Source organism: Seonamhaeicola sp. ABD4_340, from assembly GCF_056312135.1.
In genome coordinates, this window is the sequence record NZ_CM149981.1 from 3,403,087 (window position 1) to 3,518,429 (window position 115,343).

Here is a 115,343-nt window from a genome sequence, read left to right on the forward strand (position 1 = left end):
GCTGAAATAAACCTACTTCTCCTCCAGCCGAAAATCCTGTATTAGCTTCAATTAACCATTTACCTTTTGATGTTTGTCCACCATTGTCACTATCTTGTGCATTCATAGTGAATCCAAAAACTGCAAAAGCAGCCATTAATAAAATTTTTTTCATTTTTAAATAATTTAAAGATTAGTTGCAGCAAACGTAAATCTAAATTTTGACTTAACCAAATTAATTTTACCGTTAATCAGAATAAAAACGCATTTTAACGATAAAAATCAACATTTCACCTATACTAAAACGTTAAATTTCATACACTTATGAAAGAAAATAATTTCAATAAATAATAGCGTTATTTTAAGTATTTTTACAAATATGAAATGGAATAACGCTTTAACCGATTATAAATTGTACTTAAAAATAGAACGTGGTTTATCGGCCAATTCTATTGAAAATTATGCTAGAGATGTACAAAAATTAATTACATTTTTAGAAGATAATGCTATTACGATATCGCCTATTGCTATTTCTTCAGACATTATAAAACAATTTATTTATACCATTGCTAAACACGTTAATGCGCGTTCGCAATCTAGAATTATTTCTGGTTTACGCAGCTTTTTTGGGTACTTGGTATTTGAAGATTACAGAAATGACAACCCTTTAGAACTTATTGAAGCACCTAAAATAGGCAGAAAATTACCCGATACACTTACTGAAGAAGAAATTGATAGCATAATTACGGCCATAGATTTAAGTAAACCCGAAGGCGAACGCAATCGCGCAATGCTTGAAACCCTTTACGGTTGCGGCTTGCGTGTAAGCGAACTTGTTAATTTAAAATTATCAGATTTATTTTTTGATGAAGGTTTTATAAAAGTTACTGGTAAAGGTGATAAACAGCGTTTTGTACCCATTGTTGAAACCACACAACATTATATTAACATCTATAAAAACCAGGTTAGAAACCACTTAGCTATTAAACCCGGTTTTGAAGACACTTTATTTTTAAACAGGCGTGGTAAACAACTCACCAGAGCTATGGTATTTACTATTGTGAAGCAGTTAGCTGAAAAAATAGGTTTAAAAAAGAATATTTCTCCCCACACGTTTAGGCATTCTTTTGCTACACATTTACTTCAAAATGATGCCGATTTACGTTCAATACAACTTATGCTTGGGCATGAAAGCATTACCACTACCGAAATTTATGTGCATGTAGACAAAAGCCATTTAGCCAAAGTAGTTGAAACGTATCATCCTAGAAAATAGTTGTTAGTTGTTTGAAACGGCTTCGGCTATTAGTTTTACTTGAATTCAACAATAAATTCATTAAGTAAAAACTTATAATTGAAAATCCTCACGGATTTTCAGAAGTGCGCGAGACCAAGCAATTACTTATAGCCATTGTTGGCAACAAGCTGAAAAACTCGTTAAAACAAGAAAGATATTGATTGAATTTGATAATTTAGTATCTTTGATTAAAAGAAACTCGAAATGAATATAGAAGCTAGAAAATTAGAATTTATTCAAGAATTCCTAAAACTTCAAAGCGAGGAAGCAATTTCCAAGCTTGAGAAAATATTGAAAAAGGAAAAAGACACTTCTGACGAAAGGCTGTTTAAGCCTATGAGTATTGATGAGTTAAACATACGAATTGACAAATCAGAATCGGATTTCAAAAATAATCGATTTAAAACAAGTTCTGAACTTTTAGCCAAATACGAATAATGAATTTTAAAATTATTTGGTCTGACTTTGCGGAAACTCAACTTGACGAAATTTATGAATATTACGAAAAAAAAGCTAGTTTAAAAGTTGCTACTAAAATTGTAACTAGAATAATTAAAGAATCGGAAAAATTAATCAAAGCGTCTTTCATTGGACAAGAAGAAGAATTACTTAAAGATAGAGAAATTCAATATCGTTATTTGGTTTTCAAAAACTACAAAGTAATATATTCTGTTGATGAACAAAACGGATTTATAAAAATTGCTGATGTTTTTGATACTCGGCAATATCCACCGAAAATGAAACGAACAAAATAAAGCCAGTTGCCAACAATGTATAAAATTAATTTCTTGATTCTAGCCTACTTACGAAAATCCTCGCGGATTTTCTATTCAGTTTTTATTTGCTAAATCAGTTGCTTAAACCACGCAACTAATCTTATACGAGACCGTTGGGTGTAGTTTTTTTATTCGGTTATTCTATTTTTTAAATCCATTTGTCCGTGTAAAATTCTAGTAATTTCAATCGGTAGGTTAATTCGGTTTAGGTAAAAATGATATGTCTGCTTGTTTTAAGTCCGAATAAGTCATTGGTTATTCCCTCGTAATTTTTTCCTAAATCAGGGTTATTAGCAATGTCTTGGCAAGTATCTAAAAGCAAGTTATAATATCTGTCAGCTTGTTGTTCATACCACTTTTCAATAGTGTACTCCCAAATTCCAGTTAAATCTTCAACCGCCTTGTTAGTCAGTTCATATTTAGCCATTATTCTTATGTCTAGCTTTTAATTCCTGAAGATGTTTTTCTGGGTCAAAATCGTGTGCAATTCCACTGTCAATTCCTTCTTGGATTGCATTTCTCAGAGCAATGACTTTACTTTCTTCGTTTTCTAAAAGTCGAAGACCAGCTCTAATGACTTCACTTACATTTTTATATCTTCCAGCTGAAACTTGGCTACTTACAAATTGGTCAAAATAATTACCATTACCGAGTGATATTGATGTGTTTTTACTCATAACTCAAATATTTACTCAAAAACACCAAAAATTGGTAATATTTCTAAATTACACCTAACTATAACATATAGCGAAACCAACTTTTAACTTTTAACTTTTAACTTTTAACTTTTAACAAAACTAATTACTTAGCAATATTTACGGCTCTTGTTTCTCTAATAACAGTTACTTTAACCTGCCCAGGATATGTCATGTCTGTTTGTATTTTTTGTGAAATATTAAACGATAAATCTGCTGCTTTATCATCATTCACTTTTTCACTTTCAACAATTACACGTAACTCTCTACCTGCTTGAATGGCATAGGCTTTTTTAACACCGCTAAAACCAAAAGCAATATCTTCTAAATCTTTTAAACGTTGAATATAACTATCTAAAACCTGACGGCGCGCTCCTGGGCGAGCACCTGAAATAGCATCACACACCTGAATAATTGGTGCTAATAATGATTTCATTTCTATTTCATCGTGGTGAGCTCCAATGGCGTTGCAAACATCTGGTTTTTCACCAAATTTTTCGGCCCATTGCATACCTAAAATGGCATGTGGTGTTTCCATATCAGCTTCAGCATCTGGCACTTTACCAATATCATGTAATAAACCAGCACGTTTGGCTAGTTTAGGGTTTAAACCTAATTCGGCAGCCATTACGCCACAAAGTTTGGCTACTTCACGCGAGTGTTGTAATAAGTTTTGCCCGTATGAAGAGCGGTATTTCATGCGCCCTACCATTTTAATTAACTCTGGGTTTAGGTTATGAATACCTAAATCTATAACGGTGCGTTTACCAACTTCAATAATTTCTTGGTCTATTTGCTTTCTTGTTTTTCTAACAACTTCTTCAATTCTTGCAGGATGTATACGGCCGTCTGTTACTAAACGGTGTAATGATAAACGTGCCACTTCTCTTCTTACAGAATCAAAACAAGATAAAATAATTGCTTCTGGTGTATCATCTACAATAATTTCAACACCTGTGGCGGCTTCAATAGCTCTAATATTTCTACCTTCTCTACCAATAATGCGTCCTTTAACATCATCAGATTCTATATTGAAAACAGACACACAGTTATCAACTGCTTCTTCAGTACCTATGCGTTGTATGGTATTTATAATAACTTTTTTAGCCTCTTGTTCTGCCGTTAATTTAGCTTCTTCTAGAGCACTTTGTATAAATGCCATTGCATCGTTTTTAGCTTCACCTTTTAAAGATTCTACTAATTGTTCTTTAGCTTCTTCTGCAGATAAACTTGAAATAACTTCAAGTTGCTGCACTTGGCTTTTGTGAAGGCGGTCTAACTCTTCTTGTTTTTTATCAAGTACATCAAGTCTGTGGTTGTAATCTTTTATTTTGTCTTCTAAACTCTGACTTAATTTTTTGTTTTTTGAAAGCTCGCTAGATACTTGAGATTCTTTATCTCTAGTTCTTTTTTCGGCTTCGGCCATTTTCTTGTCTCTAGACAAAATTACTTTTTCATGCTCTGCCTTTAGCTCAATAAATTTTTCTTTGGCCTGTAATATTTTGTCTTTTTTAATGCTTTCGCCTTCACTTTTGGCTTCTTTTAGAACCAAACCAGCACTTTTTTGGGCCTCTTTAATTATTTTTGATGCTTTATTTTTTTCTAAAACTTTAGCTATAATAAAGCCAATAGCTAAGCCTAAAACTATTCCTCCTATTGCAAATATGATTGCGTTATCCATTATTAATTAGTTGTTTATATGTATAAAAAAAGCCTACATCAGTTGAAAGTTTTGTATAAACTCCTTAAAAACAAGTTTAGGGCTAACAAGCTGATCAAGGATCCACCCAAGATACTAAAACACGTTTAGTACTAGTGGCCTGCTTTTACAACTTAAACTCACCCTTTTTAAAGAATTAACGTTGAGTTTATCAAAAAATAATAACTAATGTAGGCAGTAACTTTTAGTTTATTTTAAAGAACGTGATTAAGAGTTTAAATATGAACTTAATAATGTATCTAAAGCTTTTAGCTTATCTTCAACATGTTCATTCACATTATTTTTATCTATAGATTTCTGTTCAACTTGAGATGCAAATTGTAAAGCACACATGGCTAATACATCTTGTTTATCTCTAACAGAATAACTTTGCTCAAACTGTTTTATCATATAATCAATGTTTTTAGCGGCTCTTCTCAAGCCTTCTTCTTGGCTTGGTTCTATAGTTAAAGGATATACTCTATTAGCTATAGAAAGGCGTATTTTAAGCTTTTCTGACATTGATTTTATGTTACATTAATCTGATAATTGGGCTATACAATAGTCTAAATCTCTAATTAATGCGTTTATTTTAAGCTTAGTTTCTCTTTTATTATTGTCACTACCAAGTATTGAATTTGCCATTTTAAGCGCGTGATATTTTTCTTCCCACTGTGTTAATAACACTTTTTGGTTTTCAATTTTTGTTTTTGAAGCGTTTAATTCTTCAGTTAATTTAGCGTTAGCTTGTTTTAAAAGCTCTAATTTGTGTAATACCTTGCTAGTTTTATTCTCTAAAGAATCTACAATATCTTCAATATTACTCATTTACAAAAATCAATACTTATCTCACAAAGTTAATACACCTTGCTATAAATTACAATTGTTTTTCAATAAAATTTTAAAATCGTCTTTTAAGGGTATTTTAGTTAAAACTGTGGCTTGATTTTTGTTTTACCTTTGCGTTTTAACTTCAATTTAATATTTTAGCTACAAGTACTTTTTTATGAGATTTTTACTAATTGCCCTATTTATTTTTCCAAGTTTTGTTGTTGCGCAAAACCCGTATCCGCAAGATTATTTTAGCAACCCGCTAGAAATACCTTTAATACTATCGGGTACATTTGCAGAGTTACGTTCTAACCATTTTCATTCTGGTATAGACATAAAAACACAGCAACGTGTTGGGTTAAAAGTAAAAGCTTCGGCTAGTGGTTATGTTAGTCGTATAAAAGTATCACATTACGGCTACGGTAAAGCACTTTATATTACACACCCTAACGGCTATACAACTGTTTATGCGCATTTGCAAAAGTTTTCGCCGGCAATTGAAGCTTATGTAAAAAAGCAACAGTACAAAAAAGAATCTTATGAAATTGAATTATTTCCTAGTGCCGAAGCATTACTTGTTAAAAAAGACAGTTTAATTGCCTACAGCGGCAATTCGGGCGGTTCAGGTGGCCCACATTTGCATTATGAAATTAGAGATAACCTTGAGCGCCCAATAAATCCCATGCTTTTTGGTATTGATATTGCCGATACTTCTGGGCCTTACGTAAAATCTGTTTACGCTTACCCTTTAGATAAAAATGCTTTTATTAATAACAGTAATGAAAAGCAAAAACTACGCCTAATACCTTTAAAAAATGGCGATTATACTGTTGAAAACATTCATGCTGTTGGTAATATTGGTATTGGTATTGAAACTAATGATAGGCAAAATTACGCGCCAAACTCAAATGGTGTTTACAATATTCAAACCTTTTTTAATGGTAACAGAAATTTTGAGCTAGATTTTAAACGCTTTTCTTTTGCAGAAACCAAACACATCAATGAGCTTATAGATTATGAACATTATGCTACTAAAAGGCAGCGCATTCAAAAATTATTCAAAAAAAATAATCCGTTAAGTATTTTTAAATCGGTTGTAAATAATGGTGTTTTACACATAAAAGATAGTGCCTACGCGGTTTATAAAATTAGAATTGCCGATTTTAAAAACAATGAAACATGGGTTACACTAAATATTAAAGGTGAAAAAAGCCCAACAGCAAAACCTGCCGAAACCAAAACAACACCTTATTATATAAAAGCCAACCAAACTACTAATTTAAAAGAAGGTATGGTATCTGTAGATTTTTATAAAGATACATTTTATGATGATTTTTATTTAGATTTTGAATTACGCAATGACACACTTAAACTCCATAAAGATGTTATAGCTGCAAAAACATATTTTAATATTACCTATAATATTAGCCATTACAACACCACCGACAAAAGCAAACTTTACATTGCACGCTTAGTGGGCAGCAAGCAATACCCTGCATACACATCTACAAAGCGAACAGAAAACACGTTAACCGCAAGAACCAAAACTTTAGGTACGTATGCCTTAGCTACAGATACTACGCCACCTACCATTAGGGCCGTTAATTTTAAAAATAAACAATGGATAAGTAATTACCATTACCTAAAAATTAAAATTGATGATGCAGGTTCTGGTATTTCAAACTACAGAGCCACTGTAAACGGAAAATGGATTTTAATGGAGTATGATTATAAAACAAAAACACTAACACATAGTTTTAGTGATGGCGTTGTAACAGACACTAAAAACAATTTAAAAGTAATTGTTACTGATAATGTTGGAAATAATTCTACTTTTGAAACGTTGTTTTACAGAAAATAAACTTTAACCACCATTGAAATCAAAACATCTTTTTTTAGTAACGGTATTTTTTTTAATTACAAGCCTTAGTTTTTCGCAAACGGCAACCTTAAAAGGTGTTATTTTAAATGACAACAACACCCCTATTGAAGGTGTAAACATTACAACAAATAATGGCAATGGTACACAAACAAACAGCAATGGGTTTTACAAGTTAAATATTGCTGCAAGCACTAAGGTAACTGTTAGTTTTACGCACATTTCTTATAAGAAAGTAATAGCTACATTCAACCTAAAAAACGGCGAAACTTTTGAGTTTAACCCCGTTATAAAAACAGCTGTAGAGCAAATTGCAACCGTAGTTGTTAGCTCTAAAAAACGAAAAGATGTTGAAGGTATTATAACGCTTCAACCAGAAACTATTAGAAAAATCCCTGGAGCAAATGCTGGTGTTGAAAACTTATTAATGTCGCTTCCTGGGGTTAATAACAACAATGAGTTAAGTACACAATACGCCGTTAGAGGTGGTAATTTTGATGAAAACCTTGTGTATGTAAATGATATTGAAGTGTATAGACCTTTTTTAATACGCTCTGGGCAACAAGAAGGTTTAAGCTTTGTAAACTCTAATTTGGTACAAAATGTAGAGTTTTCGGCAGGTGGTTTTCAAGCTAAATATGGCGATAAGCTTTCCTCGGTATTAGACATTACCTACAAAACACCTTTTCAGTTTGAAATTAATGCCAATTTAAGTCTTTTGGGCGGTAGTGTATCTTATGAAGATGTTAGTAAAGATTCAAAATTCACAAGTATTGTTGGCGCACGCTACAGAGACAACAGTTTGTTTGTAAACGCCAAGGAAACAGAAACCAACTTTACCCCTACTTTTGCCGATTTACAGGCCTACTTCACCTATAAATTCACTAGTAAATTTCATTTAAGTTTTTTAGGAAATGCTTCTATAAACAAATATAACTACCAGCCCCAAACACGGCAAACCAATTTTGGTACTTTAAGTGATCCCATAGCACTTTTGGTGTTTTATGAAGGACAAGAGAAAGACCAATACCAAACCTATTTTGGCGCTTTTAAAGGTTCGTATTTTGTGAATGATGATTTAACCCTAAAGCTTATTGCTTCAACATATCATACAACCGAAGAAGAGTATTTTGATATTTTAGCCCAATACCGCTTAGGCGAAGTAAATACCAATATTGGCGAAGAAGATTTGGGTGAAGTTGAATTTAGCGAAGGTATTGGAAGCCAATTAAATCATGGTAGAAATGATTTGGATGCTTTAATAACGAATATTGAACACAAAGGCGATTTTAAACTGAACGATAACCGCTTTGAATGGTCTGTTAAATACACACATGAAGACATTAGAGACCGCTTGGTTGAATGGGAAGTTATTGACTCTGCTGGGTTTTCTATTCGTCCACCAAAAACTATACCTATAAACGAACAACCCTACAACGCCTACACAGGCCCTTTAGAGCCTTTTTCTAATGTTAGAGCAACAAACAGCACCCAAATAAATAGGTTTCAAGCTTATTTACAATGGAGCAAACGTTCTAATATAGGCCGTAGTGATGTTTGGTACAACGCTGGTATTAGAGCTCACAACTGGTCTGTTAGCGGTACCGGAATTAGTACATCAAACCAAACGGTTTTTAGCCCCAGAGCGCAATTTGCCATTAAACCACACTGGAAAAAAGACATGCTTTTTAGGGCAGCTGCGGGTTTATACTATCAACCACCGTTTTACCGAGCATTACGTGATGCCACAGGCACTGTACAACCACATGTTAAAGCTCAAAAATCTATGCACGTGGTTTTAGGTAATGATTATAGTTTTAAAATGTGGAACCGCCCTTTTAAATTAACTTCAGAAGTATATTATAAACATTTAACCCAAGTAAACCCATACACCATTGAAAACGTACGTATACGCTACAGAGCCAATAACAGCGCCAAAGCCTATGCTTATGGTTTAGATATGCGTTTGAATGGTGAATTTGTACCTGGTACCGAATCTTGGTTTAGTTTTGGCTACTTAAAAACCGAAGAAAACATTGAAAACCAAGGCTATATTGCTAGACCAACAGACCAACGTTTAAAATTTGCTGCCTTGTTTCAAGATTATGTGCCAAATATGCCACATTTAAAAATGTATTTAAATTTGGTTTATAATACGGGCGTTCCGGGTGGCTCACCTAGTTATGCAGACCCTTATGTGTACCAAAACAGACTACCAGATTACAAAAGAGCCGACTTTGGCTTACAATTGGTATTGGTTGATGCTAAAAAACAATTTAACAGCGGTTGGAAGAAACCATTTAAAGATCTCTCTTTAGGTTTTGAAATATTTAATATTTTTGATGTGCAAAACTCTATTACAAACACTTGGGTTAGAGATGTATATAGCAAACGCCAATACGCCATACCAAACTACTTAACACCACGAGTATTTAATGTAAGAACTACTATGAAGTTTTAATTATATTATTTTACACTTAAGTTTTCAGAAAATACTGCTAATGTATCATTCCCTCCGAAGTTTCCAGTAAGTCGTTGCACATATATCTCTATATAATCATTTCTAGAAAGCTGAGTATTTGCATTTAAAGATACCGATTGTATTTGGCTATCTGTAGTTATTAATACTATAGAACGAGATTCGGTAATTATTGTACCATTTTTTGCAACAAAAAAGGCATAAAAATCATTTGCAGCATTTGTTACCCTAATTGACATTGATGCATTTATTTGAAACTGTCGTTGTTTAATACCATCATAAATTAACCTATTCTCTGTAACATTACTTGTAAATCTAAATAAGTTATTAGAAGTAAAGGTTCCATTACCTTCCACTAAAACAGGTAATGTTTGGGCACTAGGTATAGCTTGAGTAAACCCAGTAGTTACCACGCCATCATAATAAAAATTCCCACCAGCAACACCATCAGTTTCAACAGGTATTCCTGGGCAATTCACATCCCAGTCTCTGGTAAAACTATAACCTGTGTAAGGTGATGGGCCATTTATATAATTACCGCCACCATAAAAGGCCACAGCTGCTAAAGTTCCGCCGCCACTAAGTGATGTAATACCTGTAACATCAAAACCTACGTTAGTTCCTGTAACCTGAGTAAAACCACCTTGTTTGGCAATAACTTCAAAATCGCCCGTCATAGTTTGGTATGTACCACCATTTGAACCATCCCAACCTTCAGAATTTAATAATAACTGATGAATATCTGTATATGTAATACCAGCAGTATTATTTACGTATTGTAAAATACTTTTAAATACTAGGTTAAAATCTGAAATAGTACCAACGCTATTAGAATTTACAATAAAACTATCTCTTAATATTAAATTTTCTGCCCCTGTACCTGCTAAGTTAAATACAGTGCCTCCAGGCGCCATAAGCGTTAAATTTCTTATTGAACCACCTGCGCTTCCTGCGAATAAAGTGCCACCTGCACCTACAAGAACATCTTCGTTAGTATCTTCTCCACTTATGTATGCACTATTTAAATTAATTGGTGCTGCTAAAGTTATGGTACCATTTATTTCGTAAAGCGTATCAGTTGTTAATAAGTATTCGGTACCACCACCAGCTGCAAGTTCATCAGCTAAATCGGCGGCGCTTTTTACTAATTTATAATTATCTCTTTGTTGGTTTGAAAGCGGTAACCATGCAGATCCGCTATAATAATAAAACAAATTTTCATCTGTATCAAACACTAAAAGCCCTTGTGCAGGTGTTGTTATAGCATTTCTTTGTACCGTAGTCATTCTTGGCGTTAACATACCTTGCGTGGTAGATTCAACATCTAGAATTGAAGTAGGATTAGGTGTTACTGTACCAATACCAACTTGGGCGTGCACATGCCATTGTAATGCTAATAAAATTAGGAAAGAAAAATAAATATTGTAGACTCTCATACAATTAAATTTAGATTTGGGTAAATAAAATGTGAGAGACTTATATGATAAAATTACAAAACCAACCTACAAAAACAAAAAAAAAGTAAAAAAAACAGAAAAAAACACTTATTTAATAAAAGTTTTAAGGGTTTTAATAACATAATCCACTTCTTCTTTGGTATTATAGCTACTAAATGAAAAGCGTAAAGACGGTTTTTTAACATCATTACTATTTAAAATTTCGGCCAAAACATGTGATGCTTTTGTGCTACCACTTTGGCAGGCACTACCCCTTGAGCAAGCAATACCTTTTAAATCTAACTGAAATAAAATCATAGCCGTATTTTCGGGTGGCAGTGGCAAGCAAACATTCACTAAATTGTATGCGCTTGTTTTTATGTTTCCGGAAAGTCCGTTAAATGTTACTTGAGGTATTTCCTCTGAAATTTTATCAATAAAATACTGTTTAATTGATGTAATATATACCCTTTCAGTTTCAATATTATTGTAAGCCATTTTAATGGCGGTTTCCATACCCACAATATTGTGCACACTCTCGGTGCCTGCTCTTAAACCGCGTTCTTGTTCGCCACCAGTTATTACTGGTTTTAAGCCCGTATTTTTACGTATAAAAGCAAAACCTACACCTTTAGGGCCATGAAATTTATGTGCCGATGCCGCTAAAAAATCTACAGCAATATCCTGTAAATTTATATTGTAATGCCCTATTGCTTGTACCGCATCACTATGAAACAAAGCACCATATTGCTTACACAAGTTGGCTACACGTACAACATCTAAAACATTACCAATTTCATTGTTAATGTACATGAGGCTTACCAGAGTCTCTGCCTCTGTTTTTAAGGCCTTTTCTAAGGCTTCAAAACTTATGTTTCCGCGTGTATCAACATCTAAAAATGTCAATTTTATATTTGCTGTTTCTTCTAAATTCAACAAGGTATTTAAAACCGCATGATGCTCTATTTTTGTTGAAATAATATGAGTAACATGTAAGCTATTTACAGCACTTTTCAATATTAAATTATCGGCTTCTGTACCGCCCGAAGTAAAAATAATTTCACCTTCAGAAACATTAAAAATAGTGGCAATGGTTTTTCTAGCCTTTTCTATTAAAACCTTTGAGGCTCTGCCCAAACTGTATGAAGATGATGGGTTTCCGTAGTTATTTTGCATAACTGTTGCCATAGAGGTTACTACTTCATCGCGTAGTTTTGTTGTAGCAGCGTTATCAAAATACACAGTTTTCATTTGTAATACAATTGAAGCGTTTTAGGTGGCAAAAATACTTGAAATAAAATTATTTTCAATAACATACGTTATAAATAACAATTCTATTATTTTTGCTGTAAAATTAACACCTATGCGCCACGTATTTTTAGTTTTATTTTCATTGTGTTTAACCACTATTTATTCATGTGATGATGGTGATGTTATTACCGTAAGTCTTGATTTTGAAGACACTTTTCAGGCTTGTAATGGCGTTAGTGGCATTGTGCTTTATAAAACTAAGAATGACCCATCTGAATCTCTTTCAGTATTCATTAGCAATTACACCGTAGATGCTATGCTAAATGTAGGCGATGATAATACCTTTGAAGAAACTAAAACCGGTACTTTTAACTACAGAACTTACAGTAATGCCTCAATTTCTGGTGGCGATTTATTTTGTAACGACGTTCCGCCCGCTGACATTGAAATTACAAATGATGATGAAAGTGCTTGTTCTGTATTTTTTAGAACTGTTTTAACTGAAGATGATAACGATGGCGTGCCTACAGAACTTGAAAACCCAGACCCAAACGGCGATGGTATTTTTGATGATGCGCAAGATACTGACGGTGATGGTATACCCGATTATATTGATTTTGATGATGATGGTGATAATGTGCCAACCGCTAATGAAAACCCAGACCCTAATGGCGATGGCGATTTAAGCGATGCGCAAGACACTGATGGCGATGGCATACCCGATTATTTAGACAATGATGATGATGGTGATGGTACATTAACAAGAGACGAAGAAAAAGGTGTACAAGACCAAAACCCTGAAAACGACCAAACCAATGAAGCTGTTGGACCAGATTATTTAAACCCTGATGTTAGTGATGTATTACCTGCTACAGCTTACAGACAACACAGTTATACGAAAGCATTTTTGGTTACGGCCACTATTTTAAATTTAGACCTTACAAACCTAACACAAGACGCGTTGTTTTTTGGTAATTTAACCGGTGATAGCAAAACATCAAAAACTGAAACTTTAACGCCTGCTTTTAATTAAGGTGCTAGGTTTTGGTAAATGTAAACTTCGGTAGCGCCTAAACCGTATTTTTGGTAATTGGCATCATAAAACTTTATATTATTATAGCGTCCAAAAAGGTATTCTAATTCAAGTTTTAAAACACCTGCGCCCACACCGTGTATAAAAACAACTTTTTGTATGCGTTTATTTATAGCAAATTCTAATTGTCTTTTTGCCGTATCAAGTTGTAGCGTTAACATCTCGTGATTACTCATGCCTTTAACGTTTTTCACTAACTGATGTATATGCAAATCTACTTCCATGGTTGGCTGAAAACGTTCTTTAGCCTTTACTTTTGGTTGTTTATGTCGTTTTTTTTCTTCTTTTTCAGAAACTACGGCATTTAAGCTTTTGTGTGAGAAAACAGATTTTTTTAATGCTGAAACATCTTCTTTAACCAAAGCATTGGCTTCAAAATTTAATAAAAAACCATCTTCAGTTTCAATAGTAATTGTTGTACCCGCAATATTTGTAACAATACCCGATAAATTTTCATCTAAAACCGCAACTGTATCGCCCTTTTTAAAACTCATTTAATCATTAGTATTATCAAATTCATCTTTATCTTTTTTGCTAGGTATGGTTGCAGAAACCCTGTAAACACCTAACATAAGCATAACAATGCCAATTATAAGAACAAACACATTTTGCGTTTTACTGCTGTTGGCATATAACGCCACTATGGCGCCTAAAATTATGAGTATATAGTTTAGATATTTCATTTTAAATTTTTAACAAAATTATAATGAATACGTGTAAAAAGTGTAAACAATAAGCAGCTATTTTCAATTTTACAAAAAAAATTGTACTTTAGTACTATTCATTTACCCCAAATTATGAAACATATTACTTTAATATTAAGCTTACTAGCTTGTTTTTATAACGTTTTTGCACAAGATTTATACGTTGGCAACAATACTGAATTATACGCACTTAACGTGCCCGTTTTTGTAACTAATGACATTAGGTTAGAGTCTGCCACTTCCAATTTTTACTTAAGAGGCGATGCGCAGTTAGTACAAGATGTTGATATAAAAAACTCTGATGCAGGTGAAATTTCAGTTTACCAAAACCAAACCACCAATGTATATGAATACAACTTTTGGTGCTCTCCAGTTGGTGTTAGTGATAATACTTCAAACCAAAACGTAGATTTTAACGGTACCAACATACACGACCCAGATGATGACACTGATGTTAGCAATGTAGCTTCAGTACCTTACGCATATACAACCAGTTATGAAGGCACTGCTACAGAACTAGCAAACTATTGGATTTACAGCATGCGAGATGGCGAAGGTTACTACAGTTGGCAGCAAGAATTTGATACCGGCGATATTGAAACAGGTTATGGTTTTACTTTAAAAGGAAGCCCTAATACTGATAATGTTTTAGATTTTAGAGGTCGCCCTAATAACGGAACTATTTTAGTAAGCTGTAGGTTTGATGGTGTTGATGATCAACCTTCAGGAATACCAAATAGTGCACAAACGTTAACAGGTAACCCATACCCTTCTGCACTAGATTTAAAATTGTTTTTTGTAGAATCAGTAACCAATCAAGCTATCCTTTTAAATGAAATTTATTTCTGGGAACAAAAACCAAAAAACTCGCATTATTTAGCAGATTATGAAGGTGGTTACGGTGTTTATACACCTGGTGATTTAGCTGTTCTTGCAGATAATGGCTCATACACTGTGGCTCCTTTTGAAAACTATAATGGCGATGGTACAACAAATGGAACTACTACCTTAAATACAACTGATTTTAGCGGGAATAACGAAAGACGTTTTGCTGCCATTGGGCAAGGTTTTATAATAGCTAGTGACCCACTTTCTGGATTAGGCCTTGGTGGTGATGCTGAATTTACTAATGCTATGCGTGTTTATTTTGAAGAAGACTCAACACCTGGTGGTGATGGTTCTATTTTTGCAAAAAACAGTAAAAACACAGACAAGAACACACAAACAAAAAATTACCCCATGTCTCATAATGGTGTAGATTATAAAAAGATTATTGATAACCCTACAATAATACCTGAAATAAGACTACACACACATGTTAATAATGCGTTTTACAAAGAAAATGTTATTGCTTTTAGAAAAGGCACACCAGATAATAATACTTATAATAAAGGTTTTGATGGTTCAAATGCAAACACCTTAAGTAGTGATGCGTATTTAATTTCTGAAGATAAAAATTTATCTATAAAATCTATTAACTATTCTGAAAGCACCAGATTAAAATTTGGTTTTAAAACCAACCAAGACAATACGCCTTTTAGCGTTACCGTAAATCAACTTAACAACATACCTAGTGATGTAGATGTATATATGTTTGATAACGAAACCAACACATACACCAATATTAAAGACGGTAGTTTTAATACCGTTCTAAATGAAGGCGTTTATAATGACAGGTTTGAAATTACGTTTGCTAAAAACACCTTAAACACTACTGAAGAAACTTTTAAAAACTTTAAAATATACCAAAATAACGCTCAAGCCCAGGTTGTAATTAACAACCCCAATAGTTTAAAGCTAAAAACATTAAACATGTTTGATGTTAACGGTAAACAGGTATTATTTAAAACTATAAACTCTAATAATAATACACTTTCGTTTTCTACAAAAAACCTAAGCACTGGCGTTTACGTTGCAAAAGTAACTGCAGATAATAATACTACAAAAACCCAAAAAATTGTAATTAACAACCAAAAATAATACGTTTATAATTTATTACATTAGCATAAATTTTTAAAAAGCTATTGCTTTATGGAAGAATACATGCTTCCTTGTTTAAACAAAAAGTTGTTTGGTGTAGAATGTTTTGGTTGTGGTATGCAACGCTCTTTATCTTTAATACTTAAAGGTGAATTTACTCAAGCGTTTTACATGTATCCAGCAATTTACACACTTATTTTACTACTTACTTTCGTAACAATAAATGCTTTTAAAAATAACAAACAACTATCTAAAATTAATACTATTTTAGCCATAGTAAATGCTATAATTATTATTTGTAGCTTTATAATAAAAACTTTTTTTAACCAATAAATCATTTCATATGGAACAAAAAAAATTACCTAACGCAACGCTTATTTTAGTATTTGGTATTCTATCAATTGTTGGCTGTTGCTTTTACGGTATAGGAATAATACTTGGTGTAGTTGCTATTGTATTAGCTGGTAAAGCAACAAAAATTAATGCTGAAAACCCTGATGAATATACAGGCATTCAAAATGTAAAAGTTGGTAAAATATTATCAATTATAGGTATTATTTTAAGTGCTTTATATTTATTATTAATTATTTGGATGGTATCAACATTTGGATGGGAAGCTATGCAAGACCAACAGTTAATGCAAGAAAGACTTCAAGAATTGATGGGACAATAACCCAAATTTTAAAATAAATAAAAAGCGACCATTTTTAGTAAAACGGTCGCTTTTTTTATACTTTATTTTCTTTTTTTAAAATAATGAAGCGCCTACGGCCACTCCTATTATAATTAAAATATACAGTGAAATTAACACTATAGAAAAAATGCCTAAAAACTTGTAATGCGATTTTAAACTTGAAAACGCTTTAGTAAAATCGTTATTGTTTTCTTGTTTTAAAGCACTTTTCATACTTTTTGAAAATCTGAACAAATACAGTACAGGAAAAAAGTAAACAGCGGCAATAATAATATAAAACAACGCAACACCCGATGCATAACCTGCCCCGTAAGCTGAAGCCAAACCACTAGAAGCAGCGCCTGTTATTCCCATTATTATACCACCAAGCACCATAAAACCAATGCCTACAAAACCTAGTATTGCTAAAAAGGATGACCATTTGGCGGTTTCAGTTAAATAGTCTTTAATTTCTGTATTAATACCAAGTTCAAAACTTTCAAAAGCAGATGTTTCTTCCATAAATTAATTTTCAAATTGTTTAAATGTTTTTGTTATTATCCGTACACAGTCTAACAACTGTTCTTTATTCATAACTAATGGTGGTGCAAACCTAATAATATTTCCGTGTGTTGGTTTTGCTATTAAGCCATTATCTCTTAAAGCTAAACACATGTTCCAAGCAGTGTCACTATCTTCAGTATCATTTACAACAACAGCATTTAATAATCCTTTACCACGCACTTTGGTAATTATATTACTAGTTTGAATGTATTTGTTCATTTCGCTTCTAAAAAGTTCGCCTAAAACACGCGCATTTTCAGCTAGATTTTCTTCTTTAACCACCTCTAAAGCAGCAATAGCAATAACGGCTGCCAAAGGGTTTCCGCCAAAAGTACTTCCGTGTGTTCCGGGTGTCATTACATCCATAATATTATTGTTGGCTAACACGGCACTAATTGGGTAAGCGCCACCACTTATGGCCTTTCCTAATATTAAAATATCGGGTTGTACATTTTCGTGGTGTACGGCTAAAAGTTTTCCTGTTCTAGCAATACCTGTTTGAATTTCATCTGCAATAAATAATACATTATGCGCTTCGCACAAGGCTTTTGCTTTGGCTAAATAGCCCTCAGAAGGTACGTAAACACCTGCTTCGCCTTGTATAGGCTCCACTAAAAAACCTGCAATGTTGTTATTGTTTTTTAAGGCTTCTTCTAATGCGTCTAAATTATCATATTCAATATTAATAAAAGCATCGGCATACGGACCAAAGTTTTTATTTGCGGTACTATCACTTGAAAATGATACAATGGTAGTAGTACGCCCATGAAAATTGTTTTTGCAAACTATAATTTGCGCTTGGTTTTCAGCAATACCTTTTACCTCGTAAGCCCATTTACGGCATACTTTCATAGCCGCTTCTACGGCTTCGGCACCAGAGTTCATTGGTAATAATTTATCAAAGCCAAAATACTCACAGGCATACTTTTCGTATACACCTAATTTATCATTGTAAAACGCTCTTGAAGTTAGGGTTAAGGTTTTTGCTTGCTCAACCATAGCATTAATAATTTTGGGGTGGCAATGTCCTTGGTTTACCGCAGAATAAGCCGATAGGAAATCGTAATAACGTTTTCCATCTACATCCCAAACATATACGCCTTCCCCTTTGCTTAATACTACAGGTAACGGGTGGTATGTGTTAGAGCCATACGTTTTTTCTAATTCAATTGCTTGCTGTGACGTTAATTTTTGTAAAACAGCCATTTTAAAAAGTTTTAATTGTTAATAAAATAACCATTCCTACTCTACCTTTATCCTTTCAGAAAAGATTCTGAAAATTCAGCGTGGGAGAGAAATCATCCCTAGATAAGTACTGCAAGTTACAAATATTATTTGTTTATCTATTTTTTTAGTAAAAATGGTAGCAACTTTAATTTAAATAAATAACCTTTTATTTGTTGCTATTATTATTTTTGCAGCATGCCTAGAAGAGAACGAAACAAATTTGTAAAACGCGGTGAAATAATTGAACTGCTTATTGAAGATTACGCCTTTGGCGGAAAAGGAATTGGACGTATAAGAAATGAACACGGCGAGTTTGTTGTGTTTGTACCCAACACCATACCCGGGCAAACGGTTAAAACGCAAATTAAAAAATCTAGTAAAAAGTATGCTGAAGGCAAATTGCTTGATGTTATTACTAGAGCCGAAAACGAAACCACCATACCCTACCAAGATATACCCGGTGCGCCTTATATTTATTTGCCTATTGAAAAGCAACATGAATACAAACAAACCAGCACTTTAGAGCTTTTTAAACGCATTGGTAAAGTACCCAACATTGAAAGTTTGTTTGATGAATTTGTAAGCTCACCAAACACTTTTCATTACAGAAATAAAATGGAATATGGCTTTTCTGCCATTGGATATGATAGAACAGAAAAAACCGATATTGACGCTTTTACATTAGGCTTTAAAAAACGAGGTACTTGGTGGTGTGCCGAAAATTTAAATAACGATAGTGGCTTATTTGATACCCAGGTTGAAAACAACCTAAAACACATTAGAAATTACTGCCAACAAACAGGTTTAGCGCCATGGCACGCACCAAGAAAAGAAGGTTTTTTTAGGTATTTTATTGTTAGAAAATCATATAAAACCAATAAACTGCTTTTTAATTTGGTAACCACATCATATGATTTGCCTAAATTTAACCTAACTACATTTGCCAATTATTTGGTAGAATTATTTGGAGATAGAGTTGCTGGCTTTCTTCACACTATTAATGATGAAATTGGAGACCGCACCATTGCAACCACCGGTAGTATTAAACTTATTTATGGTGAAGATAAAATTGTTGAAGAACTACTTGGTTTAAATTTTGAAATTAGCATAAAAAGTTTTTTTCAAACCAACCCAAAATGTGCCGAAAAACTATACAGTAAGGTTATTGATTATGCACTAGAAAACAAAGAAGCCATTGATAACACAGTGGTTTTAGATTTGTTTTGCGGCACCGGTACCATTGGGCAAATTTTAGCTTCAAAAAGTAAAAACACTAAAATTGTTGGTGTGGATATTGTGGCATCGGCAATTGAAGATGCTAAAGAAAACGCCAAAAGAAATAGCATTGATGGTTTGAAATTTTACGCCGCCGATGTTGGTAAATTCCTCACCGAACACCCGCAGTACAAAAACAAAATACGCACTATTATTTTAGACCCTGCGCGTGCAGGTATTGCACCAAAAACACTTAAAAAAATAATAAACCTAAATGCAGAACGTTTGGTTTATGTATCTTGTAACCCTGCCACCCAAGCCCGAGATACCGAGCAATTAATGGCCGAAGGTTACACCATAAAAAAATTGAGTTTAGTAGATCAATTTCCGCATACAGCACACATAGAAACTGTTGTATTGTTTGAAAAACACTAACAATTTTCAATAAACAAAACGTATAAACGTATACGCAAAAACTAATGAAACATTTAAAATTAATAATACTACCCCTTGTAATTTTCACGGTAGCTTTTATAAGTTGTGAAAGAGATGATATTTGTCCGGAAAGCACACAAACAACCCCATCATTACTTATAGATTTATATGATTTCACAAATCAGGAAAACCGTAAAAATGTGTTTAACTTAGTTGTTGTTGGGGTTGATAATGACGTTATTTTATCTGGTTATGAATTTGTAACAGCCGATGATTTTATTTTACCCTTAAAAACCGATGCTAACACCACCCAATACAACCTTATAAAAGACGCTACCATAAACAATAATGGTACACCAGATAATAGTAGTGATGATTTTATTGAAGGAAACATAGACACCATTACCATTAACTATACCACCGAAGAAGTTTATGTATCTAGAGCCTGTGGGTATAAAACCATTTTTAACAACGTTGAAGTGGTAATAACAGATGATGGTAATAACTGGCTTTTAGGCAACCCCATAAAATTAACTAATAACCAACCTGTAGAAAATGAAAACGCAACACATTTTAACTTATTTCACTAATATAGCTTTAATAATTGCGTTTAGCACCACTACCTTTGCCCAAAATGATAGTATTGTAAACGTTACCGATTCTTTAAAAGTTAAACAAAAATACGGGCTAAGAGTTGCTGGCGATGTTGGTAAATTAATACGTTCTTTTTTAGATGAAGATTATACAGGCTTTGAAGTTGCGGCAGATTTTAGACTGAAAAAAAACATGTATATAGCTGGTGAAATTGGTTTTGAAGAAAAAAACACCATTACCGATTATATGGATATTACAACCAATGGCTCATACTTTAAAGCCGGTATAGATTTAAATATGTATGAAAACTGGCTAGATATGGATAATATGGTTTATGCAGGTTTTAGAGTTGGTGCCAGCAGTTTTTCGCACGATTTAAATAGCTTTTCGGTTTACAGTACTAACCAATATTGGAATCCGCAATTAACATCAACAGACACCCAAGAATTTAGTGGCTTAACTGCATTTTGGGGTGAACTTATTTTAGGTATGAAAGTTGAATTATTTAACAACCTTTACATGGGTTTAAATGTGCAGTTAAAAATGTTAGCTAGTGAAACTGATCCTGATAATTTTGAAAACGTTTACATACCTGGATACGGCCGCACCTATGATAGTACTGGTTTAGGCACCAGTTACAGCTACACTTTAGGCTATAGAATACCTTTGTATAAAAAGGCTAAAAAGTAAATATTTAGCTTTTACACAACCTTATACTTTAAGTTAAAAAATTAAGTAAGATTGGTTAATATTTTAAAGACAATAAAAAAAACTTTTTAGCTTTCACTAAAAAAAACTTCTTTTAAAATATCTATTCTTAGTTTTAGTAACTCTGCGTTTTCAAAAGTAGGATCTATTGGTACCGGAAAAGAGTTTTCAAGTGAATTTTCGTTTAATACATTTTCAACCCAATCATACATTAATTTGCAATATATATCAACAGCTTCATGCGCAGATTTAATAGATTTATCTAGATAAACAAAAGGCAAATCGCCAGCAATTACCCAAATAAAATCATCAACATCTTTATTAATGGGTTCTATTTCAAATAGAAATACGCCTAATAAATCATAAGAACTAAATTCAAAATCATACCAAGATTTTTTTACTTCAATACACCACTCATGACTTTCTAAATAGGCTTGTGCCTCTTTTTCTAAACTCAAAATAGTTTTTAATTCTTCGGTTTGAATTAAACCATTTAAAACATCTTCATTCATAATTTTATTTAGTTTTAAACTAAAATTTATTTCATGTATTTACCTTTTTTACTTCCTTCGTACATAACATATTTAACCAATCTAGATTCTAATTTGGCATTAAATAGTTGTATTTTTCTTGAAGGACGCAAACCTACATGTTTCAAAGCATCTAAGTTTGATGTAATAAACCAAGCATCGGTACCTGGGTAATTTTGCTTTAGGGTATCGCCTATATTTTTATAAAATTGCTCCATATCAATATTTAAACGCTCACCATAGGGTGGATTAAATACCATGTGCAATTTGGTGTTTCCGCCTTTTTGGGTTTTAAAAAAATCTTCGTGTTTAACGGTTATAAAATCGTCTAACTGAGCATTCTTAACATTATCTTTGGCTTTATAAACGGCACTGGGCGCTTTATCATAACCTATAATTTTATAATGAAAATCGCGTGTTTTTTTAAGTAGTGATTCTTCAATTTTTTCAAACAAATCTACATCCCAATCTTCCCAACGCTCAAAAGCAAACTCTTTACGCATAAGGTTTGGTGGTATGTTACAAGCAATCATAGCAGCCTCAATTAGCATGGTGCCAGAGCCGCACATGGGGTCCATAAAATCACTTTGTCCATCCCAACCAGACAGCATAATCATACCAGCAGCTAATACTTCATTTATGGGCGCAATATTGGTAGCTGTTTTGTAACCTCGTTTGTGTAAAGAATCGCCTGAGGCATCCAGTGATACTGTACAATCATTTCTATCAATATGAATATTAATTTTTAAATCTGGAAATTTTAAATCTACATTTGGTCGTTGTCCTGTATTATCTCTAAACCTATCAACTATAGCATCTTTAGTTTTTAAAGCAATAAATAACGAATGTTTGAATACTTGTGAATGAATAGTGGCATCTACCGCCAATGAACCTGAAGCCTTCAAGTAGTTTTCCCAAGGCATTTTGTATATGTTATTATACAAATCTTGCTCATTAAATACTTTAAAGCTATGTATAGGTTTTAAAATTTTTATAGCAGTACGCAGGCCTAAATTTGCTTTGTACATAAAGCCTTTATCACCAACAAAACTTACATTACGCACCCCTTTTTTAACATCTTGTGCTCCAAGTTGTGTTAGTTCGTTTGCTAGTAAATCTTCAAAACCAAACAGTGTTTTGGCTACCATTTTGAAATTTTCATCCATTTTTTGCTACTACATTAATTTATAAGTATAAGAAGCAAAAATAACGTATTTTTTTTGGCATAAAGCAAACTATAGTTTTTAAAATATACAAGCTTAGTATTTACCATACATGTGTCATTTATATGTTATGTTTTTATATGATAAAAATTGGTGTACTTTTGCATTACATTTTGAGCACACGTAACTGGGTTATCATTCTTACTATTTTTTTGAGTCATCAAATTAAATAAAAACAGTAACCCTATAAAAAGAATAATGAATACAGATACATCTACTTGGTTTTCATCTTGGTTTGATACGCCATACTACCACATTTTATATAAAGATAGAAATGACACCGAAGCTCATGCGTTTATGGATACGCTTACTAATTATTTAAATATACCCGAAAATGGTACTATTTTAGATTTAGCCTGCGGACGTGGCAGACATGCCCGATATTTAAATAAAATTGGTTATGATGTTACAGGTGTAGATTTAAGCGAAAACAGTATTAATTTTGCTAAAAAATACGAAAACCATCGCCTAAATTTTAAGGTTCATAATATGTGCCAGCCTTTTGAAAAACAATTTGATGCTGTTTTTAATTTATTTACCAGTTTTGGGTATTTTGATGACGATGCTGATAACCTTAAAACCATAAAAGCCATTAAAGCTAATTTAAACGAATTTGGTTTTGGTGTGATAGATTTTATGAACACTGATTACGTTATTAACAACCTAGTGCCAGAGGAAGTTAAAACCGTAAACAACATCACTTTTAATTTAAAACGATATGTTGAAGATAAGCACATTATTAAAGACATTTCGTTTACAGACAATGATCACTTTTACAATTACAAAGAACGTGTTAGAGGTTTTACTTTAGAAGATTTTGAACAGTTATTTGAAGAAGCCAACGTACACTTACTAGATGTTTTTGGCGATTATAACTTACGTAAGTTTAGCAAAAAAACATCAGAACGTTTAGTTATGATTTTTAAATAACATAAATACACTATTAAGCACCATTTTGTTTTACAATTTTCATGAATAACTATCTTTTTCCCTTTTTAGCTGTAATCTTAGGTGTTATTATTGCGCGTTTCACAAAGCACACAAAATCTTGGAATACAAAATTACTACTATCATTCAGCGGTGCTTTTTTGCTAGCATTAACACTCTTTGAATTACTACCCGAAGTATACCACCACCTAGAAGCAAAAACCACAGGACTTTACATTATGTGCGGTATTATGCTTCAAATTATTTTAGAGCTTTTTTCAAAAGGCGCAGAACATGGGCATGTTCACAATAATAAAAACGATAAAACATTTCCGTACGCACTATTTTTAAGTTTATGCATTCATAGCTTTTTAGAAGGCTTCTCAATTCACAATCATAATGATATGGTTTACGGTGTTTTAGTACACAAAATACCTATAGCTACCATAATAAGCATGTTTTTGTTAAAGAGTAATTATGATAAATTTCAAATAGGTGCTTTTTTATTAGTTTTTGCCTGTATGACCCCTTTAGGTACCCTTATTGCTAATATTTACGGTGATATGCATAACGCTATAACCGTAATAAACGCTATAGTAATTGGTATATTTTTTCATATTTCAACAACAATTTTGTTTGAAAGTGGTGATGGTCACAGGTTTAATACCTCAAAGTTTATAGCCATTATTTTGGGGGTTGGTATTGCATATTTAATATAAATACACATTTTAACTAAATAATATGTTTAGTAAAGAAGAATCTAGATTACTAAGACAAGAATTTTGGACCAGCTTTGGTAAATCTTTTCCAAGAAAATGGATTTTATACAACACGAAACTAAAGGGTTTTAGCTTTAAATTTCATTTTGATACTAAAAAAGCTTTAGTTGCCCTTGATATTGAAGACGATTTAGAATTTAGAATAAAATACTGGGAGAAATTAGAAGCCCTAAAAAGTATTTTACAAGGTGAGTATTTACCTAATGCCATTTATGATGAAACATACATTTTAGAAAATTATAAAGAAATATCTAGAATTTATGTGCCTTTAGAACAAAAAGTATCAATTCACAATAAAAACACTTGGCAAGTTGTTATGGAATTTTTTAATAAAAACATGACCTTGTTTGAAACTTTTTTTGAAGAATATAAAGATGTTATTGAAGGCTAACTACAATTCACATACTTATAAACACTTTACAAAATAAATCATTTGTAATTTGTTAAATAAACACTAAAAACATAATGCAACAACGTTGCATTAATAAGATTTAGGCTATATTTGCAAACTAGTTGCATTAAATTATACAATGAAAATAGCCTTAAAAAAACCTGATGCTTGGGGTGCCTTAGCTAGTACCTTGTGTTTAATACATTGCTTAGCTACACCTTTTTTATTTTTAGTACAAACACAAGTTGCTGCATGCTGTGCCGCAAAAAATGTCCCTTTTTGGTGGAAATCTATTGATTTCATATTCTTAATAATTTCCTTTTTTGCAGTGTACCAATCAACAAAAAACACAACTAAAAGTAGTGTAAAAGCGGCCCTTTGGGTTTGTTGGAGTCTTTTATGTTTTTTAATAATAAATGAAAAATTAGATTGGTTACACTTACCTGAGGTATTTATTTATTTCACAGCTATTTCTATGGTTATACTTCATATTTATAATTTAAAATACTGCCAATGTAAAACCGATAATTGCTGTACAAATAATGAATAAAGAACTCATAGAAAACATAGGAGATAATCACGTTTCAACAGCTATTGAAACGCCACTTTTAACAACCGCTTTTGATAAAAGTGATGACGAAAAAATAGAAAACATAAAACATCACTTTGCCAAAATTATGGAAGAACTAGGGCTAGATTTAACTGATGATAGCCTCTCTGGAACACCATATCGCTTTGCCAAAATGTATGTAAAAGAGCTATTTTATGGTTTAAACCCTGAAAACAAACCCAAACTTTCGGTTTTTGAGAACAAATACAAGTATAAAAAAATGCTTGTAGAACAAAACATTACTATCGATTCGTCGTGCGAGCATCATTTTTTACCAATTACGGGGCACGCACATATTGCATACATTCCTAAAGATAAAGTTATTGGCTTATCTAAAATTAACCGCTTGGTAGATTATTATGCACACCGCCCGCAAGTACAAGAGCGCTTGTCGCTTCAAATTTTAAAAGACTTACAATCTGTTTTAAACACCAAAGATGTTATTGTAATGATTTCTGCAAAACACCTGTGCGTATCTTCCAGAGGCATTAAAGACAAAGATAGTTTTACCACAACTTTAGAGTATGGTGGTTGTTTTGAAAATGATGTTAACCGCAATGAGTTTTTAAAAATTATAAATAACACAACGTTATAACCTAATTACCATTTTTTTAAAATGAAAAAACTACCAGTTACAGTACTTAGCGGTTTTCTTGGCGCAGGAAAAACCACTTTATTAAATCATATTCTACATAATAAACAAGGTTTAAAAGTGGCCGTTATAGTTAACGATATGAGCGAGGTTAACATTGATGCTCAATTTATTGAAAACGAAAACACCCTTTCTAGAACCGAAGAAAAGCTTGTAGAAATGAGCAACGGTTGCATTTGCTGTACACTTCGTGAAGATTTAATGATTGAAGTTGAAAAATTAGCCGCTCAAAACAAATTCGATTATTTATTAATTGAAAGCACAGGTATTAGCGAGCCAATTCCGGTTGCCCAAACCTTTACTTTTGAGAGCGAAGATGGAAACATAGATTTAAGTCGTTTTAGCTACATTGACACCATGGTAACTGTGGTTGATGCCTTTAACTTTTTAAAAGATTTTTCTAGTCCAGATTATTTAGCTTCAAGACATTTAACAAATATTGAAGGCGATAATCGCACCATTGTTAATTTGCTTACCGATCAAATTGAATTTGCCAATGTTATCATTTTAAATAAAATAGATTTAGTTGATAACAAAGATTTAGAAGAACTTAAAGCCATAATAACCTCGTTAAATCCTGAAGCTAAAATTATCACTTCAACACAATCTGAAGTTAATTTAAATGACGTTATAAATACAGGATTATTCGATTATGCCAAAGCCGAAGCCTCGGCAGGATGGATTAAAGAATTAGAAAACGAACACACACCAGAAACCGAAGAATACGGTATTGGTTCCTTTGTTTTTAGAAGTAAAAAACCTTTTCATCCAGAGCGCTTTTTAAATTATTTAAATCAAGATTTTCCTCAAAACGTTATAAGAAGTAAAGGACTGTTTTGGTTGGCATCTCGACCAAATCAAGCTTTAATTTGGAGTTCGGCAGGTGGTTCTTGTAAAGCCGATAATGCTGGAGTTTGGTGGGCGTCTATGTCATTATCAGAGCGTGCCAATTATGCTGCTTTTGTTGAAAATCAAAAAACCATTGAAACTGATTGGGATGCTAATTTTGGCGACCGTAAAATTGAACTCGTTTTTATTGGTCAATATCTAGAAAAAGAGCAAATTATAAAGCAATTAAACACATGTTTACTAACCGATAATGAAATTAATCTCTGGAAAGGCAATTTATTTCCAAATATTGATTCGTGGCCTATTGAAAATTTCGCACCAACAAATGCTTAACTTTGTTTAAAAAATAAACATGCACCCCATTAACATAGGAATAATTACTGTAAGTGATAGAGCTAGCCAAGGTATTTACGAAGATTTAAGTGGTAAAGCCATTATAAATACCTTAAACGAATATTTAACTTCCAAATGGAACAACGTTTATAGAATAATTCCTGACGAACAAGACCAAATTGAAAACACAATAATAGATTTAGTTGATAACAAAAACTGCTGTTTAGTAGTAACCACAGGCGGTACTGGTCCTGCAAAACGCGATGTAACCCCCGAAGCTACAGAGGCCGTTTGCGACCGCATGATGCCTGGTTTTGGTGAACTTATGCGTGCCGAATCTCTAAAATATGTGCCTACAGCCATTTTATCCAGACAAACTGCGGGACTTAGAGGCAGTAGCCTGATTGTAAATTTACCAGGAAAACCCAAATCTATTCGCGAGTGTTTAGATGCTGTTTTTCCAGCTATTCCTTACTGTATCGACTTAATGAATGGTCCGTATTTAGAGTGTAACGAAGCTGTAATGTCTCCTTTTAGACCTAAAAAGAAATAAATTTTGGAAGCAATTATTACCATTGTTGGTTTTTTGGGAGCCGGTAAAACCACACTTTTAAAGTATTTAATTGAAAGTTTTCAAGCCAAAAATTGGCAACCTTTTGTAATATTAAACGATTATGAAAATGCCAATATGGATGTGCAACACTTTAGAAATCAACTTCATTTAAACGCTATTAAACCCCTAAGCGGAAGCTGTATTTGTTGTAGTGGCATTGTTGAACTTCGCGAAACGGTTAACAGAATTCCTGAAAGAAAAAATGGCATTACTTTAATTGAAGCCAACGGCACATCAGATGCTTGCGCGCTCATGGAGTTTTTAGGCGTAGGCTTAAACGAACGATTTTTACCGCCTATACAAATCTCGGTTGTAGATGTAAAAAACTGGCAAAAACGAGGCGAACACAATGTGTTAGAAGCTAATCAAATTCAAGTATCTTCTCTCTTAGTTTTAACGCATTTAGATGAAGTAGATAAGGAGAGAAAAAACAACGTAATAATTAATTTAAAAAGCCTAAACCCTACGGCTCAAATTATTGATGCTAATAAACTTGATGCATTACTTTTACCCGAATTAATACCATCTAAAAACATAGCCGAAAAATTAGACCATTTTAAAACGCATTGGGCGTCGTGTTCTGTCGATTTACCAAATTTACCTTCAGAAAAAGCAATAAAAACCATTTGCCAAAACTTACCAAATAGCATTTTACGTGTTAAAGGTTGCACTAAAATTGACAACCATGAAAACTATACGTATTTTGAGCGCAAACCCGATGGCTCTGTTAATATCAGGCCGTTTAAAGGCATCCCAATTACAGGTTCTAAACTGTTAACCATTGGTCCTGGTAGCAAGCCGGAAGTATTAAAAAAAGCCATTGAAACCGTTACGAGTTTAGTGAAATAACTTGTTTGCTTAATGTTTAAATTTTTATCATGATTCAAACTGAAAACCTAACATTTAAATATAAAAACCAGAAAACAGCGTTTAGTTTTCCTAATATTCAATTAAAAGAAAATGAGCATCTTTTAATTCTTGGTAAATCGGGTATTGGTAAAACCACGCTTTTGCATCTTTTAGCGGGTATACTTAGTCCAGAAACAGGGAAAATCAATATAAATAATACAGATATTACTACTTTAAATAGTAAACAATTAGACCAATTTAGAGGCAGTAACATTGGCTTAGTATTTCAAAAAAAACATGCCATACCATCATTAACCGTTTTTGAAAATTTACAAGCGCGTTTGTACTTTTCTAAGAAAAAAAAATCTAGTAGTTATATAAATCAGTTACTAGAGCAATTGCAATTAACTCATTGTAAAAACAATAAAGTAAATGAAATTAGCGAAGGGCAATTACAACGCTTAGGCATAGCGCTTTCAGTAATACACAATCCGCAAGTTATTTTGGCCGATGAACCCACATCTAGTTTAGATTATGATAATTGTAAAACTGTTATAAAATTACTCATTGAACACGCCGAAAAAAATAACGCACATTTAATTGTTATTACACATGATGAGCGTATTACATCTTTTTTTAACAATAGTCTTACGTTATGAATATTTTTAAAATTAGCTTAAAAAATCTAAAAAACAAGTTGTTTTATACGGGTTTAAGTATAGTTATTTTAGCCTTAAGCATCACATTATTATTAGGTATTAAGCAAATACAACAGTCTTTCAACTATCAAACCGAAAACAATTTAGGCGCTATTGATATGGTTATTGGCGCCAAAGGTAGTCCGTTGCAACTTGTATTAGCTTCTATTCTTCATTTAGATAATCCTACAGGAAATATAAAGTATGCTGAAGCTAAAAAACTAGCCAAAAATAGGTTAATTAAAACCGCGGTTCCTATTTCTTATGGCGATAATTATAAGGGCTACCGTATTGTTGGAACCACCAACGAATTCTATAATTTTTATAACGCCGAAATAGAAACCGGACAATTTACTAAAGCGCCTTTTGAAGTTGTAATTGGGGCCACTATTGCCAAAAATCTTAATTTAAAATTAGGCGACACTTTTAAAAGTTCGCATGGTTTAGTTGCTAATGATATTGATGTGCACGACGATGAATTACAAGTAGTTGGTATTTTAAAACCCACACAAAAAGTAATAGACCGCTTAATTGTAACCCATTTAGAAACCATTTGGGATGTTCACGATCATGACCATGAAGAAGAACATGAACACGAAGATGAACATGAAATTAGCGATACTCATGAAGGTGAACACCATAACCATGACGAAGACAGCGAACAACATCATGAGTATGATGATGAGGCTCATGAAGGTGAACACCATAACCACGAACACGGGGCACATGAACACCATGATGATGAACACGAACACCATGACGAGCATGATGAAGACAAAGAAATAACCTCCTTGTTAGTGCAATTTAGAAGTCCAATGGGTTTGCTAACCTTACCTAGAAAAATAAACGAAAACAGTAATTTACAAGCTGCTTTACCAAAATTTGAATTAGATAGGTTGTATGAATTTACAAGTATTGGCTTTAAAACCATTACTTGGATAGCTTATTTAATTTTGATAATTTCTGGCATTACTATTTTTATAAACTTGTATAAAATGGTAAAAGAACGCGCTTATGATTTGGCCTTACTTCGCAGCTATGGTGCAAGCAACCTTCAACTAATTAAAATGGTATTTTACGAAGGAATCATTGCTGCTTTTGCAGCCTATGTTTTAGGTTTTATAATTGTTAAACTTGGGATGTATGCGTTACTAAATTTTAGTAATTTAGGTATGAAAACTCATATTATTCAACCATTAAACATAGAAGATGGTATACAAATTGCGGTATTAGTTTTTATAATGGTAACTTTGTCAATTGTTTTTGCAATTTATCCTATTTTAAAAATGAATATTTCAACTATTTTAAGTAATGAAAAATAAAATCTTAGTCGTTTTATTGTTTACGTCCTTTGTTTCTTTTAGCCAAACAAATATTACCTGGAATGACCTTGCTGATGTGACGTTTGAAGAGAAATTTTTACCTGCTTATGATGAAGCTTTTCTAGTGCCTACTTTTTCTAAAAACCTAAAAGCTTTAGAAGGTGAATATATAACTATAAAAGGCTATTTTTTAAATATTGCTCCAGAAGAAAAAATATATATTCTGTCAAAAGGCCCCATGTCATCCTGCTTTTTTTGTGGTGTTGGTGGCCCAGAAACAGCTGTAGAACTGCAATTTAACAATAGTAAAAACTTTAAAACTGATAATATTGTTTTAGTAACAGGCAAGTTAAAATTAAATGCTGTTGATGTAGATCATTTTAATTATATACTAACAGACTGTACAGTAAAGTTGGCTCAGTAAGCGTTATAACGTTTTAATCATTTCAAAATCGTCCATAACAAAGCCATTTCCAATATCTGCAACCACAGACCTTTTATTTATAAATCCTAATGCTTCATAGGCTTTAATTGAATTTTCATTATCAATATTTACAGTAAGCCTAATAGCTTTTAAATCATTAGCTTTGGCTTTTCCTTCAATAAAACTCATGGCTTTTTTTCCTATTTTTTTTCCTCTATAGCTACTCAAAACATATATTTTACTTAAAAATAGTGTACTGGCTTCCTTTTTTACTGAAATGTAACCAACTGCGGTATTATGCCATTCAAGTAAATAATATTCATACCCCTGTTCTACCTGTTTTTTTATAGCTTCAAATGATTGGAACTTTTCAAGCATATAATTTACTTGTGCTACACCAATAATAGGTATGTAATGTTCACGCCAAATTATATGGGCTAAAGTAGCTACTGTTTCAAAATGCTTGTTTGTTTTGGCAATAGAAATTGTTACCATGTTCTAAATTATATAACGGAAAATCATAAAAAAATGGCAAATAGCACCTGCCAAAACAAAAAAATGCCAAATTACATGATTAAAAGGTATTTTTTCAATAGCATAAAAAATAATACCACCTGTATAAGCTAAACCACCTGCAAAAAGTAATAAAATGGCATTATAATTAACAGTGTTTGATAGCGCTGTAAAATCAAAAACAATTAACCAGCCCATTACAAGATATAGAAGTGTTGAAAACGCGCCAAATTTCCCTGTAAAAAATAATTTTAAAACCACACCAAAAGCAGCAATGGCCCAAACTAAATAAAATAGTAACCACCCTTTGCTATTTGCTAAAGAAATAAGGCAAACTGGTGTGTAAGTACCCGCTATTAGAAGATAAATACTTATATGATCTAAAATTCTAAAATAGTGTTTGTTTTTTTCGTTTTTAACAGCATGATACAACGTTGAAGCTGTAAATAACACTATTATTGAAACTCCATAAATTAGCACGCTAATAAGGCTATTAGGTGTTTTTTTAGTGTCATACATTATTAAAAGCACCAATGCTACTACGCCAAAAACGGCACCAATACCGTGTGAAATGGCGTTTAGTTTTTCTTCAAAAGCAGTTTGTTTACGCATTTACTTACTGGCTTTCCATTTTTTTGTTAATTCATAAAAATCAAACTCAACAGCAGGTTTTTGAGGCTCTAGGCGTCCGCTTTGAAAATTACGCAGTAAAATATCTTCAATTAAATAATCTTCTTCAACATTTACAGGATCAAATTCTCTTTTTAGTGAAATTTTAAACATACTTGCCGTTGTATTATACCAAAATGCACGCCAACCACTTCGTAATTCTTTCACTAAATTAAATGCTGTTTCGCCTGTTTGCCTGTGAATTAATTTTACTAAAATTTGGCCTTCGGTACGCGACATTTTTTTTAATTCTTCTGAAAATTCACCTTCAATATATTTTTGAATGCGTTTGGTATAACGCTTTTTATCTCGTTTACGTTTCAAACCTTCTAAACGTTTATTCATAGAATCTAAACGTACAGCGGCAAGTTTTGCGTATGGATAAACTTTTAGGGTTTTTCGGCGTAAAATTAAATACCTAATGCGGGCTTCTCTACTATCAAATTTTAATTTATGTAACAGCTTAACCTCTTCTAAACCAATGCTAGTTCTGGGTACAGAATCGCCTTCAATAATTAAATACTCAACCGTATTTGTAGTATCTTTAACCACTTCAGTTGTTTGAGCCGTAATTATTACAGGAAAAAGTAAAAGAAAAATTTTTAAAATTCGCATGAACTAAAATTGAGGCTTTTCAAATTCAAAATTACTAATTTACACTTAGTAAAACGTTTTTTTAAGCCTGTTATTTTTATGGCAATTAAATGTTGCTTTACATTAAATTAGTATTTTAGTGAAAAATTTTTATTTATGGCAAAAAAGAGCATTCTTAATAAAAAATCTATAGACTTTTTAGAAAAATATTTAAACAATGCAGCCCCAACTGGTTATGAATGGGGCGGACAAAAATTGTGGATGGACTACCTGAAACCTTATGTTGATGAGTTTATTACTGATACCTACGGAACCGCTGTAGGTGTTATAAACCCAAAGGCAAAATACAAAGTGGTTATTGAGGGGCATGCCGATGAAATTTCGTGGTATGTAAATTATATATCAGACAACGGATTAATTTATGTTATTAGAAATGGAGGAAGCGATCATCAAATAGCGCCAAGTAAAGTAGTTAACATTCATACTAAAAATGGTATTGTAAAAGGCGTATTTGGTTGGCCAGCAATTCACACAAGAAACCGCGCTAAAGAAGAAGCCCCAAAACCTGATAATATTTTTATAGATTGTGGTTGCGCAAATAAAGAAGAAGTTGAAAAACTAGGCGTACACGTGGGCTGTGTTATTACATATCCAGACGAGTTTCATATTTTAAATGATGATAAATTTGTATGTAGAGCCATTGATAACCGCATGGGTGGTTTTATGATTGCTGAAGTTGCGCGTTTGCTTAAAGAAAACAAAAAAGAATTACCTTTTGGACTTTACATTACAAACGCCGTACAAGAAGAAATTGGTTTACGCGGAGCCGAAATGATTACCCAAACCATAAAACCAAACGTGGCTATAGTTACCGATGTAACACACGATACCACAACGCCCATGATTGAAATGAAAAAAGAAGGGCATTTAGAAATTGGTAAGGGCCCTGTTGTTGCTTATGCGCCTGCAGTACAACAAAAATTACGTGATTTAATTATTGATACTGCAGAAGATAAAGATATTCCTTTTCAACGTTCTGCGCTTTCTAGAGCCACAGGAACAGATACAGATGCCTTTGCTTACAGTAATGGCGGTGTTGCTTCAGCTTTAATTTCGTTACCATTGCGTTATATGCACACTACGGTTGAAATGGTTCATAAGGAAGATGTTGAAAACGTTATAAAATTAATTTATGAATCGCTTTTAAATATTAAAGACGGCGATACATTTAGTTATTTTGAATAAAACTATTTTAAATTCCCGCGAAAGCGGGAATCTTTTTTCTATTTAATTAAAAACATGGATGAACTCATAGACATTGTAGATGCCAACGGCAACCCCACTGGCAAAACGGCTTTAAAATCTGTTATTCACCAAAAAGGATATTATCATAATACTTGCCATGTTTGGTATTACACAAAAAATGGTACTATTCTGTTGGCGCAACGTAGTGCCAAAAAAGCCATATGCCCCTTAATGTGGGATGTTTCAGTTGCAGGCCATATTGATGCCGGTGAAACCGCAGAACAAGCAACCGTTAGAGAAACCAAAGAGGAAATTGGCTTAATAATTACCGAAAGTGACTTGCATAAAATTGGCACCTTTAAATGCTTTTCAAACTATAAAAATGGCTTGATAGATAATGAATTTCATATCACTTTTATAGCTCAAATTAACACACCTATTAATAAGCTTACACCTCAAATTGATGAAGTTGATGCCCTAAAATACGTGTCAATTAATGAGTTTCAAGAGCTTATTGATACTATTGGTAATAACAATAATCATTTTGCGCCTTCAAATAAACAGTATTATCAAACTGTTTTAACTAAAATATCTCAAACGCTTGCTTAATTAAATGCCGCTACTTTTACTTGCCATTGCTCCTGTTTTTGCTATAATTATTTATATAAATTATAAAGATAAATACGAAAAAGAATCAAAAAAGCTACTCCTTTATAACTTTATACTTGGTGCTGTTGTTAGCGTTATAATAACAACAATTATTTATTACGTGTTTGATATTGTATTGCCATTAACAAACCACACCAGTATTTTACAGCAATTTATAAAAGCATTTGTTGTAGTTGGTTTAACCGAAGAATTTAGTAAATACATTATTGTTAAACAGTTTGCACAAAAAACCAAAGATTTTAATGAACCTTTTGATGGTATTGTTTACGCCGTTATGGTATCAATGGGGTTTGCTGCTACCGAAAATATTTTTTATGTACTTGAAGGCGGCTATGTTACAGCGCTATTAAGAGCCTTTACTGCTGTACCTGCGCATGCAACCTTTGGTATTTTAATGGGGTATTTTATGGGTAAAGCTAAATTTTCAAACTCAAGAGTAGCACTAAATTTTACAGGCTTATTTTTTGCTATTATTTTTCACGGAGCTTATGACTTCTTCTTATTTATAGACTTTATTCCCGGTATTTGGGTTGGGGCTTTTGTGTCATTATTTATTGGTATTATTTTATCAAGAAAAGCCATAAAAAAGCATCAAGAAAATTCGGTTTTTAAGTAAGCATACTTTCTATTTTAAAATATATTTAATAATGTTCTAACACATTATAACTATATTTATACTTTAACCAATTTTCTATTTACATGACAAAAACTTTTAAAACAAAGGTTAATACAACTTTTGATTTTGACATTTCTTCAGAACAGGTGTCAGCACTTGATACTTTGCGTATTTCAGAATCAAAGTTTCACATTATTAAAGCACATAAATCTTTCCAAGCAGACATTCAGTCGTCTAATTTTAATAGCAAAAACTACAACGTTATAGTTAATGGTAATACTTATAATGTTCAAATTTCAGATCAGTTAGATGTTCTTATCAATGACATGGGTTTTGCTCTTGGTTCAACCAAACATGTTAACGCTATAAAAGCTCCAATGCCCGGTTTAATACTTGAGATAAACGTAAAAGAGGGTCAAGAAGTAGAAGAAGACACGCCTTTACTAATTCTGGAAGCTATGAAAATGGAAAATGTTATAACCTCTCCACGTAAAGGTGTTATTAAGTCTATAACGGTAAAAAAAGGCGATGCTGTTGATAAAAATGAATTATTAATAGAATTTGATAATTAAGTCTTATTAGTTTCAAAATAAGTTACTACACATGAAGAAAATATTAGTTGCCAACAGAGGCGAAATTGCTATTAGAGTTATGAAAACTGCCCGAAAAATGGGTATAAAAACAGTAGCAGTATTCTCTAAAATTGATAGACATGCGCCGCATGTAAAATATGCCGATGAAGCCGTTTGTATAGGAGAAGCACCATCAAATGAATCTTACTTAAGAGGAGATAAAATTATAGAAGTCGCAAAATCGCTACATGTAGATGGCATTCATCCCGGTTACGGTTTTTTAAGTGAAAATGCAGACTTTGCTGAATTAGTTGAAAAGAACAACATTACATTTATTGGGCCAAAATCTAAAGCCATAAAAGTTATGGGAAGCAAGTTAGCAGCCAAAGAAACTGTTAAAGCTTATAATATACCAATGGTACCAGGAATAGATGAAGCCATTACTGATGTTGATAAAGCTAAAAAAATAGCCCGAAACATAGGGTTTCCCATTTTAATAAAAGCTTCAGCAGGCGGTGGCGGCAAAGGAATGCGTATTGTAGAAAAAGAAGACAATTTAGAATCGCAAATGACGCGCGCTATAAGTGAAGCTACTTCTGCCTTTGGTGACGGTTCTGTTTTTATAGAAAAATATGTTACATCACCAAGACACATAGAAATTCAAATAATGGCTGATAGTCATGGAAATATTGTACACCTCTTTGAACGCGAGTGCAGTATACAGAGAAGACATCAAAAAGTAGTTGAAGAGGCGCCTTCTTCTGTATTGTCTCCAGAGTTAAGAGCTAAAATGGGGGAAGCTGCCGTTAAAGTTGCTAAATCCTGCGATTACTTAGGAGCAGGTACCGTAGAATTTTTACTTGATGCCGACCATAATTTCTACTTTCTTGAAATGAACACAAGACTACAAGTAGAACATCCTGTTACAGAACTAATTACTGGTATTGATTTAGTTGAACTTCAAATTAAAGTAGCAAGAGGTGAAAAACTTCCAATTAAACAAGACGATTTAAACATTAGCGGTCATGCCCTTGAGCTTAGAGTATATGCCGAAGATCCTCTTAACGATTTTCTACCAAGTGTTGGTAAGCTTGAAGTGTATAAATTCCCCATGGGCAACGGCATTAGAGTTGATAATGGTTTTGAAGAAGGTATGGATATCCCAATCTATTACGACCCTATGCTTTCTAAATTAATCACCTACGGAAAAACAAGAGAAGAAGCCATACAACTAATGATAGCTGCTATAAATAATTATAATGTTAAAGGCGTTTCCACTACGCTAGCTTTTGGAAAATTTGTTTGCGAACATGAAGCTTTCCGTTCTGGTAATTTTGATACGCATTTTGTAAAAAAATACTATTCGCCAGATAAGTTAAACGAACAGACTAAAGAGGAAGCTAAAATTGCGGCTTTAATTGCAGTAAAACAATACTTAACAGACCAGAAACTTTTAAGATTACCAAATTAAAATATATGAACTCAAAAATAAATAAGTTAAACGAACGTATAGCACTTGCCCATTTAGGTGGCGGTCAAAAACGCATTGATAAACAGCATGCTAAGAAAAAATTAACTGCAAGAGAACGTGTTAACTACTTATTAGATGAAGGTTCTTTTGAAGAAATTGGCATTCTAGTAACACACCGAACTACAGATTTTGGCATGGATAAAGAAATCTACTATGGTGATGGTGTGGTAACTGGCTATGGTACAGTTGATGGTAGATTGGTTTATGTTTACGCCCAAGACTTTACTGTTTTTGGTGGTGCCTTATCAGAAACTCACGCCGAAAAAATATGTAAAATCATGGATCTTGCCGTAAAAGTGGGAGCTCCAATTATTGGTTTAAATGATTCCGGAGGTGCTCGTATTCAAGAAGGCGTTAAATCTTTAGGTGGCTATGCCGATATTTTTTACAGAAATGTACAAGCGTCTGGTGTTGTACCACAAATATCGGCTATAATGGGACCATGTGCAGGTGGCGCTGTGTATTCACCTGCTATGACAGACTTTACTATTATGGTAGAAAATACAAGTTATATGTTTGTAACTGGCCCTAATGTTGTTAAAACGGTAACAAATGAGGAAGTTAGTAGTGAAGAACTTGGTGGAGCTCAAACGCATGCTTCTAAATCTGGTGTAGCCCACAAAACATCTCTTAATGATATTGAGTGTTTAGAGGATGTGAAAAAATTACTCAGTTACCTACCTCAAAATAACACCGAGATTACACAAAAATTAGACTTCTCCCCTTCAGAGGAAGTTAGAGAAGTATTAACCACTATAGTTCCTGATAATGCAAACAAACCGTATGATATGCATGAGGTTATTAACGGTATTATAGATGAAGATTCCTTTTATGAAATCCACAAAGACTATGCAGAAAATATTATAGTAGGTTTTGCAAGACTTGGAGGAAGAAGCATCGGTATAATAGCCAATCAGCCAATGTTTCTAGCTGGTGTATTAGATGTAGACAGTTCCAAAAAAGCAGCTAGATTTACGCGTTTTTGCGATTGCTTTAATATTCCTTTATTGGTACTTGTAGACGTACCAGGTTTTTTACCTGGAACTGATCAAGAGTGGAACGGTATTATTGTTCATGGCGCAAAATTACTGTATGCTCTAAGTGAAGCAACCGTACCAAGAGTTACTGTAATTACAAGAAAAGCCTACGGAGGAGCTTATGACGTTATGAACTCTAAACATATTGGAGCCGATTTTAACTACGCATGGCCTAGTGCTGAAATTGCGGTTATGGGAGCCAAAGGCGCAAGTGAGATAATTTTTAGACGTGAAATAGCAGAAGCAGAAAATCCAGCAGATAAGCTGGCTGAAAAAGAAGCAGAATATGCCAATACATTTGCAAACCCATACAGTGCTGCCAAACGTGGCTTTATTGATGAGGTTATACTACCAGAAAATACGCGAAGAAAATTATTAAAGACCTTTTCTATGTTAGAAAACAAAAAAGTTAATTCACCACAAAGGAAGCACGGTAATATTCCATTATAAAAAGAGAACACACATATTGAAACGAAAAAAGGAGGCTCCCTAACCTGCCTCCTTTTCTTTTTTGCTAACGAAACTTAATAAATATTTCGATATTTATCTTGTTAGTCTTTAACCTGTTTTAACTTTGTTTAACAAAAATTAAACTTATAGCCTTGTTTAATTTTATCCAACCAATAAACAAAGACGCAGGCGCTTTGAGAGTACTAACTGCTGATAATAGCGTGACACAAATATGAAAAAAAGAAGCAATAAATTGCACAAAAAACACTACGCATTTAATACGCATGTTAACTTTTTATTAACTTTTGTTTATTAGTTTTTTCAAAAAAGACAATTATATCCTACAAAAAATGATTAATCATAAAAATTATCTCGCAAAAAAGAAGCTAACGAGATACTTTTATCTAAATTCATTTTTTTGGTAATTCTGTACCGTTTACTTTCAATACCTCTTACAGATGTATTTAAAAATAATGCTATTTCTTTATTTTTAAAGCCAATGTATATATGATAACATATAATAATATCAGAATCATTTAAACTAGGAAACATCTTTTTAAGTTTATTGAAAAAACTAATATTAAAATCGTTAATTAAATCTAAATGATTATTACTTTCATTTAAAATTGTAGATGATTCTAAACGAATATTCGTATAAAAATCTTTAATCATGTCACGTTGGGTAACAACATCATTTACTGATGAGATAACTTTTGCCTTACTTTTTAAATTATTAATATAATCTTCTAAACCTTGCACTTTAGCTGTTAACTTTTCATGATTATTTTTTAGCTGGTTCAGCTGTTTATTTTCTTCATCTAAATTATTTAGTTTAATTTTTTGCTTTTTGTAAAACACTAAATATATAATACTTGTAAGCAGTACAGTTGCTAAACAACCCGCGACAAAAAATTCAAAAAAGGTATTTTTCTCACTTTCTTCTTTTAATTTTGTTTCTACTTTTAATAATGAGTGATTTATTTGATGACCTGCATCTATTAGGCTTGCAAACATTTTTTCTTCATGTAAGCGTAAAGAATCTATATATTTTTTAGATTCATCGAGTCCGCCTTCTTGTTCATAAACAGCAGAGTAAAGTGTTAAATAGTCTTTAACGGTATCATTACCCATAAACTTTCTTAGTTTTGATGCTTTATTTAAGTAATGAAATGTAGAATCTAGCTGTTTGTTTCTATTAAAAAACTTTGCCAAATTTGTATTAATTGTAGCATTAAAAGAACAGTAATTAAATGGAGCTATTGTTTTATTATTTTTTAACTTTTTAAATTTACTGTAGTAATACTGGGCTTCATTAAAATTATTTAAACTAATATGGTTTGATGTAACCATAAATAGGGCAAACATGTAAAAGTAAGCATCATCTTTTACACTCTCATATTTATCTAAATTACTTAAAATTAAAGTATTGGTTTCTTTATGCTTATTTTTTAAAAACTTAGTATAAATTTTAATTTGTTCAACCTCTACTAATCCGTTTTTGTAGTCGCTTAAATTAAAATACTCATTTGCTTTATTTAGATAATTTTCAGCTAAAGAATCTTTTTTAGTGTTTGATAAAATAGCATACAATTCAAGACATGAACGTCCTGCTACTTTATATTTTTTTTCAATTTCGCTATATTTTAGTGCCTGAATATAACTTTGATACACTTTAGGGTATTCATTGTATTCATCGTGTATTAAAGCTTTTAACGCAAAATATTCTGAAACTCTGCCTTTTAAACTATTCTCTATGGGTTTTGGTATAGAATCTAAAAAAGGCTGTGCAGATTTTGAATTTTTTTTAATATGCACCTGAGCAGAATCTAAAAAACGAAAATATTCATTTTGTCCATGAGCAAAACAAATGGTTAAAAATAAAAGGCAGTATATACCTCTGATGATAGTTTTTTTTTGAGAGATAAACAATTTATTATTTTTTTGTAAATAAAACGGCAAATTTTTGTTAATCAAAATTACAAAATACTTTAAACAAATTAACATAGTATAATATAACAGCCTTTGTTTTTAGCTTAAAGGTATTCATTTACAGATGATTTGCATGAAAACGAAAAAAAAAATTTCATATTTGAATTGTATCTTCAAAGAAAGCTAATTTTTTAACAAGAATACTCTTAACATTTATTCAACATTTAAAATATACCTAGACTTTTAATATTGCTATTAAATAACATTTTAATATTAATAAGTGTTATTATTAAAGTGCTGAAACCACTAAATTTCAAAGCTTAAACTTTGTGAATTCTTTAACTTATAATCACCTTTAATAAACACAAAAATCAATATTATTAAATTACTTTTGCGCCATGCAAAATAACAACTCTTTTAAAATAGAATTTGTTGCTTTAATGGCCGCTTTAATGTCTATTGTAGCAATTTCTATTGATGCATTATTACCTGCCTTACCTACAATTGGCAATTATTTAGGTGTTACTAACCCTAATAATAACCAATTGCTTATAACCATGATTTTTTTAGGTTTGGGTTTTGGCCAGTTAATTTTTGGCCCATTATCTGATAGTTTTGGCAGAAAACCCATTGTATATTTTGGTTTTGTTCTCTTTATTATAGCTAGTTATATATGCCTTACTACTAAAAGTTTTGAAGTTATGATTATTGGTAGAGTACTACAAGGCATGGGGTTATCTGCACAAAGAACCTTAAGTTTGGCTATAATTAGAGATTCTTACAGTGGCGATTATATGGCCAAAATAATGTCTATTGTAGTTATGGTTTTTATTTTAGTACCCGTAATAGCTCCTGCTATGGGACAATTAATTTTGAATTATTACGATTGGAAAGCCATTTTTTATGTTAATCTATTTTATGGACTAATTGTTATTATTTGGTTTTGGAAAAGGCAACCTGAAACTCTAGTCAAAGAGAAGCGCATTAAATTTTCATCGTCATTGTTTATTGATGGTGTTAAAGAATTTTTTAAGTATAAAGATGCCATAGCTTATACATTAGCTTCGGGCTTTATTACCGGTTCGTTTATGGTGTACTTAAGTACCTCACAACAAATATTTGAGCAACAATATAATTTAGCCGAATTATTCCCTTACATTTTTGCTAGTTTAGCCATTTCTATTGGTCTTGCTACTTATTTAAACAGCGTTTGGGTTGTAAAATTTGGCATGTGGAAAATAGCATATACTGCCACAATTGCCTATGCTGCAATTTCACTATTATATATTATTTTATTTAACTCTGGTAATAACCCGCCAATAGCTATTTTAATTGGCTTTTTTGTATTACAATTTTTTTCGGTAGGATTTTTATTTGGTAATTTAAGGGCTTTAGCAATGCAACCCCTTGGTCATATTGCTGGTATTGGTGCAGCCATAAATGGTTTTGTTTCAACTGTAATGGCAGTGCCTATTGCCAATTATATTGGCAGTTTTGTAAACAACTCTGTTTTGCCTCTTTTTATGGGTTTTTCATTATTTGGTACTCTTACTTTGTTAACGTTTTTATACTTAAAAAAAACTAAAAAAGCAGCTACAAATAACGTTGCTTAATAATATTTATATGATGCTTGTAGTGCCCTAGCGTTATAAATGCCAATGCCCTAGCCGATGTTGGCGCAGCATTTATTTCTCCAATTTGTTTTAAATCTTCAGTTGATACACTTTTTAGTAAGACTATAAAAGCTTGCTCTACAGCTGTAAACTCTTCAATGAGGGTTTGTATAGATTTTGTATTGGCTTTTGAAGTTGGTACATAATCATTTTCTTCAAAGCCTGGTAATGGTGTTTTATCATGTCTGGCTACATGAAAACACCTAAATTGAAACACACGCTCACAGTCTATCATGTGCTGAAACATTTCTTTTACAGTCCATTTATCTGCTTCATATTTATATTCTAATTTTTCCTTTGGAATGCCCTTAAAAAAGGTTTGCACATTATTTAAATTTTCTTGAAACGCTGAAATTAACTCAGTTTCGGCAGGAAGTATATTTAAGTAGCTGCTATAAAATTGATTGTATTCTGAAGGGTTTACATCTTTTAGTGTCATGGTTTTATTTTTAACTGCTTTTAAATATACTGGTTATTGCATTAGGGATTGCAGTGGCATCCTTTTTATTTTGTTTTTTTGACGCAGGAGAAAAAACAAAATAAAAAGATATAACGGAAAGCCCGACGCCCTTAGGCGGAATGCCCTAATTAATCCATAAATAACTTTGGTAAATACAATGAAATTTCGGGAATTAATGTTACCAAAGCTAACACTATTAAACTGGTTAGTAAAAAGGGAAACCCTGCTTTACTTACTTTGCCTATTGATACTTTACCAATACTTGATGATACAAATAAACACACGCCTAAAGGTGGTGTTGTTAAACCAATCATTAAATTTAAAAGGGCAATTACAGCAAAATGTATTGGGTCTACCTGTACTGCTAGCGCTACTTTTAGTAAAATGGGAAATAGTATTAAAAGGGCTGCAATGGTTTCCATAAACGTACCTACAAAAATTAGCAATAAATTAATTAGTAGCAGCACTACGTATTTATTGTTTGAAAAATTTAGTATTTGAGAAGATACTAATTGTGGTAATTGCTCTGTAATTAAAATCCAGCCAAAAAGATTTGCAAAACCAATAAGCACCATAAGTGATGCTGATGTTTTCATAGAATCTAAAACTATGACTTGTACGTTTTTAAAATTGAGTTTTTTGTAAATGAAAGCTCCTATAATTAGTGCATAAACTACGGCTATTATTGACGCTTCGGTGGGTGTAAAAACACCTCCAATTATTCCGAAAAGGATAATAAAGGTCATTAACAACGACCAAAATGTGTCTTTAAAACTTATTAGAATTTGTGTAAAGCTACTTTTAGGGTGTTTTGGATATTTTTTGCGTTTGGCAATAAAATAGGTAACACCCATAAGGCCAAAACCTAACAAAAAGCCTGGTATGGCGCCTGCTAAAAACAACCTGCCTACAGATAAACCACTAAGTGTTGCTGCAATAATCATGGGTACACTTGGCGGAATGATGGGGCCAACAGTTGATGATGCTGCAGTAATGGCACATGAAAAACTGGCATCGTAACCTTCTTTTTTCATTGCCGGAATCATAACAGAGCCTATACTTGCTGTATCTGAAATTGCGGTGCCCGATATACCTGCAAATAGCATTGATGCGCCAATGTTTGCCAGGGCTAAACCACCACGAATATGCCCTGTTAAATGATTGCAAAACGTAATTATTTTGGCTGTTAGCCCTCCTTGATTCATAAGGTTTCCTGCCAAAATAAAACCAGGTACACTTAATAAAACAAACACATCTATACCCGAGTACATTTTCATTGGTATAACTATTAACGGTATGCCTGCAACTATTAAATAGGCTAAACAAGATAAACCCAAAGAAAAAGCTATTGGAAACCTAAATAGTAAACATATTATAAAAACGAGTAATAATATCCAGATCATATTTACTGTTTTAGTTTTTTAGCGGTTTTTATAAAATCCCAAATAGCATACATAGAAATAAAAACACCCATAACCAGTATTGAACCAAAGGCTATAGCCATTGAAAAACCAACACTTGGTGATCGTTCTGTAATACCCACATTTACAAATTGTATGGCGTAATAGGTTATTATTAAAAATAATATGATAGTGAGTAGAGACACTAAAACATCTAACATTTGCTTTTGTTTTGTATTTAGTTTACTGTAAACCACATCAAACTTTACATAATAATTACCTTTCATAGCTAAACCAGCGGCAAAACTCATGGCGTAAATAAAGAAAAAACGCGCCGCTTCTTCTGTCCATGCCGGTGCACTTTCCATAAAAAAACGCGCATACACTTGCGCCATAGTTACGGCAATAAAACAAAAACTACTTACCAAGGTACCGTATTTTAAAAATTTGCCTATGCCTTTTTTTATGGTCATTGTTCTCTTAATTTTAAAATATCGTTATACACTTTTTGCATGTTTGGAGACAGGCTATTAAAAATGGCATCTCTGGCAGCTTCTCCAAAGGCATCTTTATCAACTTCAATTATGGTCATTCCTGCAGCTTCAAGCTCTTCTACAATTTTATTTTGACTTTCTAAAAACAATTTATGTTCATAAGCAACCATATCATTAACAGCCTCTAAAAAAATAGTTTTTAAATCATCTGGAAAGGCTTGAAACTGTTTTTCTCCAATAACAGGATAGGTCCAACTAACTACATGCGCTGTTTTGTTAACATATTTTTGTACTTCATAAAAACCTGCTGCTTGTATAATTGCAAATCCGTTTTCTTGTGCCTCAACTGTACCTTGCTGTAATGATGTAAATACCTCTGAAAACGCCATAGGTGTTGGTTTAGCGCCTAAAGCTTTCCAAGCAGTAACAAATGATGGTACATTGGGCACTCTTACAATTAATCCTTGTAAATCATTAGGGTGTTTTATTGGTTTATTTGATGTTAAATGCCGCGGCCCACCAGGAAACTGCCCCAAAGGTCTCAACCCTATTTTATCAATCATTTCTTGTTCCATGCGCTTTCCTATGTTGCTATTAATTAGCACGCGCATATCTGTTGAATCTCTTAAAAGAAAAGGCAGTTCACAAAAGGTTAAAATTTCAACCCAATTGCTTAACGGCGAGCCTGTTGTTGTCATATCTATAACACCGGCTCTTATTAAACGAATGGCTTCAATTTCTTTGGCTAATTGTTCTGAGTGGTAATTATCTAAAACTATGCGGCCATTGGTACGTTCTTCTAAAATTTCAGAAAAATATTCAAACGCTTTAAACCACGTATGGCTTTCATTTACCAATAAACTAGCTCTTAAATGAAATTCTGGTTCGTTTTTTTTATCGCATTGTAAAAACAAAACACTTATTAAAACCATTAACAAAATAGGTTTTAAATGAATCATGTATTTTGAAGAATGATGCATATTGAATTACAAAATGTATAATCGCGCTTTTTTTGAAGTCTGGTTTCGAATATATTAAAAATTGATTAGTTTATACCACATTTTTATGATAAAAAGCAGGATGTACTCTTTGGCATTTTATTATTTTTAGACCTTCAAATTAAACAAGAAAAAACATGAAAATTATTGGTATTGGTAAAAACTACGTTACCAACAAAAACGAAATTGCCGATTTAAAAGACGGGCATCAATTAATATTTTTAAAAGCTGATAGCACTTTGGTTACAGATAATAAAGATGTGGTTTACCCATCAGAGATTACAAACCAAATTGTTTATGAGGTTGAACTGGTTGCCAAAATTGGTAACGTTGGTAAAAACATACTGGAAGCCGATGCGCCTTCGTATATTAGCGAAATTGCTGTTGGTATGGATTTTACTGCGAAAGATATTTTAACTGACAACAGAGACAAAAAATGGCCTTGGGCTTTAGGTAAAGGTTTTGATGGTGCTTCGCCAATTTCAGCATTTAAACCTATTGCTAACTTCCCTAAATTAAACGATATTAATTTCGATTTAAAGATAAACGGAAAACAAATTCAGGTTGGTAATACAGATTTTATGATTTATAACATGGCCGAAATTATTGCCTACGTTTCAAAATATATGACTTTAAACCCTGGCGATTTAATTTTTACAGGAACACCTGCTGATGGTATTGGAATGATTGAAAAAGGTGATCATTTACAAGCGTCTATTGAAGGTGAATTATTGTTAGATTTTAAAATGATATAATGTTTATTGCCTATGAAAAACTCTATTGCAGACCGCATTGCGCATTTTTTAAGTGGTTTTCCGCCTTTTGATTTACTCAGTCTTAACAGCTTAAATAAAATTGCTGTTGAAACAAGCATTATTTATTTAGATAAGGGCGATGTACTTTTTAAAAAAGACGATACTTATCACAACCATTTTTATGTGGTAAGAAACGGTTCAGTAATGTTATATCATACGCATGAAAACGAAAAACTTATTGCCGGTATTAATGATACCGGCGATATTTTTGGCTTACGCGCATTAATTACCAAAGAAAACTATAAACTTAGTGCTATTGCTAATGAAGAAGCTATTGTATATGCCATACCTATTGAAATTTTTGAGTCTGTAACTCAAAACTTAGTAAAGGTTCAAAAATATTTAATTACGGCATTTGCCAGTAACTCTCATGACCCTTATACAGCCGAAGAAAATAGCCGTATTTTTGTAGATTATCTTCCAAACTCATCGCAAGATTTAGCAAATTTTCAAACCGCAAATTACACCGAAAAACCAGAAACTTGCAATGAAAACGCTACCTTACAAGAGGCTGCCATTGCTATGAGTGAACACAGCATTAGCTGTATAATTGTAGTAAATAAAGATAAAATTCCGTTAGGTATTATTACCAACAGCGATATAAAAAATAAAATTGCTACTGGTAAATTTCCTATTACAACTAAGGTTACACATATTATGTCTGCACCTGTAATTACAGATAGCCCAGGCATTACCGTAGCAAGTGCGCAGTTACAAATGATACAGCATAATATTAGCCATATTTGTATAACTAAAGATGGTACAACAAACACCAAATTGGTAGGTATTTTAACCCACCATGATATATTGGTTACTTTAGGTAATAGTCCATCGGTCATTTTAAAAGATATTAAACGAGCCAAACGCACTAGGCATTTGCGTAAAGCCAGACTTAAAGCTAACACACTATTAAAAAGTTATTTAGAACAAAATATTCCGCTTTCACACATTATTAAACTCATTTCTAAAATTAATGATGCCGTTACAGAACGTGCCATAATTTTAGCCATTAGAAAAATGGAAACGCCGCCACCAGTAGCATTTTCATGGCTTTCAATTGGTAGTCAAGGCAGAAAAGAACAACTTTTGTTTACAGACCAAGATAATGCGCTAATTTTTGAAGATGTTGATGAACCTAACTACCAAAAAACCCAAGCATACTTTATTAAACTAGGTAAACTCGTTACAAAAACATTAAATGTTATAGGTTTTGAATATTGTGAAGCAGATATGATGGCTAGCAACCCAGAGTGGTGCAAATCTGTATCGCAATGGAAACAACAATTTAAGGAGTGGATAGAAAAACCTGATGAAAAGGCTATTTTACTAGCATCTATATTTTTTGATTATAGCCATATTTACGGCAACAAAACTTTGGTTGATGCTTTAACCAATAGCATTTATAAAGCGTTAGAAAACTCATCGTTATTCTGCAGAATTTTAGCAAAAGATGCCCTTAAAAACCCGCCGCCACTAGGCTTTTTTAAGCAGTTTTTAGTAGAGCATAATGGAGAACAAAAAGATTTATTTAATATTAAAAGTAGAGCCTTAATGCCTTTAATTGATGCCGCTAGAGTTTTAACTTTAAGCAATAAAATTAAAGACATAAACAATACTGCTGAACGATTTGAAAAACTAGCCGAAATAGACCCCAATAATGCCGAACTTTTCAACTCTTGTGCCTACGCCTCAAAAGCCCTTTTAAAATTTAGAACAAAACAAGGCTTATTACATGATAACTCAGGAAAACTTATAGCATTAGAAAGTCTTTCAAAAGAAGAAAAACTAAAACTTAGGCGCTGTTTTAAACCTATTTTAGATGTGCAAGAATTACTAAAAATTAGATTTGATTTAAAGAATATTTTATAAATGGCATTTCATTGGTTTAAAAGAAAAAAGAAACGCCATTACCCTAACTTTTGGCAAGCGTATTTAAGTGGTTTTAAAAACACCTCAACACCAACTATTGAAGCTACTCGTTTTATTGCTTTTGATACTGAAACCACTGGTTTTGACCAACATAAAGACCGTATACTATCAATTGGCGCTGTTACTATACAGAACAAAACTATTAAGGTTAATGAAAGCTTAGAGTTGTACTTACAACAAGATATTTTTAATCCGGAAACCGTAAAAATTCACGGATTAATGAAACATGGCAACCTTAAAAAAGTATCAGAAATTGAAGCTATTGAAACCTTTATAAATTACATTGGCAATGCTGTTTTAGTAGCGCATCATGCCCGTTTTGATTTTGGTATGGTAAACGCCATGTTACAAAGGCATAAACTTGGTAAACTAAAAAACACGTTTATTGATACTGGTGTGCTGTTTAAAAAATCTAAGCATATAATTTATCAAAACGATTTAAAAAACTATTCTTTAGATGAATTAGCTACCGAATTAAATGTGCCAATTACAGATAGGCACACCGCAAGTGGCGATGCTTTAATTACTGCTGTGGTATTTTTAAAAACACTCTCTAGATTACAAAAAAAGAAAAGTGATTTACAATGGGATTATTTAATAAAAACCTAACTATTCCCACCACAATTTATTTGTAAACTTCATAGATGATGTATTTTCAATTTATGAATATACTTAATTAAAAAACGGTTGAGTACTAAATAAATGCAAATTAACTATAATGCATTATCAATAATATCTTGCACTACTTCGGGGTTTAAAAGCGTACTAGTATCTCCTAAATTAGAGGTATCTTTATATGCTATTTTACGTAAAATACGACGCATAATTTTACCCGAGCGTGTTTTTGGTAAACCGCTTGTAAATTGTATTTTATCTAACTTTGCTATTGGGCCAATATGCTCTGTTATTATTTGGTTTATTTCGTTTCTTACGTTATTCTGGTCTCTACTTTCGCCTGTATCTTTTAAAATAACATAACCATAAAGCGCATTACCTTTTACATCATGCGGGAAACCAACAATGGCAGATTCTGCTACCGCCGGATGTTCATTTACAGCATCTTCAATTGGGGCGGTTCCTAAATTATGGCCAGATACAATAATGACATCATCTACCCTACCAGTAATGCGGTAATACCCAACCTCATCACGCAAGGCGCCATCGCCTGTGAAATATTTATTTTCAAATGCTGAAAAATAGGTATCTTTATAACGCTGGTGATTGCCCCAAATGGTACGTGCCATACTTGGCCACGGAAATTTAATACACAAACGTCCATCTACTTGGTTACCCTTAATTTCATTGCCATTTTCATCCATTAAAGCAGGCTGAATGCCTATAAAAGGTAAAGTAGCATACGTTGGTTTTGTTGGTGTTACAAATGGTATTGGGGTAATCATAATACCACCAGTTTCTGTTTGCCACCAAGTATCAACAATGGGGCTTTTCTTTTTACCAATATTATCATTGTACCAATGCCATGCTTCTTCATTAATAGGTTCGCCCACAGAACCCAGCGTTTTTAGTGAAGATAGGTTGTATTTTTCTACTAATTCAGCACCTTGTTTAGCCAAAGCTCTAATGGCCGTTGGTGCTGTATAAAACTGATTTATTTTGTGTTTTTCAACAATTTCCCAAAAGCGTCCAAAATCCGGATAACTTGGTACACCTTCAAACATAACGGTTGTAGCACCATTTGTTAAAGGCCCATAAACTATATAACTGTGGCCGGTAATCCAACCAATATCTGCAGTACACCAATACACGTCATTTTCTCTGTATTGAAATACATTTTTAAACGTGTAAGCTGTATATACCATGTAACCTGCGGTTGAATGTACCATGCCTTTTGGTTTTCCAGTAGAACCCGATGTGTATAAAATAAACAATGGATCTTCAGCATGCATTATTTCTGGAGCGCAAACAGGCAATGCTTCATCTAGTAACGGTTGCAACCATTTATCTCTGCCGCTTTCCATGTTTATATCACTATTAATACGCTTAGCAACTAATACGGTTTTAACGCATGGGCATTCTTTTAAAGCTTCATCTACAATACCTTTTAAATTGATGGTTTTTGCACCACGGTAAGAGCCATCGCTGGTTATTACCATTTTACATTCTGAATCGTTAATTCTTGTGGCCAATGCTGTTGAAGAAAACCCCGCAAACACCACAGAATGTATAGCACCAATACGTGCACAGGCTAATACAGACACTGCCAATTCTGGAATCATTGGTAAATAAATACACACCCTATCGCCTTTGGTTATACCTTCGGCCTTTAAAACATTTGCAAACTTATTTACGCGCTCATAAAGTTCTTTATAGCTTATGTGTAACGCGGCTTCATTGGGGTTATTGGGTTCAAATAAAATGGCCGTTTTATTGCCTCGGGTTGCCAAGTGCCTGTCTATACAATTTTCGGTAATGTTTAATTGTGCGCCTTCAAACCATGTAACTTCGGGTTTAGAAAAATCCCAACTTAAAACCTTATCCCATTTTTTTCGCCACATAAAATGTTCTTCAGCTATTTCTTCCCAAAAATTTTCTGGTTCTCTAACAGATTTTCGGTAAACCTGATAATATTCTTCTAAATGTTTTATGTGGTAATTACTCATGGTATTTTATAGTATTTAGTTTTATTGATTTTCAACTTTAAATATATAAAACCTATTTAATATTATACGTTTGAAAAATTAAATTAAAAGTATACTTTAATAATTACATAATTTTTTAATAATTTTAGTAAAACATGACTATTGTTAGTTTTTAATAATTTCATGGATATTACTTTTGTCTAACGATGATAAAAAAGGATTGTTAACCTTAAAACACAAACAACTTGAACCTAAAGAAAAAACAAATTCTTCCAAGTAAAAAGTCTAGATGGCGCACTATTGCTGTAGTTTCTATAGGTATTATAGTTGGTTTAGGCTTTTTTATGGCTAAAGAAGCATCCTTGGTTTCCTATATGTCTAATGATCCGCAGGCCTGTGTTAATTGCCATGTTATGACGCCTATGTACAATAGCTGGATGCATAGTTCTCACCGTGAATATGCCAATTGTAATGATTGCCACGTGCCGCATAATAACGTTGCTAACAAGTATTTTTTTAAAGCGAAAGATGGCCTTTTTCACGCCTCTGTTTTTACAGCTCGTATGGAACCTGAAGTTATGTTTATGCGTGAAGCATCACAAGAAGTTGTGCAAAGTAATTGCATTAGGTGCCACGTACAACAAGTAACACAAGTAAAATATGATGGCTGGTTAAGTGGCCATAAAGAAAGTAGAACCGATAGAAAATGTTGGGAATGCCACCAAGAAATACCACACGGCACCGTGCACGGTATTTCTACAATACGCAACAACATTGCACCAATACCAACTGATACCGTTAGCACCGTAATACCTAGTTGGCTAAACAAACAAATTAAAGATTAAACAATTAACGCGCACTTGCAAATTATATACCAATGAAAAACAAAGTATTATTTATAGTAACTGTAGTTGTAGTGTTCCTTTTAGGACTTTTAGCTTCTAGTATTGTTAACCGAAAAAACGAAGCCAAATACAAGTATGTTCCTCAGGTTGAAATAAATGAAAATGAACCCAGAAACGAAGAATGGGGTAAAAATTTCCCTGCTGAATATCAATCGTTTTTACAAACCGAACAAACCGATTTTGCAACATACCAAGGCGGCAACGCTATGCGCGATATGCTTGAAGAAGATACCCGTTTAGCAGTTCTTTGGGCGGGTTATGGCTTTTCTAAAGATTATAACCAAGGGCGCGGACACCAATATGCCGTTGAAGATATTCACAATACATTAAGAACCGGTGGCCCTAAAGGCGAAGGCGATGGCCCTATGCCTGCTACCTGTTGGACCTGTAAATCGCCCGATGTACCACGTTTAATGAACGAGATTGGTATTGCTGAATTTTACAGCGGAAAATGGGCCGATAAAGGTGAAGAAATTGTAAACCCTATTGGTTGTGCTGATTGTCATGATAGTAAAACCATGAAACTTACCATTACACGTCCGGCTTTAGTTGAAGCTTTTGAAAGTATGGGTAAAGACATTAATAAAGCTACACACCAAGAAATGCGCTCTTTAGTATGTGCACAGTGCCACGTAGAGTATTATTTTAACAAAAATACACCGGGTAAAGAAGGCGTGCCATATTTAACCTTCCCTTGGAAAGACGGTATGTCTGTTGAAGCTATGGAAAAATATTATGACGACATGGACTTTAAAGATTGGACGCACAAACTAAGTAAAGCGCCTATGCTTAAAGCACAACACCCTGGTTATGAAACATACTTAACTGGTGTGCATGCAGATAGAGGTGTTTCATGTGCAGATTGCCATATGCCTTATAAAAGTGAAGGTGGACAAAAATTTACAGACCACCATATACAATCGCCACTTAACAATATAGCCAACTCTTGTCAAGTATGTCACCGTGAGGAAGCCGAAAAATTAAGAGCCAATGTATATGACCGCCAACAAAAAGCAGCCGAAAGCCGTTTAAAACTTGAAGATGCTTTAGTAAAAATGCATGTTGAAGCAAAAAAATGCTGGGATTTGGGTGCTACCGAAGATCAAATGAAAGATATTTTAATGGATATACGTCACGCACAATGGCGTTGGGATTATGCTGCAGCATCGCACGGTGCGTCGTTCCACTCACCTGTTGAAATTGGTAGAGTATTAAGCAGTGGTTTAGATAAAGCTACTGAAGGACGCGTAAAATTAGCAAGATTATTAGCAACATTAGGCCATAACAAACCAGTTGAAATGCCCGATCTTTCAACAAAAGAAAAAGCACAAGAATACATTGGTTTAGACATGGAAAAACTAAGAAAAGAAAAACAAGAATTTAAAGAAAATTTGTTACCAAAATGGTTGGAAGCGGCGGAAAAGCGAGAAGCAAATTATGGCAGCAAACAACAAGTTTCGGCAGCAAATTAACAGTGGTTAGTAGTTAATTCTTAAGCGAAAAAGATAATCTTTTAAGTGCTTTTCACGGTAAAGATTATCTTTTTTAAATTTTATTACAGGTATGAGCATGAAAACAATTTATAAATTCTTTTCATCATCGGGTCTTGCCCTTTTGTTACTGTTGGTATTTGCAGTAGCAATGGCTGTGGCAACCTTTGTTGAAAATGATTATGGTACAGCAGTTGCATGGGCCAGCATTTATGATGCGTGGTGGTTTGAAATAGTAATGTTAGGGCTTGCTTTAAGCTTTATTGCAAACATTTTTAAATACAAACTATTAAGAAAACAAAAATGGGCTATTTTATTATTTCATTTAGCTTTTATAATAATAATTTTAGGCGCAGGCATTACTAGGTACACATCATACGGAGGTATTATTCGCATTCGCGAAGGTGCTTCATCAAATGTTATTATTTCAGATACTAAATTGCTTACTGCTACCATTACCAATGGTTCAGAAAGTAAAACAATTCATAAAAAATTAAATTTTTCACCTTTAAAAAATAATCATTTTGAAGTTGAAACAACCTTTGCTGGCAAACCAATTTCAATTTCATACAACAAATACATTGCAGATGCATCACCTGAAGTTGTTGAAGATAGCTTAAACGGTAAACCTTTGCTTGAAATGGTAGTAACATCGGGTGAAGGGCGCAATACTATTTATTTACAAAAAGGCGAAATTGAACGTATTGGGTCTCACCAACATGAGGTTGGCTTTGAATCTAACAGAAACGATATTATCAATATTTTTGAAGATAGTGGTGCTTTCAAAATTAAAACACCACACGCCATAGATTTTTTTATTATGGCTAGCCAACAAGCAGGAAAAATAGCTAAAGACACGCTTCAAAATATTAATTTAAAAACCCTTTTTAGAGCTGGTGATTTTTCATTTGTTCCCACCAATTATTACAAAAATGGCACCTTCAAACTAAAAAGTTCTGCGCTTTCAAAAATAGATAATGACAAAACCCTTGATGATGCTTTAGTTGTTGATGTAAAAGTTGCTAATGAACCAACGCAAGAAACAAATTTACTATATCGCGAAGGTTTTTTACCCATCAAGCATATTAGCAATTTTAATGACAATTTACAGATAATTTTATCATACGGCGCTGGTGCCATTGAAATGCCTTTTGCTTTAAAATTAAACGATTTTCAGTTAGAACGTTATCCAGGTTCTTCAAGTCCTTCGGCCTATGCAAGTGAAGTCATGATTTTAGATGGCGATACACAAATACCATACAGAATTTTTATGAATAACGTTTTAGACCATAAAGGCTACAGGTTTTTTCAAGCTAGTTATGATACTGATGAGCAAGGTACTGTGCTCTCAGTAAATCATGATAGTATTGACACTTGGGTAACCTATTTAGGCTATTTTTTAATGAGTTTGGGTATGTGTTTGACATTCTTTGGAAAAACATCACGCTTTCAAATTATAAATAAGAAACTTAAAAAATTGAAAACAAAAGCCATTGCTAGTATAGTTATTTTATTAGGCCTATTTTTTGCAAATACATCATTCGCCAAAACAAATGATAGTATTCCGAAGGTTTCTATTGAAAAACTGGTACTTTCACAACAAATAGACAAACAACAAGCCGAATTATTTGGGCGGTTATTGGTTCAAGACTTAGATGGCCGTATAAAACCTATAAACACACTAGCTTCAGAATGTATTAGAAAAATTTCTAGAAAATCATACTTTAAATACCCTGTTAATGGCAAAAATGTAAAGCTAGATGTAAATCAGGTATTTTTAGGCATGCACATGGCATCTGGCGTTTGGCAACGCATACCAATTATTAAGGCCGATACTGAAAAAACAGGCAATTTACTTCATGCAATTTCTCCGGGAGAAAATGGTTTATACGCTTTTATTAGTTTTTTAAATAAAGACGGTCAATATTTACTATCTGAAGCTGTAGAAGATGCTAATAAAAAGAAACCTGCCGAACGAAATGAGTTTGATAAAGAGGTTTTAAAAATTGATGAACGCTTTAATATTCTTTATAACTTATTTAGCGGAAATTATTTAAAAATATTTCCTAACAAACAAGATGAAAACAATACATGGTTTAGTTACACCCATAATTTTGAAGATTTCACACAAGAAGACGGACGTTTTGCCAAAACCATTTTGCCCGCCTATTTTAAAGATATAAACCTAAAAAATTATAACGAAGCTTATCAAAAAATAAACTACATAAAAAAATATCAAGATATAATTGCTGCTAGTATTATTCCAACACCTCAACGTGTAGAAGCAGAACTTTGGTATAACAAAGCCAACATAAACTTTTGGTTGTTTCAGGTGTTTTTCACCCTTGGTTTTGTGCTATTAATAATGGCTATTGTTAAAATGTTTAATAACAAAAAACTGGTTAATATTATCTGGAATGGGCTGGTTTTATTAACTCTAATTACTTTTTTGTTATTTACCTTTAATATTATTTTACGTTGGTATATTGCGCAACATGCCCCATGGAGTAATGGTTATGAAATGCTCATTTTTGTGGCTTGGTGTTTATTATTTAGCGGTTTAATAGCTTTTAGAAAATCTGATTTTGCATTACCGCTCTCTACCCTATTTTGTGGCGCCTTACTTTTTGTAAGTTATTTAGATTGGTTAAACCCCGAAATAACTAACCTTATGCCAGTATTAAAATCATATTGGTTAAAAGTACACGTTGCTACTATTGTTAGTAGTTATGCACCATTAGCACTATCGGCAGTTTTAGGTATAATGGCCTTATTACTTATGTTATTTAAAACAGCCAAAACCAAACAAATTATAGAGCTTAAAATAAAAGAACTTACGTATATAAACGAACTATCAATGACCATTGGCTTATTCACATTAGCTATAGGCACATTTTTAGGTGGTGTTTGGGCTAATGAAAGTTGGGGGCGCTATTGGGCCTGGGACCCCAAAGAAACTTGGGCACTAATTAGCATTATAGTTTACGCCATAGTTTTACACCTGCGTTTTGTACCAAAATTAAACAACTTTTACACCTTAAATGTGGCAAGTATGTTTGCGTTTTGGTCTATTATCATGACATCTTTTGGGGTTAATTACTACCTCTCTGGCTTACATAGTTATGCAGCTGGAGACTCTGTACCTGTGCCTAAATTTGTATATGTTATTTTTATATGCATGGTTATTATTACCATTTTAGTAGCCTTTAAAAAGAAACAACAAACAGCTAAAACGTAATAGTTAATAACTTTATATATTTACTGTTATAAACTGATAAATATTAGGTTTTACATCTTATTTTGAAACTACTTTTGAGGTACATTTAACCTATAAAGTATACTTCAAATGAAAGCTATTATGACATTTTTAGTAGTTATCACATTAGTACAATTAACTGCTTGTAACCATAAAAAACACCAAACAACCGCTAAACATAATCATGAAAAACACTGGAGTTATGCTGGTGAAACAGCACCTATTCATTGGGCAGAAATTGAAAAAAATTCCGATTGTGATGGCAACCACCAATCGCCCATAAACATTATTCATAAACAAGCAGATTCTGTTCAAGGCACCTCAGATTTAAAAATACACTATTCTCCATCAACATACATAGAAAAAGTTGAAAACAATGGGCACTCCATTCAATTTAATTTTGAAGCGGGAGATTCTATTCATTATAAAAACGACACCTATTTTTTAAAACAAATTCATTTTCATGAACCTTCAGAGCATAAAATTAATGGCATTATTTACCCCATTGAAATTCACTTAGTACACGTAAATAAAAATGGCCAAATAACGGTACTTGGTATTTTAGGTGAAGAAGGCGATGAAAGTCATCTATTTGAATTTTTAGAAAGCTTTTTACCACTAAAAAATGGAGAAACCAAAACCATACACCAGCAATTAAGTTTAGAATATTTATTTGAACACTCACAAGAGTATTACACCTATGGTGGCTCATTAACAACGCCACCGTGTACTGAAAATGTAAATTGGGTAGTATTTAAACACCCCATAATTTTATCTGTTGAAGAGGTTTTAAAACTAAAAAACAACATGCCAGTAAATAACTACCGTAATGAGCAAGCATTAAACAACCGCAGCGTACAGTTTAATTATTAAAACACAATTTGTTGTAGGTATTTAAACATTTGTTTTACAACTAAAACCTCTGTATAGTTTTAGTCTAATACTAAATATTTGATGCTTAACACCTAATATTTAAGTTTGTTTTAAACAAAACTTAAACAAAATGACTATTTACAAACTATGTATAATTTGCCTTGTTTTTGGTTTGGGTAATGTGTTTGCACAAACTGAAAATATTGAAACAATGCCATTACCAAAACATTTACAAGATGGCACTACTTGGGAATTTCAAGAAGATGTTTCAGATGATTTTAATTACACCTTTAAGCCACAAAACAAAAAAACCAACTTTGGCGATAACAAATGGTATAATTTTTACCAAAGCAAGTGGGATGGCCCTGGAACCACCTATTGGAAATACAACCATGTAGCCGTTGATGGTAACGACTTAATTTTAAAAGCATCGCGTTGGAAAGGAAAAGACGAAGCTGCGCCAAAAGCGTTTAAGTTTAATAAAATGAACAAACCAAATGGCGGCGTTAGTGCAGGTTGCATCACATCAACCGTACAAGTTAAATACCCTGTTTTTATAGAATCTAAAAGTAGTGTTGCCAATATTACGCTGGCCTCTGATGTTTGGCTATTAAGTCCTGATGCTACCCAAGAAATAGATATTATGGAGTGCTACGGTGGTGCTGGCCAAGGCAATGCCCATTTTGCAAAATCTATTCATATAAGTCATCACTCATTTATAAGAAAACCATTTACAGATTACCAACCGCGTGATAACGGTGCATGGTATAAAAGAAAAGGAGTGGCATCTTGGGGAGATTACTGTTGGAATAATGGTGGTAGAAAATACGTTAAAACCGCTGTTTACTGGAAAAGTCCTGTGCATTTTGAGTATTTTATTGATGGTGAATTGGTACGCGTTTTATACAACAAAGCTTTAGCCACCAAAGTAAATGGTAAATGGGAATACGGCTACCCAACCATGACCAATGGTAAACTAGATAAGCAATACGGAAAACAAAAAATTACTTTATTTAGTAGTTTAGATTATTACGCGTTTGAAGAATTAGAAAAAGCCAACAACGCATCACAAGTAAGTATTATTGATCCTTTTGAATATCAAGGTGGTAAAGGTTTTACAAAGCCATTAAACATAATTATTAATATTGAATCTCAAGATTGGCACGTAAAAGCAGGCAGAACACCTAGTGATGAAGATTTAAATAACCCTGAAAAAAACACCATGAAAGTGGATTGGTTTAGGGTTCTTAAACCTATAAACTAATTGCTTTTATATTAAAAAGTATTAGTTTCAACATAAAACCAAAATAAATACCTTAACAAGTAATAACATAAATTGTTACTTGTTAAGGCATTTTCAATGCTGTAGCTTCAATTTACAAACACTAAAAATTAATCTTTTGGTGCCTCATGTAAAGCCGCAGCAGCAGCACCAATAATACCGGCATAATTACCCAATTCTGCAGGTATAACAGGCGTTTGTATTTTTATTTGTTTATGGTATTTATCAAAATCTGTAGCACTACCGCCACCTAAAATAATCATATCTGGGCATGTAATAGTTTCAACAAGTTCTAAAAACTTATTAAAACGTTTACCCCATTTTTTAAAGCTAAGATTATTAAGTTCTTTAGCTCTGTTTGAAGCGTATGTTTCAATTTTCTTGTACCTTTTGTATGGTATTTGCCCAAGCTCAAAATTAGGTAACAATTCGCCATTAAAAAAAGCGCCACTACCCAAACCTGTACCAATGGTAATAATTAAAACCAAACCTTGTTTACCTTTACCAATACCGTAATTCATCACTGCATACCCAGCAGCATCAGCATCATTAACAACCGTAACAGGCAAACCAGAAACTTTTGTAAAAAGGGCTTTAGCATTAGTACCAACCCAAGTTTTATGTAAATTACCGGGTGCCATACAAACACCATGTTTTATAATAGATGGAAACCCAACACCCACAGGACCATTATAATTAAAATGCGTAACAATATCATTAAAAACCTTTGCCATTTCATCTGGTTTTTTATGTTTTGGTGTGGGTATTCTGTAGCGTTCAGTAAGCATTTCGCCTGTAATGGTGTTTACAATAGCGCCTTTCATACCAGAGCCACCAATATCTATTCCTAGAACATTCATTGTATTTGTATTTTTAAAATGCCTACAAAAATAAGAAAAGTAAATTTGCAACAGGTAACAACTATTTTGTTTAAAACTTTTCTTGCTTTAAGCGTAATACTTATTGGCTGTTTAGTAATTTTAAAACGGAATAACATTACTGTTGGATATTTATTATTTCTGAATACCATATGCTTTGGTTTAGGAGTGGTTTTTATTTTGGAGTTCTGTTTAATTAACCTAACGAAATGGATTTGAAATTATCAAGGTTTGATGTACAAAAATACTGTAGGGAAAATAGTAAAATAGTCAACCTTTATAGTATTGCTTCGGAAGATTATATTGCTGCAAGATGCTGTTTTTATAATACACTACTAGAACAATCCTATGTTTTAGCTTGTCAAGCTATTGAAAAAGTATTAAAGGCTTTTTTACTTTGCCTAAACCCAAGTGAAAATATTCGAAAATATAATAACCATAAATTAATCCCTCTTATGAATAAAATTGAAAAATTGGGAGGTTACAACCTTGAAAAACATTCAAAAATTGCATCAAAACTCTGGGAGACCTATGAAATGTTTAGGTATCCTGATAATAAATTAGAGGGTGTTTATAAAAAATATTCATATGGTGATAATGAAATAGATTTAATAGATAGTTTCTTTTTAGAATTATTAGAATTAATTACAATTCCTGATGAAGTTAAATTTCGAATAGGAATTTATGTTTCATTATATGAAGACAGTTTAGTTAAAAATGTACCTCAACAACAACATTGGGCAACCTATAAAAACAAAACTCTTGTAAAGAAAAATGAAGAACTAAATAATTTGTTTTTAATTGTTAGAAATCATCTATATAAATAATGACAAACTTAATCTGAATATTCTATTTGGTTTTTATTGCTAATTAAGTAGTTAAACCCTAACGAAATTATACATAAACCCATTATGAAACAAGCTTAAAAAATTTTATTTACCAATTTGGTAACTTTTTTATTATATTTACGACAAATAAGTGTATTGTGAGAGTAATAGCGAAGCGAACTTTACGAGATTTTTGGGAAAAACATGCTGATTGTGAAGAACAATTAAAGTCTTGGTTTAGAGAAACTGAAAAAGCTGAATGGAACAATATTAATGAATTAAAAAACGAGTATCCAAGTGCGAGTATTTTAAAAGATAACCGAATTGTTTATAACATCAAAGGTAATAACTATAGATTGATTGTAAAATTTAACTTTGAATATAAAATATGCTGGATAAAATTCATTGGAACTCACGCAGAATATGACAAAATAGCCGCAAATAATATCTGATTATGAAAATAACACCAATTAGAAACGAAAAAGACTATCAAAACGCTCTAGACAGGCTTGAAGATATTTTTGATGCAAAAAAAGGAACCGATGAGGGAGATGAGTTGGAAATCCTTTCAATATTAATTGACAGATATGAAAATGAGAACTTTCCAATTGGAATGCCTGATCCAATTGAGGCAATCAAATTCCGCATGGAGCAAATGGGAATGAAACAAAAAGATTTAGCCGAAGTTGTTGGATTTAAAAGTAGAGTAAGCGAAATTTTAAACAAAAAACGAAAACTGACTTTAGGAATGATAAGAAAACTGAATTCAACACTTCACATTCCTACTGAAGTGTTAGTTCAAGATTATTAAAAAGCCCATTGCCAACAATAGTTATAAGTAATTAATTGTTACAGACTATTTATTAAAATCCTAACAGGAATATTTTCGGTTTGTATTTACTAAATTAGATGCTTAAACATATAGCAACACGTTTTGTATCAATCAAATAAAACACAAATGGAAATTGATATTCTAGAAAAAACTAACGTAAACCCACGTATTCAAAATCAAATCTCTGCATTGTTTAAACAGTTAGGTGGAGATAAAAAGCAAATTACATTGAATGAACTACTAGATGGGGAAAACCAAATATCATTAGCGTATTGTAGTGAAAACAACAACATAATTGGTATAGCTATTATGTGTACTTATAAGGTAATTTCGGGTAAAAAAGGGTGGATTGAAGATGTTGTTGTAAATGAAGCTCACAGAGGCAGAGGCATTGGAAGAAAATTGATGAACAAACTGCTTGAAGTTGGTAAAGAAAAAGCATTAACTGAAATTCTTCTTTTTACCGAAGACCACAGAAAATCTGCCATACACCTTTATTCTAATTTGGGTTTTAAAGTTAAAAACAGTAAAATTTATACTAGAAAACATTAAAGTTAACTCAAATTATAAATAATAAAACAAAAAGACCTTGCTGTATAACTACAAGGTCTTTTATTTATTTATTTAAGGCTGTATTATTTACTTTAAATACTTTAAAACATTTGTTTCAATACGCTCTTGTATATTAGAAACATCTGCCTTTACAAAGGTTTCACCAGTAATGTTTTCATAAAGTTCAATGTAACGCTCAGATACTGAGGTTATGTATTCATCACTCATATGTGGCACGGTTTGCCCTTCTAAACCTTGAAAATTATTGCTAATTAACCATTGGCGCACAAACTCTTTACTTAATTGCTTTTGGGCTTCGCCTTTATCTTGACGTTCTTGGTAACCATTGGCGTAAAAATAACGTGATGAGTCTGGTGTATGTATTTCATCAATAAGTACAATTTTACCGTCTTTCGTTTTACCAAATTCGTATTTGGTGTCTACTAAAATGAGTCCGCGTTCAGCAGCTATTTCGGTACCACGTTTAAATAGTTTACGGGTATAATCTTCTAAAACCACATAATCTTCTTCAGACACTATACCTTTTGCTAAAATGTCTTCTCTAGAAATATCTTCGTCATGGTCTCCCATTTCAGCTTTTGTTGCTGGTGTTATTATAGGCTCTGGGAAGGCATCGTTTTCTTTCATGCCTTGGGGCATTGGTACGCCACAAAGCATGCGTTTACCTGCTTTATACTGGCGTGCTGCATGTCCGCTCATGTAACCACGTATTACCATTTCTACTTTAAAAGGCTCGCATAAATGCCCAACAGCCACGTTAGGATCTGGTGTGGCAACTAACCAATTTGGAACTATATCTTGGGTGGCTTCCATCATTTTTGTGGCTATTTGGTTTAGTATTTGCCCTTTGTATGGTATGCCTTTTGGCATAACTACGTCAAAGGCCGAAAGCCTATCGGTAGCTATCATTACCAATTGGTTATTATTTATGTTATAAACTTCTCTTACTTTGCCTTTGTATACGCTTTTTTGCCCCGGAAAGTTAAAGTTGGTATTGGTTATTGTGTTACTCATGGGTATTGGTTTTTGCCTTTAGTTTTGGCTATTGGCGCTCAATATTATTGTGTTATTGTTTAAAAAAATACTTTTGCTAAAATACACTTTCTTTTGGTTTGGGCTTAGCCCCGATTGAAACGGCATCCTTTTTTGAGGTACGAGAAAAAGATATAGTGGAAAGCGGGAAATAGCTTCTAAAAAAAAATATATAATGCTGTGTAAACATGTTTTATTTTTTTATGGGCGTTTTCTGTATGTAACTCGCTTTAAACTTTACTTACAATTATTTACTAGCAATAGGTGTTTACCCTCTGTTTTCTATGCTTTTGTAGGCGTCTATTATCTTTTTTACTAGTTTGTGACGGATAACGTCTTTTTCATCTAAAAATATCATGCCTACGCCTTCTACGTTTTTTAGTATTAACATGGCTTCTTTTAACCCTGAAATGGTGCGCCTTGGTAAATCTATTTGCCCCGGATCTCCGGTTAAAAGGAATTTGGCGTGTTTACCCATACGTGTTAAAAACATTTTCATTTGGGCGTGTGTAGTGTTTTGGCCTTCGTCTAGTATTACAAATGCGTTATCTAAAGTACGGCCACGCATAAAGGCTAACGGCGCTATTTGTATGGTACCGTTTTCTATGTAATGTGCTAGTTTTTCGGGTGCTATCATATCTCGCAAGGCATCGTACAATGGTTGCATGTATGGGTCTAGTTTTTCTTTTAAATCGCCTGGTAAAAACCCTAAATTTTCGCCTGCCTCAACAGCGGGTCTTGTTAAAATAATACGTTTAACTTCTTTGTTTTTTAGGGCTTGTACTGCCAATGCTACACCGGTGTAAGTTTTACCGGTTCCTGCAGGCCCAATGGCAAATACCATATCGTTTTTACGTACACTTTCAACTAGTTTGCGCTGGTTGGCGGTTTGTGCTTTTATTAGTTTGCCACCAACACCGTGTACTATTACCTCGCCACTTTGTTTTGAGGTGCTATAATCTTCGCTACTTACACTGGTTAAAACGCGCTCTATGGCGTTTTCATCTAGTTTGTTGTATTTGGCGTAGTGTTTTAGTAGCATGGTTATACGGCGATCAAACTCTTCTAGTAGTTCTTCATCACCAAAGGCTTTTATTTTGTTGCCTCTTGCTACTATTTTTAATTTTGGAAAGTACTTTTTTAAAAGTTCAATATTGGCATTTTGCGCACCAAAAAATTCTTTTGGTGTTATTTCTTCAAGTTCAATAATTATTTCGTTCAAAAGCTTATATTATTTTATTTCTAGTTTTAAATTATATGTTATGTTTTAGCTTTTATAGTTTGCTTAAATACATTTTTTAATTACTACAATTTACAAAAATTAGTTTTACTAAAGCAAGCTATTTTTTTGTGCATAAATTTTTTCAATTGGGTTTTTATAGAATTTCTAGAATGAAAAAATTCATGTACTTTTGATACACTCAAAAATACATAAAATTGAGTGACCGTAGGTTAAAAACATATCAACAATTTTGGCAATGCCCCTTATTACTTTAACAACAGATTTTGGCGAGAAAGATCACTTTGCTGGCGCAACTAAAGGTGCTATTTACAGTGAATTACCTGATGTTACTATTGTTGATATCTCACACAACGTATCGCCGTTTAACATACCCGAAGCCGCTTATATTATTCAAAACGCCTACAGCAGTTTCCCAAAAGGCAGCATACACATTATTGGCATAGACTCTGAGCTTAACCAAGAAAACCAACATATTGCCTTAAAACTAGACGACCATTATTTTATTTGTGCCAATAATGGAATTATGAGTATGATTTGTGCCGAAATTGTGCCTGAAAAAATTGTAGAAATTAATATACACGATAAAATACAAACAAGTTTTCCGGTGCTTGATGTGTTTGTTAAAGTAGCCTGCCATATTGCACGCGGCGGCACTTTAGAGGTTATTGGCAAAACTATACACCAAATTAAACCCATTAAAAACATTGTGCCTTATGTTAATGATGATAAAACTCAAATTATTGGTAGCGTTATTTATATTGATAACTACGGCAATGTAATTACCAATATTAAACGCACTTTTTTTGAAACCATACAAAAAGGACGCGCTTTTGAAATTATGGCAAGAAGCTATAAGTTTAAAACCATTTACAATAAATACAGTGATATTGTAAATTTTGAAACACCCGAAGAGAAACGTCATGATGAAGGTAAAGGCTTGGTTGTTTTTAATTCTGGTGATTTTTTAGAAATTGCCGTGTATAAAAGCAATACAGCCACCGTTGGTAGCGCAAGCTCTTTAATGGGCTTAAGCGTTATGGATACTGTAACTATTAAATTTTTAAGCGAATAAATTATGCTTGTTAGAATTGTTAAATTAGGATTTCACAAAAAACATATTGATACTTTTTTAACTAATTTTGAAACCGATAAAACCGCTATTAGAAATTTTGAAGGCTGTAACTTTTTAGAGCTTTACCAAGATAAAAACAACCCAACCCTATTTTTTACCTACAGTTATTGGGATGATGAAATGGCTTTAGAGCGTTACCGAAACTCTGAAACATTTACCAATATTTGGAACAAAACTAAAATACTGTTTAATACAAAACCCGAAGCTTGGAGTGTTAATAAATTAGCTTCACTTAAATAAAATGTTTCATATTAAAGTTATAAATAGCTTAAAAAAAACACATTAAAACTATTACTTTTGAAACTTTCAACTTTTAAACTACATAACAAACTCTATTAAATGTTAGCCATACTTAAAAAAGAAATAAACGCATTTTTTGCATCGCCCATTGGCTATTTAGTTATTGCTATTTTTTTAGTTTTAAACGGCTTGTTTTTATGGCTTTTTAAAGGTGAATTTAATGTTTTAGACTATGGCTTTGCCGATTTATCATCTTTTTTCCTTTTAGCACCATGGATTCTTATTTTTTTAATTCCCGCTGTAACCATGCGCAGCTTTTCTGATGAGAAAAAACAAGGCACTTTAGAGCTACTCTTAACAAAACCTATTAGCCATTTAAATATTGTTTTAGGCAAATATTTAGGCGCTTTTATTTTAATACTTATAGCACTTTTACCAACGCTATTATACGTTTACACAGTTTACCAATTAGGTAAACCTGTTGGTAATTTAGATATGGGAAGCACTTGGGGCTCTTACTTTGGTTTGCTATTTTTAGTAGCAGCTTATACAGCCATTGGCGTTTTTGGTTCTACACTGTCGCAAAACCAAATTGTGGCATTTATAGCATCGGTTTTTTTATGCTTTTTATTTTATATAGGTTTTGAAGGTGTGGCAGATTTTGCCGCTAGCCATTTTATTGAGCAACTTGGTATGAGTTACCACTTTAAAAGTATGAGCCGTGGCGTTATTGATACGGCCGATATTTTATACTTTTTAAGCATAACCATGCTATTTATTACACTAACAGTTTATGGTATTAAAAATGAAAAATTACCACAAAAAACATGGGGTAAACTCATTATTTTACCTATAGCATTATTGCTTATTAACTTTATTTTAGTAAAAGCACACGCACGTTTTGATTTAACTGAAGATAAACGCTACACGCTTAACGAAGCGGCGGTTAATGTTATAAAAAACGTACAATCGCCCATAGTTATTGATGTGTTTTTAGAAGGTGATGATTTTCCATCGGAATTTAGACGCCTGCAAACTGAAACCAAACAATTGCTTGAAGAGTTTGCTAATGTTAATGATAATATTGTATTCAGTTTTATAAATCCTATTGAAGATACTTCAACAAAAAATAAAAATATTGAGCTTTTAAATGCACGAGGTTTAACACCTATGCAGCTTAGTGTTACCGAAAGCGGAAAAGCATCGCAAGCCATTATTTTTCCTTGGGCTTTAGCTAGTTTTAATGAGCAAACGGTGGCTATTCCGCTAGTTAAAAACAAAATTGGTGCTACCCAACAAGAACTGGTTTCAAACTCTGTTCAGCATCTAGAATATGCCTTTGCTGATGGATTTAGTAAATTGATTAATCCTAAACGTAAAAAAATTGCCATTTTAAAAGGTAATAAACAACTAAACGATGCCAATATTGCCAGCTTCATAAAAAAATTAAAAGATTATTATTACATAGCGCCTTTTACTTTAGATAGCGTTGCTACAAATGCGCAAAAAACTGCTGATGCTTTAAATGCTTTTGATTTGATAATTTCGGCAAAACCTACCGAAGCATTTACTGAAAAAGAAAAATTGGTTTTAGACCAGTTTACCATGAATGGCGGTAAAAGCCTTTGGCTTATTGATGCTGTAGCCATTGAAAAAGATAGTTTATACAATGATGCCGCTAAAAACTATGCCGTAGCACGAGATTTAAACTTGACCGATTTCTTTTTTAAATACGGTGTTAGAATTAACCCAAGTATTATTGCAGACCTCTACTCTGCCCCAATTATGTTAGCCACTGGCAATGATAATGACACCAGACTAATGCGATTAAAATGGCCTTATGCGCCATTAGCATCAGGTAACCCAAACCACCCAATTACCAACAATTTAAACCTAGTAAAATTTGATTTTTCTAACCAAATTGATACGCTTAAAAACAATATTGAAAAAACTATTTTATTACGAAGTTCTAACCTAACAAAGCTTGAAGGTGTGCCACGAGAAATTAATTTAGAAGAGGCCACACAAGAGCCTCAAACCGAGCTTTACAATAAAGGCCACCAAACATTAGCGGTACTTTTAGAGGGTAAATTTACTTCGGTTTACAGTAATTTAGTTAAGCCCATTAAACTAAAAAACACTAAAAAACAAAGTGCGCCAACTAAAATGATTGTTGTTGCCGATGGTGATGTAATTAAAAATAATATTGATAGAAACGGGCCAACAGATTTAAGTTTTGACCGCTCTAGCAACCAAGAGGTTGGCAACAAAGAGTTTTTATTAAATGCTGTAAATTATTTATTAGATGAGAACGGACTTATAAACATTCGTTCAAAAGAATTGGCTGTTGCCTTCTTAAATCAAGAAAAAATAGCCCAAGAAAAAACCAAGTGGCAACTCTTAAACATAGCGCTACCACTAGTATTATTAGCTTTATTCGGAATTATTTTTAATTTCATAAGAAAGAAAAAATACGCATCTTAAATGTTAATAAGTTTGTTTCGGTTATTTATAAGTATAGAATATATTTGTAAGTAGCTTATTAGCTTAATATAAATCAACTTTTCACAACAACAAAAGTTGCATCTTTCAACAAAAAAATAAATAACATTTACAAATGAAATTTATAGTATCAAGCACCTATTTATTAAAACAACTGCAGGTTTTAGGAGGCGTTATAAACAACTCTAACACCTTACCTATTTTAGATAATTTTTTATTTGAATTAGATAATAATACACTTACCGTTTCTGCAAGTGATTTAGAAACCACCATGGCTTCTACCTTAGATGTAGAAAGTGAAAGCACTGGTAGTGTTGCCATACCTGCACGCTTATTACTTGATACGCTTAAAACGTTTCCTGAGCAACCTTTAACGTTTGTTATTGAAGACAATAATACCGTTGAAATTAGCTCTAACCACGGTAAATACGCCTTAGCTTATGCTGATGGTAACGAGTTTCCAAAAGCGGTGGCGCTTGAAGACCCAAGCAAAACTGTAGTAACTGGCGATATTTTAGCAACCGCTATAAGTAAAACTATTTTTGCTGCAGGAAATGACGATTTACGTCCTGTAATGAGCGGTGTATTTTTTCAATTTTCAACCGAAGGTTTAACCTTTGTAGCTACCGATGCGCATAAACTAGTAAAATACACACGCGAAGATGTAAAAGCAAATCAAGTTGCTGAGTTTATCATGCCCAAAAAACCTTTAAATTTATTAAAAGGTATTTTAGCTGCTAGCGAAGATGAAGTTACTATTGAGTACAACGACTCTAACGCTAAATTTACTTTTGAAAACTCTGTTTTAATTTGTCGTTTAATTGACGGGAAATACCCTAATTACGAAGCGGTAATTCCGAAAGAAAATCCAAATAAATTAACTATTGCAAGAACACAATTTTTAAACTCTGTAAAGCGTGTTAGTATTTTCTCTAACAAAACAACACACCAAATACGTTTAAAAATTGCTGGTGCAGAGCTTAATATTTCTGCTGAAGATGTAGACTACAGTAACAAAGCAGAAGAACGCTTAACCTGTGACTATCAAGGCGATGATATGCAAATTGGTTTTAACTCTCGTTTTTTAACCGAAATGTTAAACAACCTAAACTCTGATGATGTACAATTAGAAATGAGTATGCCAAATAGAGCAGGTATTTTAACGCCTATTGATGGCTTAGATGAAGGTGAGCACGTAACTATGCTAGTAATGCCTGTGATGCTTAATAGTTAAAAACAGTATATTAATTGATATAAAAAAGCCCACTTTAATTAAGTGGGCTTTTTGTTTCAGCTAAAAATTAGCCTAGTTCCTTAGGAACTTTTGATTAATAGCATTTTTAGAGGTTTTAATTTGAATCATGTATAATCCTGAAGGTAATACAGATACATCAATACCGTTTGTAGTTTCAATAGCTTGCTTTACAAGCTGACCGTTAATATTGTAAATAGATATGTTTTTAACTTGCTCTGTAGATTTAATAAATAATCTATCACTTACAGGATTTGGATATAATTTTACTGAGTTTTCATCTAAAGAAATATCATCAACACTTAATGTAGAATTGTACTCGTAAGCTCCTAGATCTATTGTGGTGTTAAAAACTCTTGTGTTACCTGATAAATCTAAGTCACCAAATAAAGCTATATCGTAGTATGCGTTATCTCCTTGATCTACAATATAGTTTGAAGCTGATGTAGGTTTGTATTCTGCGTCTAAATTTAAATCATCAGTTGCTGGATCTAAAGTTGTTACGTTTGTTGCACTAAATGTCCCGTTAGTTCCGGCATTTGATGATACATTTGCAATAGAATTTCTAATAAATACATCGTAATGCTCGTCTAATCCGTTAGAAATATCTCTAGTTGCTGCTGTACCATTAACAGTATTCTGCCAAAAGATAGTATTATTAACATTTAGGTTTACACTACCATTACCTGATGCCGTTATAGAATTACCATAAGTACCATTATAATCATTATTAACAAACGTACTATTATTAATTACAACATCTAAAGTGTTTCCGTTATTCCAATCTTCTCTATAAACTTCTAATGCTGAATGATTAATATCGTTATCTGCTAGCAAAACATTTGCCCAACGTGTAAAAATATAACCGTTTGTACTATCAGATTGCACATAAACCAATCCCATATTAACAATAGTATTATTGATAAACTTGGTGTTTTCAATTAGTAATCCTTGATTAAACTTTCTAATTTTTAGTAAATACCCATTAGAATAATTACTTCTGAATACCGAATTTTTAATTTTTAAGTTATTAATACTTGAACTATTAGGAATAAAGATTACGCCGTTTTCTTCAACACCACCAGAAGTTGATGTGTCATAAATATTTTCAAAAATAATCCCATCAAAAGTGACATCACTAGCTGTTACTTCAAATAATCGTTCTGCATTATCTGTTTTGTTCAATGAGAAATCACCATCAATATCATCACCATTAATATCACCCGTAAAAATGGTTGCATTTGTGGTATGAATAGCTGTTAAGTCTCTATCAGCTAAAGTAGTTTCGGTTCCTGCAAAACCTCCAATAATATCTACTTCGTTTGTACTAACGGCTATTAGTGTGTTTTTATCTGCTAATGTATAGGTTCCTTTTGCTACCCAAACAGCATCATTTAAATTGGTAAGTGCTAAAGCGTCCGTTACGTTTGTAAAAGCATCTGTCCAAGAACTTCCATCGTTGGCGCCTGTTGCATTTGCATCTACATAATACACTGAAGGAATACAATTTTCGCTATAACTTGCTTGACCATCTTTAGTCCAACCTACATTATACAGACCAGTGTTTGCTGGTGGTGAAAAGCCTGCATCTACCTGTATACAATTTAAACTTGGATTATTATAAGCTTTCATATAAATGAAATTGCTATTATTTCCGTTAGAGATTAATAAGGTATCTAATAAACTATTTTCATGACAAAACAATTCTTCAATATTTGTATTTAAACGAATATCTAAACTAGTTAAATTGTTGAAACCAACATGCAAACGTGTTAATGATACGTTATTACTCACGTCTATAGTAGTCAAGCTATTATTAGGAACATCTAAACGCGTTAAATTTATAAAGGCTTCTATACCTGTTAAATCTGCAATACCTATACCATCCATAATTAACTCTGTAGTCGCTTGCGCTTCTGCCATCGTTATTTCAGAATCTCCATTTAAATTGATATTGTTATCACTTACTAAAAAGTTTTTAAAATTGGCATCAGGAATGTTTACTACTTGATTAAGAGCAACACAATCGTCGCCATAAACTGCAGAGTTACCTTTGGTCCAACCTTGGCTGTATATTCCGGCATCTGCTGGTGGCGTAAAACCAGCATCTATTTGAATGCATGATAAGCTATTACCATAGGCTTTCATCCAGTTAATATTACTGTTATTACCATTGGCAATGTTTAATTCATATAAAACACCATTATTATGGCATTGTATATCTGTAATTGATGTATTTGCACTAATATCCAAGGTTTCAATTTGATTATCAGAACAGTGTAAACGTGTTAATGCCAAATTATTACTAACATCTAAAGACGTTAAATTATTACTATAACAATCTAATCGTGTAATGTTTATAAATTCTTCTATTCCTGTTAAATCTGAAATTGACAAACCATTAATTAATAATTCACCAGAAAATGCTTGCGCTTCCGCAACCGAAATTTCGCTATCACTATTAGTATTAATAGCTGGATCTCCAACAAGATACGCTTTAAAATTAGCATCGGGAATGTTAACATTTTGTGCTTGTATGCTACACCAAGCAGTTGCTATTAAAAAAGAAAATAAGAGTAATGTTTTTTTCATTGTAGTTGAGATTAATATTCAACAACAAAATAACTGCACTTTTAAAGGTTTTCAATTTGCTTTTTTCTGAATAGGTCTAATTTCTTTCTGAATGATTTATGAAGATTATTCTTACACTAAATATTATAAAAAAAAGCCTGCTTAAATAAGCAGACTTTAAAAACTTTAGGTTAATAGCGCGTTTTTAATTATTCGCAATTCATTTTTTGTCCGTAAGGCATTTGTCCATGTATAACACCACCAAATTGTGAACTGCCATAACCACTACCATTGTATTGCTGTTTGATTAAAAAACCTTGTAAATAGCAGTCGTTATTTTTATTTTTTTCTGTGAAAGCACCTTTAATCCAACGGTATAAAATACGACCTGTGTATTTGTTTTTTACAATACTCCAATCGTTAGATTCTATGTTCAACTTTAGAAGTTTTGCACCATCTTTGGCAATAGTTTTAGACACATTTTCTTTAGCAAAACTCACTAATGAAGCATTACTATTCATGCTACCTGCTTTTGGCATTTTTATAGCATCCATGGTTGATTTTGCAGCAGCATCATAATTGGCTTTTAATGTTGCTTCAAATTCTTTTACAATTGGTTTTGCTTTTTCTAACCACTCTACATGAAATTGTTGCTCGCCTTTACCAATCACGTTTAAAATAGTAATATCTTTTTCGTGCATGTACGATGGTACGTTAAATGCGTGTCCGCCTTGGTGCGATGCGGCATAAATGACGAACACATCATCTGCAATTAGCATACCTCTTACTAAAATTGGCATACCTGTACCAAGCTCTAAAGTTTGCGATCGGTCTGCACCAACTTTGGTTGTAAACATTCCCGAAACCAACTCGTAACCAATATAACCTTCTGGTGACATGGCTACTAGTTCTGGTGTTGTTAAAAAGCGTAACCATGCATAATCTGGATCTTGTGCTGGCAATAAATCGACGTTATCGCCCATGTCTGTCATTTGACGTCTTAACTTTACACGATCTACACCAACTGCGCTCATACCTTTTGTCATTGCAAAAGGATATGACATGTATAAAAACTCATCACTTACTGTATTTGCAGATTTAGGCTTATTAGCTTCGGCTTCTTGTTGCTTTTTCTCAAGATATTTTTGATAGTATAAATCTTGCTTTGCCTGGTCGTTTGGATATTTTTTGGCTAATTCTGCTTTAAATTCTTCGTCGGTATATTCTGTTTTTGATGAATTTTCAGTTGAAGAACTGCCAACCATTCCTGAAGCGTTTTCAGATTTTGAAGATGAATTGCTACTTTCTTTTTTATCTAACTTCTTCTCTACTGCTGCTTTGGCTTTCTTTTTAAGCATTTTACCAAATTGCGCATGCGAGACGTTATAGCATAATGCCAAAACGAATAATAGAACTATTTTTTTCATAAGAATTGTGTTTAGTGGACTTCAAAATAAAGCACTTAAGCACTATTCTTAATTTGGTTTTTTCTGAAAATGATGATTTTTTTTCTGAAGGAATTTCAAAAATTTCAACTAAATCACATAAAGGTTTCCTTAATCACTTCAAGAAACTGATCGCGTTTAGATTTTGAAATTGGGATGCGTTTTTGATTATTCATTAGTAAGTAATCGCCATCATCTTTTACCAATTCATCAACGTATTTTAAGTTGATTAAATACGAACGATGACATTTAAAAAACATAGCGTTACGTTCTAATTGCTCAACAAAATGTTTTAAGGGTTTGCAAATGGTTTTTTGTTTACCATCCATAAGTTGCACGTTTGTGTACATACCATCGGCTTCAAAATAGACGATATCATTGTGCGACGCGAACATAATTCCTTTTGGTATTTCTAAAGCAATTTTATCCATTGAAAGCTGCTTTAACGAGTCGCGTAACTTGTTTAATTGGTCGTTTAAATTGTTGGCTTTTATGGCTTCTTCAGCTTTTGCAACTGCTTCTTTTAACTCGGTTGTATCTACTGGTTTTAACAAATAATCTACAGCCGATAATTTGAAAGCTTCAATTGCGTATTGATTGTACGCTGTAACGAAAATGATTTTAAAATCTATCTGGTTTGGAAAGTATTCTAAAATATCTAATCCAGACTGATTTGGCATTTCAATATCTAAAAAAACAACATCAGGTTTACTAGTTTTAATCAAATCGACACCGGATGCTAAATCTTGCGCTTCTTCAATGCTAGTAATACTTGCGCAATGTTCGGTTAGCAAGTTGGATAGTAAATGTCTGGCGCGTTTTTCGTCGTCTATAATTATCGCTTTCATATCTTAATGTATTGGCATCGTGATGACCACTTTTGTACCTGCAGCTACGTCGTTTTCGTCATACAAATCGTTGGTCGATATGGCTATATCACGTTTTAATTTGTTTTTATAAAGATGCACACGTTCTTCGTTAGCTTTTGTTGCAAACGGTTTGTGTTGTTGGTTTGGTCTTTTTAATTTCTCGGATTGTGTGCGACCAATCCCGTTATCTTCAACGGTAATTTCTAATTTATTTTGCTGAATAATTTTCGCTTCAATATGTAATTTTCGGTCGTTTAATTTATGTAATAATCCGTGTTTTAAAGCATTTTCAACATAAGGTTGAATGAATAACGACGGTACTTTTATCTGTTTTGTTTTCAATTGATTATCAACCGAAATTGTATATTCTAATTCATCTTCAAAACGTACTTTTTCTAATTCTAAATACAGTTTTAAAGCATTTAGCTCTTCTTCTAAAGTAATTTCGTTTTGCTGACTGTAATCTAAATACATTCTTATTAATCGGCTAAACTTCACTAAATACGAACTTGCCAATTCCTTTTCATTGGAAATAATATAATCTTGAATGGAATTTAACGCATTGAAAATGAAATGTGGATTCATTTGCGAACGCAGATTTTCCAACCTTAAATTGGTTATTTTTTTATCGATTAAAATTTTATCGACTTCGGCAATACGTTGTGCTTCTTTTTGTTGTAAACGCCATCTAAAATACAACCAAACTAAACCAATTATTGCTGCTACAACTAAACCATAAAACCAATAGGTTTCCCAGAATGGTTTAGCAATTACAAAGGTTATTGGTGTAGCAAAAACAGCTTGTTTTGCACTTAAATTTTGGGCTTTTAATTCAAAAGTATAGGTGCCACTAGACAAACTATTAAACGTAACAAAATGTGTGTTTAGCGGTATATTTTGCCAACTTTTATCTATTTGTTTAACGCGGTATTGGTAGCTTACGTGTTGGTTAGACTGAAATCCGTTTGAGTTGAACGAAATATCAATTTTATTTAAATGGTGCGGTAATTTGTAATTAGTATTAACCAAGGTATCACGATCGTTAATTTTTACAGCTTCTACCCTAACCTTGGCTGTTTTAAAGGCTTTGAACAATGCGTCCGATTTTGGCAATGCATAAAATGCTTTAGGCAAGCTTACAATAATTTGATTTTGAAGTATTAAAAAATCATTAACCGCTGTATTTAAACCATCTTGCGCACTTAACGATTTAAGCTGATGCGTTTTTGTATGATATTGAAACAATCCAGCATCAGTTGAAATCCAAAGCACTAAACCATCGGCATTAATGGCATTAATTTGAAGGTTTTCAGGAAGCTTAATTCCTGATGGATTTAGCGTATTATTTTCGTATTTTAATAATCCGTTGTGTTGGGTTGCAACCCAAACTGTCCCGTTAGTTTTAGTTAGTGTATTAACCAATAAACTTTTAGAATTGAATGTAATTTCTTCTGCATTAAATGTTTGATTATTGTATTTATAAAGTCCGTCGATATACGATACAAACAACTGATTATTAGAAACTACCGAAGCTTTTACACGACTTTCTTTAAGAATTTGTTGTTCAGGATGATTAAACGGATTTTTATACACAATACCTTGACGATAATTACCATAAAACAAGGTGTTATCATCTATTTTAGAAAAGGTTTTGGCAACTGAAAATCGGTTATTTACATCTAAAATTTTATCATTTTTTAAATTAACTACAAACGATTCTGAAGCATTAATACTTACTATTAGTTTTTCGCTTTGCGCATCAAAAAAAAGTTTCCCGATGATTTTTTTACCTGGTAATCGCAGTGTTTTTATTAGCTGATTGTGATTGTAAAACAGTAATTTACCGTCATTGGTTCCTAAAACAAATTGATTGCTTTGTAACGCAACAGAAGCTGTGATTTTAGAGTCTAAATTTGATAATTCAACACGACGAATATTTAAGTTTGGCGCCACAAACACACCATTATCTATGGTTGTAAACCAGTAGTTTTTATTAAAATCTACTTGAACATCTGTAATTGATTCTGTTTTAAAAAGTTGTTCTTTAAACGTGAAAATTTCATTTTCAAAATCATAAACAAACACGCCAGAACTGGTTAAAAACCAATAGTTGTTTTCAATGTTTAAAAGTCCGTAAATAGTTTCATTATATATTTGTTTTGGTGTTTTAAGCTTTGTAACAATATTGTTTTTTGGATTAATTGTATACAAAACATTACCGTTTGAGCTCTTGTGTGTAAAGAATACAACATTGCTAAACGAAAATAATTTTGGTGATTGAATGCGTTTTAAGCTAGTTATTTCAAATATTTTGGTTGAATTATTTTTATTATACTTGTAAATACGGTGACGTTCTAAACCGTTTTCAAAACTTATGGCAAACGTATAATTAGTCTTGTTAATATTAGAATTACTTATACACATACCATCAAACAGCTTTGTAACTAATTTGGTTTCAATATTTATATCATAAATTCCAGTTACTGTAAATAATCTTACATATTTTTCTGAAACTTCATAAGGTGCTAATTGTCCATTTACCAATTCACTAGCATCATAAAACAGTTTTAATTTATCGTTTTCAACATAAAATATTTGTCCGTAAATATTAATACACCACAATCGGTTTTTTTTATCTAAAAGTAATTGAAATAAAGAATTTGATTTTTGCTCCGGATGACTAAAACGTTCATAAATAGTACCATTATACCTAAAAAGTCCTTTATCGGCAGCCAACCAAATATATTGCTGGTGGTCTTCAATAATATCATAAAACTCTACATCAGGCAATGGTGACACTGCAGACATGTTTACTGAAACAGGGTTTTGAGCCTTCAATAAAAAGCCAAAACAAAAAAATAATATGTATATAAAATAACGCCACATAGTTACCAATAGGCAAACTTACTATTTATGTACACAAAACATGTTATAATTTTCTGTAACTCCTTTATTTTTTTCTGAATAAAAAAACGCCTACAAAAAATGCAGACGTTTTAATTATTTATCTCATAATAAATAAACTAACTAATAAAATTAAGAGATAAAGGATATTTTGGAATTTCGCCATTACTTGCTTTTATGGCATTAATAATAGGGAAAATAAATGAAAATATACCTAAAATTAAAAATCCTAAAAGACCTAAACCAAATAGTAAAATTAAAGGAATACAAACAATAAAATACACTATTAAACTCAATTGGAAATTAATAATGCTTTTTCCGTGATTATCCATTTGGTAAACGCGTTCTTTTTGGGTTGCCCATAAAATTAAAGGAACAATTAAACTGCCAAAACCTGTTACAAAAAGTACCAATTGGCTTAAGTGGGTAATTACAATAAGTTGATTATCTTGTCGCATAATATCTTGTTTTTTGATTGATACTAATACGACGCTTAAAATTAAAAAATGTTACATTCTTGCTATTTTAAACATCCTCTTTTGTTAAAATTAACAACGGAAATTTGCAGGAATATGCTATTTCTTCTTCAGTAAAATTATTGAGCAAATACTCTAAAAACGAATGATTTTTTTTAATTATTGTTAATAAATCAAATCCATCGTAATTCTTATTGTTTTTTATAGCTTTTAAAAGGCATGTTTCGTAATCACTTAGTACTTTATGTGTAGCAGCATCAAAATATAAATTAAAAAATGTTTGGTTGTGCCTGTATTCTTTAGAATTTTTATTGGCCGTAAAATGTAACACCGTTAAACTTGCCTGATGATTATAAATTATAGTGTTTAAAACTGCTAAGGTTTCTTGGTTATACAGTGTAATATGGTTTGTTAAAAAGCTAATTTTTTTAGGAACTTTAAACTTACAATCTTTTGGTACCACTAATAATGGTGTTGTACATTGTTTCATTACTCTAACGGTATTACTACCAAATAAAAAACGTTGTAAACCACTAGCGCCTTTAGTACCCATTACAATTAAATCTATGTTATGTTTATCTATAATTTGCTTAATAGAATCTATAAAATTATCATAATCAACTATAGCATGAAACGTATGTTTTTCATTCTGTTTAGTTGAAATTATATTCGTTATAATATTTGAAATAGATTTTTTAGCAGCCTTTATAATGGTTGAATATACGGTTGTGGTTGTTGATACTACCATCATATCATCAGAAATAAACGATGAAGCTTTTTGTACATTTAAAACATAAAAATTACACACCTCATTTTTAAATAGCTCGGTAGCATAATTAATAGCGTTGATAGAATTTTTTGAAAAATCTGTGGGTAAAAGTATAGATTTCATGACTCTAAAGTTTTAAATACACGTAAACTTAGCTTTAAAAACGCATATTAACTATGACAATTATCAGTCAAACAAATAGTTACAAACACCTAACAATAAAAATTAGTATAATAATGTAAAGCATTGTATTTTCGGCACAATAAATGTTTATCAATACGTTATAACCATAAACTAATTTTTATGATGCGTTTTTTGCTTCTATCTATTTCGCTTTTATTTATAAACTCTAGTTTAAAAGCGCAAAACAATGCTGTTGCTGCCGGAGAAAAACTGGTTTACACAGCCTCTTACAACATGTCTGGTTTACTTAATGACATTGCCCAGGTAACTTTAGAAACCAGCAACGTACAAACATCTAAAGCCGTTTTATTACGCCTAAAATGTACTGCCGCCACTTATAGCAAATGGGATAATTTTTTTAAAATTAGAGATTTATATGAAAGCTACGTAAGCCCTAAAACACTTACACCCTATTTATATAAACGTAATATAAATGAAGGCGACTATTTTAAGGCCATGAAGTATACGTATAGCCATAAAACAGGCACTGTAAAATCTGTTCAAACCAAAAAAAATAACAAAGTTGAAAATAAAACCTTTAAAATAAACGCGGGCTCAAAAGATATTGTATCGGCTATTTACAGCCTCAGATTATTAAATTTTGATGCCATGACTAAAGGGCAAAAAAAAACCATCACTATTGTTTTTGATAGAAAAGAAACCAAGGCGTATATAACCTATTTAGGTAAAGAAACTATAGCTACAAATATTGGCACAAAAACGTGTCATAAAATTTCAATAGGTAGTCAATCTAACGTATTACAAGGTAGCAATAATAACCAATTATGGTTAACTGCCGATGAAAACAAAATTATGGTTTATGGTAAGTTTAAAATACCTGTTGGTAATGGCGAGCTTAAAATTAAATCGGCTTCAGGCTTAAAACACTAAAATAATTATGAAAAAACTCTTTACAATTTTAGCCGTAATTGCATCTATTTTAGCAATTATTCTTGCTGTTTTACCTGTATCAAAGCTAGCAATAATTCCCTCAGTTTGTGCCTTAATATTTGGTTTATTAGCATTTTATCTTTCAAAAAAAACAGGTGAAGTAAAAAAAATAATTCAGTTTACATTCTTTTTAACCATTATAGCTTTAGCGCTAACAACCTACAAAGCTGTTTTTACTAAAACCGAAGTAGCAAATACTGAAGAACTAGAAGCTACTGAAACTAAATCTGAAGAAGATGCTATTCAAGAGTTAGAAGAATTAGAAATTGACGAAGCTGAATTAGAAGACATAGAATTATAACGTCATTTTTAACCAATTACTTAATATTTATAACACTTTAATAATAAATGCTTTACTTTTGCAATTATTTTACAAAAAGATATGCAAAAATTATTAGTACTTATGTATACTGCAACTGTAATTACAGCTTGTAGTTCATCAAAAAACAAAAAAAATATTGAGGTTGAGGCGGCTAATCCTGCTGAGTATGCAAAAACTATTACTTCTGAAGAATTAAAAAACATGCTTTACACCTTTGCCTCCGATGAATTTGAAGGCAGAAAAACAGGCGAACCAGGACAAAAAAAAGCTATTGAATTTATAAAAAACCATTACATAGCTAATAACATAGAATCTCCAATTGGTGAAGGGGAATATTTTCAAAAAATAACCGCTACTTTTTTTAGAAGTAACATGAAACCATCAGAAAATGTTGTAGCCTACATAAAAGGTGCTGAAAAGCCTGATGAAGTTTTGGTAATTTCTGCACATTTAGATCATATTGGAATTTCTAAAAATGGTGAAATTAATAACGGTGCAGATGATGATGGCTCTGGTACAGTAGCTTTATTAGAAATTGCTGAAGCTTTTAAAACAGCTGAAAAAAATGGACATGCGCCTAAACGTTCTATTTTGTTTTTACACGTAACTGCCGAAGAAATTGGTTTGTTTGGCTCTAGATATTATACAGATTTTGCTCCAATTTTTCCTTTAGAAAACACCATTGCCAATTTGAATATTGATATGGTTGGCCGCATAGACCCAAAGCATGAAAAAAATCCAAATTATTTATATTTAATAGGTGCAGATAAACTAAGTAAAGAGCTCCATAACATTTCTGAAGAAGTAAATAAAAAATACTTTAACATGGAATTTGATTACACGTACAATGACGATAATGATCCTAATAGGTTTTATTACAGATCAGATCATTACAACTTTGCAAAACACAATGTTCCTGTAATATTTTATTTTAATGGTACTCATGCCGATTATCACAGACCTACTGATACACCTGACAAAATTGAATATGACCTTTTAGCAACAAGAGCTCAATTAATTTTTCATACAGCCTGGGAGTTAGCCAACAGAGAAGAACGTGTTAAGCTAGATAAAACAGAGAAAAGCAGTTAAAATTTCTTTCAAAAAAATATCACAAATAAAACCTTTCTATTTTGAAAGGTTTTTTTATTGTTTAAAATAAAAATTGAATAATAAATAAACGCATGTTATTGCGGCTATAAACAAAAGAAGCCCCTCCAAAAAAGGAGAGGCTTTTGTTTTGGGTGGAAGATCGGTCTCGAACCGACGACCTCCTGAACCACAATCAGGCGCTCTAACCAACTGAGCTACAACCACCGTGTTGAAAAGCATTTTTGTAATGCGAGTGCAAATGTAATTCATTTCACTTTTACTACAAAGCGTTTTTTAATATTTTAAATAAAATATTTTAAATTATTTTAAATCGTATAAACTATTAACCGCTACATAGCGCTCTGTAGTAAAACCTTCACCGTATTCTGCGCCAATTAATCGGCCTAAATCTCTAGCTCTATATTTTACACTATCGGTAAAGTTTTTACTAGAAATGGGTGTTTCTGGCTCTTTGCTGTTAGCATCAAAAAACTGTGTTTTATAGGCTAAAACAGCATCCATTTTTTTATCAATAAAACCTGTAACATCAACTACAAAATCTGGTTCTAAATTTTTCCATTGTATATAATGGTAAACATGTTTTGGGCGCCATTGCTTTTGTAAAAGGTTATCAACTTCAGTTTCAATTTTTATTAATCCGCTTAAAAAACAAGCGTCGCTAACTAACTTACTACCTTTTCCGTGGTCTATATGCCTGTCATCAATGGCATTACATAAAACTACATCGGGTTGATATTTTCGTATTATTTTTATTATTGCTAATTGATGTTCTTTATCATTAGTAAAAAAACCGTCTGCAAATTTTAAATTTTCTCTAACAGCAACTCCTAAAATGTTTTTTGCATCATTTGCTTCGGCAGCTCTTGTTTGTGCTGTACCGCGGGTACCTAATTCACCTTGCGTTAAATCTAAAATACCAACTTTTTTTCCGTTAGCAATTTCTTTAGCTATGGTAGCACCACAACCTAATTCTACATCATCAGGATGCGCACCAATGGCTAAAATATCTAGTTTCATAACATTAATTTTTGAGCTAAAGAAATAAAATAGTAACAATAATTACACGTATTTTTCAAAATTTTAAAATTTATTATTAATATTTATAATTGTATTCTTCTAAATATTTAATAATTAGTTAAAAAAGTATAATTACGCAAACGTATTCGTTAGTTGTTTCTTCATTTTTTATAAGCTAAATATAACAATAATTAAAAAATTAACAGAATATGCAAAGTATGACTTTAGTCATGATAGATGCCTTATACGGATAGTAATTTTACCTCATAATTAATACTAAAAAAATTCAGGTATGTATTTAATGTTATTCATTTTAGTTGTAACCATCGGGTTATTTGTATGGGGCAAGTTTACGCCAGATATTGTTGCGCTTATATCAATGATTAGTTTGTACTTAACGGGTATTTTAACAGCTTCTGAAACCTTAAGCGGTTTTAGCAACCCAACAGTAATTATGATTGCTGCACTTTTTATTATTGGTGAAGGTATTGCTCAAACCGGTTGGACTGCCATGGCTGGTAAAAAGTTTGTGGAATGGGCAGGTAAAAGTGTTCCAAAATTGTTAGTTATTGTTAGTTTGGGCGCTGGTGTATTATCTGGCTTTGTTAGTAATACTGGTACTGTTGCTACGTTAATGCCTTTAACAATATCATCTGCTTGGAGTATTGGTACATTGCCATCAAAAATGCTAATGCCTGTTGCTTTTGGCTCTAACACTGGTGGTTTATTAACACTTACTGGTACACCACCAAATATTATTGCTAGTAATGCTTTAGTTGAAAATGGTTTTGAAGGATTTTCATTTTTTGAATTTGCACTTATTGGTATACCACTTTTAATTATTGCTTTGGTGTATTTTAGATATGTTGCTTATAAATTATTACCTAAAAATAAAACCAACAACAAACCTGTTAATATTGATTCTACTTTACACAACTGGATTGAGGCTTACAAAATTAACGACGATTATTACAGATTACGCATCAGGTCTATTTCACCCATGATTAATACAAAACTTAAAAAATGGGATTTAGAAAAAAAATATAATATTACGGTTATTAGACTGAAACGCAGGCACCCAAACATGCTTAAGGGTATTCCTCAGTTTGAAGAATTTCCAGATTTAAACACCAAACTTAAATACCATGACATCATTACAGTAAAAGGTAGCACTGAAGCTATTAACAAATTAATGATAGCCTTTAGATTAGGTTTATTACCACTAGAACCCGTTACCGATGAATTAAAACACAACCTTATTAACCAAGAAGTTGGTATGACCGAGGTTATTGTAAACCCTAACTCTATTTTTGTTGGAAGAAAATATAAACTTGGTGATTATTTTAAACGTTTTGGCATTCAATTACTGGCTGCATCTAGAAATAACAAACCACTTTTAGAAAAAGAAATTACAGTTAAAGCTGGTGATGCCTTTTTACTTAGAGGTAGCTGGAGCAGTATTGAAGACTTAAAAAACCAACACGAAAACCTTGTTATTATTGGTAGCCCCGAAGGAATGGCTAAAAATGTTGAAAATTTAAACCATAAATCATACATCGCTTTAGGCTCATTATTACTCATGATAGTTTTTATGGTATTTAAAATAGTTCCTGGGTCTATTGCTGCTTTAATTTCTGCTGGTATTATATTATTAACAGGTTGTATTCCTATGGCTAAGGCCTATAAAGGTATTAGCTGGATAAGCGTTATAATGATAGCCGCTATGATACCAATGGGTATTGCATTACAAAAAACGGGTACTGCCCAAGTAATTGCCAACGCTTTAGTTGATTATTTAGGCTCAATACACCCCATAATGCTGCTAGCTGGCGTATTTTTATTAACCACAACCTTTAGTCAGGTTATAAATAATTCGGCTACGGCAGTTTTAATGGCTCCTATTGCAATACTTGCTGCAAACTCTTTAAACCTATCACCCGAACCTTTTATGATTGTAGTAGCTATTAGTGCTTCAACCGCATTTTTAACACCTATTGGTACTACAACAAACGCTATGGTAATGACGGCTGGTGGTTATAAATTTATGGATTACCTAAAAGTTGGTGCACCACTTTTACTCCTGTTCTTAATTGTAACGCTTTTATTAGTACCTGTTATTTGGCCATTTTAAATGAATTAATTATGAAAAAATTAAGTTATATAATTTTTGTTATTGTTATTTGTAGTAATGCTTTTTCTCAATCTCCAATTGAAGATAAAATGGGGTCTTGGTTTACTTACGGTTCAAGCTACAGAGTTTCAGATAAAATAAGTATAAGTAACGTTGTTCAATCTTGGCATTATGAAGTGGCAGAAAACTTTAATTTCTTATTCACAAGTTTAACATTAAATTACCATGTATCACCAAAACTAACAACATCAGTAGCTTATGGGTGGATGGATATTGATAGTGGATTTAACAAAAATGGTCCGCATACGTTTGAAAACAGAACTTATGAGCAATTGGGGTATAAACACAAATTAGCAAAACTTCCTTTTGATCATAGATTACGCTTAGAGCAGCGTTTTTTAAACAAACCCGCTCCTAAAGACAATATTTTTAATAACCGTATGCGTTACAGATTAGGTACCAAAATTACATTAAACAACACCTTTTTTATACGGTTGAATAATGAGTTTATTTGGACTATTCAAACAAAAGAAAATGATGCCTTTACAGAAAATAGAGCTTACGGGGCTTTGGGTATTAATGTATTTAAAAGCTCCAACATACAGGTAGGTTATTTAAACCGAAAAATTAAAGGTTTAGACCTCCACAGATTACAACTTGGATTTTTTTACAAAATAGATTTTAGAAAGAAAAATATTTAGTTAGAATTTAGTTTATTCTTGGTAAGACCAGGCAATAAAACGTACTGTTTTATTGCCTGTTTGCATGTTTACAACTTTTACTGTTGTTGCTCCTAATTTTTTTAATGATACTTTTAAACCTCGTATTAAATCTTTTTTTGAAACTAATGATGTATACCAAACACATTGTGTTTTAAACAAAGAACTTTCGTAAATATAATTATGAAGAAATGCTTTTTCACCACCTTCAAACCAAAGTTCGTTATGTGTTCCTGAAAAATTTCTTATAACTTTATCTTCAACAGCAATATCAAGCCCTTTTAACTTTCGTGCGGTAGCTTCAACAGCTTCTTTTTCAGATTTATAAAATGGCGGATTACACATAGATATCTCAAACCTATCGGTTTCATTCAAAATTCCTTTTAAAATATGTGTTTTATGCTTTTGAAGTCGCAGTTTAATATACGCATTCAAATTATTTTTATCAATAATTACCTGTGCATTTTTTAAAGATGCTTCATCAATATCTGTGGCCACAAATTGCCAATTATAAACTGCATTTCCAAGTAATGGATAAATACACGTAGCGCCTGTACCAATATCTAAAACTTTAATATCACCGGTAATTTTAGTTTCAAATAACAAATCGTTTAAGTGATGAATATAATCTACTCTACCCGGAATTGGCGGACATAAATTACCATCAGGAAATTCCCAAAACGTTACATTGTAATGCATAAACAGCAAAGCCGTATTAAGCGCTTTAACCGCCTTAGGGTTTGAAAAATCTAGTGTTTTATTTTGGTATTGATTTTTAAAAACAAACGCACCCAAAGCAGGATATACTTTGCATAAAGCCTCTAAATTATAACCATTGTTATGCTTATTTTGTAAGTGTAATTTAGTTTTCATTTAAATAATTACCTTTTCAAAAACCTTTTTTAAACCAAATACCTGTTTTAATTATCATTAAATTTTGGCTGGCTAACATGCATACATCTCAATATACATATAGATGCAAACACCAAATATGGTATTATTAATTGGAAAACACAACACCTTTTTTAGGCTGAAACCAACAATTAAATTATATTCGTTGCATAAAATTAAAAACATGCTGAAAGCCGTTATTTTTGATATGGATGGCGTTATTATTGATAGCGAACCATTGCACAATAAAGCCTATAACGATATGTTTAATGAGGTTGGCATTGAAGTTTCTAAAGAACTTTATGAATCTTTCACAGGGCAATCTACCATTAATATTTGCAAGCGTTTGGTTGATCATTTTAATTTAAAACAGTCTCCTGAAGCACTTGTTGCATTAAAAAGAAAACATTACAAACAGTTTTTTGAAAACGATTCTGACTTAGAATTAATTGATGGTGTTTTAGATTTAATAAAAGATTACCACAACAATGGTTTAACCTTGGTTTTAGGTTCATCAGCTTCTATGGGTGGCATTAATCAAATTTTTGAACGTTTTAATTTAAACCAATATTTTAAAGCAAAATTAAGTGGTGCCGATTTAAAAGAATCTAAACCCAACCCAGAAATATTTATTAAAGCTGCCGAAGCCGCCGGTGTTAAAAAAAATGAATGTTTTGTTATAGAAGACTCCACAAATGGTGTAAAAGCTGCTTATGCTGCAGGTATTTACTGTGTGGGTTATGATAGTTTCCACTCTAAAAACCAAGATTATTCAAAAGCTAATAAGGTAATTAGCAACTTTAAGGATATTAGTTTTGAAAAGATTAGCAATGAATTAGTATTTGCTAATTCTAATTAGGTTATAATTATGTACTTAACCTTTTCAAACACATGAAACAAAAAAGCAACCTAATCAGGTTGCTTTTTAAATTTATATACAAGTGTTTGTGTTTTAAACATGCAATGCTCTATCATCAGTTGCAGCCAAAGCCGCTTCTTTAATTGCTTCTGTAAATGTTGGGTGTGCATGAGACATTCTTGAAACATCTTCAGCACTAGCTCTGTATTCCATAGCAACAACAGCTTCAGCAATCATATCGGCAGCTCGAGCGCCCACCATATGAACACCTAAAATTTCATCAGTGGTTTTATCTGCTAATACTTTCACAAAGCCATCAATATCCATACTTGCTCTACTTCTTCCTAAAGCACGCATTGGAAATTGACCTGTTTTATATGCTACACCAGCTTCTTTTAATTGCTCTTCGGTTTTACCAACAGCTGCAACTTCTGGCCATGTGTAAACTACACCTGGAATTAAATTATAATCAATATGTGGTTTTTGTCCAGCTAAAGTTTCAGCAACAAACACACCTTCTTCTTCAGCTTTATGGGCTAACATAGCTCCTTTTACAACATCACCTATAGCGTAAATGTTTGAAGCACTAGTTTGTAAATGATCATTTACTTCTACTCTACCTCTATCATCTAATTTAACACCTGCTGCTTCTACATTTAAACCGTCAGTATATGGACGACGTCCAACAGATACTAAACAATAATCGCCTTTAAATTCTACTTCTTCTCCTTTTTTATTATCGGCTTTAACAATAACCTCATCACCAACACGCTCAACAGATTTTACTTTGTGAGAAGCATTAATTTTAAATTTTTGTTTCTTTAAAACTTTATTAAGTTCTTTAGAAACACCAGCATCCATGGTAGGTACAATTCTATCGGCATACTCAACAACCGAAACTTCAGCTCCTAAACGTTTATAAACTTGCCCAAGCTCTAAACCAATAACACCGCCACCAATAACTATTAAATGCTTTGGAATTTCTTTAAGTTTTAAAGCTTCTGTAGATGTAATTATACGTTCTTTATCAATATTTATAAAAGGCAAGCTTACTGGTTTACTTCCTGTTGCTATAATGGTGTTTTTAGCTTCAATTTCAGTAGTTTCTTCACCTGAAATTGTAATATGCGTAGCATCTTTAAAGCTTCCTAAGCCTTGATAAACATCAATCTTATTCTTCTTCATTAAAAAGTCTATTCCGCTTGTTGTTTGATCTACAACAGACTGCTTACGCGCAATCATTTTTTCTAAATTTACTTTTACATCACCCGGAATTTCAATACCGTGCTCTTCAAAGTGTTTTATAGCATCTTCATAATGGTGTGAAGAATCTAAAAGTGCTTTACTTGGTATACATCCTACATTTAAACATGTACCACCTAAAGTTGCATATTTTTCAATTATGGCGGTTTTCATTCCTAATTGTGCGCATCTAATAGCAGCAACATATCCACCAGGACCAGAACCAATAACGGCTACATCATATGAATTCATAAACTAATTTTTCTATTTAAAAATTGGTATACCAAAAGTACAAATGTTTTACGGTAAGGCAATGAAAAAGTGCTTTTAAAACACTTTTATGTTTTTTGTTATGTTTGAAACATATAGCAGGCTTGAAAAAAAATCACTCAGCTTTTCCTAATTCATTTAAAACCCATTGCAATTCTGCATCTATGTTTTGTTGCCTATGTTGTATGGTTGGTGAAATTTCAACATCGGGCTTAATACCAAAGCCATCGGGTTTTTGTTTGTATGGTGCCTCAATTTGCATTAATCCTATACGCACTTTTAGCTGTGTATTTGGTAGTTTATAATTTTTATAAATGCCGGCTACTGTACCGTTATAGGCGCCACCAGTTTCTTCACCTACAAATGTTGCTCGTTTTGTGGCTTGCAAATGTGTTGATAATAATGATGATGCTGAAAACGAATTTCCGTTTATTAACACATACATATTGCCTTTATAGTTTATAGGGTTAGGTTTTTGTTGTTTTGCCCACTTAAATTTATAATATATTTTGTCTTGTTCTTTTTTTGTACGTAATAAATTTTGCGTTAAAATAATTGGCGATAATAAACCACTAAAAACTTTTAACCCAACTGACGATGTATTACTGAATGCATACTTAAAAAAAGGCGTGCGACTTTTTACTTCACTTTTTAAAATAAACTGGTACTCTTTATCAGTTAAATATGAATATAACTTATTAATTTCTGCAATGCGTCCGCCACCATTGTCGCGCAAATCTAAAATGAAGTTTTCTGTTTTCAAACTATCCATTTTTGCAAAACTCTCTTGGTAGAACTTTTTATAATTACCGTTGGTAAAACTTCTAATTTTCATGTATGCTACAGAACTATCTTTACCTATAAAATTAAAATTACGCGTGTATTGTTTTCTTTTTGAAATATAACCATGCTCTTTATTATATTTTTTACGTTTTCTTTTGGCAATTTTTCGTGATTTTTTTTCTGCTTTAGTAAGTTTTTTAGGTGTTTCTTTTTTAAGAGAATCGGTTATTGTTTTTTTATTTTTTTCGTTTTTAGAAATACGTTTTAAGGTTTTAGTAAACACTGAATCGTTTTTTTTAAATGTAACTTGTAAACTATCTAAAAAACCTTTTTCTTTATAATAAAACGTTGTAAAACCTTTACTAACAAACCTGTTATGCAAGGTGGTGTTAAAACCATCGGAAGCAAAACGCGTTTTTAATGTTTTTACTATGTTTTCTGCTGGTTCATTTGCAATACTTAATACTTCGCTACCAACTAATAAGGTGTCTTTTCCGCGGTTTGCCTTTACCCAAAGTTTATTATTTAAATATTCAAAATCTAAATTATAAAACTCAAATTTTTGTTTAAGCAATGCCTTACGCTGTTTTCGTTTAAACCGTTTTGAAACAGAACTCACAGATACATGCCCTTGCCTTACATTAGCCACTACTGGTGCCAATATTTTATAAAACTCACGCGAACTCATAGGTGATTTTATACTATTTTTTAAGCTATCAAACTTATAACTCAATACTTTTTTGGGCGTATATTGGTATAATCTTGGGTGATGCTTTTGTAGTTGCTTGTATAGTTTATCAATATCACTGTGCAAATCTTCAACAGTGTGTAATTTTGTTATTTGTTGGTTATAACTATCAACACTTTTACAAGCATTTAGTTGACAAAAAATAAGGACTAAAAAAAGGAGTTTTCGCATAAATGTGTTAATAATATGTGCTAAAAATAATTGTTTAGCTTTTCTTATCAATTATTTTAATAAGATTTTATCATACTTCAAATTAAAAAATTGATGTATTTTTGTGCCCCATGCAAAAAACGGTAAACATATTAAATAAAAAGGCGCGCTTTCAGTATGAAATACTAGATAAGTATACTGCTGGTATTGTACTTAGTGGTACCGAAATTAAATCTATTAGAAACAGTAAAGCATCAATTGCCGAAAGTTTTTGTGAATTTAATGATAGAGGTGAACTTTTTGTAGTTAATATGACTATTGAAGAATACAGTTTTGGTACACATTACAACCATAAACCTAAAGCCACAAGAAAGCTTCTTTTAAACAAAAAGGAATTAAAAAAACTTGAAAAAGAAGTGCAAAACTCTGGTTTAACCATTATTCCTTTAAAGCTTTTTATTAATGATAAAGGCTTTGCTAAACTTAACATAGCTCTAGCAAAAGGTAAAAAATTGTATGACAAACGCGAAACTATAAAAGACCGCGACAACAAACGAAACCTAGACCGCATTAAAAAGAGTTTTAAGTAATTTATTGGTTAAAATAAAATCAGTATTTTTCGTGTTTGTAATTACAACTTAATACACCATGAAAAATACAGCGTTACTCCTCTTATTTTTATTTTCAATTTGTAGTGTAAATGCTCAAAAAAAGGATTCAGAAAAAGAAGGTCCTAAAGTTTTTGGAATTGATACCACAAAGGCGTTTACAATTGATAGTACTATAAAAACATTATATAAAACAATTTCTGGTGAAAAAGGCGAAGCAAGAAACTGGGGCCAATTTAAGTTTTTGTTTTATAAAGATGCCAAGTTAATTCCGTCTGGTAGAAATATCGAACGTGTTTATAAAGCACGCTATTTATCTGCTAATGATTACGTTAAAAACTCAGGAAAATGGTTGGTACAAAACGGATTTATTGAAAAAGAAATAAAACGTGAAGTACAACAATTTGGAAATTTAGCACACGTTTTTAGCACCTATGAATGCTACAACAGTAAAACTGATGAAAAGCCTTTTATGCGTGGTATTAACAGTATTCAGTTAATGTTTGATGGGAGCCGCTGGTGGATTATAAATATTTACTGGACCAACGAAAACAAATTTAACCCTATACCAAGAGCTTATTTGCCAAAACATTAAATTTAATAACCAAAAGCATGTCTAAATTTTACACTGAAATTACACCTGAACTTCAAACATTTATTGAAAATCAAAAAATATTTTTTGTAGCTACAGCCGCTCATGAAGGTAGAATTAACCTATCACCCAAAGGTTTAGACACGTTTAGAATTACAAATAAAAACACCATTGCATGGCTAAACCTAACCGGTAGTGGTAATGAAACAGCGGCGCATTTACTAAAAAATAACCGCATGACTATTATGTTTTGTGCTTTTGAAGGCAAACCTCTAATTTTAAGATTATATGGCACTGCCAAAATTTACCATGAACGCGATGCGCAATTTAAAAACCATATAACACGTTTTGATAAAATAGCAGGAACACGACAAATTATTGAAATGCATATAGAATCACTACAAACTTCTTGCGGATTTGCAGTACCTTTTATGGATTTTAAAGAAGAACGCCTACAACTAAATAATTGGGCCGAAAAACAAGGCGAAGAAAAAATAAAAAAATACCAAAAAGATAAAAATACTACAAGTATTGACGGTTTTGAAACCGGCCTTTTAAACTAATTTTTTTTGTAATTGAGATATTTAAAACTTCAAACAAAAAACTAATTCTTATCTTCTAGCATTGGTACAAACCTAAACTTGCCAAATTCATGCTGCTCAAACGCTTTAGGGCCTTTTCTTATAAAAAGATTCATAACCTGTACATCATCACCAACAGGAATTACCAAACGTCCGCCAATTTTTAATTGTCCAAGTAAAACCTTTGGCACAAAAGGTGCGCCAGCAGTTACAATAATACCATCAAATGGGGCTTCATCTGGCAAGCCTTTATAACCATCGCCAAAAATTAGTTTTTTAGCTCTGTAACCTAACTTTGGTAAAAACTTGCTTGTTATTTTAAACAGTTCATTTTGTCTTTCAATACTATAAACTTTGACTCCTAACTCACACAAAACGGCTGTTTGGTAGCCGCAACCTGTGCCAATTTCTAAAATTTTATCGCCGTTATTAACCTGTAATAACTCTGTTTGAAACGCAACTGTGTATGGCTGAGAAATAGTTTGGTCTGCCGCAATAGGGAACGCTTTATCTTGGTAAGCATGGTCTAAAAAACTAGAATCCATAAATAAATGCCTAGGCACATTACCTATGGCCTTTAAAACGGCTTCATCAACTATTCCTTTGGCTTTTACAACATTAACAAGTTGCTGTCTTAACCCTTTGTGTTTAAAAGTATCTTTCAATATTGTTGGTTGTTTACAAGGCTAAAATTAGTTAAACATTTTAAAGGTTAAAATAATATTATTAATAATTTATTAACGGTAAAAAAATTCTGTATTTAAACTTAAATTTTAACCGCAAATGGTTAAAATCATCTTTTAAATATGCTATTTTTGTTGAAAACGTAATATTATGCTAAACGCTGGTGTACTAGGTGCTGGCCACCTAGGAAAAATACATTTAAGACTTTTAAAACAATCTACTAAATATAATCTTGTTGGCTTTTATGATGCCGATGAAAAAAACGGCAAAAAAGTTGAAAAAGAATTTGGCTATAAGTTCTTCAAATCAATTGATGCGCTTATTGATGCTGTTGATGTTGTTGATATTGTAACGCCTACACTATCACACTACGATTGCGCAAAAAAAGCCATTGAAAAAGGGAAACATATTTTTATTGAAAAGCCCATAACCAATACTGTTGAAGAAGCTGAACATATTAGAGAGTTACTTGCCAAATATAATTTAAGAGGTCAAGTAGGCCACGTTGAACGCTTTAACCCTGCGTTTTTAGCTGTAAAAAAAGATATAAAATCACCTATGTTTATTGAAACACATAGACTTGCAGAATTCAACCCAAGAGGTACCGATGTTCCTGTAGTTTTAGATTTAATGATACATGATATTGATATTATTTTAAGTATTGTACAATCTAAAGTAAAACACGTATCAGCAAGTGGTGTTTCAGTAATTAGTGACACGCCAGATATTGCCAATGCACGTTTAGAGTTTGAAAACGGTTGCGTTGCCAACCTAACAGCTAGTAGAATTTCGCTTAAAAAAATGCGTAAAGCACGTTTCTTTCAAAAAGACGCTTACATTTCAGTAGATTTTTTAGATAAAAAATGTGAAGTTGTTAAAATGAAAGACGCCCCAGAAAACCCAGGCGATTTTGATATGGTACTTCAAAATGCCGAAGGCGTAAAAAAACAAATATATTTTGATAACCCTAAAATTACTGAAAACAACGCCATTTTAGATGAGTTAGAAGCTTTTGCAAATGCCATTAACACCAACACAACGCCCATTGTTACACTTCATGATGGCACCGAAGCGCTACGCGTTGCAAACCAAATAATAAATAATTTTTAATTATGAAAAACATTGTTGTTATAGGTGCCGGCACCATGGGTAACGGCATTGCACATACTTTTGCTCAATGTAACTTTAACGTTAAACTAGTTGATATAAACCAAGTTTCTCTAGATAAAGGCTTAGCTACCATTGCTAAAAATTTAGACAGAATGGTGGCTAAAGAAAAAATTACAGAAGCAGAAAAAACCAAAACACTTAATAATATAATAGGCTTTACAATTATTGAAGAAGCTGTAAAAAACGCGCATTTAGTGGTTGAAGCTGCTACCGAAAACATAGACTTAAAACTTAAAATTTTTAAACAATTAGATGGTATTTGTGATGCTGAAACTATTTTAGCAACCAATACATCATCCATTTCTATTACTGAAATTGCAGCAGTAACCAACAGACCAGAAAACGTTATTGGTATGCATTTTATGAATCCGGTACCAATTATGAAATTAGTAGAAGTTATTCGTGGTTACAACACCAGTAACAAAGTAACTAATACCATAATGGCGTTATCAAAAACTTTAGGAAAAGTACCTGTTGAAGTTAATGATTACCCGGGCTTTGTGGCCAACCGTATATTAATGCCAATGCTAAATGAATCTATTGAAACACTTTACAACGGTGTAGCAGGTGTTACAGAAATTGATACGGTTATGAAACTTGGTATGGCACACCCAATGGGCCCATTACAATTAGCAGATTTTATTGGTTTAGATGTGTGTTTATCTATTTTAAACGTTATGTACAACGGCTTTAAAAACCCTAAATACGCTCCTTGCCCACTATTAGTAAATATGGTACGCGCAGGTAAATTAGGCGTAAAATCTGGTGAAGGTTTTTATGATTATTCTGAAAGTAAAAAAGCCGAAAAAATAGCTGCTCAATTTTCAAAATAATGACTATAACACAAAACCTTGAAAATATAAAAGCAACACTACCAAGCCATGTAACCTTGGTAGCCGTTTCAAAAACAAAACCAATTTCTGATATTTTAGAGGCCTACAATGCCAAACAACGCATTTTTGGTGAGAATAAAATACAAGAAATGGCCGAAAAACATGAAGCACTACCAAAAGATATACAATGGCACATGATTGGGCATGTGCAACGCAATAAGGTAAAATATATGGCTAGTTTTGTTAGTTTAATTCATGGTGTAGATAATTTTAAATTGCTTGCCGAAATTAACAAGCAAGCCCTAAAACACAACCGTGTTATTAATTGTTTGCTTCAAATAAAAATAGCTTCAGAAGATTCTAAATATGGTATGGCTCCTTCTGAAGCTTCAGAAATATTACAATCTGAAGCCTTTTCAACATTGAAAAACATAAAAATTACGGGTGTTATGGGTATGGCAACATTTACCGATGATACTGTTCAAATTGAAAATGAATTCAAACTATTAAAATCAACATTCAATAATTTAAAAGCTTTTCAAACTGAAAACTGCCAATTAGAAACCATTTCAATGGGCATGAGTGGCGATTATCAATTAGCTATAGCCTGCGGAAGCACTATGGTTAGAGTTGGTAGTAGTATTTTTGGAGCACGTAATTATAGTGAGCAAAATTAAATTTTTAACTTTTAACTTTTAACAAATTTACGCAATACTAGACATAGAAACCACTGGCGGCAAGTATAATGAGGAAGGCATTACTGAAATTGCTATCTACAAATATGACGGTCATGAAGTGGTAGATCAGTTTATAAGTTTAGTGAACCCCGAAAGAGATATTCAGCCTTTTGTGGTTAATTTAACAGGTATAAACAGTAATATGCTACGCAACGCCCCTAAATTTTATGAAGTTGCTAAACGTATTGTTGAAATTACAACAGACTGTATTATTGTTGCACACAATGCCCAGTTTGACTACCGTATTTTACGAACAGAATTTGGGCGTTTAGGATTTGAGTTTGAACGAGAATCACTTTGCACCGTAGAGCTTTCAAAAAAGTTAATTCCGGGGCAAAAATCATACAGTTTAGGTAAATTAGTGCGGGCATTAGGCATTCCGGTTTCCGATAGACACAGAGCATCGGGAGACGCGCAAGCTACCGTTAAGCTTTTTAAACTATTACTTGCCAAGGACACCGAAAAGCACATTATTAAAAATTCTGTAAGAGCCAACCCTAAACGTCAGCTTGAACCTAAACATATTGATATTATTGCCAATTTACCATCAATTACAGGTGTTTACTATATTCATAATGCCGAAGGTGAAATAATTTATATTGGCAAGAGTAAAAACATAAAAAAACGTATAAATCAGCATTTTACGGGTACTAATCCAAAATCAAAAAAAATTCAAGCAGCCGTAAGTTCTGTAACTTACGAAGCCACTGGTAGTGAACTTGTAGCACTTTTAAAAGAAAGCGAAGAAATTAAACGTGTTAAACCTATTTTTAACCGTGCTTTACGAAGAACCATTTTTACCCACGCACTATATAGTTTTGTTGATGAAAATAACTATATAAATTTAAAAATTGATAAGGCAGACGGACGTAAAAAACCAATAACCACCTTTAGTAACAGGCAAAGCGGCAAAAGTTTTATAACCAATGCTGTTGAAGAATATAACCTTTGCCAAAAGCTAGCGGGCTTATACAAAACAAAAACCAGCTGTTTTAATTACGAAGTAAAATTATGCAATGGTGCTTGTATTGAAAAAGAACCGCCTGAAAGCTACAACAAACGTGTAAATAATCTAATTACTAAAAACAGCTACGCCAATAAAAATATGGTAATTATAGATCGCGGAAGAGATGTTGATGAACGTAGTGCCATTGTTATTGAAAATGGTATTTTTGTTGGTTTAGGCTTTTATAATTTAAATTATCAAATAAATAATATTGACGTTTTAAAATCTATTATTACACCAATGGCAAATAATAGAGATACTCAGCACATAATACAAAGTTATTTAAGACGATATAAAAAAATGAAAATTATACAGTTACCTTAAAGGCAATAATTTTAAAACTGATTTTCTTTACTATTTTTGAATTAATGAACACACAAAAAAAACATTGGAAAGATAAACTTCATGAAATTATTTATGAAGCAGACACCAAAGCAGGTAAGCTTTTTGATGTTATTTTACTTTACACCATAATTGCAAGTATTTTACTTGTAATGCTTGAAAGCGTTGAAAGTATTGATGCCAAATACCACAATATTTTAGACGTTTTAGAATGGATAATTACTATACTTTTCACTATAGAATACATAGCGCGCGTAGTAACCGTAAAAAAACCATTAAAATACATATGTAGCTTTTACGGTGTAATAGACTTATTATCAACCATACCAAAATACATTTCATTAGCCTTTGGTGGCATACAAGCGTTAGTAGCACTTCGAGCATTGCGCTTATTACGCGTTTTCAGAATTTTAAAATTAGTACGCTACCTTGGCGCCTCAAACGCATTAATAAAAGCCTTAAAAGCAAGTAGGGTTAAAATATCCGTATTTCTATTTGCAGTAATAATAATATCAATAATACTAGGTACCATTATGTATTTGGTTGAAGGAAACCAATCTGGTTTTACCTCAATACCAACCAGTGTTTACTGGTGTATTGTTACCTTAACAACCGTTGGTTATGGCGATATTTCGCCTATAACACCTTTAGGGCAATTTATAGCATCATTAGTCATGGTTTTAGGTTATGGCATCATTGCAGTACCAACAGGCATTGTTACGGCCGAATACACCGCACAAACTAAAAACGAAAAACAAAACTCACAAAACAATGTTAGTTTAAACTCTAAATGTTGTTTAAATTGTCTTGCCGAAAACCATAAAGACAATGCCGATTTTTGCTATAACTGCGGCAAAAAACTACACCGTTAAATTCAAAATAAACCTATCAAAACTAATACTAAATATTTAATTTCTATTGTTGGGCCAACTGCTATTGGTAAAACAGCACTTAGTATAAAACTGGCGCAATATTTTAATACCGAAATAATATCGGCAGATTCTAGGCAATTTTTTAAAGAAATGCACATAGGCACAGCGGCACCAACTGCTACTGAATTGGCTGCGGCTAAACACCATTTTATTCACCACAAATCAATACATGAAAATTACAGTGTTGGTGCTTTTGAAAAAGATGCTATAAACACCTTAAATACGCTTTTTAAAACTCACAATGTTGTAATAATGGTTGGCGGCTCTGGGCTTTATGTTGATGCTGTAACAAAGGGATTAGATGATTTTCCTGATGTTGACAGTTCTGTAAGAGAAAACCTCAATAAAACATTACAAAATCAAGGTCTTGAAACTTTACAAAATCAATTAAAACAATTAGATAAAAAAGCCTTCAACAGTATTGCTATTCAAAACCCACACCGCGTTATAAGGGCCTTAGAAATTTGTATAGGCACAGGCAAGCCCTATTCATCTTTTTTAAGCAACCCCAAAAAAAACCGACCATTTAAAACCATAACTATTGGCTTAATGGCCCAAAGAGATGTTATTTACAACCGCATTAACCAACGTGTAGATATTATGGTTAAAACCGGTTTATTAAATGAAGTAAAAACACTTTTACCCCATAAAGAATTAAACGCCTTAAATACGGTTGGTTATAAAGAAATTTTTAAATATTTTGAAGGTGAACACACTTTAGATTTTGCATTTTCTGAAATTAAAAAAAACACCCGAAGATTTGCCAAAAGACAACTTACATGGTTTAAAAAAAACCAAAACACTTTATGGTTTGATTACACAACAAACACTGAAACAATTATAAACACTATAAAAAACAACTTAAACAATGATTAACGTAAATGAGTATTTCAATGGAAACGCAAAATCTTTAGCATTTAATAATTCGCAAGGTAAATTTACTGCTGGCGTATTATTAAAAGGCGAATACGAGTTTAGTACATCAAGTAAAGAATGGATGACTTTAACTGCAGGTAGTTGGGAAATTGAATTACCTAATGATGTTAGAAAACCTTATGGTATTTTTGATGTTTGTGAAATTCCTTATGGTATTACATTTAAAGTTTATGCTTTAGAAGATTCTTCTTATTTATGTAAATATGAGTAGTTTTTAGGGTAATACGTTTAGTATTTTTCAACTTTGGTTAACCGCTCAAATCAACTAAATTTATTTAAAAATTATATCTTTAATATATGAATATAGTTTCTGAAACACCTTTAGATAATCCTGTTTGGAGCACTTTGGTTGACACTCATACAAATTACTGTATTAACTACGGAAACGTAAAGTTTTTTAAACCAGAATATGCGCCTTTTGGTGCTTTCACTAATATTGAAGACACCAAAAGCGCCATTTTTGAACACGCTAAACTGCTTGATGAATTTTTTATTGTAGGCAATAAACCTTTACTGCCTGATGGTTTCAAAATAAAAAAATATGTTGGCTTACAAATGGTAGCGCAACAACCTTTTAATAATCCTATTTCAGAAAATATTATTCAATTAAACGCAACACACCACACAGATTTGTTAGCACTAATAAAAATTGCATATCCGCATTTTTTTAAAAATAAAACAAATGTGCTTGGTCGCTATTTTGGAATTTACAAAAACAACCAGTTAGTAGCCATAACAGGTGAGCGTATGCAAACAAGTAATTTTATCGAAATTAGTGCCGTTGTAACACACCCAGAGCATACAGGTAATGGCTATGCTAAACAGCTAATAACACATACCGCTAAAAAAATAATTGAAAGCAAAAAAATACCGTTTTTACACGTAGATGAAAACAATGTAGGACCTATAAATTTATATAAAAAATTAGGCTTTGTTGAAAGAAGAAAAATGCATTATTGGTTAATTAGTAGGGCGTAAAGTAATTTTATTCCATAACAACCGTACTGTATTTTGCGTTAACAACTATACTTTTACCACTACCTAAACTACCTGCGGTAAAGGTTGAAACATTGCCGCTTTCCTTTTTTGGGTGCGCTAACCTAGACCTATTACCTTTATATTGCAAATTACAACTTGCTTTAGGTAATGCTATTAGGGCATTACTGTTTTGAAGTATTATGTTTAAGTTGGTAAAAGTATCATCTATTTTAAAAATATTTACATCGCCAATATTACAATCTATTATAGCATTTCCTTGCAAACTATCAATAGTAATATTTGATGAATTTGCATTTAACACTACATGCTTAACATTACCAATTTCAACAGCTTTAGAATGGTTTAAGTTTAGTTCTCCTAAATTCCAGTTTGTAACATAAACAGGTGAATACGAAGCATTAATGGAAGTAGAACCTCCATTAACGCTTTGTGCTATAAATTTTGCGTGTGATAAGTTTGCCTTTAAATTTTCGGCCGATGCAAACTCTACTTCACCATGCCTAACATTCACCTTTAATTTGGCTCCTTTTGGTAGTTTAATTTTAATTGTTTTTTTAACAGGTATACTACCTTCTTTGTTTGCTAATTTTTCAACTATTATACGTCTTTTTTCAATAAGCTGATCGCGTTTTTCACGTTGTATTTCACGTTGTTCCATGGCTTTTACTCTAGCCTTTTCACGTAATTCTTGTGCTTTTTCTCTAGCTTTTGCTGCTTCTTCTCTTGCTTTATGCTGTTGTTCCATTTGTTTTCCAAAGCGTTCTCCCCATGCTTCCATTTGCTTTTCAAAGTCTTCGCTATTCCAATTTTTTTCAAAATTTTTGGCCCAAGCCTCCATACGCTCTCCAAATTGTTCGCCCCATTCTTTTCCAAATTTTTCACCCCAAGCTTCCATTTTTTTAGCGTATTCTTCACCATAAACAGATTCAAACTTTTTTGAGTATTCTTCTAAATATTTTTCACCATCTTTTTTATAAGCATCATAATCAAAAGCTACATGGTCTGCGCCTTTTGGTAATTTTGGCAATTTGGGCATCTTTGGCATTTCGGGTAATGCTGGTATTTCTGGTACTTCAGGTATTTCTATGCTACTAATACTTTCACAAATAACATCGGGCAAATCTGCCAATTCATATTTTAGTTCTTCTAAAATTATGTTTACCAAACCATCGTCATCTGTATAAGTATTTGGTGTTGCGTACCAAACCTTTGTTGGTTTGCCTGAGCTTTTGGCATTAATACTTACGTGGTTATTTGTAGCATCAACATCTACATGCCAATTGTTTAAAACTTCTTGCAGTGCATTATCACTAATATTATCGCCTTCAATATAGGCCTCAATGCTTACTTCGTTTCTGTTCCAAGTATCAAAAACTATGTTACAATAGCTGGTATTCAAATCTATATTTACATCTTTATTTACTTTTATAGATTGTGATACTTTTGTTTGTTTGTTTTGCGCTTGCAAGCTACCAAGCGCAAAACATGCTATAACTATTATTGCTAGTTGTATAATTGATTTGTTCATTTTTTGATTTTTTTAGATTGATTGTGCTTCTGCCTCTGTACCAGCTTGAGAGGGCGAAAGTGTTTTTAATTGTGATTTTAAACGATACAATAGGTTTAAACGTAATTTTAAATTATCTATTAAAGCATTTATGGTAAGCTCTGTTGGACCAGATTCTGTGAGTTCTTCTGATAGTGTTTTATACTCATTATCAAGTTCTGCCAATTGTTCAATATAACCATCAAAAAGGTCTTTGGTTTCTGGGGTATATTTAATTTTAGATAGTTCTAAATTTATACTTGCCAAATAATAATCTTCAACCTTTTTTAATCCTGGTGAAATATCTCCCAAAGTTTTTGTTTCAATACTTGGTGTATTAACAACATTATTAGTGTTTATAGGCTCTGGCTGCGGGCTGTAAATTATTTTATAAGCAGAAAAACTTACCCCCATTACCAATACAATACTTGCAGCTATACGTAACCAACTAGTATTATTAGTTTTGGTTGCAGGTAAAGCCTCATCTAACCTTTTAATAAATCGCAATTCATGATTATCGGGCATCGTTTCATGCGTTATTTTGTCATTTTCAAATAACTCTCTAATATCTTTTGCCATGATTTTTAAGTGTTAATAATTCTTGCAATTTTGTTTTTCCTCTAGATAATTGTGTTCTTGATGCTACTTCAGATATGTTTAAAATATCAGCTATTTCTTGATGGTCATACCCTTCAATTAAATAAAGCATAACCACATACTGGTACTTATCTGGTAGCTTATTTATTGCTAGTTTTACATCATTTAAAGTAATAGCATCATCTACTAACCATTTGTTGTCTATTGGTGCATCAACAACTTTTAAATGCACATCATTTAACTCTACGAGCTCTTGTTTTTTGGCTTTTAAAAAATCGATACTCTTATTAACAACAATACGTTTTAACCATGCCCCAAAAGTAACTTCGGCTTTGTACTGATCTAGTTTTGAAAACGCTTTAATAAAGGCTTCTTGTACTACATCTTCGGCGTCATTTGCATCTTTCAAAAACCGTTTAGCAACTATATACATACCATTGCAGTACTGGTTGTACAACTGCAGTTGTGCTTTACGGTTGTTCTGTTTACATTGTTCAATAATGTTAACTTGAAACATGTTATTTTTTACTTTTGGTTTGCGTTAGTTTATTTGAAAGACGACACAAAAACTAAAGTGTTGCAAAACATCATATTTTTTTTTAAATTAATAACAAAACACAATAATTATACGTTAGCAGTTTAGCAGTTAATAGTTTTAAATTATATTTGCTGCTTAAAAAACACTGCTACATGAATACCTTTTTAAAACGAATATTAATACTGCTTTCTATAATTGCTTTAGGCTTGTTATTATATTCTGTTTTTGTTGAAAATATTTTTGATAAACGCCTGAGTCCTAAAGATACTGTAAAATTTGAATTGAATGATTTAAGGCTAAAAGTGTTTTATAACAGACCCTTTAAAAAAGAGCGTGAAATTTTTGGTGCCTTAGTACCTTTTAATAAAGTTTGGAGAACCGGAGCCAACGAAGCTACTACGTTTGAAACCAACAAACCGCTTGAAATTAATGGTGTAAATTTACCCGTTGGTAAATACACGTTATGGACAGTACCTAAAGATTCTGTATGGACCGTTATGTTTAACACCAAACAATATGATTGGGGTGTAGACTCTGAAATGAATCCGCTTTGGGACCCCAATTATGATGTTGTAAACGTTGATGTGCCAGTACAAAAAATTAATGGCACCGTTGAACAATTCACCATTGCTTTTGATAATTCTACTGATAAGCTTTACCTAACTATGGCTTGGGATGACACAAAAATTGCCGTTCCTTTAAAAAATTAAGGGGTTTATTTTACGTATCTTAGCGTATAAACCTTTTTACTAGTGACAAAGCCCAAAAAAACAGCTTTACAAGAAACTGATGGAATTTCAGCAACTGAAATCACCAACAAAAACGCTATAAAAAAACTAAAAGCTAAACGTAACCAACAGCTTGATAATAATACCCTTGTTTCGGCTATTTTAAACAAAGATATTACCGCTTTAAGTAGAGCCATAACATTAGTTGAAAGCCAAAACCCAAACCACTTACAAAAAGCAAAAAACATTATTAAAGCCTGCTTACCACACGCCAATAAATCTATAAGAATTGGTATTACAGGCGTTCCTGGTGTAGGCAAAAGCACTTTTATTGAAACCTTTGGAAAATATTTAACTAACCAAGGAAAGCGGGTGGCTGTTTTAGCCATAGACCCAAGCAGTAGCGTTACAAAAGGTAGCATTTTAGGCGATAAAACCCGAATGGAAGCCTTAGTAAAAGATGAAAACGCATACATAAGGCCATCTGCATCGGGTAATACTTTAGGCGGTGTAGCCAGAAAAACCAGAGAAACCATTACATTATGTGAAGCCGCAGGTTTTGATGTTATAATTATTGAAACTGTTGGTGTTGGGCAAAGCGAAACAACCGTGCATAGTATGGTAGATTTCTTTTTACTATTAAAACTAGCGGGTGCAGGTGATGAGTTGCAAGGTATAAAACGTGGTATTATTGAAATGGCCGATGCCATAGCCGTTAATAAAGCCGATGGCAACAACCTACAAGCAGCAAAAATTGCCAAAGTAGAATTTGCAAGAGCACTTCACTTCTACCCTACAAAAGCATCAGGTTGGCAACCAACAGTTACTATTTGTAGTGCTTTAAAAAACGAAGGTATTGATACTATTTGGAATAATATTTCAGCATATATTAAAACCACAAAAGCAAACAATTATTTTAATATAAAACGAAACGAACAAAACAAGTACTGGCTTATTCAAACCATAGAAGCACAATTAAAGTCAGACTTTTTTAACACACCAAAAATAAAAGCCGCATTAAAAAAACAGCTACACCTTATTGAAACCAACCAAACAACACCATTTGCAGCAGCCGATGTTTTGTTAAACCTAACCTAAGTTGTAATGTATTTTTTAATTAAAAATTGTCCAAGTTTGTAGAATAAAAACCCAGAAATAGCTCCAAAGGTTAAACCGCAAATAATATCTGTTGGGTAGTGTACACCAACATAAATACGGCTATAAGCCACCACAGCACTCCAAAATAACAAAATAAAAATTAAGTTTTTGTAATATGGCTTTAAAGTTAAACCTGCAAAAACTGCCGCCGCCATTGAGTTTGAAGAATGTCCAGAAAAGAACCCATATTTGCCACAACGCACAGCAATAAAGCGTATTTTATCAAATAAACCAGCCTCATCTCTACAAGGTCTTGGCCTTTCAAAACCACGTTTAAACACGTTGGTAATTTGGTCTGTAAACGTAATCATTAACGCTACTACCACTATAAAAATAAGCAACGCTTTCCAGCCAAACTTTTTATAAAGTAAAAACAATAAAATAGCATAAAGCGGTGCAAATGTTAATTTATCTGTAATAATTAACCATAAACTATCCCAACGTTGAGAGCCTAGGTTGTTTAAAAAAATAAATAATTCAGTATCGTACTTTAATATGCTTTCTAACATAAAATAAAATTTGGGCGTTCCCCTTTGGGTCGGGCTTTACGCGTTACACGGTAACTTGCTTCAATCCCTAACGCGGTTACTCGCTGTATTTTTCAATTTCGGCATCATACCATTCAGTAGCTAACGTAATGGCATTTTCGGTTTCGGTTTCAAGTTCTTTTTGGTCTTCAGCATCAAAATCTTCAAACCATTCAACTTCATCATCTTCAAGATTAATAATAAATCTAGGAAACTCTGTATGAATTACATAAATAGCTGTTGGAAATTCAGAATTATCACCTAAAATAAATTTTGGTAGTGCCATTGTTGTTAAGTTAATTTACAAACATGTATTAAAACAGCGTAAAAATAGCCAATACTCTGTTAGCATTGCATTTTTTGCTATGTAAATTTACAAATTACTATGCTTCTGCAATTAATTTTTTAGTTAAGTAATTAAACCTAATATAAAGCAAAACTGCGGCGGTAGATAAACCAGCTAATAAGCCCAACCAAATACCAAAACTACCATACATATGGGCTTTACCAAAAAACCAACTTATAGGAAACCCCACCAACCAATAAGAAACAAAAGTAATTATTGTAGGTATTTTAACATCTTGTAAGCCACGTAAAGCACCTAAAACTATAACCTGAATACTGTCACTTATTTGAAAAATAGCCGATGCAATTAATAACTTTGCAGCTATTGTAATTACCTCTGTGTTATCTATTAGGTTTTCGGCATCATTTAAATCTACATACAATTTGGGCAGTTGTTTGTGTAAAGCAAAAAATAATAATGCAAAACACACGGCAAATATAGTACCCATTAAAAATAGAGAAAAGGCTATACGCCTAAGCTCAAAATAATTTTTAAGTCCTTTTTGGTTTCCAACTCTAATCATTGAAGCCACACTTAACCCCATGGCTATCATAAACGTCATTGATGATAAGTTTAAAGCAATTTGGTTCGCCGCTTGCGGATTTTTACCTAACAAACCACTTAACCAAATGGCTGCGGTAAAAATGGCCACTTCAAAAAACATTTGCATGGCGCTTGGTGCTCCTAAATTTATTATTTTAGTTAGCATTAACTTATCTAAAACAAAAAACTTAATGCTGGTTACATAGTTTTTAGATTTTTCTTTACCCTTTAATAAATACCATAAATAGGCTACCATTACAAATCTTGAAACTAAGGTACCATAGGCAGCACCAACAATACCCATAGCCGGAAAACCAAACTTACCAAAAATTAAAATATAATTTAAAAGTACATTTATTACGTTAGCAATTATGGTGGCATACATAGGGTATTTTGTCATAGACAAGCCATCACTAAATTGTTTAAACGCCTGAAAAACAATTAACGGAATTAAAGAAAAAGCCACCAAATCTAGATACGGAATAGCCAACTCAACAACCTCTTTGGGTTGTTGCATTAAATGCATTAAAGGTTTAGCAAAAAACACTATTAAAAATAACAACACACCTAAAACAGTACATAAAAAAAGACCATGTTTAAAAGATGATTTTCCTTTTAAAAAATTATTTTCGGCATCTGCTTCAGCAATTAAAGGTGTAATTGCTGTAGAAAAGCCAATACCTAAAGACATGGCTATAAACATAAAGCTGTTACCTAATGAAACCGCGGCAAGTTCTGCTGTACCTAATTGGCCAACCATTATGTTATCAACAAAACTCACAAAGGTATGCCCAAGCATACCCAACATAACTGGCGCCGCTAATTGCCAATTGTATTTAAACTCTTTTGTGTAGTGTTTTAATTGCATTTTGCAAAAGTAAAGTATCCCTTTGTTACAAGCTAGTAATTATAGAAACAAGATTTGAAAATAGCATTATAATGTAGTTATTTCTTTTTTAGCTAATTCAAATTCAGAAATTAAATCTTGAAAAATTTCATTTACTGGTTTAATGGTATCAATTAAACTTGATATTTGACCAATTTCTAGTTCGCCATTATCTAAATCGCCTTCAAACATACCTTTTTTGGCGCGAGCTCTTCCTAACAAAGACTTTAAATCTTCTACCGTTGGCGATGTTTTATAAAGATCTTGTATGTCATTATAAAATTTATTTTTAATAAGTCTTACAGGCGCTAATTCTTTGAGTGTTAAATGCGTATCACCTTCTTTAGCATTAACAACAGATTGTTTAAAATTAAGGTGCGCAGAGCTTTCTGTACTTGCAACAAACCTGCTTCCCATTTGAACACCATTGGCCCCTAAAACCATGGTGGCTAACATGGCTCTACCAGTTGCAATACCACCTGCTGCAATTAAAGGTACTGTAATTTCTTTTTTAACCATTGGTATTAAAGCTAGGGTTGTTGTTTCATCACGTCCATTGTGGCCACCTGCTTCAAAGCCTTCGGCTACAATGGCATCTACACCGGCCTCTTGTGCTTTTAGTGCAAATTTTACACTGCTAACTACGTGTACTACGGTTATACCTCTTTCTTGCAACCAAGCTGTATATGTTTTAGGGTTTCCGGCAGAAGTAAAAACTATTTTAACACCTTCTTCAACAATTATTTGTATAATATCTTGAAGATTAGGATACAACATAGGTACATTAACACCAAAAGGTTTATTAGTTGCTTTTTTACATTTTTGAATATGCTCTCTTAAAACGTCTGGATACATTGAACCTGCGCCTAAAAGCCCCAAACCTCCTGCATTACTTACAGCTGATGCTAAACGCCAACCGCTATTCCAAATCATTCCACCTTGAATGATTGGGTATTTAATTTTAAAAAGTTCTGTTATTTTGTTTGGCATGGTTTAAAGTTATGAAATAACACCCGAACCTAAAAGCTCTTCACCTTTATACCATGCTACAAATTGACCTTCGGTAATGGCAGATTGATAATTTTCAAAAGCAACATAAAGACCTGCTTCAACTTTGTGAAGCACTGCTTTTTCTAAAGGCTGCCTATATCTAATTCTGGCTTCAACTTGCATAGTTTCACCATTGTTTAGCGCTAAATCTTCACGAATCCAGTGCAATTCATCATTACTTACAAATAAGGTTTTTTTTAATAATCCTGGGTGTGTTTTGCCTTGTCCTGTATAAATTATGTTTGTATCAACATCAGTATCAATAACAAACAATGGCTCTACAGTTCCGCCAACAGCGAGTCCTTTTCTTTGGCCTTTAGTAAAGTAATGGGCACCTTGGTGTTTACCAACGGTTTTACCATAGGTTTCTTTATACTCTATTTTTTTTGACTGGTATTGAAGTTTTTCTTCTTCGGTATTAAAACTGGGCGTTTTTTGGTTATAAACTTCGTGTTCTTTTGGTATTTCTACAATAATACCTTCTTTTGGTTTTAGTTGTTGTTGTAAAAATTCAGGTAATTTTACTTTACCTATAAAACACAAACCTTGTGAATCTTTTTTATCTGCGGTTACTAAACCTATTTCATTGGCTATTTTTCTAACTTCCGGTTTGGTTAATTCACCTATAGGGAATAATGATTTTGATAATTGCTCTTGTGATAGTTGACATAAAAAATACGATTGATCTTTATTACCATCTACACCAGCTAATAATTGGTACACGTTTTCACCATCTTTAAATATAGTACCTTTTCTGCAATAATGCCCGGTTGCAACATAATCTGCCCCAAGATCTAATGCTATTTTCATGAATACGTCAAACTTTATTTCGCGGTTACAAAGCACATCGGGGTTTGGGGTTCTTCCTTTTTCATATTCATTAAACATATAATCAACAATACGTTCTTTATATTGCTCACTTAAATCAACTGTTTGAAAAGGAATACCCAATTTTTCGGCCACTAACATAGCATCATTACTATCATCTAACCAAGGGCATTCATTTGAAATTGTAACAGAATCATCATGCCAATTTTTCATAAAAAGTCCAATAACCTCATAGCCTTGTTGTTGCAATAAATACGCTGCAACACTAGAATCTACACCGCCTGAAAGCCCAATAATAACACGTTTCATTTCAATAAAATTAGTCTGCAAAGATACATATATTTAAAGGAATACTAAACATTTTACATATAACTGAAACATCATTTTGTTTATCTATTTTTATTTTTTTTTGAACAAAATTTGTTTTTTTGTTTAATTATTTTATACTTTTGTTAAACAATTAATCGTAAATATCATAAACATGAAAACATTAACAGCATTAAAAAAGGTTTCATTGATGTTATTTGTTGCTATATTATCTATTGGATGTAGCGATGATGATGACAACAATATGCCTATTGAAAAAGCCCCTGAAACCATTACTGAGTTAGCGGTTGCTACACCAGATTTAAGCATTTTAGTACAAGCTTTACTGGCTGCCGACGGTAATCTTGCAGCTGTTTTAGATGATCCAACTGGAGACTACACAGTATTTGCACCTACAAATGCTGCCTTTGAGAAATTTTTAACAGACAATAATTTCTCAAGTTTAGCCGATGTACCAAAAGACGTTTTAACACAAGTATTATTAAACCACGTTGTTGCTGGTGAACTACAATCTACTGCCTTAAGTACTGGTTATGGAAAAACTTTAGCCACAGAAGCTACAACAGGAGCTAATTTGAGTATTTATATTAACACTAGTAATGGTGTTACTTTAAACGGCATGTCTTCAGTAACTACACCAGATGTTGATGCTACGAACGGTATCATTCACATTGTAGATGAAGTTATTGGCTTGCCAACAATAGTAGATTTTGCTACCACAAACGATGACTTTTCGGTGCTTGTATCAGCATTAACTAGAAGTGATTTAACATTTGATTATGTTACAGCACTTTCTACACCTAACGGTACAGACCCTGCTCCATTCACAATATTTGCACCAACAAATCAAGCTTTTATTGATGTATTAGCTGAATTAGGTGCTAATGATTTAAGTGATATAGACGAACCAACTTTAAAAGCTACTTTAGATTTACATGCAGTGGCAGGAGCCAATGTGCTTTCTAGCGCTTTAACAGATGACATGCCTGTTTCAACACTTGGTGGCGAAATTACAGCAAATGTAACTGGTGGTGCAACTTTAACAGATTCTAACGGTCGTGTTAGTGACATAGTTGTTGTAGATGTACAAGCTGCCAATGGTGTAATTCACGTAATAGACAAAGTTATTTTACCAACCATACCTAACACTATTGCTGGTAAAGTAGCTGCCAACGAAAGCTTAAGTAGCTTATTAGCTGCGTTACAAGCAGCCGATGGTGATTTGGTTTCAATTTTAAATGGTATGACAGATTACACAGTATTAGCACCAAGTAATGATGCTTTTGCTGCATTTTTAAATGATAATAACTTTGCTTCATTAGGAGATGTTCCTACTGATGTTTTAGCACAAGTGTTGTTAAACCACGTAATAACTGGAGAAGTAATGTCTACAGATTTAGTTAGTGCTGGTTCTGGATACGCTAAAACTAACGCTACTGGCGCTGGAAACATGAATATGAGTATTTTTTATGATACTTCAAACGGCGTAATGTTTAATGGTATCTCTACCGTTACTAAAGCCGATATTGAAGCTACAAATGGAGTTATACACATTGTTGATAAAGTAATAGGTTTACCTAGCGTTGTAGATCATGCTATTGCAAACCCTTCATTTAGCAATTTAGTAGCTGCTTTACAAGCAGCCGATGGTGACTTAGTAAACACATTAAGTGGTGATGGCCCTTTTACAGTACTTGCACCAGTGAACGATGGTTTTACAAGCTTTTTAAGTGATAATAATTTTGCTGCTTTAGCTGATGTTCCTACTGATGCTTTAGCGCAGGTATTGTTAAATCATGTTATGAGTGGCACAACTTTTTCTACAGATTTGGTTTCTGCTGGTGCTGGGTATGCTACAACAAGTGCTACCGGAGCTGGTGATAATGCTATGAGTATTTATTATAACACATCAAATGGTGTAATGTTTAATGGTGTATCTACTGTAGCGGTTGCTGATGTTGTGGCTAGCAACGGTGTAATTCATGCAGTTGATAAAGTTATAGGCTTACCAACTGTAGTTGATTTTGCTTTAGCCGATCCTAATTTTAGTACGTTAGTAGCAGCATTAACTAGAGATGATTTAACTACAGATTATGTAACATTATTATCTACACCTAATGGGACAGATCCTGCACCTTTTACAGTATTTGCACCAACAAACGATGCTTTTACAGATTTATTAACTGAACTAAACGCCAATAGTTTAGCAGACATAGACGAGCCCACATTAAATGCTACATTAAGTTACCACGCAGTGGCTGGTGCTAATGTAAGAGATACAGATTTAATGGATAATATGACAATAGCAACTCAAGGTGGAAATATTACAGCAAATATTACAGGTGGTGCAACTTTAACTGATGCAAACAATAGAGTAAGCAACATAATTGCTGTTAATGTGCAAGCTTCTAATGGTGTAATACATGCTATAGATAAGGTTGTTTTACCACCTCTACCTTAAGTTTTAAAAAATACGAATAAGTCTATATTTTGATTTATTGGTTATGTTTGGTTAGAAAGTCATGGACAAGATTTACTCCATTTACTCTTGAAAATTGTCTATGAAAAAGAGGCGCCCTGAGATTTCAGGGCGTTTCTTTTTTTAATTATTTTGAAGAAAAATTAATAGTTTCTTTTAATGCTCCAGCTTCATAATATTTCCAAAGGCCGTGTTTTTTTCCGTTTTTATAAGCGCCTTCAACTTTTAAATGTCCTTGAGAGTCATATACTTTTGATGGCCCATGTAACTGATTGTTTTCATACATAAACTCTTTTAAAACAACATTTTTTATTGAATACCAAACAGATGCTCCGTGGCGTTTTCCATTTATATAATTTTGACTTTCGGCTATTTGCCCATTATTGTAATACACAAAACGCTCACCATGTAATTGCCCTTGTTGGTTATAATGCTCTAAAGTCATCAACTTATCAGAGCTTTTATGATAATACGCCCATTCACCAATATAATATTTCCCGTCCATGGCACCCTTGCTTATAATTTTTCCGTTAGAAGCATAGAAAAACACTTGAGCAATATTATTATGATCATTAAAAATTTTAGTTGCCGTTAACACCGCTTTGCCTCTAATATTTTTATAAAAATTGAATGTATCAATTTCTTTACCATGTTTAAATTTACCTTGGTATCTTAGCACTTTTGTGCAATCAAAATTCTTTTTCCAAATACCATGACGCTTACCGTTATCATCAAACTGATTAAATGTTTGGGCTGATATTGACGTGAATATTACTAAAAATACAATTGTTAAAATACTGCTTAATTTCATAATTTAAATTGACTATTTTTTTGTTTCACTTTCACTTTAAAATAGAAAAACAACACATAATTAAACGATAAATAAAACTTCAAATTGTATAAAAAAAGCTGCTAAATACATATAGTTTAAGCAGCTTTTGAATTTATACTTCAGTTAAACTGAAAATATTTTATAAATTATTTTTTTCTTTTTTGTTGCGCCTGCCTTTGTTGTTCGGCTTGCTCCATCATTTCTTGCATACGTGCCTGAAATTTGTTCTGCTTTTTAGGTTTCTTTTTATTTTCTTGAATTTGTGCATGAATTTTATCTTCATCAAGAATATAATTTTTAATAACTAAAATAATACCAATACTAATTAAGTTTGAAATAAAGTAATACAAACTTAAACCAGATGCATAGTTATTAAAGAAGAACAGCATCATTATTGGAGAAAAATACATCATATACTTCATCATTTTTGCCATATCTGGCATACCTTCTTGCTGTGGCTGTTGCATTTGCACATTTTGCCCCGTTGTTAAACGCATGTAAAAGAAAATAGCTATAGATGCCAATATTGGAAATAAACTAACGTGATCTCCATAAAATGGAATATTAAAAGGTAAGTTAGCCACTGTATCATATGACGATAAATCTTCGGCCCAAAGGAAACTTTCTTGTCTTAATTGAAATGCCGATGGGAAAAACTGAAATAACGCATAAAACACTGGCAACTGTATTAAAGCTGGTAAACACCCCGATAATGGGCTAGCACCTGCTTTTGTTTGTAACGCCATAGTTTCTTGTTGCGCTTTCATTTTATTGTCTTTGTATTTCTCGCGGATAGCATCTAACTCTGGCTTTAAAATTTTCATTTTTGCCTGCGATAAAAACTGTTTATACTGTACAAAAGACAAACATATTTTAACCAAAATTGTCATTACCACAATGGCAATACCATAAGGCATAAAACCACCAAGAAAACCAAATAAAGGCATAAAAATATAGCGGTTAATCCAGCCAAAAATACCCCAACCAAGTGGTACTAACTCATCTAAATTTCTGTTATATGCATTTAATGTTTTAAACTCACTTGGCCCGTAGTACCAATTCATGTTATAATTAAGCTCGCCACCTTTTAACTCTAATGGTATTTTTGATGTGAAATTTTTTGTAAAAACAGTGTCAACAGCTTCATCTTCAACTAAATTAGTTGATGCTATTTTAGCTGTTTTAAATGGCGTATCTGTTAGTAATATAGATGAGAAAAAGTGCTGCTTATACCCTATCCAACTTACATCATCAAGTGTTTCTTCGGCATCACGCATACCGGTGTAATCATCTTTTCCATCTTCGTATTCATAATGAATATCGGTATATCGGTTTTCATATGAAATACTTTTTGCATGACGGTAACCTTTTTGTTTCCAATCTAAATTAATGTCTTGCGAACCATTAATTACATCACTTAAACCTTGTGAACGAATGGTGAAATCCATCATATAATCACCATCAACTAAATCATATCTATACTCTAAAAATTTGGTTTCAGAAACCTTAAGTTTCATTGAAACTATGGTTTTGTTACCATTTTTAGTGATAGAAGGTTCAAAAAATAAATCGTTAGTATTTAAAATTCTACTGTCTGTAGTTCCAAAATTTATATTGAAAGAAGCGTTGTTATCTTTAACAAGGTAGATGGGTTGTTTTTTAAAATCTACAAACTTTTTTAATCTGACTTCTGACAAGTAACCGCCTTTGTTATTAAACTTTAAAGCTAACAAATCGGTTTCAACAAGTGTTTCTTTATCAGATGCTTTCATTGCTGAATAAGCAAAAGCACCTAATTTATTTTTTAATGCAATTTGTTGAAGTGAATCTGCCTGTGTACCAACTGCGTAGTCCGCTTGTGTAGTAGTGTATGTGCCTTGTTTTTCTTCTTGTTCTTTTTGTTTGGCTGCTGCTTGTTCTTGTTTTGCTTTTTCTTGAGCTTCTAATTCTTCAGGTGATGGCTGATTTTGCCATAACATATAAGCTAATATTCCAAAAATAAGTACAAAACCTATTATTGAATTTATATCTAACTTTTTTTCTTCCATATTGTAGTTGTTGTCATTTTGAATAAAATAAGAGCCAATTAAAGTTGGTGTAATTTTGCTTTATTTTTTTTGACAAATATTAATGTGTTATATATTTTTGTTGATAATCAAAAAGCTATCCATTTTAATTTTTATGCCATAGTGGCACTTTTTTGTTTGCTTTTGTACTTTAAAGCTGCTTTTACAAAAGCCACGAATAATGGGTGCGGATTTGCAACTGTACTTTTATATTCGGGGTGATATTGCACACCAACAAACCATGGATGTGCGGGCACTTCAACTATTTCAACTAACCCCGTATCTGGGTTTAAGCCTGTAGCTTTCATGCCTGCTGCTTCAATTTGCTCTTTGTAATTGCTATTAAACTCGTAACGGTGTCTGTGGCGTTCTTTAATGGTTTCAGCTTTATAAATGTCTCTTACTAAACTACCCATTTTTAAATTACATGCCCAAGCACCTAAACGCATTGTACCACCTTTGTCTGTAATAGATTTTTGTTCTTCCATTAAATTTATTACAGGGTTTTTGGTTTCAGGATTCATTTCAATAGAATCTGCTCCTTCAATGTTTAAAACATTTCTAGCATATTCTATAACTGCCATTTGCATGCCTAAACAAATGCCTAAAAACGGAATATTGTTTTCGCGTACAAATTTAACGGCATCAATTTTTCCTTCAATACCACGTTCACCAAAACCTGGTGCTACTAAAACACCATCTAAATGGGCCAGTTTTAGTTTTATATTATCACTATTTAAATACTCAGAATGTACAGACTCTATGGTTACTTTAACTTCATTTTCTGCACCTGCATGAATAAATGCTTCTAAAATAGATTTGTATGAATCTTG

Annotated in this window: 113 protein-coding genes, 1 tRNA gene, 1 other RNA gene and 1 pseudogene (2 of these 116 only partly in view); 66 read left to right on the top strand and 50 right to left on the bottom strand. The window is 32.5% G+C overall.

Annotated features, from left to right (window positions below; translation table 11 throughout):
• Nucleotides 1–154, bottom strand: partial view of an autotransporter outer membrane beta-barrel domain-containing protein gene (locus tag ACYX4H_RS14725; protein ID WP_476237023.1) — the start only. It extends 392 nt beyond the left edge of the window; the window shows 154 of its 546 coding nt (coding positions 1–154); its start codon is at nt 152–154; its stop codon lies off the left edge, out of view.
• 204 nt (nt 155–358) lie between these two features.
• Between ACYX4H_RS14725 and xerD the strand changes: the two genes are divergently transcribed.
• From xerD to ACYX4H_RS14740, 3 genes are all read left to right on the top strand, one after another.
• A complete protein-coding gene (gene xerD / locus ACYX4H_RS14730; protein WP_476237025.1) occupies nt 359–1,255 on the top strand; it encodes a site-specific tyrosine recombinase XerD in 897 nt (298 codons plus the stop codon).
• Between the two features lie 225 nt (nt 1,256–1,480).
• On the top strand, nt 1,481–1,714 hold the full coding sequence (locus ACYX4H_RS14735) for a hypothetical protein (protein ID WP_476237026.1): 234 nt from the start codon (nt 1,481–1,483) through the stop codon (nt 1,712–1,714).
• Nucleotides 1,714–2,031 carry a type II toxin-antitoxin system RelE/ParE family toxin gene (locus ACYX4H_RS14740; RefSeq protein WP_476237027.1) on the top strand — a complete coding sequence of 106 codons (318 nt, stop codon included), beginning with the start codon at nt 1,714–1,716 and terminating at the stop codon, nt 2,029–2,031. Before ACYX4H_RS14735 ends, ACYX4H_RS14740 begins: the two co-directional genes overlap by 1 nt.
• Before the next feature lie 149 nt (nt 2,032–2,180).
• Here ACYX4H_RS14740 and ACYX4H_RS14745 read toward each other — a convergent pair.
• From ACYX4H_RS14745 to ACYX4H_RS14770, 6 genes and pseudogenes are all read right to left on the bottom strand, one after another.
• A pseudogene (locus ACYX4H_RS14745) lies at nt 2,181–2,479 on the bottom strand (type II toxin-antitoxin system RelE/ParE family toxin).
• Complete coding sequence (locus tag ACYX4H_RS14750) at nt 2,472–2,729, bottom strand: type II toxin-antitoxin system ParD family antitoxin (protein WP_476237028.1); 258 nt, start codon at nt 2,727–2,729, stop codon at nt 2,472–2,474. The pseudogene ACYX4H_RS14745 and the gene ACYX4H_RS14750 overlap by 8 nt, the downstream one beginning before the upstream one ends.
• 124 nt (nt 2,730–2,853) lie before the next feature.
• A complete protein-coding gene (rny, locus tag ACYX4H_RS14755; RefSeq protein ID WP_476237029.1) occupies nt 2,854–4,428 on the bottom strand; it encodes a ribonuclease Y in 1,575 nt (524 codons plus the stop codon).
• Between the two features lie 57 nt (nt 4,429–4,485).
• Nucleotides 4,486–4,615: non-coding RNA, 6S RNA (gene ssrS, locus ACYX4H_RS14760), on the bottom strand.
• A gap of 59 nt (nt 4,616–4,674) precedes the next feature.
• A complete protein-coding gene (locus ACYX4H_RS14765; RefSeq protein ID WP_475296573.1) occupies nt 4,675–4,968 on the bottom strand; it encodes a cell division protein ZapA in 294 nt (97 codons plus the stop codon).
• 15 nt (nt 4,969–4,983) lie between these two features.
• Nucleotides 4,984–5,274, bottom strand: coding sequence for a hypothetical protein (locus tag ACYX4H_RS14770; RefSeq protein WP_476237030.1), 291 nt, complete (start codon nt 5,272–5,274; stop codon nt 4,984–4,986).
• A 178-nt stretch (nt 5,275–5,452) separates the two neighbouring features.
• Between ACYX4H_RS14770 and ACYX4H_RS14775 the strand changes: the two genes are divergently transcribed.
• Nucleotides 5,453–7,138: a M23 family metallopeptidase gene (locus ACYX4H_RS14775; RefSeq protein ID WP_476237031.1), complete on the top strand. Its 1,686-nt coding sequence runs from the start codon at nt 5,453–5,455 to the stop codon at nt 7,136–7,138.
• Nucleotides 7,139–7,151: 13 nt separating this feature from the next.
• Nucleotides 7,152–9,617: a carboxypeptidase-like regulatory domain-containing protein gene (locus ACYX4H_RS14780; protein WP_476237032.1), complete on the top strand. Its 2,466-nt coding sequence runs from the start codon at nt 7,152–7,154 to the stop codon at nt 9,615–9,617.
• 5 nt (nt 9,618–9,622) lie between these two features.
• Here ACYX4H_RS14780 and ACYX4H_RS14785 read toward each other — a convergent pair whose 3' ends face one another.
• Together ACYX4H_RS14785 and ACYX4H_RS14790 are read right to left on the bottom strand one after the other, a co-directional pair.
• A complete protein-coding gene (locus ACYX4H_RS14785) occupies nt 9,623–11,071 on the bottom strand; it encodes a cell wall anchor protein (protein WP_476237033.1) in 1,449 nt (482 codons plus the stop codon).
• Between the two features lie 108 nt (nt 11,072–11,179).
• Entirely contained in the window at nt 11,180–12,322 is a 1,143-nt protein-coding gene (locus tag ACYX4H_RS14790; RefSeq protein ID WP_476237034.1) for a cysteine desulfurase family protein, read from the bottom strand.
• 25 nt (nt 12,323–12,347) lie between these two features.
• On the opposite strand from ACYX4H_RS14790, the gene ACYX4H_RS14795 reads away from it, so the two are divergent.
• The gene (locus ACYX4H_RS14795) at nt 12,348–13,355 is read left to right on the top strand and encodes a hypothetical protein (protein ID WP_476237035.1); all 1,008 of its coding nucleotides are present in this window, start codon (nt 12,348–12,350) and stop codon (nt 13,353–13,355) included.
• Here the strand turns inward: ACYX4H_RS14795 and ACYX4H_RS14800 are convergent.
• Nucleotides 13,352–13,909 (bottom strand): Smr/MutS family protein, encoded by a 558-nt coding sequence (locus ACYX4H_RS14800; protein ID WP_476237036.1) that lies wholly within the window; start codon nt 13,907–13,909, stop codon nt 13,352–13,354. The genes ACYX4H_RS14795 and ACYX4H_RS14800 overlap by 4 nt on opposite strands.
• Nucleotides 13,910–14,098 carry a hypothetical protein gene (locus ACYX4H_RS14805; RefSeq protein ID WP_476237037.1) on the bottom strand — a complete coding sequence of 63 codons (189 nt, stop codon included), beginning with the start codon at nt 14,096–14,098 and terminating at the stop codon, nt 13,910–13,912. It lies immediately after the preceding gene.
• A gap of 114 nt (nt 14,099–14,212) precedes the next feature.
• On the opposite strand from ACYX4H_RS14805, the gene ACYX4H_RS14810 reads away from it, so the two are divergent.
• From ACYX4H_RS14810 to ACYX4H_RS14820, 3 genes are read left to right on the top strand one after another with little or no spacing between them, the layout of a single operon-like run.
• Nucleotides 14,213–16,099 (top strand): T9SS type A sorting domain-containing protein, encoded by a 1,887-nt coding sequence (locus ACYX4H_RS14810; protein ID WP_476237038.1) that lies wholly within the window; start codon nt 14,213–14,215, stop codon nt 16,097–16,099.
• Between the two features lie 51 nt (nt 16,100–16,150).
• Complete coding sequence (locus tag ACYX4H_RS14815; RefSeq protein ID WP_476237039.1) at nt 16,151–16,432, top strand: DUF2752 domain-containing protein; 282 nt, start codon at nt 16,151–16,153, stop codon at nt 16,430–16,432.
• 10 nt (nt 16,433–16,442) lie between these two features.
• Entirely contained in the window at nt 16,443–16,772 is a 330-nt protein-coding gene (locus ACYX4H_RS14820) for a CCC motif membrane protein (protein ID WP_476237040.1), read from the top strand.
• A gap of 75 nt (nt 16,773–16,847) precedes the next feature.
• Here the strand turns inward: ACYX4H_RS14820 and ACYX4H_RS14825 are convergent, their stop codons facing one another.
• Together ACYX4H_RS14825 and rocD are read right to left on the bottom strand one after the other, a co-directional pair.
• Nucleotides 16,848–17,294, bottom strand: coding sequence for a DUF5362 family protein (locus ACYX4H_RS14825; RefSeq protein ID WP_476237041.1), 447 nt, complete (start codon nt 17,292–17,294; stop codon nt 16,848–16,850).
• 3 nt (nt 17,295–17,297) lie between these two features.
• A complete protein-coding gene (gene rocD, locus ACYX4H_RS14830; RefSeq protein ID WP_476237042.1) occupies nt 17,298–18,542 on the bottom strand; it encodes an ornithine--oxo-acid transaminase in 1,245 nt (414 codons plus the stop codon).
• Nucleotides 18,543–18,758: 216 nt separating this feature from the next.
• Between rocD and rlmD the strand changes: the two genes are divergently transcribed.
• From rlmD to ACYX4H_RS14845, 3 genes are read left to right on the top strand one after another with little or no spacing between them, the layout of a single operon-like run.
• Nucleotides 18,759–20,213, top strand: a complete 1,455-nt coding sequence (gene rlmD / locus ACYX4H_RS14835; RefSeq protein WP_476237043.1) for a 23S rRNA (uracil(1939)-C(5))-methyltransferase RlmD — start codon at nt 18,759–18,761, stop codon at nt 20,211–20,213.
• A 44-nt stretch (nt 20,214–20,257) separates the two neighbouring features.
• The gene (locus ACYX4H_RS14840) at nt 20,258–20,803 is read left to right on the top strand and encodes a DUF6452 family protein (RefSeq protein WP_475296588.1); all 546 of its coding nucleotides are present in this window, start codon (nt 20,258–20,260) and stop codon (nt 20,801–20,803) included.
• Entirely contained in the window at nt 20,769–21,497 is a 729-nt protein-coding gene (locus ACYX4H_RS14845) for a DUF6048 family protein (protein WP_476237044.1), read from the top strand. The genes ACYX4H_RS14840 and ACYX4H_RS14845 overlap by 35 nt, the downstream gene beginning before the upstream one ends.
• 86 nt (nt 21,498–21,583) lie before the next feature.
• Here the strand turns inward: ACYX4H_RS14845 and ACYX4H_RS14850 are convergent, their stop codons facing one another.
• On the bottom strand, nt 21,584–22,027 hold the full coding sequence (locus tag ACYX4H_RS14850) for a hypothetical protein (protein ID WP_476237045.1): 444 nt from the start codon (nt 22,025–22,027) through the stop codon (nt 21,584–21,586).
• Between the two features lie 26 nt (nt 22,028–22,053).
• Entirely contained in the window at nt 22,054–23,211 is a 1,158-nt protein-coding gene (locus tag ACYX4H_RS14855) for a THUMP domain-containing class I SAM-dependent RNA methyltransferase (protein ID WP_476237046.1), read from the bottom strand.
• A gap of 255 nt (nt 23,212–23,466) precedes the next feature.
• Between ACYX4H_RS14855 and ACYX4H_RS14860 the strand changes: the two genes are divergently transcribed.
• The 11 genes from ACYX4H_RS14860 (at nt 23,467) to ACYX4H_RS14910 (ending at nt 31,715) form a co-directional block, all read left to right on the top strand.
• Complete coding sequence (locus ACYX4H_RS14860; protein WP_475296593.1) at nt 23,467–24,198, top strand: class I SAM-dependent methyltransferase; 732 nt, start codon at nt 23,467–23,469, stop codon at nt 24,196–24,198.
• A gap of 41 nt (nt 24,199–24,239) precedes the next feature.
• A complete protein-coding gene (locus ACYX4H_RS14865; protein ID WP_476237047.1) occupies nt 24,240–24,914 on the top strand; it encodes a ZIP family metal transporter in 675 nt (224 codons plus the stop codon).
• Between the two features lie 22 nt (nt 24,915–24,936).
• Nucleotides 24,937–25,365 carry a DUF4268 domain-containing protein gene (locus tag ACYX4H_RS14870; RefSeq protein WP_476237048.1) on the top strand — a complete coding sequence of 143 codons (429 nt, stop codon included), beginning with the start codon at nt 24,937–24,939 and terminating at the stop codon, nt 25,363–25,365.
• Nucleotides 25,366–25,504: 139 nt separating this feature from the next.
• On the top strand, nt 25,505–25,915 hold the full coding sequence (locus tag ACYX4H_RS14875) for a MerC domain-containing protein (RefSeq protein ID WP_476237049.1): 411 nt from the start codon (nt 25,505–25,507) through the stop codon (nt 25,913–25,915).
• On the top strand, nt 25,908–26,570 hold the full coding sequence (folE, locus tag ACYX4H_RS14880; protein ID WP_476237050.1) for a GTP cyclohydrolase I FolE: 663 nt from the start codon (nt 25,908–25,910) through the stop codon (nt 26,568–26,570). Before ACYX4H_RS14875 ends, folE begins: the two co-directional genes overlap by 8 nt.
• Before the next feature lie 21 nt (nt 26,571–26,591).
• Entirely contained in the window at nt 26,592–27,809 is a 1,218-nt protein-coding gene (locus ACYX4H_RS14885) for a GTP-binding protein (RefSeq protein ID WP_476237051.1), read from the top strand.
• A 19-nt stretch (nt 27,810–27,828) separates the two neighbouring features.
• Nucleotides 27,829–28,362 (top strand): molybdopterin adenylyltransferase, encoded by a 534-nt coding sequence (gene mog, locus ACYX4H_RS14890; RefSeq protein ID WP_476237052.1) that lies wholly within the window; start codon nt 27,829–27,831, stop codon nt 28,360–28,362.
• Nucleotides 28,363–28,365: 3 nt separating this feature from the next.
• Nucleotides 28,366–29,271 (top strand): GTP-binding protein, encoded by a 906-nt coding sequence (locus ACYX4H_RS14895; RefSeq protein ID WP_476237053.1) that lies wholly within the window; start codon nt 28,366–28,368, stop codon nt 29,269–29,271.
• 29 nt (nt 29,272–29,300) lie between these two features.
• Nucleotides 29,301–29,930, top strand: a complete 630-nt coding sequence (locus tag ACYX4H_RS14900; protein ID WP_476237054.1) for an ABC transporter ATP-binding protein — start codon at nt 29,301–29,303, stop codon at nt 29,928–29,930.
• On the top strand, nt 29,927–31,291 hold the full coding sequence (locus tag ACYX4H_RS14905) for an ABC transporter permease (RefSeq protein ID WP_476237055.1): 1,365 nt from the start codon (nt 29,927–29,929) through the stop codon (nt 31,289–31,291). The genes ACYX4H_RS14900 and ACYX4H_RS14905 overlap by 4 nt, the downstream gene beginning before the upstream one ends.
• Entirely contained in the window at nt 31,281–31,715 is a 435-nt protein-coding gene (locus ACYX4H_RS14910; RefSeq protein WP_476237056.1) for a hypothetical protein, read from the top strand. Before ACYX4H_RS14905 ends, ACYX4H_RS14910 begins: the two co-directional genes overlap by 11 nt.
• A 3-nt stretch (nt 31,716–31,718) precedes the next feature.
• On the opposite strand, the gene ACYX4H_RS14915 is transcribed toward ACYX4H_RS14910, so the two are convergent.
• The 3 genes from ACYX4H_RS14915 to ACYX4H_RS14925 are packed head-to-tail and all read right to left on the bottom strand — an operon-like array spanning nt 31,719 to nt 33,512.
• On the bottom strand, nt 31,719–32,210 hold the full coding sequence (locus ACYX4H_RS14915; RefSeq protein ID WP_476237057.1) for a GNAT family N-acetyltransferase: 492 nt from the start codon (nt 32,208–32,210) through the stop codon (nt 31,719–31,721).
• A gap of 3 nt (nt 32,211–32,213) precedes the next feature.
• Entirely contained in the window at nt 32,214–32,840 is a 627-nt protein-coding gene (gene trhA, locus ACYX4H_RS14920; RefSeq protein WP_476237058.1) for a PAQR family membrane homeostasis protein TrhA, read from the bottom strand.
• A complete protein-coding gene (locus ACYX4H_RS14925; protein ID WP_475296605.1) occupies nt 32,841–33,512 on the bottom strand; it encodes a DUF4294 domain-containing protein in 672 nt (223 codons plus the stop codon). It lies immediately after the preceding gene.
• A gap of 135 nt (nt 33,513–33,647) precedes the next feature.
• Between ACYX4H_RS14925 and ACYX4H_RS14930 the strand changes: the two genes are divergently transcribed.
• The 6 genes from ACYX4H_RS14930 to ACYX4H_RS14955 all read left to right on the top strand — a co-directional run bounded on the left by ACYX4H_RS14930 (nt 33,648) and on the right by ACYX4H_RS14955 (nt 39,611).
• A complete protein-coding gene (locus ACYX4H_RS14930) occupies nt 33,648–34,736 on the top strand; it encodes a M42 family metallopeptidase (RefSeq protein ID WP_475296606.1) in 1,089 nt (362 codons plus the stop codon).
• A 54-nt stretch (nt 34,737–34,790) separates the two neighbouring features.
• Nucleotides 34,791–35,345: an NUDIX hydrolase gene (locus tag ACYX4H_RS14935; RefSeq protein WP_476237059.1), complete on the top strand. Its 555-nt coding sequence runs from the start codon at nt 34,791–34,793 to the stop codon at nt 35,343–35,345.
• 4 nt (nt 35,346–35,349) lie between these two features.
• Entirely contained in the window at nt 35,350–36,021 is a 672-nt protein-coding gene (locus ACYX4H_RS14940) for a PrsW family intramembrane metalloprotease (RefSeq protein ID WP_476237060.1), read from the top strand.
• Between the two features lie 83 nt (nt 36,022–36,104).
• Nucleotides 36,105–36,593 carry an acyl-CoA carboxylase biotin carboxyl carrier protein subunit gene (locus tag ACYX4H_RS14945; RefSeq protein WP_476237061.1) on the top strand — a complete coding sequence of 163 codons (489 nt, stop codon included), beginning with the start codon at nt 36,105–36,107 and terminating at the stop codon, nt 36,591–36,593.
• Nucleotides 36,594–36,624: 31 nt separating this feature from the next.
• Complete coding sequence (gene accC / locus ACYX4H_RS14950; protein ID WP_476237063.1) at nt 36,625–38,064, top strand: acetyl-CoA carboxylase biotin carboxylase subunit; 1,440 nt, start codon at nt 36,625–36,627, stop codon at nt 38,062–38,064.
• Nucleotides 38,065–38,069: 5 nt separating this feature from the next.
• The gene (locus ACYX4H_RS14955; RefSeq protein ID WP_476237064.1) at nt 38,070–39,611 is read left to right on the top strand and encodes an acyl-CoA carboxylase subunit beta; all 1,542 of its coding nucleotides are present in this window, start codon (nt 38,070–38,072) and stop codon (nt 39,609–39,611) included.
• Nucleotides 39,612–39,965: 354 nt separating this feature from the next.
• Here ACYX4H_RS14955 and ACYX4H_RS14960 read toward each other — a convergent pair whose 3' ends face one another.
• Nucleotides 39,966–41,426, bottom strand: coding sequence for a helix-turn-helix transcriptional regulator (locus ACYX4H_RS14960; protein ID WP_476237065.1), 1,461 nt, complete (start codon nt 41,424–41,426; stop codon nt 39,966–39,968).
• 512 nt (nt 41,427–41,938) lie between these two features.
• Between ACYX4H_RS14960 and ACYX4H_RS14965 the strand changes: the two genes are divergently transcribed.
• On the top strand, nt 41,939–43,153 hold the full coding sequence (locus ACYX4H_RS14965) for a multidrug effflux MFS transporter (protein ID WP_476237066.1): 1,215 nt from the start codon (nt 41,939–41,941) through the stop codon (nt 43,151–43,153).
• Here the strand turns inward: ACYX4H_RS14965 and ACYX4H_RS14970 are convergent.
• From ACYX4H_RS14970 to ACYX4H_RS14985, 4 genes are all read right to left on the bottom strand, one after another.
• Nucleotides 43,134–43,652 (bottom strand): DinB family protein, encoded by a 519-nt coding sequence (locus ACYX4H_RS14970; protein WP_476237067.1) that lies wholly within the window; start codon nt 43,650–43,652, stop codon nt 43,134–43,136. The genes ACYX4H_RS14965 and ACYX4H_RS14970 overlap by 20 nt on opposite strands.
• Nucleotides 43,653–43,801: 149 nt before the next feature.
• Entirely contained in the window at nt 43,802–45,076 is a 1,275-nt protein-coding gene (locus tag ACYX4H_RS14975; protein ID WP_476237068.1) for a TRAP transporter large permease, read from the bottom strand.
• A gap of 2 nt (nt 45,077–45,078) precedes the next feature.
• Nucleotides 45,079–45,546 (bottom strand): TRAP transporter small permease, encoded by a 468-nt coding sequence (locus ACYX4H_RS14980; protein ID WP_476237069.1) that lies wholly within the window; start codon nt 45,544–45,546, stop codon nt 45,079–45,081.
• Nucleotides 45,543–46,526 carry a TRAP transporter substrate-binding protein gene (locus tag ACYX4H_RS14985; RefSeq protein ID WP_476237070.1) on the bottom strand — a complete coding sequence of 328 codons (984 nt, stop codon included), beginning with the start codon at nt 46,524–46,526 and terminating at the stop codon, nt 45,543–45,545. Before ACYX4H_RS14985 ends, ACYX4H_RS14980 begins: the two co-directional genes overlap by 4 nt.
• Nucleotides 46,527–46,702: 176 nt before the next feature.
• Here ACYX4H_RS14985 and ACYX4H_RS14990 point away from each other — a divergent pair, with 176 nt between their 5' ends.
• From ACYX4H_RS14990 to ACYX4H_RS15000, 3 genes are read left to right on the top strand one after another with little or no spacing between them, the layout of a single operon-like run.
• Nucleotides 46,703–47,320 (top strand): fumarylacetoacetate hydrolase family protein, encoded by a 618-nt coding sequence (locus ACYX4H_RS14990; RefSeq protein ID WP_476237071.1) that lies wholly within the window; start codon nt 46,703–46,705, stop codon nt 47,318–47,320.
• A 12-nt stretch (nt 47,321–47,332) separates the two neighbouring features.
• Nucleotides 47,333–49,249: a DUF294 nucleotidyltransferase-like domain-containing protein gene (locus ACYX4H_RS14995; RefSeq protein ID WP_476237072.1), complete on the top strand. Its 1,917-nt coding sequence runs from the start codon at nt 47,333–47,335 to the stop codon at nt 49,247–49,249.
• A complete protein-coding gene (locus ACYX4H_RS15000; RefSeq protein WP_476237073.1) occupies nt 49,250–49,918 on the top strand; it encodes a 3'-5' exonuclease in 669 nt (222 codons plus the stop codon).
• A 104-nt stretch (nt 49,919–50,022) separates the two neighbouring features.
• On the opposite strand, the gene acs is transcribed toward ACYX4H_RS15000, so the two are convergent.
• Nucleotides 50,023–51,930 (bottom strand): acetate--CoA ligase, encoded by a 1,908-nt coding sequence (acs, locus tag ACYX4H_RS15005; RefSeq protein ID WP_476237074.1) that lies wholly within the window; start codon nt 51,928–51,930, stop codon nt 50,023–50,025.
• A 224-nt stretch (nt 51,931–52,154) separates the two neighbouring features.
• Between acs and nrfH the strand changes: the two genes are divergently transcribed.
• The 5 genes from nrfH to ACYX4H_RS15030 all read left to right on the top strand — a co-directional run bounded on the left by nrfH (nt 52,155) and on the right by ACYX4H_RS15030 (nt 59,697).
• Complete coding sequence (nrfH, locus tag ACYX4H_RS15010) at nt 52,155–52,754, top strand: cytochrome c nitrite reductase small subunit (RefSeq protein ID WP_475296624.1); 600 nt, start codon at nt 52,155–52,157, stop codon at nt 52,752–52,754.
• A gap of 32 nt (nt 52,755–52,786) precedes the next feature.
• Nucleotides 52,787–54,286 (top strand): ammonia-forming cytochrome c nitrite reductase, encoded by a 1,500-nt coding sequence (nrfA, locus tag ACYX4H_RS15015; RefSeq protein WP_476237075.1) that lies wholly within the window; start codon nt 52,787–52,789, stop codon nt 54,284–54,286.
• A 91-nt stretch (nt 54,287–54,377) separates the two neighbouring features.
• Complete coding sequence (locus tag ACYX4H_RS15020) at nt 54,378–57,542, top strand: cytochrome c biogenesis protein (protein WP_476237076.1); 3,165 nt, start codon at nt 54,378–54,380, stop codon at nt 57,540–57,542.
• A 120-nt stretch (nt 57,543–57,662) separates the two neighbouring features.
• Complete coding sequence (locus ACYX4H_RS15025) at nt 57,663–58,433, top strand: carbonic anhydrase (RefSeq protein WP_476237078.1); 771 nt, start codon at nt 57,663–57,665, stop codon at nt 58,431–58,433.
• Nucleotides 58,434–58,563: 130 nt separating this feature from the next.
• A complete protein-coding gene (locus ACYX4H_RS15030) occupies nt 58,564–59,697 on the top strand; it encodes a LamG domain-containing protein (RefSeq protein ID WP_476237079.1) in 1,134 nt (377 codons plus the stop codon).
• A 128-nt stretch (nt 59,698–59,825) separates the two neighbouring features.
• Here ACYX4H_RS15030 and ppgK read toward each other — a convergent pair whose 3' ends face one another.
• Nucleotides 59,826–60,575 (bottom strand): polyphosphate--glucose phosphotransferase, encoded by a 750-nt coding sequence (ppgK, locus tag ACYX4H_RS15035; protein ID WP_476237080.1) that lies wholly within the window; start codon nt 60,573–60,575, stop codon nt 59,826–59,828.
• A 227-nt stretch (nt 60,576–60,802) separates the two neighbouring features.
• Here ppgK and ACYX4H_RS15040 point away from each other — a divergent pair, with 227 nt between their 5' ends.
• The 4 genes from ACYX4H_RS15040 to ACYX4H_RS15055 all read left to right on the top strand — a co-directional run bounded on the left by ACYX4H_RS15040 (nt 60,803) and on the right by ACYX4H_RS15055 (nt 62,804).
• Complete coding sequence (locus tag ACYX4H_RS15040; protein ID WP_476237081.1) at nt 60,803–61,420, top strand: HEPN domain-containing protein; 618 nt, start codon at nt 60,803–60,805, stop codon at nt 61,418–61,420.
• A gap of 158 nt (nt 61,421–61,578) precedes the next feature.
• Nucleotides 61,579–61,872 carry a type II toxin-antitoxin system HigB family toxin gene (locus tag ACYX4H_RS15045; RefSeq protein ID WP_476237082.1) on the top strand — a complete coding sequence of 98 codons (294 nt, stop codon included), beginning with the start codon at nt 61,579–61,581 and terminating at the stop codon, nt 61,870–61,872.
• A gap of 2 nt (nt 61,873–61,874) precedes the next feature.
• The gene (locus tag ACYX4H_RS15050) at nt 61,875–62,231 is read left to right on the top strand and encodes a helix-turn-helix domain-containing protein (RefSeq protein ID WP_476237083.1); all 357 of its coding nucleotides are present in this window, start codon (nt 61,875–61,877) and stop codon (nt 62,229–62,231) included.
• A 147-nt stretch (nt 62,232–62,378) separates the two neighbouring features.
• A complete protein-coding gene (locus ACYX4H_RS15055; protein WP_476237084.1) occupies nt 62,379–62,804 on the top strand; it encodes a GNAT family N-acetyltransferase in 426 nt (141 codons plus the stop codon).
• 87 nt (nt 62,805–62,891) lie between these two features.
• On the opposite strand, the gene ACYX4H_RS15060 is transcribed toward ACYX4H_RS15055, so the two are convergent.
• Together ACYX4H_RS15060 and ACYX4H_RS15065 are read right to left on the bottom strand one after the other, a co-directional pair.
• On the bottom strand, nt 62,892–63,839 hold the full coding sequence (locus ACYX4H_RS15060; protein WP_476237085.1) for a phosphoribosylaminoimidazolesuccinocarboxamide synthase: 948 nt from the start codon (nt 63,837–63,839) through the stop codon (nt 62,892–62,894).
• A 286-nt stretch (nt 63,840–64,125) separates the two neighbouring features.
• On the bottom strand, nt 64,126–65,079 hold the full coding sequence (locus ACYX4H_RS15065; protein ID WP_475296634.1) for a PhoH family protein: 954 nt from the start codon (nt 65,077–65,079) through the stop codon (nt 64,126–64,128).
• Nucleotides 65,080–65,335: 256 nt separating this feature from the next.
• Here ACYX4H_RS15065 and ACYX4H_RS15070 point away from each other — a divergent pair, with 256 nt between their 5' ends.
• From ACYX4H_RS15070 to dnaN, 4 genes are all read left to right on the top strand, one after another.
• Nucleotides 65,336–66,172, top strand: coding sequence for an SAM hydrolase/SAM-dependent halogenase family protein (locus ACYX4H_RS15070; RefSeq protein WP_475296635.1), 837 nt, complete (start codon nt 65,336–65,338; stop codon nt 66,170–66,172).
• 3 nt (nt 66,173–66,175) lie between these two features.
• Nucleotides 66,176–66,472, top strand: coding sequence for a putative quinol monooxygenase (locus ACYX4H_RS15075; protein WP_476237088.1), 297 nt, complete (start codon nt 66,176–66,178; stop codon nt 66,470–66,472).
• Nucleotides 66,473–66,571: 99 nt separating this feature from the next.
• Nucleotides 66,572–68,956 (top strand): gliding motility-associated ABC transporter substrate-binding protein GldG, encoded by a 2,385-nt coding sequence (gene gldG, locus ACYX4H_RS15080; RefSeq protein WP_476237089.1) that lies wholly within the window; start codon nt 66,572–66,574, stop codon nt 68,954–68,956.
• 133 nt (nt 68,957–69,089) lie between these two features.
• Nucleotides 69,090–70,208, top strand: a complete 1,119-nt coding sequence (dnaN, locus tag ACYX4H_RS15085) for a DNA polymerase III subunit beta (protein ID WP_476237090.1) — start codon at nt 69,090–69,092, stop codon at nt 70,206–70,208.
• A 72-nt stretch (nt 70,209–70,280) separates the two neighbouring features.
• Here dnaN and ACYX4H_RS15090 read toward each other — a convergent pair whose 3' ends face one another.
• The 6 genes from ACYX4H_RS15090 to ACYX4H_RS15115 all read right to left on the bottom strand — a co-directional run bounded on the left by ACYX4H_RS15090 (nt 70,281) and on the right by ACYX4H_RS15115 (nt 79,383).
• Entirely contained in the window at nt 70,281–72,818 is a 2,538-nt protein-coding gene (locus tag ACYX4H_RS15090) for a T9SS type A sorting domain-containing protein (protein WP_476237091.1), read from the bottom strand.
• A 188-nt stretch (nt 72,819–73,006) separates the two neighbouring features.
• A complete protein-coding gene (locus ACYX4H_RS15095; RefSeq protein ID WP_476237092.1) occupies nt 73,007–74,224 on the bottom strand; it encodes a hypothetical protein in 1,218 nt (405 codons plus the stop codon).
• 113 nt (nt 74,225–74,337) lie between these two features.
• Nucleotides 74,338–75,090 (bottom strand): LytR/AlgR family response regulator transcription factor, encoded by a 753-nt coding sequence (locus ACYX4H_RS15100; protein ID WP_476237093.1) that lies wholly within the window; start codon nt 75,088–75,090, stop codon nt 74,338–74,340.
• 3 nt (nt 75,091–75,093) lie between these two features.
• Nucleotides 75,094–77,919: a sensor histidine kinase gene (locus ACYX4H_RS15105; protein ID WP_476237094.1), complete on the bottom strand. Its 2,826-nt coding sequence runs from the start codon at nt 77,917–77,919 to the stop codon at nt 75,094–75,096.
• A gap of 215 nt (nt 77,920–78,134) precedes the next feature.
• Entirely contained in the window at nt 78,135–78,473 is a 339-nt protein-coding gene (locus ACYX4H_RS15110) for a DUF4870 domain-containing protein (RefSeq protein ID WP_475296643.1), read from the bottom strand.
• A gap of 67 nt (nt 78,474–78,540) precedes the next feature.
• Entirely contained in the window at nt 78,541–79,383 is an 843-nt protein-coding gene (locus ACYX4H_RS15115) for a universal stress protein (RefSeq protein WP_476237095.1), read from the bottom strand.
• 180 nt (nt 79,384–79,563) lie between these two features.
• Between ACYX4H_RS15115 and ACYX4H_RS15120 the strand changes: the two genes are divergently transcribed.
• The 3 genes from ACYX4H_RS15120 to ACYX4H_RS15130 all read left to right on the top strand — a co-directional run bounded on the left by ACYX4H_RS15120 (nt 79,564) and on the right by ACYX4H_RS15130 (nt 81,808).
• On the top strand, nt 79,564–80,334 hold the full coding sequence (locus ACYX4H_RS15120) for a DUF3108 domain-containing protein (RefSeq protein ID WP_475296645.1): 771 nt from the start codon (nt 79,564–79,566) through the stop codon (nt 80,332–80,334).
• A gap of 7 nt (nt 80,335–80,341) precedes the next feature.
• Nucleotides 80,342–80,695, top strand: a complete 354-nt coding sequence (locus ACYX4H_RS15125; protein ID WP_476237096.1) for an FUSC family protein — start codon at nt 80,342–80,344, stop codon at nt 80,693–80,695.
• An 81-nt stretch (nt 80,696–80,776) separates the two neighbouring features.
• Nucleotides 80,777–81,808 carry a M28 family metallopeptidase gene (locus tag ACYX4H_RS15130; RefSeq protein WP_476237097.1) on the top strand — a complete coding sequence of 344 codons (1,032 nt, stop codon included), beginning with the start codon at nt 80,777–80,779 and terminating at the stop codon, nt 81,806–81,808.
• A gap of 150 nt (nt 81,809–81,958) precedes the next feature.
• Here the strand turns inward: ACYX4H_RS15130 and ACYX4H_RS15135 are convergent.
• A tRNA-His gene (locus ACYX4H_RS15135) sits at nt 81,959–82,034 on the bottom strand.
• Between the two features lie 95 nt (nt 82,035–82,129).
• The gene (bshB1, locus tag ACYX4H_RS15140; protein ID WP_476237098.1) at nt 82,130–82,846 is read right to left on the bottom strand and encodes a bacillithiol biosynthesis deacetylase BshB1; all 717 of its coding nucleotides are present in this window, start codon (nt 82,844–82,846) and stop codon (nt 82,130–82,132) included.
• 292 nt (nt 82,847–83,138) lie between these two features.
• On the opposite strand from bshB1, the gene ACYX4H_RS15145 reads away from it, so the two are divergent.
• Both ACYX4H_RS15145 and ACYX4H_RS15150 read left to right on the top strand, forming a co-directional pair.
• Nucleotides 83,139–84,977, top strand: coding sequence for an SLC13 family permease (locus ACYX4H_RS15145; RefSeq protein WP_475296649.1), 1,839 nt, complete (start codon nt 83,139–83,141; stop codon nt 84,975–84,977).
• A gap of 11 nt (nt 84,978–84,988) precedes the next feature.
• Complete coding sequence (locus tag ACYX4H_RS15150; protein WP_476237099.1) at nt 84,989–85,678, top strand: DUF2490 domain-containing protein; 690 nt, start codon at nt 84,989–84,991, stop codon at nt 85,676–85,678.
• A 12-nt stretch (nt 85,679–85,690) separates the two neighbouring features.
• On the opposite strand, the gene rlmF is transcribed toward ACYX4H_RS15150, so the two are convergent.
• Nucleotides 85,691–86,569, bottom strand: coding sequence for a 23S rRNA (adenine(1618)-N(6))-methyltransferase RlmF (rlmF, locus tag ACYX4H_RS15155; RefSeq protein WP_476237100.1), 879 nt, complete (start codon nt 86,567–86,569; stop codon nt 85,691–85,693).
• Nucleotides 86,570–86,771: 202 nt separating this feature from the next.
• Between rlmF and ACYX4H_RS15160 the strand changes: the two genes are divergently transcribed.
• A complete protein-coding gene (locus ACYX4H_RS15160; protein WP_476237101.1) occupies nt 86,772–87,446 on the top strand; it encodes an HAD family hydrolase in 675 nt (224 codons plus the stop codon).
• Nucleotides 87,447–87,539: 93 nt separating this feature from the next.
• On the opposite strand, the gene lpdA is transcribed toward ACYX4H_RS15160, so the two are convergent.
• Together lpdA and ACYX4H_RS15170 are read right to left on the bottom strand one after the other, a co-directional pair.
• Complete coding sequence (gene lpdA / locus ACYX4H_RS15165) at nt 87,540–88,940, bottom strand: dihydrolipoyl dehydrogenase (RefSeq protein WP_476237102.1); 1,401 nt, start codon at nt 88,938–88,940, stop codon at nt 87,540–87,542.
• Between the two features lie 133 nt (nt 88,941–89,073).
• The gene (locus ACYX4H_RS15170) at nt 89,074–90,660 is read right to left on the bottom strand and encodes a S41 family peptidase (protein WP_476237103.1); all 1,587 of its coding nucleotides are present in this window, start codon (nt 90,658–90,660) and stop codon (nt 89,074–89,076) included.
• A 110-nt stretch (nt 90,661–90,770) separates the two neighbouring features.
• Between ACYX4H_RS15170 and smpB the strand changes: the two genes are divergently transcribed.
• Genes smpB through ACYX4H_RS15185 form a run of 3 tightly spaced genes read left to right on the top strand, consistent with a single transcriptional unit; the run spans nt 90,771 to nt 92,402 of the window.
• Nucleotides 90,771–91,229, top strand: a complete 459-nt coding sequence (smpB, locus tag ACYX4H_RS15175) for an SsrA-binding protein SmpB (protein ID WP_476237104.1) — start codon at nt 90,771–90,773, stop codon at nt 91,227–91,229.
• A gap of 58 nt (nt 91,230–91,287) precedes the next feature.
• Nucleotides 91,288–91,842: a hypothetical protein gene (locus tag ACYX4H_RS15180; RefSeq protein ID WP_475296655.1), complete on the top strand. Its 555-nt coding sequence runs from the start codon at nt 91,288–91,290 to the stop codon at nt 91,840–91,842.
• Between the two features lie 17 nt (nt 91,843–91,859).
• Nucleotides 91,860–92,402, top strand: coding sequence for a pyridoxamine 5'-phosphate oxidase family protein (locus ACYX4H_RS15185; RefSeq protein WP_475296656.1), 543 nt, complete (start codon nt 91,860–91,862; stop codon nt 92,400–92,402).
• Between the two features lie 41 nt (nt 92,403–92,443).
• Here the strand turns inward: ACYX4H_RS15185 and ACYX4H_RS15190 are convergent, their stop codons facing one another.
• Nucleotides 92,444–93,085: a protein-L-isoaspartate(D-aspartate) O-methyltransferase gene (locus ACYX4H_RS15190; RefSeq protein ID WP_476237105.1), complete on the bottom strand. Its 642-nt coding sequence runs from the start codon at nt 93,083–93,085 to the stop codon at nt 92,444–92,446.
• A 169-nt stretch (nt 93,086–93,254) separates the two neighbouring features.
• Here ACYX4H_RS15190 and ACYX4H_RS15195 point away from each other — a divergent pair, with 169 nt between their 5' ends.
• The 8 genes from ACYX4H_RS15195 (at nt 93,255) to ACYX4H_RS15230 (ending at nt 100,038) form a co-directional block, all read left to right on the top strand.
• Complete coding sequence (locus ACYX4H_RS15195) at nt 93,255–94,214, top strand: Gfo/Idh/MocA family protein (protein ID WP_476237106.1); 960 nt, start codon at nt 93,255–93,257, stop codon at nt 94,212–94,214.
• 2 nt (nt 94,215–94,216) lie between these two features.
• Nucleotides 94,217–95,107, top strand: coding sequence for a 3-hydroxybutyryl-CoA dehydrogenase (locus ACYX4H_RS15200; protein ID WP_476237107.1), 891 nt, complete (start codon nt 94,217–94,219; stop codon nt 95,105–95,107).
• Nucleotides 95,107–95,784, top strand: coding sequence for a YggS family pyridoxal phosphate-dependent enzyme (locus tag ACYX4H_RS15205; RefSeq protein WP_476237108.1), 678 nt, complete (start codon nt 95,107–95,109; stop codon nt 95,782–95,784). The genes ACYX4H_RS15200 and ACYX4H_RS15205 overlap by 1 nt, the downstream gene beginning before the upstream one ends.
• A 25-nt stretch (nt 95,785–95,809) precedes the next feature.
• Nucleotides 95,810–97,174, top strand: a complete 1,365-nt coding sequence (locus tag ACYX4H_RS15210) for an exonuclease domain-containing protein (protein ID WP_476238671.1) — start codon at nt 95,810–95,812, stop codon at nt 97,172–97,174.
• Nucleotides 97,175–97,218: 44 nt separating this feature from the next.
• The gene (locus tag ACYX4H_RS15215) at nt 97,219–98,064 is read left to right on the top strand and encodes an ion transporter (protein WP_475296661.1); all 846 of its coding nucleotides are present in this window, start codon (nt 97,219–97,221) and stop codon (nt 98,062–98,064) included.
• Nucleotides 98,065–98,079: 15 nt separating this feature from the next.
• Nucleotides 98,080–99,000, top strand: a complete 921-nt coding sequence (gene miaA, locus ACYX4H_RS15220) for a tRNA (adenosine(37)-N6)-dimethylallyltransferase MiaA (protein ID WP_476238673.1) — start codon at nt 98,080–98,082, stop codon at nt 98,998–99,000.
• Complete coding sequence (locus ACYX4H_RS15225) at nt 98,993–99,271, top strand: pyrimidine/purine nucleoside phosphorylase (protein ID WP_476237109.1); 279 nt, start codon at nt 98,993–98,995, stop codon at nt 99,269–99,271. Before miaA ends, ACYX4H_RS15225 begins: the two co-directional genes overlap by 8 nt.
• A gap of 86 nt (nt 99,272–99,357) precedes the next feature.
• On the top strand, nt 99,358–100,038 hold the full coding sequence (locus ACYX4H_RS15230; RefSeq protein WP_476237110.1) for a GNAT family N-acetyltransferase: 681 nt from the start codon (nt 99,358–99,360) through the stop codon (nt 100,036–100,038).
• Nucleotides 100,039–100,045: 7 nt separating this feature from the next.
• On the opposite strand, the gene ACYX4H_RS15235 is transcribed toward ACYX4H_RS15230, so the two are convergent.
• From ACYX4H_RS15235 to ACYX4H_RS15245, 3 genes are read right to left on the bottom strand one after another with little or no spacing between them, the layout of a single operon-like run.
• Entirely contained in the window at nt 100,046–101,587 is a 1,542-nt protein-coding gene (locus ACYX4H_RS15235; RefSeq protein ID WP_476237111.1) for a hypothetical protein, read from the bottom strand.
• Between the two features lie 12 nt (nt 101,588–101,599).
• On the bottom strand, nt 101,600–102,184 hold the full coding sequence (locus tag ACYX4H_RS15240; RefSeq protein ID WP_476237112.1) for a hypothetical protein: 585 nt from the start codon (nt 102,182–102,184) through the stop codon (nt 101,600–101,602).
• Nucleotides 102,168–102,719 carry an RNA polymerase sigma factor gene (locus ACYX4H_RS15245; RefSeq protein WP_475296666.1) on the bottom strand — a complete coding sequence of 184 codons (552 nt, stop codon included), beginning with the start codon at nt 102,717–102,719 and terminating at the stop codon, nt 102,168–102,170. The genes ACYX4H_RS15240 and ACYX4H_RS15245 overlap by 17 nt, the downstream gene beginning before the upstream one ends.
• Nucleotides 102,720–102,892: 173 nt before the next feature.
• On the opposite strand from ACYX4H_RS15245, the gene ACYX4H_RS15250 reads away from it, so the two are divergent.
• Nucleotides 102,893–103,450, top strand: coding sequence for a DUF2911 domain-containing protein (locus ACYX4H_RS15250; RefSeq protein WP_476237113.1), 558 nt, complete (start codon nt 102,893–102,895; stop codon nt 103,448–103,450).
• A 42-nt stretch (nt 103,451–103,492) separates the two neighbouring features.
• On the top strand, nt 103,493–104,566 hold the full coding sequence (gene meaB / locus ACYX4H_RS15255) for a methylmalonyl Co-A mutase-associated GTPase MeaB (protein WP_476237114.1): 1,074 nt from the start codon (nt 103,493–103,495) through the stop codon (nt 104,564–104,566).
• Here meaB and ACYX4H_RS15260 read toward each other — a convergent pair.
• From ACYX4H_RS15260 to mnmA, 5 genes are all read right to left on the bottom strand, one after another.
• A complete protein-coding gene (locus ACYX4H_RS15260; protein ID WP_475296669.1) occupies nt 104,563–105,135 on the bottom strand; it encodes a phosphatase PAP2 family protein in 573 nt (190 codons plus the stop codon). The two genes, meaB and ACYX4H_RS15260, sit on opposite strands and share 4 nt — an antisense overlap.
• Before the next feature lie 76 nt (nt 105,136–105,211).
• Nucleotides 105,212–105,439 carry a hypothetical protein gene (locus ACYX4H_RS15265; protein WP_475296670.1) on the bottom strand — a complete coding sequence of 76 codons (228 nt, stop codon included), beginning with the start codon at nt 105,437–105,439 and terminating at the stop codon, nt 105,212–105,214.
• A 97-nt stretch (nt 105,440–105,536) separates the two neighbouring features.
• Nucleotides 105,537–106,910, bottom strand: coding sequence for an MATE family efflux transporter (locus ACYX4H_RS15270; protein WP_476237115.1), 1,374 nt, complete (start codon nt 106,908–106,910; stop codon nt 105,537–105,539).
• 66 nt (nt 106,911–106,976) lie between these two features.
• Entirely contained in the window at nt 106,977–107,918 is a 942-nt protein-coding gene (locus tag ACYX4H_RS15275) for an NAD(P)H-dependent flavin oxidoreductase (RefSeq protein WP_476237116.1), read from the bottom strand.
• A gap of 9 nt (nt 107,919–107,927) precedes the next feature.
• The gene (gene mnmA, locus ACYX4H_RS15280; protein WP_476237117.1) at nt 107,928–109,115 is read right to left on the bottom strand and encodes a tRNA 2-thiouridine(34) synthase MnmA; all 1,188 of its coding nucleotides are present in this window, start codon (nt 109,113–109,115) and stop codon (nt 107,928–107,930) included.
• Between the two features lie 172 nt (nt 109,116–109,287).
• On the opposite strand from mnmA, the gene ACYX4H_RS15285 reads away from it, so the two are divergent.
• Nucleotides 109,288–111,594, top strand: a complete 2,307-nt coding sequence (locus ACYX4H_RS15285; protein ID WP_476237118.1) for a fasciclin domain-containing protein — start codon at nt 109,288–109,290, stop codon at nt 111,592–111,594.
• Between the two features lie 145 nt (nt 111,595–111,739).
• On the opposite strand, the gene ACYX4H_RS15290 is transcribed toward ACYX4H_RS15285, so the two are convergent.
• The 3 genes from ACYX4H_RS15290 to ACYX4H_RS15300 form a co-directional block, all read right to left on the bottom strand.
• Nucleotides 111,740–112,423, bottom strand: a complete 684-nt coding sequence (locus ACYX4H_RS15290) for a toxin-antitoxin system YwqK family antitoxin (RefSeq protein ID WP_476237119.1) — start codon at nt 112,421–112,423, stop codon at nt 111,740–111,742.
• A gap of 167 nt (nt 112,424–112,590) precedes the next feature.
• Nucleotides 112,591–114,492, bottom strand: coding sequence for a membrane protein insertase YidC (gene yidC / locus ACYX4H_RS15295; RefSeq protein WP_476237121.1), 1,902 nt, complete (start codon nt 114,490–114,492; stop codon nt 112,591–112,593).
• 131 nt (nt 114,493–114,623) lie between these two features.
• A protein-coding gene (locus tag ACYX4H_RS15300) for a CTP synthase (protein ID WP_476237122.1) crosses the window boundary here: on the bottom strand, nt 114,624–115,343 show its final stretch. It continues 912 nt past the right edge of the window; 720 of the gene's 1,632 nt are visible here — the last part of the coding sequence; the start codon falls outside the window, past its right edge; it ends in the stop codon at nt 114,624–114,626.

What these genes read in the sequence shown, in the direction of transcription:
- ACYX4H_RS15225 (WP_476237109.1), top strand. Translation starts at nt 98,993, where the DNA reads ATGATTAACGTAAATGAGTATTTCAATGGAAACGCAAAATCTTTAGCA.
- ACYX4H_RS14865 (WP_476237047.1), top strand. Translation starts at nt 24,240, where the DNA reads ATGAATAACTATCTTTTTCCCTTTTTAGCTGTAATCTTAGGTGTTATT.
- xerD (WP_476237025.1), top strand. Translation starts at nt 359, where the DNA reads ATGAAATGGAATAACGCTTTAACCGATTATAAATTGTACTTAAAAATA.
- ACYX4H_RS14875 (WP_476237049.1), top strand. Translation starts at nt 25,505, where the DNA reads ATGAAAATAGCCTTAAAAAAACCTGATGCTTGGGGTGCCTTAGCTAGT.
- ACYX4H_RS15095 (WP_476237092.1), bottom strand. Translation starts at nt 74,224, where the DNA reads ATGAAAAAAATAGTTCTATTATTCGTTTTGGCATTATGCTATAACGTC.
- ACYX4H_RS15110 (WP_475296643.1), bottom strand. Translation starts at nt 78,473, where the DNA reads ATGCGACAAGATAATCAACTTATTGTAATTACCCACTTAAGCCAATTG.
- ACYX4H_RS14805 (WP_476237037.1), bottom strand. Translation starts at nt 14,098, where the DNA reads ATGAAATATCTAAACTATATACTCATAATTTTAGGCGCCATAGTGGCG.
- lpdA (WP_476237102.1), bottom strand. Translation starts at nt 88,940, where the DNA reads ATGAATTCATATGATGTAGCCGTTATTGGTTCTGGTCCTGGTGGATAT.
- rlmD (WP_476237043.1), top strand. Translation starts at nt 18,759, where the DNA reads ATGCCTAGAAGAGAACGAAACAAATTTGTAAAACGCGGTGAAATAATT.
- ACYX4H_RS15285 (WP_476237118.1), top strand. Translation starts at nt 109,288, where the DNA reads ATGAAAACATTAACAGCATTAAAAAAGGTTTCATTGATGTTATTTGTT.
- ACYX4H_RS14940 (WP_476237060.1), top strand. Translation starts at nt 35,350, where the DNA reads ATGCCGCTACTTTTACTTGCCATTGCTCCTGTTTTTGCTATAATTATT.
- ACYX4H_RS15130 (WP_476237097.1), top strand. Translation starts at nt 80,777, where the DNA reads ATGCAAAAATTATTAGTACTTATGTATACTGCAACTGTAATTACAGCT.
- ACYX4H_RS14935 (WP_476237059.1), top strand. Translation starts at nt 34,791, where the DNA reads ATGGATGAACTCATAGACATTGTAGATGCCAACGGCAACCCCACTGGC.
- ACYX4H_RS15060 (WP_476237085.1), bottom strand. Translation starts at nt 63,839, where the DNA reads ATGAGTAACACAATAACCAATACCAACTTTAACTTTCCGGGGCAAAAA.
- gldG (WP_476237089.1), top strand. Translation starts at nt 66,572, where the DNA reads ATGTTAGCCATACTTAAAAAAGAAATAAACGCATTTTTTGCATCGCCC.
- ACYX4H_RS15250 (WP_476237113.1), top strand. Translation starts at nt 102,893, where the DNA reads ATGAATACCTTTTTAAAACGAATATTAATACTGCTTTCTATAATTGCT.
- ACYX4H_RS14975 (WP_476237068.1), bottom strand. Translation starts at nt 45,076, where the DNA reads ATGATCTGGATATTATTACTCGTTTTTATAATATGTTTACTATTTAGG.
- ACYX4H_RS14740 (WP_476237027.1), top strand. Translation starts at nt 1,714, where the DNA reads ATGAATTTTAAAATTATTTGGTCTGACTTTGCGGAAACTCAACTTGAC.
- ACYX4H_RS14850 (WP_476237045.1), bottom strand. Translation starts at nt 22,027, where the DNA reads ATGAATGAAGATGTTTTAAATGGTTTAATTCAAACCGAAGAATTAAAA.
- ACYX4H_RS15090 (WP_476237091.1), bottom strand. Translation starts at nt 72,818, where the DNA reads ATGAAAAAAACATTACTCTTATTTTCTTTTTTAATAGCAACTGCTTGG.
- ACYX4H_RS15145 (WP_475296649.1), top strand. Translation starts at nt 83,139, where the DNA reads ATGTATTTAATGTTATTCATTTTAGTTGTAACCATCGGGTTATTTGTA.
- ACYX4H_RS15185 (WP_475296656.1), top strand. Translation starts at nt 91,860, where the DNA reads ATGTCTAAATTTTACACTGAAATTACACCTGAACTTCAAACATTTATT.
- ACYX4H_RS15105 (WP_476237094.1), bottom strand. Translation starts at nt 77,919, where the DNA reads ATGTCTGCAGTGTCACCATTGCCTGATGTAGAGTTTTATGATATTATT.
- ACYX4H_RS15180 (WP_475296655.1), top strand. Translation starts at nt 91,288, where the DNA reads ATGAAAAATACAGCGTTACTCCTCTTATTTTTATTTTCAATTTGTAGT.
- ACYX4H_RS15100 (WP_476237093.1), bottom strand. Translation starts at nt 75,090, where the DNA reads ATGAAAGCGATAATTATAGACGACGAAAAACGCGCCAGACATTTACTA.
- ACYX4H_RS14995 (WP_476237072.1), top strand. Translation starts at nt 47,333, where the DNA reads ATGAAAAACTCTATTGCAGACCGCATTGCGCATTTTTTAAGTGGTTTT.
- ACYX4H_RS15270 (WP_476237115.1), bottom strand. Translation starts at nt 106,910, where the DNA reads ATGCAATTAAAACACTACACAAAAGAGTTTAAATACAATTGGCAATTA.
- ACYX4H_RS15195 (WP_476237106.1), top strand. Translation starts at nt 93,255, where the DNA reads ATGCTAAACGCTGGTGTACTAGGTGCTGGCCACCTAGGAAAAATACAT.
- ACYX4H_RS15230 (WP_476237110.1), top strand. Translation starts at nt 99,358, where the DNA reads ATGAATATAGTTTCTGAAACACCTTTAGATAATCCTGTTTGGAGCACT.
- ACYX4H_RS14750 (WP_476237028.1), bottom strand. Translation starts at nt 2,729, where the DNA reads ATGAGTAAAAACACATCAATATCACTCGGTAATGGTAATTATTTTGAC.
- smpB (WP_476237104.1), top strand. Translation starts at nt 90,771, where the DNA reads ATGCAAAAAACGGTAAACATATTAAATAAAAAGGCGCGCTTTCAGTAT.
- ACYX4H_RS15265 (WP_475296670.1), bottom strand. Translation starts at nt 105,439, where the DNA reads ATGGCACTACCAAAATTTATTTTAGGTGATAATTCTGAATTTCCAACA.
- ACYX4H_RS14770 (WP_476237030.1), bottom strand. Translation starts at nt 5,274, where the DNA reads ATGAGTAATATTGAAGATATTGTAGATTCTTTAGAGAATAAAACTAGC.
- ACYX4H_RS15200 (WP_476237107.1), top strand. Translation starts at nt 94,217, where the DNA reads ATGAAAAACATTGTTGTTATAGGTGCCGGCACCATGGGTAACGGCATT.
- nrfA (WP_476237075.1), top strand. Translation starts at nt 52,787, where the DNA reads ATGAAAAACAAAGTATTATTTATAGTAACTGTAGTTGTAGTGTTCCTT.
- ACYX4H_RS14925 (WP_475296605.1), bottom strand. Translation starts at nt 33,512, where the DNA reads ATGCGAATTTTAAAAATTTTTCTTTTACTTTTTCCTGTAATAATTACG.
- ACYX4H_RS14855 (WP_476237046.1), bottom strand. Translation starts at nt 23,211, where the DNA reads ATGGATGAAAATTTCAAAATGGTAGCCAAAACACTGTTTGGTTTTGAA.
- ACYX4H_RS14860 (WP_475296593.1), top strand. Translation starts at nt 23,467, where the DNA reads ATGAATACAGATACATCTACTTGGTTTTCATCTTGGTTTGATACGCCA.
- ACYX4H_RS15025 (WP_476237078.1), top strand. Translation starts at nt 57,663, where the DNA reads ATGACATTTTTAGTAGTTATCACATTAGTACAATTAACTGCTTGTAAC.
- ACYX4H_RS15245 (WP_475296666.1), bottom strand. Translation starts at nt 102,719, where the DNA reads ATGTTTCAAGTTAACATTATTGAACAATGTAAACAGAACAACCGTAAA.
- ACYX4H_RS15240 (WP_476237112.1), bottom strand. Translation starts at nt 102,184, where the DNA reads ATGGCAAAAGATATTAGAGAGTTATTTGAAAATGACAAAATAACGCAT.
- ACYX4H_RS14930 (WP_475296606.1), top strand. Translation starts at nt 33,648, where the DNA reads ATGGCAAAAAAGAGCATTCTTAATAAAAAATCTATAGACTTTTTAGAA.
- dnaN (WP_476237090.1), top strand. Translation starts at nt 69,090, where the DNA reads ATGAAATTTATAGTATCAAGCACCTATTTATTAAAACAACTGCAGGTT.
- ACYX4H_RS14980 (WP_476237069.1), bottom strand. Translation starts at nt 45,546, where the DNA reads ATGACCATAAAAAAAGGCATAGGCAAATTTTTAAAATACGGTACCTTG.
- ACYX4H_RS14825 (WP_476237041.1), bottom strand. Translation starts at nt 17,294, where the DNA reads ATGGAAGAAACATCTGCTTTTGAAAGTTTTGAACTTGGTATTAATACA.
- ACYX4H_RS15290 (WP_476237119.1), bottom strand. Translation starts at nt 112,423, where the DNA reads ATGAAATTAAGCAGTATTTTAACAATTGTATTTTTAGTAATATTCACG.
- ACYX4H_RS14965 (WP_476237066.1), top strand. Translation starts at nt 41,939, where the DNA reads ATGCAAAATAACAACTCTTTTAAAATAGAATTTGTTGCTTTAATGGCC.
- ACYX4H_RS14815 (WP_476237039.1), top strand. Translation starts at nt 16,151, where the DNA reads ATGGAAGAATACATGCTTCCTTGTTTAAACAAAAAGTTGTTTGGTGTA.
- ACYX4H_RS15115 (WP_476237095.1), bottom strand. Translation starts at nt 79,383, where the DNA reads ATGAAATCTATACTTTTACCCACAGATTTTTCAAAAAATTCTATCAAC.
- ACYX4H_RS14900 (WP_476237054.1), top strand. Translation starts at nt 29,301, where the DNA reads ATGATTCAAACTGAAAACCTAACATTTAAATATAAAAACCAGAAAACA.
- ACYX4H_RS15170 (WP_476237103.1), bottom strand. Translation starts at nt 90,660, where the DNA reads ATGCGAAAACTCCTTTTTTTAGTCCTTATTTTTTGTCAACTAAATGCT.
- folE (WP_476237050.1), top strand. Translation starts at nt 25,908, where the DNA reads ATGAATAAAGAACTCATAGAAAACATAGGAGATAATCACGTTTCAACA.
- ACYX4H_RS14820 (WP_476237040.1), top strand. Translation starts at nt 16,443, where the DNA reads ATGGAACAAAAAAAATTACCTAACGCAACGCTTATTTTAGTATTTGGT.
- ACYX4H_RS14790 (WP_476237034.1), bottom strand. Translation starts at nt 12,322, where the DNA reads ATGAAAACTGTGTATTTTGATAACGCTGCTACAACAAAACTACGCGAT.
- ACYX4H_RS14735 (WP_476237026.1), top strand. Translation starts at nt 1,481, where the DNA reads ATGAATATAGAAGCTAGAAAATTAGAATTTATTCAAGAATTCCTAAAA.
- ACYX4H_RS14810 (WP_476237038.1), top strand. Translation starts at nt 14,213, where the DNA reads ATGAAACATATTACTTTAATATTAAGCTTACTAGCTTGTTTTTATAAC.
- ACYX4H_RS14915 (WP_476237057.1), bottom strand. Translation starts at nt 32,210, where the DNA reads ATGGTAACAATTTCTATTGCCAAAACAAACAAGCATTTTGAAACAGTA.
- ACYX4H_RS14775 (WP_476237031.1), top strand. Translation starts at nt 5,453, where the DNA reads ATGAGATTTTTACTAATTGCCCTATTTATTTTTCCAAGTTTTGTTGTT.
- bshB1 (WP_476237098.1), bottom strand. Translation starts at nt 82,846, where the DNA reads ATGAAACTAGATATTTTAGCCATTGGTGCGCATCCTGATGATGTAGAA.
- ACYX4H_RS15150 (WP_476237099.1), top strand. Translation starts at nt 84,989, where the DNA reads ATGAAAAAATTAAGTTATATAATTTTTGTTATTGTTATTTGTAGTAAT.
- ACYX4H_RS15235 (WP_476237111.1), bottom strand. Translation starts at nt 101,587, where the DNA reads ATGAACAAATCAATTATACAACTAGCAATAATAGTTATAGCATGTTTT.
- ACYX4H_RS15000 (WP_476237073.1), top strand. Translation starts at nt 49,250, where the DNA reads ATGGCATTTCATTGGTTTAAAAGAAAAAAGAAACGCCATTACCCTAAC.
- ACYX4H_RS15260 (WP_475296669.1), bottom strand. Translation starts at nt 105,135, where the DNA reads ATGTTAGAAAGCATATTAAAGTACGATACTGAATTATTTATTTTTTTA.
- ACYX4H_RS14970 (WP_476237067.1), bottom strand. Translation starts at nt 43,652, where the DNA reads ATGACACTAAAAGATGTAAACCCTTCAGAATACAATCAATTTTATAGC.
- yidC (WP_476237121.1), bottom strand. Translation starts at nt 114,492, where the DNA reads ATGGAAGAAAAAAAGTTAGATATAAATTCAATAATAGGTTTTGTACTT.
- acs (WP_476237074.1), bottom strand. Translation starts at nt 51,930, where the DNA reads ATGAGTAATTACCACATAAAACATTTAGAAGAATATTATCAGGTTTAC.
- ACYX4H_RS15050 (WP_476237083.1), top strand. Translation starts at nt 61,875, where the DNA reads ATGAAAATAACACCAATTAGAAACGAAAAAGACTATCAAAACGCTCTA.
- ACYX4H_RS15020 (WP_476237076.1), top strand. Translation starts at nt 54,378, where the DNA reads ATGAGCATGAAAACAATTTATAAATTCTTTTCATCATCGGGTCTTGCC.
- ACYX4H_RS14885 (WP_476237051.1), top strand. Translation starts at nt 26,592, where the DNA reads ATGAAAAAACTACCAGTTACAGTACTTAGCGGTTTTCTTGGCGCAGGA.
- ACYX4H_RS15040 (WP_476237081.1), top strand. Translation starts at nt 60,803, where the DNA reads ATGGATTTGAAATTATCAAGGTTTGATGTACAAAAATACTGTAGGGAA.
- ACYX4H_RS15070 (WP_475296635.1), top strand. Translation starts at nt 65,336, where the DNA reads ATGCCCCTTATTACTTTAACAACAGATTTTGGCGAGAAAGATCACTTT.
- ACYX4H_RS14845 (WP_476237044.1), top strand. Translation starts at nt 20,769, where the DNA reads ATGAAAACGCAACACATTTTAACTTATTTCACTAATATAGCTTTAATA.
- ACYX4H_RS14840 (WP_475296588.1), top strand. Translation starts at nt 20,258, where the DNA reads ATGAAACATTTAAAATTAATAATACTACCCCTTGTAATTTTCACGGTA.
- rocD (WP_476237042.1), bottom strand. Translation starts at nt 18,542, where the DNA reads ATGGCTGTTTTACAAAAATTAACGTCACAGCAAGCAATTGAATTAGAA.
- ppgK (WP_476237080.1), bottom strand. Translation starts at nt 60,575, where the DNA reads ATGAATGTTCTAGGAATAGATATTGGTGGCTCTGGTATGAAAGGCGCT.
- ACYX4H_RS14905 (WP_476237055.1), top strand. Translation starts at nt 29,927, where the DNA reads ATGAATATTTTTAAAATTAGCTTAAAAAATCTAAAAAACAAGTTGTTT.
- ACYX4H_RS15160 (WP_476237101.1), top strand. Translation starts at nt 86,772, where the DNA reads ATGCTGAAAGCCGTTATTTTTGATATGGATGGCGTTATTATTGATAGC.
- ACYX4H_RS14990 (WP_476237071.1), top strand. Translation starts at nt 46,703, where the DNA reads ATGAAAATTATTGGTATTGGTAAAAACTACGTTACCAACAAAAACGAA.
- ACYX4H_RS14985 (WP_476237070.1), bottom strand. Translation starts at nt 46,526, where the DNA reads ATGATTCATTTAAAACCTATTTTGTTAATGGTTTTAATAAGTGTTTTG.
- ACYX4H_RS14785 (WP_476237033.1), bottom strand. Translation starts at nt 11,071, where the DNA reads ATGAGAGTCTACAATATTTATTTTTCTTTCCTAATTTTATTAGCATTA.
- ACYX4H_RS15030 (WP_476237079.1), top strand. Translation starts at nt 58,564, where the DNA reads ATGACTATTTACAAACTATGTATAATTTGCCTTGTTTTTGGTTTGGGT.
- ACYX4H_RS15075 (WP_476237088.1), top strand. Translation starts at nt 66,176, where the DNA reads ATGCTTGTTAGAATTGTTAAATTAGGATTTCACAAAAAACATATTGAT.
- rlmF (WP_476237100.1), bottom strand. Translation starts at nt 86,569, where the DNA reads ATGAAAACTAAATTACACTTACAAAATAAGCATAACAATGGTTATAAT.
- ACYX4H_RS14945 (WP_476237061.1), top strand. Translation starts at nt 36,105, where the DNA reads ATGACAAAAACTTTTAAAACAAAGGTTAATACAACTTTTGATTTTGAC.
- ACYX4H_RS14910 (WP_476237056.1), top strand. Translation starts at nt 31,281, where the DNA reads ATGAAAAATAAAATCTTAGTCGTTTTATTGTTTACGTCCTTTGTTTCT.
- ACYX4H_RS14800 (WP_476237036.1), bottom strand. Translation starts at nt 13,909, where the DNA reads ATGAGTTTTAAAAAGGGCGATACAGTTGCGGTTTTAGATGAAAATTTA.
- ACYX4H_RS15215 (WP_475296661.1), top strand. Translation starts at nt 97,219, where the DNA reads ATGAACACACAAAAAAAACATTGGAAAGATAAACTTCATGAAATTATT.
- accC (WP_476237063.1), top strand. Translation starts at nt 36,625, where the DNA reads ATGAAGAAAATATTAGTTGCCAACAGAGGCGAAATTGCTATTAGAGTT.
- ACYX4H_RS15125 (WP_476237096.1), top strand. Translation starts at nt 80,342, where the DNA reads ATGAAAAAACTCTTTACAATTTTAGCCGTAATTGCATCTATTTTAGCA.
- ACYX4H_RS14955 (WP_476237064.1), top strand. Translation starts at nt 38,070, where the DNA reads ATGAACTCAAAAATAAATAAGTTAAACGAACGTATAGCACTTGCCCAT.
- ACYX4H_RS15275 (WP_476237116.1), bottom strand. Translation starts at nt 107,918, where the DNA reads ATGCCAAACAAAATAACAGAACTTTTTAAAATTAAATACCCAATCATT.
- mog (WP_476237052.1), top strand. Translation starts at nt 27,829, where the DNA reads ATGCACCCCATTAACATAGGAATAATTACTGTAAGTGATAGAGCTAGC.
- mnmA (WP_476237117.1), bottom strand. Translation starts at nt 109,115, where the DNA reads ATGAAACGTGTTATTATTGGGCTTTCAGGCGGTGTAGATTCTAGTGTT.
- ACYX4H_RS14765 (WP_475296573.1), bottom strand. Translation starts at nt 4,968, where the DNA reads ATGTCAGAAAAGCTTAAAATACGCCTTTCTATAGCTAATAGAGTATAT.
- ACYX4H_RS14870 (WP_476237048.1), top strand. Translation starts at nt 24,937, where the DNA reads ATGTTTAGTAAAGAAGAATCTAGATTACTAAGACAAGAATTTTGGACC.
- ACYX4H_RS15205 (WP_476237108.1), top strand. Translation starts at nt 95,107, where the DNA reads ATGACTATAACACAAAACCTTGAAAATATAAAAGCAACACTACCAAGC.
- ACYX4H_RS15120 (WP_475296645.1), top strand. Translation starts at nt 79,564, where the DNA reads ATGATGCGTTTTTTGCTTCTATCTATTTCGCTTTTATTTATAAACTCT.
- trhA (WP_476237058.1), bottom strand. Translation starts at nt 32,840, where the DNA reads ATGCGTAAACAAACTGCTTTTGAAGAAAAACTAAACGCCATTTCACAC.
- ACYX4H_RS15055 (WP_476237084.1), top strand. Translation starts at nt 62,379, where the DNA reads ATGGAAATTGATATTCTAGAAAAAACTAACGTAAACCCACGTATTCAA.
- rny (WP_476237029.1), bottom strand. Translation starts at nt 4,428, where the DNA reads ATGGATAACGCAATCATATTTGCAATAGGAGGAATAGTTTTAGGCTTA.